This is a genomic window from Clostridium sp. UBA4548 (genome assembly GCF_002387895.1).
In the GTDB taxonomy this organism is placed as follows: domain Bacteria; phylum Bacillota; class Clostridia; order Clostridiales; family Clostridiaceae; genus Clostridium_J.
Genome location: NZ_DGLI01000023.1, coordinates 115,343 through 230,685 on the forward strand (window position 1 = coordinate 115,343; position 115,343 = coordinate 230,685).

General features: G+C 30.3%; 104 protein-coding genes, 4 riboswitches and 1 other annotated feature (2 of these 109 running past the window's edge). Of the genes, 20 read left to right on the forward strand and 84 right to left on the reverse strand.

The window, feature by feature from the left end:
• The 3 genes from thiI to B3040_RS08690 all read right to left on the reverse strand — a co-directional run.
• Positions 1-665, reverse strand: the 5' portion of a protein-coding gene (thiI, locus tag B3040_RS08680; RefSeq protein WP_291572253.1) for a tRNA uracil 4-sulfurtransferase ThiI. It extends 478 nt beyond the left edge of the window; 665 of the gene's 1,143 nt are visible here — the first part of the coding sequence; it begins with the start codon at positions 663-665; the stop codon falls past the left edge of the window.
• Positions 662-1,801 (reverse strand): cysteine desulfurase family protein, encoded by a 1,140-nt coding sequence (locus B3040_RS08685; protein ID WP_291572255.1) that lies wholly within the window; start codon positions 1,799-1,801, stop codon positions 662-664. Before B3040_RS08685 ends, thiI begins: the two co-directional genes overlap by 4 nt.
• Positions 1,802-1,948: 147 nt before the next feature.
• Positions 1,949-2,257, reverse strand: a complete 309-nt coding sequence (locus B3040_RS08690; RefSeq protein ID WP_291572258.1) for an HNH endonuclease — start codon at positions 2,255-2,257, stop codon at positions 1,949-1,951.
• Between the two features lie 386 nt (positions 2,258-2,643).
• Between B3040_RS08690 and B3040_RS08695 the strand changes: the two genes are divergently transcribed.
• On the forward strand, positions 2,644-3,159 hold the full coding sequence (locus B3040_RS08695) for a YdcF family protein (protein WP_291572260.1): 516 nt from the start codon (positions 2,644-2,646) through the stop codon (positions 3,157-3,159).
• A gap of 29 nt (positions 3,160-3,188) precedes the next feature.
• On the opposite strand, the gene B3040_RS08700 is transcribed toward B3040_RS08695, so the two are convergent.
• From B3040_RS08700 to amrA, 6 genes are all read right to left on the reverse strand, one after another.
• Positions 3,189-5,387, reverse strand: coding sequence for a heavy metal translocating P-type ATPase (locus tag B3040_RS08700; RefSeq protein ID WP_291572263.1), 2,199 nt, complete (start codon positions 5,385-5,387; stop codon positions 3,189-3,191).
• Between the two features lie 21 nt (positions 5,388-5,408).
• Positions 5,409-5,768: an ArsR/SmtB family transcription factor gene (locus B3040_RS08705; RefSeq protein ID WP_291572266.1), complete on the reverse strand. Its 360-nt coding sequence runs from the start codon at positions 5,766-5,768 to the stop codon at positions 5,409-5,411.
• Between the two features lie 117 nt (positions 5,769-5,885).
• Positions 5,886-6,017 (reverse strand): hypothetical protein, encoded by a 132-nt coding sequence (locus B3040_RS08710; protein ID WP_291572270.1) that lies wholly within the window; start codon positions 6,015-6,017, stop codon positions 5,886-5,888.
• Positions 6,018-6,195: 178 nt separating this feature from the next.
• The gene (locus B3040_RS08715; protein ID WP_291572272.1) at positions 6,196-6,684 is read right to left on the reverse strand and encodes a hypothetical protein; all 489 of its coding nucleotides are present in this window, start codon (positions 6,682-6,684) and stop codon (positions 6,196-6,198) included.
• Positions 6,685-7,231: 547 nt separating this feature from the next.
• Positions 7,232-8,086: an AmmeMemoRadiSam system radical SAM enzyme gene (gene amrS / locus B3040_RS08720; RefSeq protein WP_291572274.1), complete on the reverse strand. Its 855-nt coding sequence runs from the start codon at positions 8,084-8,086 to the stop codon at positions 7,232-7,234.
• A gap of 17 nt (positions 8,087-8,103) precedes the next feature.
• On the reverse strand, positions 8,104-9,507 hold the full coding sequence (gene amrA / locus B3040_RS08725) for an AmmeMemoRadiSam system protein A (protein ID WP_291572276.1): 1,404 nt from the start codon (positions 9,505-9,507) through the stop codon (positions 8,104-8,106).
• Positions 9,508-9,653: 146 nt separating this feature from the next.
• On the opposite strand from amrA, the gene B3040_RS08730 reads away from it, so the two are divergent.
• Positions 9,654-10,019 carry a zinc ribbon domain-containing protein gene (locus B3040_RS08730; RefSeq protein WP_291572279.1) on the forward strand — a complete coding sequence of 122 codons (366 nt, stop codon included), beginning with the start codon at positions 9,654-9,656 and terminating at the stop codon, positions 10,017-10,019.
• 71 nt (positions 10,020-10,090) lie between these two features.
• Here B3040_RS08730 and B3040_RS08735 read toward each other — a convergent pair whose 3' ends face one another.
• The 6 genes from B3040_RS08735 to B3040_RS08760 form a co-directional block, all read right to left on the reverse strand.
• Positions 10,091-10,813 carry a creatininase family protein gene (locus B3040_RS08735; protein WP_291572281.1) on the reverse strand — a complete coding sequence of 241 codons (723 nt, stop codon included), beginning with the start codon at positions 10,811-10,813 and terminating at the stop codon, positions 10,091-10,093.
• 142 nt (positions 10,814-10,955) lie between these two features.
• The gene (locus B3040_RS08740) at positions 10,956-11,660 is read right to left on the reverse strand and encodes a DUF2971 domain-containing protein (protein ID WP_291572283.1); all 705 of its coding nucleotides are present in this window, start codon (positions 11,658-11,660) and stop codon (positions 10,956-10,958) included.
• On the reverse strand, positions 11,657-12,142 hold the full coding sequence (locus B3040_RS08745; protein ID WP_291572285.1) for a hypothetical protein: 486 nt from the start codon (positions 12,140-12,142) through the stop codon (positions 11,657-11,659). Before B3040_RS08745 ends, B3040_RS08740 begins: the two co-directional genes overlap by 4 nt.
• A gap of 322 nt (positions 12,143-12,464) precedes the next feature.
• Positions 12,465-13,367, reverse strand: a complete 903-nt coding sequence (locus B3040_RS08750; RefSeq protein WP_291572288.1) for a cation diffusion facilitator family transporter — start codon at positions 13,365-13,367, stop codon at positions 12,465-12,467.
• 49 nt (positions 13,368-13,416) lie between these two features.
• Positions 13,417-13,498, reverse strand: a riboswitch (NiCo riboswitch).
• Positions 13,499-13,712: 214 nt separating this feature from the next.
• The gene (locus tag B3040_RS08755) at positions 13,713-14,720 is read right to left on the reverse strand and encodes a hypothetical protein (protein WP_291572292.1); all 1,008 of its coding nucleotides are present in this window, start codon (positions 14,718-14,720) and stop codon (positions 13,713-13,715) included.
• A 174-nt stretch (positions 14,721-14,894) separates the two neighbouring features.
• Positions 14,895-15,323 (reverse strand): GNAT family N-acetyltransferase, encoded by a 429-nt coding sequence (locus B3040_RS08760; protein ID WP_291572295.1) that lies wholly within the window; start codon positions 15,321-15,323, stop codon positions 14,895-14,897.
• Between the two features lie 289 nt (positions 15,324-15,612).
• Here B3040_RS08760 and B3040_RS08765 point away from each other — a divergent pair, with 289 nt between their 5' ends.
• Positions 15,613-15,852 carry a hypothetical protein gene (locus tag B3040_RS08765; RefSeq protein WP_291572297.1) on the forward strand — a complete coding sequence of 80 codons (240 nt, stop codon included), beginning with the start codon at positions 15,613-15,615 and terminating at the stop codon, positions 15,850-15,852.
• A gap of 193 nt (positions 15,853-16,045) precedes the next feature.
• Positions 16,046-16,171: riboswitch (cyclic di-AMP (ydaO/yuaA leader) on the forward strand.
• Positions 16,172-16,795, forward strand: coding sequence for a cell wall hydrolase (locus B3040_RS08770; protein WP_291572299.1), 624 nt, complete (start codon positions 16,172-16,174; stop codon positions 16,793-16,795).
• A 143-nt stretch (positions 16,796-16,938) separates the two neighbouring features.
• Here the strand turns inward: B3040_RS08770 and B3040_RS08775 are convergent, their stop codons facing one another.
• From B3040_RS08775 to B3040_RS08835, 14 genes are all read right to left on the reverse strand, one after another.
• Positions 16,939-17,382 (reverse strand): hypothetical protein, encoded by a 444-nt coding sequence (locus B3040_RS08775; protein ID WP_291572301.1) that lies wholly within the window; start codon positions 17,380-17,382, stop codon positions 16,939-16,941.
• A gap of 138 nt (positions 17,383-17,520) precedes the next feature.
• Positions 17,521-18,360, reverse strand: a complete 840-nt coding sequence (locus B3040_RS08780; protein ID WP_291572303.1) for a hypothetical protein — start codon at positions 18,358-18,360, stop codon at positions 17,521-17,523.
• A gap of 235 nt (positions 18,361-18,595) precedes the next feature.
• A complete protein-coding gene (locus tag B3040_RS08785) occupies positions 18,596-19,822 on the reverse strand; it encodes an NAD(P)-dependent malic enzyme (RefSeq protein WP_291572304.1) in 1,227 nt (408 codons plus the stop codon).
• Between the two features lie 216 nt (positions 19,823-20,038).
• On the reverse strand, positions 20,039-20,764 hold the full coding sequence (locus tag B3040_RS08790) for an EcsC family protein (RefSeq protein WP_291572306.1): 726 nt from the start codon (positions 20,762-20,764) through the stop codon (positions 20,039-20,041).
• Positions 20,765-20,938: 174 nt separating this feature from the next.
• Entirely contained in the window at positions 20,939-21,832 is an 894-nt protein-coding gene (locus B3040_RS08795; protein WP_291572308.1) for a M15 family metallopeptidase, read from the reverse strand.
• A gap of 288 nt (positions 21,833-22,120) precedes the next feature.
• Positions 22,121-22,654 carry a GNAT family N-acetyltransferase gene (locus B3040_RS08800; RefSeq protein WP_291572310.1) on the reverse strand — a complete coding sequence of 178 codons (534 nt, stop codon included), beginning with the start codon at positions 22,652-22,654 and terminating at the stop codon, positions 22,121-22,123.
• 126 nt (positions 22,655-22,780) lie between these two features.
• Entirely contained in the window at positions 22,781-23,239 is a 459-nt protein-coding gene (locus B3040_RS08805; protein WP_291572312.1) for a GNAT family N-acetyltransferase, read from the reverse strand.
• Positions 23,223-23,393, reverse strand: coding sequence for a hypothetical protein (locus B3040_RS08810; RefSeq protein WP_291572314.1), 171 nt, complete (start codon positions 23,391-23,393; stop codon positions 23,223-23,225). Before B3040_RS08810 ends, B3040_RS08805 begins: the two co-directional genes overlap by 17 nt.
• Before the next feature lie 664 nt (positions 23,394-24,057).
• Positions 24,058-25,101, reverse strand: a complete 1,044-nt coding sequence (locus B3040_RS08815) for a hypothetical protein (protein ID WP_291572316.1) — start codon at positions 25,099-25,101, stop codon at positions 24,058-24,060.
• A 347-nt stretch (positions 25,102-25,448) separates the two neighbouring features.
• The gene (locus B3040_RS08820) at positions 25,449-26,501 is read right to left on the reverse strand and encodes an alpha/beta hydrolase (RefSeq protein ID WP_291572318.1); all 1,053 of its coding nucleotides are present in this window, start codon (positions 26,499-26,501) and stop codon (positions 25,449-25,451) included.
• Positions 26,482-26,619 (reverse strand): hypothetical protein, encoded by a 138-nt coding sequence (locus B3040_RS08825; RefSeq protein ID WP_291572320.1) that lies wholly within the window; start codon positions 26,617-26,619, stop codon positions 26,482-26,484. The genes B3040_RS08820 and B3040_RS08825 overlap by 20 nt, the downstream gene beginning before the upstream one ends.
• A 128-nt stretch (positions 26,620-26,747) precedes the next feature.
• On the reverse strand, positions 26,748-26,993 hold the full coding sequence (locus B3040_RS08830) for a hypothetical protein (RefSeq protein ID WP_291572322.1): 246 nt from the start codon (positions 26,991-26,993) through the stop codon (positions 26,748-26,750).
• Positions 26,994-26,996: 3 nt separating this feature from the next.
• Entirely contained in the window at positions 26,997-27,251 is a 255-nt protein-coding gene (locus B3040_RS19535; protein WP_414632532.1) for a DnaA N-terminal domain-containing protein, read from the reverse strand.
• A 96-nt stretch (positions 27,252-27,347) separates the two neighbouring features.
• Positions 27,348-27,644 (reverse strand): hypothetical protein, encoded by a 297-nt coding sequence (locus tag B3040_RS08835; protein WP_291572325.1) that lies wholly within the window; start codon positions 27,642-27,644, stop codon positions 27,348-27,350.
• A gap of 97 nt (positions 27,645-27,741) precedes the next feature.
• Here B3040_RS08835 and B3040_RS08840 point away from each other — a divergent pair, with 97 nt between their 5' ends.
• A complete protein-coding gene (locus B3040_RS08840) occupies positions 27,742-27,915 on the forward strand; it encodes a hypothetical protein (protein WP_291572327.1) in 174 nt (57 codons plus the stop codon).
• A 27-nt stretch (positions 27,916-27,942) separates the two neighbouring features.
• Complete coding sequence (locus tag B3040_RS08845) at positions 27,943-28,974, forward strand: tyrosine-type recombinase/integrase (RefSeq protein WP_291572329.1); 1,032 nt, start codon at positions 27,943-27,945, stop codon at positions 28,972-28,974.
• Positions 28,975-29,112: 138 nt separating this feature from the next.
• Here B3040_RS08845 and B3040_RS08850 read toward each other — a convergent pair whose 3' ends face one another.
• The 7 genes from B3040_RS08850 to B3040_RS08880 all read right to left on the reverse strand — a co-directional run bounded on the left by B3040_RS08850 (position 29,113) and on the right by B3040_RS08880 (position 39,088).
• Positions 29,113-30,111, reverse strand: coding sequence for a GGGtGRT protein (locus B3040_RS08850; RefSeq protein WP_291572331.1), 999 nt, complete (start codon positions 30,109-30,111; stop codon positions 29,113-29,115).
• Positions 30,112-30,130: 19 nt separating this feature from the next.
• A complete protein-coding gene (locus B3040_RS08855) occupies positions 30,131-30,823 on the reverse strand; it encodes an iron-sulfur cluster assembly scaffold protein (protein WP_291572333.1) in 693 nt (230 codons plus the stop codon).
• Positions 30,824-31,274: 451 nt separating this feature from the next.
• Positions 31,275-31,868, reverse strand: coding sequence for a hypothetical protein (locus tag B3040_RS08860; RefSeq protein ID WP_291572335.1), 594 nt, complete (start codon positions 31,866-31,868; stop codon positions 31,275-31,277).
• A 707-nt stretch (positions 31,869-32,575) separates the two neighbouring features.
• Entirely contained in the window at positions 32,576-34,648 is a 2,073-nt protein-coding gene (locus B3040_RS08865; protein ID WP_291572336.1) for a tetratricopeptide repeat protein, read from the reverse strand.
• Between the two features lie 214 nt (positions 34,649-34,862).
• Positions 34,863-35,390: a 2'-5' RNA ligase family protein gene (locus B3040_RS08870; RefSeq protein WP_291572338.1), complete on the reverse strand. Its 528-nt coding sequence runs from the start codon at positions 35,388-35,390 to the stop codon at positions 34,863-34,865.
• 11 nt (positions 35,391-35,401) lie between these two features.
• The gene (locus tag B3040_RS08875; RefSeq protein WP_291572342.1) at positions 35,402-36,751 is read right to left on the reverse strand and encodes an APC family permease; all 1,350 of its coding nucleotides are present in this window, start codon (positions 36,749-36,751) and stop codon (positions 35,402-35,404) included.
• Positions 36,752-36,867: 116 nt separating this feature from the next.
• Positions 36,868-36,960, reverse strand: a riboswitch (glycine riboswitch).
• Between the two features lie 547 nt (positions 36,961-37,507).
• A complete protein-coding gene (locus tag B3040_RS08880; protein WP_291572344.1) occupies positions 37,508-39,088 on the reverse strand; it encodes a peptidoglycan-binding domain-containing protein in 1,581 nt (526 codons plus the stop codon).
• Between the two features lie 250 nt (positions 39,089-39,338).
• Between B3040_RS08880 and B3040_RS08885 the strand changes: the two genes are divergently transcribed.
• On the forward strand, positions 39,339-40,031 hold the full coding sequence (locus tag B3040_RS08885) for a DUF554 domain-containing protein (RefSeq protein WP_291572346.1): 693 nt from the start codon (positions 39,339-39,341) through the stop codon (positions 40,029-40,031).
• A gap of 156 nt (positions 40,032-40,187) precedes the next feature.
• Here the strand turns inward: B3040_RS08885 and purD are convergent, their stop codons facing one another.
• The 9 genes from purD to B3040_RS08930 all read right to left on the reverse strand — a co-directional run bounded on the left by purD (position 40,188) and on the right by B3040_RS08930 (position 52,565).
• Positions 40,188-41,432 carry a phosphoribosylamine--glycine ligase gene (gene purD / locus B3040_RS08890; RefSeq protein ID WP_291572348.1) on the reverse strand — a complete coding sequence of 415 codons (1,245 nt, stop codon included), beginning with the start codon at positions 41,430-41,432 and terminating at the stop codon, positions 40,188-40,190.
• Positions 41,433-41,446: 14 nt separating this feature from the next.
• On the reverse strand, positions 41,447-42,955 hold the full coding sequence (gene purH, locus B3040_RS08895; protein ID WP_291572350.1) for a bifunctional phosphoribosylaminoimidazolecarboxamide formyltransferase/IMP cyclohydrolase: 1,509 nt from the start codon (positions 42,953-42,955) through the stop codon (positions 41,447-41,449).
• Positions 42,956-42,960: 5 nt separating this feature from the next.
• Positions 42,961-43,575, reverse strand: coding sequence for a phosphoribosylglycinamide formyltransferase (gene purN, locus B3040_RS08900; RefSeq protein ID WP_291572352.1), 615 nt, complete (start codon positions 43,573-43,575; stop codon positions 42,961-42,963).
• Positions 43,563-44,561, reverse strand: coding sequence for a phosphoribosylformylglycinamidine cyclo-ligase (gene purM / locus B3040_RS08905; RefSeq protein WP_291572354.1), 999 nt, complete (start codon positions 44,559-44,561; stop codon positions 43,563-43,565). The genes purN and purM overlap by 13 nt, the downstream gene beginning before the upstream one ends.
• A gap of 3 nt (positions 44,562-44,564) precedes the next feature.
• The gene (gene purF / locus B3040_RS08910; RefSeq protein WP_291572356.1) at positions 44,565-45,998 is read right to left on the reverse strand and encodes an amidophosphoribosyltransferase; all 1,434 of its coding nucleotides are present in this window, start codon (positions 45,996-45,998) and stop codon (positions 44,565-44,567) included.
• Positions 45,999-46,027: 29 nt separating this feature from the next.
• Positions 46,028-46,732 carry a phosphoribosylaminoimidazolesuccinocarboxamide synthase gene (purC, locus tag B3040_RS08915; protein WP_291572358.1) on the reverse strand — a complete coding sequence of 235 codons (705 nt, stop codon included), beginning with the start codon at positions 46,730-46,732 and terminating at the stop codon, positions 46,028-46,030.
• Positions 46,732-47,211 carry a 5-(carboxyamino)imidazole ribonucleotide mutase gene (gene purE / locus B3040_RS08920; RefSeq protein ID WP_291572360.1) on the reverse strand — a complete coding sequence of 160 codons (480 nt, stop codon included), beginning with the start codon at positions 47,209-47,211 and terminating at the stop codon, positions 46,732-46,734. The genes purC and purE overlap by 1 nt, the downstream gene beginning before the upstream one ends.
• 11 nt (positions 47,212-47,222) lie before the next feature.
• A complete protein-coding gene (locus B3040_RS08925) occupies positions 47,223-51,080 on the reverse strand; it encodes a phosphoribosylformylglycinamidine synthase (RefSeq protein WP_291572363.1) in 3,858 nt (1,285 codons plus the stop codon).
• A 375-nt stretch (positions 51,081-51,455) separates the two neighbouring features.
• Entirely contained in the window at positions 51,456-52,565 is a 1,110-nt protein-coding gene (locus B3040_RS08930) for a DUF3810 domain-containing protein (protein ID WP_349679172.1), read from the reverse strand.
• Between the two features lie 260 nt (positions 52,566-52,825).
• Positions 52,826-53,083: a binding site (T-box leader), on the forward strand.
• 309 nt (positions 53,084-53,392) lie between these two features.
• Between B3040_RS08930 and B3040_RS08935 the strand changes: the two genes are divergently transcribed.
• Positions 53,393-54,721, forward strand: a complete 1,329-nt coding sequence (locus B3040_RS08935; protein ID WP_291572365.1) for a dicarboxylate/amino acid:cation symporter — start codon at positions 53,393-53,395, stop codon at positions 54,719-54,721.
• 275 nt (positions 54,722-54,996) lie between these two features.
• Positions 54,997-55,650, forward strand: coding sequence for a M50 family metallopeptidase (locus tag B3040_RS08940; protein WP_291572368.1), 654 nt, complete (start codon positions 54,997-54,999; stop codon positions 55,648-55,650).
• 33 nt (positions 55,651-55,683) lie between these two features.
• Here B3040_RS08940 and asrC read toward each other — a convergent pair whose 3' ends face one another.
• From asrC to B3040_RS08985, 9 genes are all read right to left on the reverse strand, one after another.
• Positions 55,684-56,637 (reverse strand): sulfite reductase subunit C, encoded by a 954-nt coding sequence (gene asrC / locus B3040_RS08945; RefSeq protein ID WP_017416008.1) that lies wholly within the window; start codon positions 56,635-56,637, stop codon positions 55,684-55,686.
• Between the two features lie 12 nt (positions 56,638-56,649).
• Positions 56,650-57,441 carry an anaerobic sulfite reductase subunit AsrB gene (gene asrB / locus B3040_RS08950; protein WP_291572372.1) on the reverse strand — a complete coding sequence of 264 codons (792 nt, stop codon included), beginning with the start codon at positions 57,439-57,441 and terminating at the stop codon, positions 56,650-56,652.
• Entirely contained in the window at positions 57,441-58,442 is a 1,002-nt protein-coding gene (gene asrA, locus B3040_RS08955; RefSeq protein WP_291572374.1) for an anaerobic sulfite reductase subunit AsrA, read from the reverse strand. The genes asrB and asrA overlap by 1 nt, the downstream gene beginning before the upstream one ends.
• A 25-nt stretch (positions 58,443-58,467) precedes the next feature.
• A complete protein-coding gene (locus B3040_RS08960; protein ID WP_291572376.1) occupies positions 58,468-59,235 on the reverse strand; it encodes a formate/nitrite transporter family protein in 768 nt (255 codons plus the stop codon).
• Positions 59,236-59,319: 84 nt separating this feature from the next.
• Positions 59,320-60,003: a Crp/Fnr family transcriptional regulator gene (locus B3040_RS08965; RefSeq protein ID WP_291572378.1), complete on the reverse strand. Its 684-nt coding sequence runs from the start codon at positions 60,001-60,003 to the stop codon at positions 59,320-59,322.
• Between the two features lie 390 nt (positions 60,004-60,393).
• Positions 60,394-62,892: a DsrE/DsrF/DrsH-like family protein gene (locus B3040_RS08970; protein WP_291572380.1), complete on the reverse strand. Its 2,499-nt coding sequence runs from the start codon at positions 62,890-62,892 to the stop codon at positions 60,394-60,396.
• A gap of 144 nt (positions 62,893-63,036) precedes the next feature.
• A complete protein-coding gene (locus B3040_RS08975; RefSeq protein ID WP_291572382.1) occupies positions 63,037-63,354 on the reverse strand; it encodes a thioredoxin family protein in 318 nt (105 codons plus the stop codon).
• Positions 63,355-63,488: 134 nt separating this feature from the next.
• On the reverse strand, positions 63,489-64,007 hold the full coding sequence (locus tag B3040_RS08980; protein WP_291572384.1) for a permease: 519 nt from the start codon (positions 64,005-64,007) through the stop codon (positions 63,489-63,491).
• A 4-nt stretch (positions 64,008-64,011) separates the two neighbouring features.
• A complete protein-coding gene (locus B3040_RS08985; protein ID WP_291572385.1) occupies positions 64,012-64,491 on the reverse strand; it encodes a permease in 480 nt (159 codons plus the stop codon).
• 129 nt (positions 64,492-64,620) lie between these two features.
• On the opposite strand from B3040_RS08985, the gene B3040_RS08990 reads away from it, so the two are divergent.
• Together B3040_RS08990 and B3040_RS08995 are read left to right on the forward strand one after the other, a co-directional pair.
• The gene (locus tag B3040_RS08990) at positions 64,621-64,902 is read left to right on the forward strand and encodes a DUF3243 domain-containing protein (protein ID WP_414632529.1); all 282 of its coding nucleotides are present in this window, start codon (positions 64,621-64,623) and stop codon (positions 64,900-64,902) included.
• Positions 64,903-65,145: 243 nt separating this feature from the next.
• On the forward strand, positions 65,146-65,910 hold the full coding sequence (locus B3040_RS08995; protein WP_291572389.1) for an SEC-C domain-containing protein: 765 nt from the start codon (positions 65,146-65,148) through the stop codon (positions 65,908-65,910).
• A 95-nt stretch (positions 65,911-66,005) separates the two neighbouring features.
• Here the strand turns inward: B3040_RS08995 and pepF are convergent, their stop codons facing one another.
• Together pepF and B3040_RS09005 are read right to left on the reverse strand one after the other, a co-directional pair.
• On the reverse strand, positions 66,006-67,808 hold the full coding sequence (gene pepF, locus B3040_RS09000) for an oligoendopeptidase F (protein WP_291572391.1): 1,803 nt from the start codon (positions 67,806-67,808) through the stop codon (positions 66,006-66,008).
• Between the two features lie 155 nt (positions 67,809-67,963).
• The gene (locus B3040_RS09005) at positions 67,964-69,982 is read right to left on the reverse strand and encodes an ATP-dependent helicase (protein ID WP_291572392.1); all 2,019 of its coding nucleotides are present in this window, start codon (positions 69,980-69,982) and stop codon (positions 67,964-67,966) included.
• A gap of 172 nt (positions 69,983-70,154) precedes the next feature.
• Between B3040_RS09005 and B3040_RS09010 the strand changes: the two genes are divergently transcribed.
• Complete coding sequence (locus tag B3040_RS09010) at positions 70,155-71,633, forward strand: nicotinate phosphoribosyltransferase (protein ID WP_291572394.1); 1,479 nt, start codon at positions 70,155-70,157, stop codon at positions 71,631-71,633.
• A gap of 23 nt (positions 71,634-71,656) precedes the next feature.
• Positions 71,657-71,992 (forward strand): hypothetical protein, encoded by a 336-nt coding sequence (locus B3040_RS09015; RefSeq protein ID WP_291572396.1) that lies wholly within the window; start codon positions 71,657-71,659, stop codon positions 71,990-71,992.
• A 102-nt stretch (positions 71,993-72,094) separates the two neighbouring features.
• On the opposite strand, the gene B3040_RS09020 is transcribed toward B3040_RS09015, so the two are convergent.
• The 3 genes from B3040_RS09020 to B3040_RS09030 form a co-directional block, all read right to left on the reverse strand.
• Positions 72,095-72,310, reverse strand: coding sequence for a hypothetical protein (locus B3040_RS09020; protein WP_017415993.1), 216 nt, complete (start codon positions 72,308-72,310; stop codon positions 72,095-72,097).
• Positions 72,311-72,532: 222 nt separating this feature from the next.
• On the reverse strand, positions 72,533-73,171 hold the full coding sequence (locus B3040_RS09025) for a lactate utilization protein (protein ID WP_291572401.1): 639 nt from the start codon (positions 73,169-73,171) through the stop codon (positions 72,533-72,535).
• Between the two features lie 99 nt (positions 73,172-73,270).
• Complete coding sequence (locus B3040_RS09030) at positions 73,271-73,879, reverse strand: NUDIX hydrolase (protein ID WP_291572403.1); 609 nt, start codon at positions 73,877-73,879, stop codon at positions 73,271-73,273.
• A gap of 219 nt (positions 73,880-74,098) precedes the next feature.
• Here B3040_RS09030 and B3040_RS09035 point away from each other — a divergent pair, with 219 nt between their 5' ends.
• On the forward strand, positions 74,099-75,340 hold the full coding sequence (locus tag B3040_RS09035) for a D-alanyl-D-alanine carboxypeptidase family protein (RefSeq protein WP_291572555.1): 1,242 nt from the start codon (positions 74,099-74,101) through the stop codon (positions 75,338-75,340).
• Positions 75,341-75,415: 75 nt separating this feature from the next.
• Here the strand turns inward: B3040_RS09035 and B3040_RS09040 are convergent, their stop codons facing one another.
• The 3 genes from B3040_RS09040 to B3040_RS09050 are packed head-to-tail and all read right to left on the reverse strand — an operon-like array spanning position 75,416 to position 79,141.
• The gene (locus B3040_RS09040; RefSeq protein WP_291572406.1) at positions 75,416-75,970 is read right to left on the reverse strand and encodes a GNAT family N-acetyltransferase; all 555 of its coding nucleotides are present in this window, start codon (positions 75,968-75,970) and stop codon (positions 75,416-75,418) included.
• Between the two features lie 12 nt (positions 75,971-75,982).
• Positions 75,983-76,882 (reverse strand): DUF2156 domain-containing protein, encoded by a 900-nt coding sequence (locus B3040_RS09045; protein WP_291572408.1) that lies wholly within the window; start codon positions 76,880-76,882, stop codon positions 75,983-75,985.
• A 15-nt stretch (positions 76,883-76,897) separates the two neighbouring features.
• Complete coding sequence (locus B3040_RS09050) at positions 76,898-79,141, reverse strand: type IA DNA topoisomerase (RefSeq protein ID WP_291572410.1); 2,244 nt, start codon at positions 79,139-79,141, stop codon at positions 76,898-76,900.
• A 258-nt stretch (positions 79,142-79,399) separates the two neighbouring features.
• On the opposite strand from B3040_RS09050, the gene ltaE reads away from it, so the two are divergent.
• A complete protein-coding gene (ltaE, locus tag B3040_RS09055; RefSeq protein WP_291572414.1) occupies positions 79,400-80,425 on the forward strand; it encodes a low-specificity L-threonine aldolase in 1,026 nt (341 codons plus the stop codon).
• Positions 80,426-80,911: 486 nt separating this feature from the next.
• Here the strand turns inward: ltaE and ppaX are convergent, their stop codons facing one another.
• The 5 genes from ppaX to B3040_RS09080 all read right to left on the reverse strand — a co-directional run bounded on the left by ppaX (position 80,912) and on the right by B3040_RS09080 (position 87,029).
• Positions 80,912-81,541 (reverse strand): pyrophosphatase PpaX, encoded by a 630-nt coding sequence (gene ppaX, locus B3040_RS09060; protein ID WP_291572417.1) that lies wholly within the window; start codon positions 81,539-81,541, stop codon positions 80,912-80,914.
• A 119-nt stretch (positions 81,542-81,660) separates the two neighbouring features.
• Positions 81,661-82,407, reverse strand: coding sequence for a SprT-like domain-containing protein (locus tag B3040_RS09065; RefSeq protein ID WP_291572419.1), 747 nt, complete (start codon positions 82,405-82,407; stop codon positions 81,661-81,663).
• 121 nt (positions 82,408-82,528) lie between these two features.
• Entirely contained in the window at positions 82,529-84,820 is a 2,292-nt protein-coding gene (locus tag B3040_RS09070; RefSeq protein ID WP_291572421.1) for a VIT and vWA domain-containing protein, read from the reverse strand.
• 168 nt (positions 84,821-84,988) lie between these two features.
• A complete protein-coding gene (locus tag B3040_RS09075; protein ID WP_291572423.1) occupies positions 84,989-85,933 on the reverse strand; it encodes a dipeptidase in 945 nt (314 codons plus the stop codon).
• Positions 85,934-86,024: 91 nt separating this feature from the next.
• Positions 86,025-87,029, reverse strand: coding sequence for a WG repeat-containing protein (locus B3040_RS09080; protein ID WP_291572425.1), 1,005 nt, complete (start codon positions 87,027-87,029; stop codon positions 86,025-86,027).
• Between the two features lie 588 nt (positions 87,030-87,617).
• Between B3040_RS09080 and B3040_RS09085 the strand changes: the two genes are divergently transcribed.
• Both B3040_RS09085 and gltX read left to right on the forward strand, forming a co-directional pair.
• A complete protein-coding gene (locus B3040_RS09085) occupies positions 87,618-88,847 on the forward strand; it encodes a 6-phosphofructokinase (protein WP_291572428.1) in 1,230 nt (409 codons plus the stop codon).
• A gap of 21 nt (positions 88,848-88,868) precedes the next feature.
• Positions 88,869-90,320 (forward strand): glutamate--tRNA ligase, encoded by a 1,452-nt coding sequence (gene gltX, locus B3040_RS09090; RefSeq protein WP_291572430.1) that lies wholly within the window; start codon positions 88,869-88,871, stop codon positions 90,318-90,320.
• A gap of 155 nt (positions 90,321-90,475) precedes the next feature.
• Here the strand turns inward: gltX and B3040_RS09095 are convergent, their stop codons facing one another.
• The 15 genes from B3040_RS09095 to B3040_RS09165 all read right to left on the reverse strand — a co-directional run bounded on the left by B3040_RS09095 (position 90,476) and on the right by B3040_RS09165 (position 108,883).
• Positions 90,476-90,856: a prepilin-type N-terminal cleavage/methylation domain-containing protein gene (locus B3040_RS09095; protein ID WP_291572432.1), complete on the reverse strand. Its 381-nt coding sequence runs from the start codon at positions 90,854-90,856 to the stop codon at positions 90,476-90,478.
• Between the two features lie 474 nt (positions 90,857-91,330).
• The gene (locus B3040_RS09100; RefSeq protein WP_291572433.1) at positions 91,331-94,222 is read right to left on the reverse strand and encodes a vWA domain-containing protein; all 2,892 of its coding nucleotides are present in this window, start codon (positions 94,220-94,222) and stop codon (positions 91,331-91,333) included.
• A gap of 15 nt (positions 94,223-94,237) precedes the next feature.
• Positions 94,238-94,753, reverse strand: a complete 516-nt coding sequence (locus B3040_RS09105; RefSeq protein ID WP_291572436.1) for a PilW family protein — start codon at positions 94,751-94,753, stop codon at positions 94,238-94,240.
• Between the two features lie 16 nt (positions 94,754-94,769).
• Positions 94,770-96,854 (reverse strand): hypothetical protein, encoded by a 2,085-nt coding sequence (locus B3040_RS09110; RefSeq protein WP_291572437.1) that lies wholly within the window; start codon positions 96,852-96,854, stop codon positions 94,770-94,772.
• Between the two features lie 11 nt (positions 96,855-96,865).
• A complete protein-coding gene (locus B3040_RS09115) occupies positions 96,866-97,693 on the reverse strand; it encodes a type IV pilus modification PilV family protein (protein ID WP_291572438.1) in 828 nt (275 codons plus the stop codon).
• 14 nt (positions 97,694-97,707) lie between these two features.
• A complete protein-coding gene (locus B3040_RS09120) occupies positions 97,708-99,003 on the reverse strand; it encodes a hypothetical protein (RefSeq protein ID WP_291572440.1) in 1,296 nt (431 codons plus the stop codon).
• Positions 98,990-99,565 (reverse strand): PilN domain-containing protein, encoded by a 576-nt coding sequence (locus B3040_RS09125; protein WP_291572441.1) that lies wholly within the window; start codon positions 99,563-99,565, stop codon positions 98,990-98,992. Before B3040_RS09125 ends, B3040_RS09120 begins: the two co-directional genes overlap by 14 nt.
• A 13-nt stretch (positions 99,566-99,578) precedes the next feature.
• The gene (pilM, locus tag B3040_RS09130) at positions 99,579-100,751 is read right to left on the reverse strand and encodes a pilus assembly protein PilM (protein WP_291572442.1); all 1,173 of its coding nucleotides are present in this window, start codon (positions 100,749-100,751) and stop codon (positions 99,579-99,581) included.
• 240 nt (positions 100,752-100,991) lie between these two features.
• The gene (locus B3040_RS09135; protein WP_291572443.1) at positions 100,992-101,426 is read right to left on the reverse strand and encodes a prepilin-type N-terminal cleavage/methylation domain-containing protein; all 435 of its coding nucleotides are present in this window, start codon (positions 101,424-101,426) and stop codon (positions 100,992-100,994) included.
• Positions 101,427-101,514: 88 nt separating this feature from the next.
• Entirely contained in the window at positions 101,515-102,717 is a 1,203-nt protein-coding gene (locus tag B3040_RS09140; protein WP_291572444.1) for a type II secretion system F family protein, read from the reverse strand.
• Positions 102,718-102,875: 158 nt separating this feature from the next.
• Positions 102,876-104,573, reverse strand: coding sequence for a GspE/PulE family protein (locus tag B3040_RS09145; RefSeq protein WP_291572446.1), 1,698 nt, complete (start codon positions 104,571-104,573; stop codon positions 102,876-102,878).
• 151 nt (positions 104,574-104,724) lie between these two features.
• Entirely contained in the window at positions 104,725-105,498 is a 774-nt protein-coding gene (locus B3040_RS09150; RefSeq protein WP_291572448.1) for a prepilin peptidase, read from the reverse strand.
• Positions 105,499-105,604: 106 nt separating this feature from the next.
• Positions 105,605-105,686, reverse strand: a riboswitch (cyclic di-GMP riboswitch).
• 189 nt (positions 105,687-105,875) lie between these two features.
• Positions 105,876-107,579 carry an adenine deaminase gene (gene ade, locus B3040_RS09155; RefSeq protein ID WP_291572449.1) on the reverse strand — a complete coding sequence of 568 codons (1,704 nt, stop codon included), beginning with the start codon at positions 107,577-107,579 and terminating at the stop codon, positions 105,876-105,878.
• A 9-nt stretch (positions 107,580-107,588) separates the two neighbouring features.
• Entirely contained in the window at positions 107,589-108,014 is a 426-nt protein-coding gene (locus tag B3040_RS09160) for a hypothetical protein (protein ID WP_291572450.1), read from the reverse strand.
• Positions 108,015-108,169: 155 nt separating this feature from the next.
• Complete coding sequence (locus B3040_RS09165) at positions 108,170-108,883, reverse strand: ribonuclease H-like domain-containing protein (protein ID WP_291572451.1); 714 nt, start codon at positions 108,881-108,883, stop codon at positions 108,170-108,172.
• Between the two features lie 699 nt (positions 108,884-109,582).
• Here B3040_RS09165 and B3040_RS09170 point away from each other — a divergent pair.
• The 3 genes from B3040_RS09170 to B3040_RS09180 all read left to right on the forward strand — a co-directional run bounded on the left by B3040_RS09170 (position 109,583) and on the right by B3040_RS09180 (position 111,802).
• Positions 109,583-109,810, forward strand: coding sequence for a FeoA family protein (locus B3040_RS09170; RefSeq protein WP_017415963.1), 228 nt, complete (start codon positions 109,583-109,585; stop codon positions 109,808-109,810).
• Positions 109,811-109,812: 2 nt separating this feature from the next.
• The gene (gene feoB / locus B3040_RS09175; RefSeq protein ID WP_291572454.1) at positions 109,813-111,588 is read left to right on the forward strand and encodes a ferrous iron transport protein B; all 1,776 of its coding nucleotides are present in this window, start codon (positions 109,813-109,815) and stop codon (positions 111,586-111,588) included.
• Between the two features lie 76 nt (positions 111,589-111,664).
• Positions 111,665-111,802 carry a FeoB-associated Cys-rich membrane protein gene (locus tag B3040_RS09180; RefSeq protein ID WP_291572456.1) on the forward strand — a complete coding sequence of 46 codons (138 nt, stop codon included), beginning with the start codon at positions 111,665-111,667 and terminating at the stop codon, positions 111,800-111,802.
• Positions 111,803-112,008: 206 nt separating this feature from the next.
• On the opposite strand, the gene argS is transcribed toward B3040_RS09180, so the two are convergent.
• Both argS and B3040_RS09190 read right to left on the reverse strand, forming a co-directional pair.
• Complete coding sequence (gene argS / locus B3040_RS09185; protein WP_291572458.1) at positions 112,009-113,700, reverse strand: arginine--tRNA ligase; 1,692 nt, start codon at positions 113,698-113,700, stop codon at positions 112,009-112,011.
• Positions 113,701-114,313: 613 nt separating this feature from the next.
• Positions 114,314-115,343, reverse strand: partial view of an ABC-F family ATP-binding cassette domain-containing protein gene (locus B3040_RS09190; RefSeq protein ID WP_291572460.1) — the 3' portion only. 587 nt of this gene lie beyond the right edge of the window; 1,030 of the gene's 1,617 nt are visible here — the last part of the coding sequence; its start codon lies beyond the right edge, outside the window — the gene reads right to left on this strand; the stop codon is at positions 114,314-114,316.

The following is a 115,343-nucleotide window of genomic DNA, read 5'->3' on the forward strand; positions in this document are numbered from 1 at the left end:
TCAGCTAGCATCTTGACCTTTTCTTTAGCCCTTTCGCTTGTATATGGTGGTGAATGATAGTAGACCGCATTAAGTTCCACTCCTCTTCTTGCCATAAGGTAACCAGCTACTGGTGAATCAATCCCGCCTGATAACATTAGCATTGTTGATCCATTCATTCCATAAGGAAGACCACCAACTGCTTTAATCTTTTTAGCTATTACATAGCTATTATTTCTTATTTCTATATGCACAAGAAACTCTGGGTTTTTCACATTTACTGATACACTATCTAATCTTTTTAAAATGTAGGCACCGATTTCCTTAGATACTTCCATTGAATTTAAAGGGAATTGCTTATTTGCTCTATTTGTTTCAACTTTAAAGGTTTTTGCTCCAGTTTCCTTTAAAACTCTTAATGCCTCATCTCCAATTGCATCCATAGAGTTTTCAATTTCATGGACTATACAAACTTCCATAACGCCAAAAATATTTTTAACTCGGTCTATTACTTCTTGAAGGTTTGAAGACTCTATAAACCATCTTCCACTATCCTCTACAAACTCATAGTTTATATCTTTTAAAACAAATTTAATATTATCTTTCAGTTTTCTCTCAAATTTTCCTCTATTTAACCCCTTTAAAAATATTTCAGGGGCATATTTTATAAGTAGTAATTCTCTCATCTTCTTATCCTCCTTAAAAATGGCAAGACTAAATTAAGCTTTTCAATTACATAATCAATTTCTTCTTTTGTATTAGTCTCACAAAAACTAAATCTAAGAGCTCCTTGCTGTTCCTTTAAAGTAAGACCAAAAGCATTCAAAACTTCTGAAGTTTTAGCAGCTTTAGAAGAGCATGCAGAGCCTGTTGATACATATACATTATGTTCTTCAAGTGCATGTAGTAGTACTTCTCCCCTAACACCAAGAAAGCTTACGTTTAATATGTGCGGCATATAATAGTTAGAATCACTACTATTTATTTTTATGTCATCAATAACTTTTAATTTTTCTATGAAATAATTTTTCAATTCAAAAACTGTAGCATAATTTTTTTCCAAATTTCTATGCATGATTTCTGATGCAGTGCAAAATCCAACAATAGCAGGAAGATTTTCTGTACCCGATCTAAAGTTATGTTCTTGCCCACCACCAGTTATTAGAATGGTAGGAACAAGTCCTCTTTTGATGTAACAAAATCCAATACCCCTTGGACCGTGTAACTTATGAGCACTTGTGCTCATTAAGTCTATATGACACTTATTAACATCAATAGCAATTTTTCCATAACTTTGTACAGCATCAACATGAAATTTAACTCTTGAGGATTTTCCTTTTATTGCTATTCCGATATTTTCAATATCTTGAATTACGCCAACTTCATTATTAACATGCATAATACTCACTAGAACAGTTTCTTTTTCTATAGCACTAAGTAGTTGCTCTAAATCTATTTTACCATCTGATTTTAGTCCAATATATGTAACTCTTACTCCTTGATTCTCCAGGTCTTTGAATGTATTTCTTACACTAGAATGTTCAATATTTGAAGTAATAACATGATTACCTGGTTTACAAAAACCTCTAATTAAAAAGTTATTTCCTTCACTTCCACCTGAAGTAAATATTATCTCATCCGTTTGAGCTTTTATTGTTTTGCTAAGGCACTCTCTACTTTTTCTGAGTTTTTGCTCTGCTTTAAAACCTAAAGAGTGAGCAGAGGATGGATTTGCATAAAATAATCTCATTGTATTTGCTACTTCCTCGATAACTTCTTCATAAGGTCTTGTTGTAGCACTGTTATCAAAATAAACTTCCATTTTATCACCTCACAAAGGAACATTATACCATAAATTTTAAATAATAAATACTTCTTTTATTATTCTTAATTTGTCCAAATTTTTTAAAATTACTCAACTACCGTTACAAGCAAAAATACCGATGAGTTGTCATCGGTATATCTATATTTATCTACGATTTTTCTTTCTAACATGTCTAGACTTTTTTATAGTAAATTCTGAACTAGGAGGTTGCCTCTCTACCCAGCTTAAATATCGCTTAATTTTATCGTTACTTTCTAGCTTCTCCAAAGTATTTAAATTAAGTGCTAAATCCCTATTAGTAAATAGTGCATGTATTTGTTTATGACAGGTGGTACAAAGTAATGCAGTTGGTAAATTTCTACCACCAGCCTCCCTGGGGGTAAGATGATGCTCAGTGAGGTTAACACCTCTTCTTTTACACAGTTCACAAGTTGTTAAACACTCTGTACTCAATAAATTCACCTCTCATTAAAAAGATAAAATTCATTACTTTCAACATTATAACATAAATTTTTTAAATTTAAAGTCTGTGGAAAAAACTACTAGGTAATGATATACTAATAATAAAATTATTCAGGGGTGATTGTTTGTATTTCTTTAAGTTTCACAAATTATTTTTACTAATAGGTATTATATCAATTCTATATTTTATCCTTCTTAAATTATCACTTTGGTCAATGGCTTTTGCTGAATTTTGGCTAGTATTAGGTTGTACATTAATAGTAGTTTTTTTATTAAATTATTACCACATTGATTTGTTAAGTTATCTTCCCCCATTATTTAAAAAAATAATCAATTTTTCAATGGTTATGGGTATATTCTTATTTTTGGTTCTGGAAGTGTTAATAGTTTATAACGGATGTGTTAAAGATGAATACAAGCCTGACTATATCTTAGTTTTAGGCGCTGGACTAAATGGGGATAAACTTTCTGCTTCTCTACGACTTAGACTTGAATCAAGTATTAAGCTACACAAAAAATATCCAGATATTAAAATAGTAGTTAGTGGTGGTCAAGGACCTGGAGAAAATATAACTGAAGCTCTTGCCATGAAAAAATTCCTATTAGCTAATGAAATACCTGATAATCTAATAATCATGGAAGATAAATCAACCACAACTTTTGAAAACTTTGCTTTTGCAAAAGAAATATTAGATAGAGAGTACAAAATTAGTACTCCAGTAAACATAGCTATAGTCACTAATAATTTTCATATGTTTAGAGCTAAATATATTGGTGAAAAAGTTGGATTTAAAATTTACAGATATCCTGCACCTAGTAAATTAATAAGTGCACTTAATTTTTACGTAAGAGAAGCTTTTGCTTCAGTAAAAACCATAGTGTTAAAAAGATAAAAAGAGGGGTTATCCCTCTTTTTTAAAAGTTATTCTTTCAATTTTTTAACTCTAAAACTATTAAATATAGATATTACAGTAACAACTATTTCTACTAATACCGCCATCCACATTGAAGCAAGTCCTAAAGCAACAAATGTTAGTATCATGATTTTCATAGCTATTGCTAAAATTAGGTTTTGAGATGCAATGCTTTGAACTTTTTGGGATATCTTTATAGCAGTTGCTATTTTAAGAGGATTATCAGTCATAATTAATATATCATATGTGTCTTTAGCTAAATCAGACTTAAACCCATCTAGTCCAACTGCTATATAATTTTTTTCTACTACTAAATCACTTACAATTCCATCGCTAACAAATACAATTTCCTCTCTATCGGACTTACTCTTTTCCAAGTTTTCCATTAGAGCAACTTTTTCCTGTATGGATAATTCAGAATACACCTCATCTATTTTTAGAATTTCTCCAACGTAATCAGAAGTTTTTTTATTGTCACCTGTAATCATAATTATTCGTTTAATACCGACTTTCTTCAAATCAGCAATAGCTTTAGGAGATGTTTCTTTAATTTTATCAGATATTACTAAATATCCAACAAAATTCTGATTTATAGCAATATATATTATTGTTCCAACTTCACTAGGTTTTTCATAGCTAATATCATACTCCTCCATTAACTTATGATTACCAGCATAAATATATCTATCACCAAAGTAAATTTTAACCCCTTTTCCAGGTAATTCTTCAAAAGATTTAATTCTTGACTTATTAATTACCATGCTACTACTTAATTCCTTAAAGGCTTTTATAATTGATTTTGCTATAGGATGATTAGAATATAGTTCAGCATAAGCGGCGTACTCTAACAACATATCTTCAGTAATAAAACCTTGAGGCACAATTTTCCTAACATGGTAGTATCCATCAGTAAGGGTTCCAGCTTTATCAAAAACTATGGTATTTGTTTTTTTTATTGACTCTAAGTAATTTCTAGATTTAATTATAATGCCATTTTTAAAAGTGGCCTCAATACCACCAGTAAAAATTAAAGGAATGGAAACTATTAATGCCCACGGAAATGAGAGACTTAAAAATATTAATGATCTATACATCCACTGCTTAATTGAGCCCTCAGTTAAAATTGGAGCTAAAATACCTAATAATATTGCACTGAATATTATAATAAGCATAAAAATCTTAATAAATTTAGTTATAAACTCCTCAGTAAAAGTATTTTTCAAAGTGACATTCTCAATAATATCTATAATTTTGTATGCTGTAGATTGTTTAAACTTTTTTTTAGCTCTAATTTCTATTAATTCAGTTTGATTAGTGGTTCCAGAGATTACTTCATCTCTCTCTTTCACTTTAACTATATTGACTTCATCATTTATTATAGAGTTATCAATAAGAGATGTACCTTTATAAACAATACCATCAACAGGAATTTTATCACCAGGCCTAACAATTACAATATCATTGGTTTTTATTTCCTCTACTTTGACAAATACAATTTCTCCATTAATGCCTCTTATACTTACAGAATCTTGTTTGATATTCATTAATTCATTGATTTGTTTTTTTGACTTATTTGAAATAAGCTCTTTTAGAAAGGTCACTCCTTCATAAAATAGTATAACTAATATTGCTTCTGAAAATCTCCCAACTACAAGTAATGTAATCGATACAAATGCTACTAAGAATTCCTCACTAAAAAATTTTCGCTTAATAATATTTTTAAGAGTTTTTAATAAAACATCACTACTGATGATTAGATATGTAACGATGAGTAAAACTGTTCCTATAGCATTATTTATCAGAGTTCCCATAAATGCTACTACTAACCCAACAAATAATATAAAAATCTTTATTTTAGCAAAATTATATTTGTGGTTTGTCTTTAAATATTGATTTTCACTTGCGATAATTTCCTCTTGTGTAATAGTCTCATTTGAATCTAAAGGATGTTCATCTATATCATCAGTTCGTTCTATTTCCTTAAGAATTATATCTATGTTCAAAGTATTGATAATAGTGCTAATGTCCTTGAAAACTTTTTCCTTATGAATTTCACTATCATGCTCAACTATTGCCCTAGATGTAAGAGAGTTAACTAATACACTTTTTACATAAGGCAATTTACCTATTTCATTTTCTATCTTAATACTAAAACTTTCTGAATCCAAACCAGAGAGTTCATAAAGTTTTCTTAGGCTCTTACTCATAAAATTTCCCCCTAAAGCTTGTTACTCTCTTACGTGATTTAGACCTTTATCAAAAATATCATTAACATGATAATCATCTAGAGAGTAATATACTACCTTTCCTTCTTTTCTGTATTTTACTAACCTAGCTGATTTTAAAACTCTCAATTGGTGTGAAATAGCTGATTGTGTCATATTTAGCAAGGCCGCAATATCACATACACAAGCTTCAGTATTTATTAGAATATTAATGATTTTAATTCTAGTAGGATCAGCTATAGCTTTAAAAAGCTCAGATAAGCTGCTTATAGTACTTTCATCTAAAATATTATCTTTCACCCTATTTACTACATCCTCATGAATAAAATTACAACTACAAACATCATTATTTAAATTCTCCATGCTTTCCTCCCTAATGTCTAAATTCTGTTTAAAGGTGAATCCTGTTTATGTTTAAATAGTAAAACTATGCATTAAGAATGTCAATATTATCTAGTATTTAATAATTTATTAGGTCAATTAAGCTATTACTAAAAAATCTTTGATTGCTTCCCCCTGCATTGCAGCTTCAACAACTAACAGTAACTCATAGTCTTTAAATATAGATAAGTCCACTTTCTCATTTAACTTTCCACCTTTTACTTTATTCAATATTTAAACAAGATAATTAATGGGATCTACTTATTTCCTCCCTTTCTACAAATTTCGTATATTTTTCCAATGACTTTACTGGTTTCTTGGAAAGTTAGAAATAATTTTTATCATTTTCAAATTTTTATTAATAATAATAAAAAGGTTTGCATTATGATGTGCAAACCTTTTTATACTATTAGCTGTTACTATTTTTATCTGCATATATTTCAACAGGAATTAAAATTTTTGATAATTCATCTGCTGTTACCTGAAAAAAGTTTCTCCCAATGTTAAGAGGCTTAATTTGAGAAATAACATAATCTTGGTGGAAAGCCCACATTATCAAATCACTGTGTATATATTCTTTTGGAGTTAGTATAGCAAAATTACTTGTTACTAATACCTCTTCATCTTCAATAAAAGCAGCAGTTAAGTCGCCTTTAATAAAGTTTTGCTTCAAGCAAAGGATAAAATCACCTTTAAAGGCTTTAAAATATTCATTTGAATTTTCTAAGCTATTTTGAATAGTTTTAGTTTTAATTATTTTACATTGCTTATCATCTATACACTCATTATCAACTAGTGTATACGTTTGCGTTGCTTCTATAGGTAAGTTACTTACTCTAGAAGGCAAGTTTATGTCGCATATTTGATATAAGTATAAGGTTTCATATTTAGGTTTCATTGCTTATCCCCCTATATTATATTTGAAAATACTTTTCTACTTTATTTTAACATAACAAAACTAACATCGTAGTTTTTAAGGTATTCTTTACAGTAAGTTTACAATTCTTTAAGCAATATCTTAAAGAATATTAAAATGTCTTCTAAAAAATAAAAACCATACACTCACGTATTAAAACATAGGGTGCATGGTTAAAAGTTTATTAAAATATAAGTTGAAGATAATTTTAAAATTAATTTTAAGTAATCATATTAAAATTAATTTTTTTCCTCTTGACTCAAGCCGCATAAAATCATAGCTATAAGTATAAAAGAAATTGTTATAAATTCACCCATAATAGACCTCCCCCATAAGTGTGTCTATTATAAGTATATTCATAGGATAATCACTTGTTTCCTTATTTCAGAATTTTAATTGACTATAGCTAATTAAATATAGCATTTATTTTTTGGAATATGCCTTATAAAATCCATGAAAAAATCAGCTAATAAGCAAATGCAGTTTCGAAACTTATAGCCAATGGGTTGCGGCAACATTGATATTAAAACTATACATTCCCAAATGATACCCTATTAAGGTATTTCTTTGCAATTTCTTCAGCAGTTATCATAGTTTCGATGGTGGTTGCTGGATTGTTCATTTTATACCTTGGAAAATATCTAGATAAATGGAGAGGAATATTTTTATCAATATTGCTTAAAAACTTAGAAATACTCTCAATATCCTCAATTGAATGATGTTCATTGCTTACTAACAAATTTGTCACTTCTACATGACAGTTTTTAGCAGCTTGTTCTATGGTTCTAAGAACAGGAGTTAAATTACCACCGCATACCTTATTATAATAGTCATTGTTATAGCTCTTAAGATCAATATTCATTGCGTCTACATAAGGTAAAAGCTCCTTAAGAGGTTCTTCACTAATATAGCCATTAGTTACAAGTACAACAGATTTATCTTCACTAGTTTCTTTCAAAAGTTTTGAAACTTCATACACATACTCATACCATATAGATGGCTCATTATATGTAAATGCTATCCCAATATTATCTTCTAAGGTCAGTATTAACTGAACTAACTTTTCTTTTGAAAAGAATTCACTAGGGGCCTCAACCTGAGAAATGCTGTGGTTTTGACAAAAGCCACAAGTAAAATTACACCCAAAGGAGCCAATGGATAATATATTTGTAGAAGGTTTAAAGTAATGAAGAGGCTTCTTTTCCATAGGATCCATGGATATAGATGTAACTTCTCCATAGTTAATTGTATATAATTTATCATCTTCATTAATTCTAACTCTACATTTACCAAAATTATTTTTATCAATAATACAATTGTGAGGACACAAAAAACAATGAATCTTTTCCCCAAATTTTTCATAAAACATTGCATTTTTCTTCATCTTATGACTTCCTCTCCCTATTCCTCAAGGTGCCTTATAACTTCAAATTTTTCTATAGTATATTCCTCTGAAGTTATGCCTGCCTTTTGTAAGGCAATTGATAATTGCTCTTCTATAGTATTAACTCCTTGTAAATCTGGGAGGAGAAGGCCTGTTTTCCCATTATCTTTAACAATAACCCCATATTTCCTTGGGTCTAAATCTTCTTTATCAGCCTCTTCTGGCTCGGTAAGTACATCAACAGAAATATCTATATCCATTAACTCATGTTCTTCAACTCTATAAAATCTTGGGTCATTGACACCTGCTTCGATGGCATTTCTAATTATTTCCTCAGCCACTGAGTTGGTTACAGGAAATATTGTTCCAATGCATCCTCTTAACTCTCCACATTTTTTCAGCGATACAAATACTCCTCTTTTTACTTCTCTCATTTCATTGGTTACGTAATCAGGAATATACTCAAGTTCTTTTCCAGAAGTCAAGTAATAGGCCAAGCTTTCCCAAGCTAGCCTTACATATAAATCTTTTGCTCTCAACTTTTTCTCATATAAGGATTTTTTTAGCTCTTCAATTTTTTCAGTCTTAGAATCTTCAATACTAGTCGGAATGAAATTCATTACACCATACCCTACCCCAAAAGTTCCTTCATAACTTAGTAATTCATCTTTAAACTTATGTTTATCTAGTGCACCTAATAACATTATCACAGACCTTCTTCCACACTCACCAGCACCTTCCATAGTTTTTTTATCCATACTCATAATTCTCATAGGGTTTCCCTGTTGAAGATTTAATAAGAATTCTTTATCGAATACTTCACCGTAAGGGTTGTAATCATAAGGGCCATCCTTCTTAAGTCTATGAGATAAGTCCCCACTAGCTATTAGAACTGCATTTATATCAATGAGTTCTACAGCTTTGTTTATACATATCCCAAACTTATAAAGTTCTAGATCACTAAGAGGTGCATAGGTGATATGTACAATTTTATAGTTTTCCAAAGCCTGATTTATAAAGTATAATGGTACAAAAACTCCATGATCTATTTCAACCTTAGAATCAAACTTTCTTAAAAAGTCATCTGTAGCCATGAGAGAAGGAATATTTTCTTCAATAGCCAGTTCATATATTTTACTTGTAAGCTTTTTATCAATCTCTAGCTCCATTGAAACACTATGCTCACCAAACTTTTTCAGGTCACCTTTAATTGTATCTTCATAAGCTAGTGCTACAGCATCTCCAAACATAGTTCCATGGGGAGTAATTATTATAACCACCTCGGGATCTTTTTCTTTGATATCATGTGCTATTAAGTTTAATGCATCCTTTGTTTTTTTTATCTTTTCTTCTTCACCCTTTCCAATGTTAGGAATCACAATAGGAGGATGAGGCATTAAATAAAAACCTTTTATACTCATAAAATCACCTCAAATAAATAATTATATTGATATACAGATTTTCATATACTAGTTATTAATCTATTTAATATGTTTTGTCTATGAACTATAATATATTCTATAAAAATCAAATTAAATAATTGAGTACTATATAAGGAGGTTTATCCATGTTTTTCATTGGTGTAATGGGGCTAGATAATAAAGAGGAAATTTTAAGGGAAGTAGAAGTTCAATGTCCTAACTGTAATGTAAATCATTTATTTCTTTTACATAGTTATAACAGATTTCATTTTTTCTTTTTACCTATTTTGAAATGGGAACATAATTACTATTTACTCTGCAAAAATTGTGATTCCCTATATGGTATAAATAAGGAAAAGGGATATGAAGCAAGTATAAAAAATCATGTTAAATTTACTTATTGGGACTTATCACCTATTCATGTTGAGAAACTATGTGAAAGCTGCAAAAAATCTTTGAACGGAGAGTTCGAGTATTGTCCCTATTGTGGTCATAAACAAACTACTTTCTAATAAAGTAAACCCTATAGAATAATAATAAAGTTTTCTATAGGGTTTTATTTTATATAGTTTTATTTTTTAATTTACTCAGTATAGTAATCTTCATTTACAACCATTTTAATTGTATCAATTATTTTTTCACTTACTAAATGAAATATTTTTTCACCTTTCTCTTTTGTAGCAAGGGTTGCATTGCCTGATAGAGCATCCTTATAAATAACTTTTCCTCTATCCTTAAAATACAATCTCATTGTAGGTTTTCTATTATTACATATAGCTTTATTCATCTGAACTAAATTATCGTTATAAAATAATATGGCAGAAGTCTCGTCTTCTCCACCGTGACCTTGCCCTTCAGTAATGGTTAATATATCCTTGGAATAATCCATCCACCAATTTATAGTTAATGCAGCTAATCCAAGTTCCATAAGTTTCTCACTTGCTAAATTTAAGGCATTAATATTTCCACCATGACCATTTAAAAATATAAGATTTTTAACTCCGTTTTTATATAGGCTTCTTCCCACTTCAAAAATGTATTGAGCTAAAACCTCTGATGGTACATGAATAGTACCAGGGTATACAGATAAATCATAACTTTGTCCAAAAGGAACTTCAGGGGCTATAAATATCTGATTTCCCATTTTTTCATCTATACTTTCACAAAGTAACCTTGGAGAAAAAATATCTGTTCCTAAAGGCAAATGATGTCCATGGGCTTCAACTGAGCCAATAGGTATAATTACAGTTTTTATAGTTTCAACCTTTTCTAGAAAATCATCTGAAGTTAAGTTTACCATATACATAAGTAGTCCCCCTCTTTTCAAAAACAATGTTTTATATCTATTATACCATAATAATCCAAATTCAATTTCATAGTGAGTTCATGTTTTAGCTTTATTATATTATTAAATCTAAAATTTATTTCTGGCCTTTGTTCTTAATTAACTATTCTTCATTTGAACAATATAAATCTGATTTTTCAGGGGTTATTTTAAATCCCAATCGTTTACAGTATTCTTTAATTGTTTCTACATACCACTCCTTGGCACGAGGATCAATGATAATTTTTTCTATAAACTCTATAGGATTTAAGTTAATCTCAATACGTGAACAACGCTGATTACTGCTATTACAAGTAACATAATCGCTTAAGGTTATCAGCCTGACTTCTTTCTCATGTTCAAAGGCTTTGCGTTTAAATAAACCTTGAATTAGGTCATTCTTTTTTACGTCTCCATCAGTCAATTTTTTAGAAACTTGATTTAAATTTTCATAGTATATTACTGGAGATAACATACCAAAATTTATTTCTTTTAAGAGGCTAAATTTTTCTACTGTAGTTTGAATTAAAATCCCTTCATCTTCTCTTGAATAAATTCTCCATAAAGCATCTGAAACTCCTTCTAAACTCCAACATTGGCCATATAATCCATTTAAATATTCTTTCTCCGTATTATAATTAAAACAATTATCTATCTCAGATAAGAATTTTCTTGTTGGTATCTCCCATTTATCTTCCCAAAATAATAGCTTTGTAAGATAAGTTTTTTGTGTTTCTACAAAACTCATAAATTGACTAAGACACATATATCTATATAGTTTAGTATCCTTATGTAAGGATTTATCAATTATAATTCCATCAATACTCATTTCCTGTTCTCCTCCTTTAAAGTGTCCAGAAAGCCTTTAAAGTTTAAAATTCTATGAGCTGGGAGGATAAGCTTTCCGCAGTTAATAATTTTTTTATCCTCTGTTACTAATATAAGCTCCTTATGGTTATAGCATAAAGAAATAAGCTTAAAATCATTATCTGACAACTTATTATCATTGATAAAATAAATATTAGTTTTATCATTGTATTTAATTGTAATATTTTTGTTTTCCCTTAGTATCCCCTGAATATTAATCGCTTCGTCTTCAATTATGTTATTTAAAAGTTTTATAAATTTATCTGTCAATACTTGAATTCCATTATAGATTTTGAATTCTTTATGTGATAATTCCGCTGCTACACCTTTTGAAATTCTGTAATCTGAATGAGGATTTTTGTCAAGCTCCTCAAGTAATTTCGGAAATTGATTCCATATATTTATTATTATATTAGAGTCTAATAAATACTTCACATTATCCATTGAAGAAACTCCTTATATGTATTTTTATTATTAAAGCACACATTTTTAATATGACCAATAAGACGTTCTTTATTACAAAAATAGGTTATAGAATTGTGCCATGCACAATAAATATACAGGTTGTAATCATAATATAATTAAATAGAAAATTATTAACTTACTAATAATCTATGTTTCTCGAAGTTAATGAACTATATACAACTCTCCATCGCAGCAAGTGCTACTAGATTAACTTTTATATTAAGCCCTACATATATAAAAAGCACCATGAAATATTCTTCATATTCATGGTACTTTTATTTATTCTACACTTTTATCAACTTCAGATTAGTTCACTACTAAAAGTAACACCTCCACTATCATAAAAAGGTTCTATATGAACAATCATTTGAATATTACCATTAACTTCTTCTCTTACTTTATTTTCAATTTGCTTAATTAGTTTGTGACATTGAGCAACATTCATATTTGCTGCAAGTTTCATATGCATATCTAAGTAAATTTCGCTATGGATGCCTCTACTTCTAATTTTATGAACATCCTTTACTTCATTGAAACTCAAAATTATTTCTTTTACTGAATCTGTTTCTACTGCAGCTTTATCTACTAATATTTCACTTGCGGATTTAAAAATTTCATAGGACGAATGTAGAATAAATATAGAAACAATAAAGGATGCTATTGAATCTATAATTGGTGGAAAACCTAACTTAACTGATATTAAAGTAAAAAGCACACCAGCAGAAACAAAGATATCGCTTTTAGTATGCAAGGAATCTGAGGTAAGAATGTAGCTATTCATTTTTTTACCTTGCCTAAATTCAAATCTGCATACTAATACATTTACTACAATTGTAAACATCAAAGTTACAATACTTTCTACTGTAATTTGAAGTTCAATTGGATTTATTAAACGATAAACAGCATTTATGATTACTTTTCCCCCTATAACAAGTAACATTCCTGCAATAAATAGACCTGCTAACATTTCAAACTTTTTATGTCCATAAGGATGTTCTACATCTATAGGTTTTGAAGCAAGATTAATACCTATTATGCCTACTATATTTGATGAACCATCTGTTAAAGAATGAAATCCATCTGCAATCATGCTAGTGCTGTTTATAAGGTTACCTATAATGATTTTCAATATAGCTACCATAAGGTTTGCGAATAATATTACCCATAAGACTTTTTTGATTACTTTAAAATTATCACTATTCATACCCAACTTACCTCCCTTTGAAGATAAAAAATCCATGGAACACTATATTAATTGTCCCATGGATTTTTCCACTGCTTTTAAATAAGCCCGGCTGCATAAATAAAACTTACCGCCTGTTCATTTATAAACTTTATCTTATTTGCTTATTTTTATTATATTCAGAATTAATTTTGTTGTGCAAAAAAATAGATGATAAATTAAAAGATTCTACTGATGGTGGGCTACCCTTAGAATAGAAAAGATAGAAGCCTAATAACATATTACTAGACTTCTATCTTTTCCATAGATAAATAACATTATTAAAAATAGTCTAAATCACAATAACCTTTTACTTTTTAGCTTATTTTACTCTATCAGTAGATTCATTAAATCACTGTATATTCCATAAGCAGTTTGTTGAATCTCTGGGTTTTTTTCAACAATACATATTTCTCCCATTAAATCTGTTGTTACACATAATATTGAGGAGGTAGCATCTATTGTACTTAACATGTCTGTATTAGGCACTAATTTTGGGTAAACTTTCCCTATGATTTTATCTCCACTTCTATAACCTTCACAAATAAGCTTAAATTTTTCACCTGCTTTTTCAGCATCAATAATATCTTCTTTTGAGATGTTCTTAATGCCTATCCTATCTACTTTTAATGGATTAAGGTCTCCATTAAGTAAAACATTTGCTAAGGCAGAGGTTTTTGCAGCTGCATCCCATCCGTCAACATCCATTGATGGGTCTGCCTCTGCAAAACCTCTCCTTTGAGCTTCTTTAACAGCATCATCATACTCATTACCTTTTTCCATTTCCTCAAGTATAAAGTTGGTAGTTGAATTTAAAATTCCCTTAAAGGATTCAACCCTACAACCTGGAAGTGTATACTTTACAAGGTTAAATATTGGAGTACCGTCCATCACAGTAGTTTCATATAAAAACTTTCTATTTTTTTCTCTAGCCATGGCTTTTAATCTTTTAAAATCCCAAGCAATTGGACCTTTATTTGCTGTTATTACATCCATATTGTTGCTAAAGGCTGTTTCAATGTGACTAATGGCTGGTTGCCCATCCCAAATGGAAAGAGTGCTTAATTCTATCATAACATCTGCATGAGATTCTATAATCATATCAATAGTTGAAAGATGAACGAGATTGGGATTGTCATTTGAGAACCTCCCTTTTGCCTCTAATTCATCTAAAGCAGCTTTAATATTAATTCCCTCATGACACAATAAATTTCCTTTTGATTTTGTAGCTATGGCTGTGATTTTCACATCTAAATTCTTGTTAAGTAATAATCTGCAGAATTCTTGACCAGAGTTTCCAAATCCTACTATACATAGTTTTAAAGTTTTATCCATAGTATCCCCCTAAAATTTCACTTAAGCCTTTGTAGTGAGTAGTGTGCAACCCACTTCTTTATATAAGGCTTACTAGTATTTTTATATTATAAATTTATATTACTGACGTAAGTATAAATAAAAATATTGGTATGTAGATGTAGTAATCTTAATACTCTATCTAAACTGTTAAAATTAATTTACTATTTCCATATATCTTTCAGGTGTAGCAAGTTCGCTAAATCCAAACTTTCGGTAGAGTTCATGTGCATCCTTGGTGGCTAGCAACCATTTTCTCAACTCTAATAAATCAGGGTAATTTAAGATGCATTCTAGGAGCCAAATTCCTAACCCATTTCCCCTATAATCTTCATCAATGTAAACATCACACAAATAAGCGAAAGTTGCATTATCAGTAATAACTCTAGCAAATCCAATTTGTTTATCCCCTTTAAACATTGAAAAGCAAAGAGAGTTCTCTATAGATTTTACAATTGTTTCTTTAGATCTATTGGTGGCCCAGTATAACCTATGAAGAGAATTATATAACGTATCAATATTTATTTTGCCTTTATCTGTTGTTACAGTAAAACCACCCTTTGTATAATTTATTATTTTACTCATTTAAATTCCTCCATAAAAAACCTTATATATCAGGAAATAAATATTAAAAAAATGATTTTTAATATAGAATACCTTTTACTTCTTAATTTATTATAGCATAATTTTACATTTTTTTCAGGATAGAAAAATTATTTTTAATTTCATGTAATTCTTCACCCGTATTGATTTAGCTATGTATTTTATTCCAACTAAACCAATACATTTTATCATAGGTTAATTAAAGTTGGAGAAACTATTATTAGTTGTTATATTTACAAATAAAATTTATATACTGAGAGGAGTAATAACTATGGATGAAAAATCCCTACAAACGGTTAGAGAACTAAACGCTAAATCAAGGAAAAATGCACAAGTTAATAGCAACAAGCATAGCACACAACACATCAATTCATCTATGAAAAATGAGGTTGATAATACAGCAAACTTTAGTGCTGAAGAAGATATTAATGAAGTGAATAGCTTAAATAATATAAGTAGTATGGTTAGTATGGACTATGTAGATTCTGAGTCTTTTCCAACAAATAAATAGCTTTCAGAGCAAACAAAAAATCAGGTAGCTTCAATAGCTCCTGATTTTTTTATTTGTTAAAATCACAAATTAATTTATTTAATTAATAATGGTATATGTTTAAAATAATTGGAATACAGGAAAATAAAACAATAATATCCTTAAATTTTATAATGAAATCATATGTTATTTAGTATATAATGTACTAACAGTTAAACAAGTTATGCCGAATCTCTTTTAAAGAGTACGGGGGAATACATTTTGGGGTGAAGCTACTTTGTAGCTGGGGAACTCCCCCCTAACCCGACAACTAACCTCGGAGGCAAAGGAGGGACAAACTATGTTTAAAATGAATAATTTTAGAAAAATACTAATTGGTGCTACAATAATTTTATTTACCGCATCAGGTTCAGCAAAAGCTACTACTCATGAGGTACAAAAAGGTGATACCTTATATAAAATTTCGAAAAGCTATGGTGTAACCCTTGATAGCTTGAGAGAAACAAACAATAAATGGGATAATCTAATCATACCTGGTGAAGTCTTAGAAATACCTGGAGAAACCTCAAGCACTGATGTTCATAAAAGCGAAGCTTCAGGGTTTATTCCATATACCGAGGAAGAACTTCAATTATTAGGTAGGTTGATTAGAGCTGAGGCAGAAAATCAGCCTTATACCGCTAAGATAGCTGTTGGTGCAGTGGTTGTTAATAGAGTTAAGAGTGACAAATTTCCTAATAATATTACTTCGGTTATATATGAAAAAAGACAATTTACACCAGTAAGCAATGGTATGATTAATAAACCTGCTACAGAGGAAACGCTTAAGGCGGCTAAAGAGGCCTTAGGTGGAAATGATCCAACCAATGGTGCTTTATTCTTTTTCGATACCAGCGCAACTAGTTCTTGGTTACGTTCAAAGCCACAAGCTTTAAAAGTAGATAAAATGGTGTTTGCATTTTAATTTAGTAGATATTCTATTAAAATTTAAAAGCCAAAATTAACTATAAGTTAGTTAATTTTGGCTTTAATTGTTTTCTGCAATAAAGAGACTCATATAGTATATTGATTTTTCCTTGTTCCTAATCATGTACTAAAAAGTGCCTTTTAAATCATTTCATTAAAGTGCTCATATACAATCTTACAATTTCGGGGTACCCTAAAAGCTATTCTTGAAGTATCATCATAGTATTCTTCGTCAAACACATCATTATCCTCATCCCACTCATCCTTGCATTCATATTCAATAAGTTTTGGCAAAATTATATCTTCTACTTTATTGTCGTAGTCAAAGTTCTCATTAGCGTGAAAACCAAATTGTGAATCTGTGGTCATCCTAATACTACAAGGGATAATATCTGCGTTTTCGTCCATAATTTCAACAATTTCCTCTATTAATTCTTCTGCAACATGAGGAACTTCCATAAAAACAAATTCGTAACCTTTGTATTTCATTAATTTTGTTAATTGGGTTAAATCTCTGACTAAGTCGTAAATTGCCTCATACCCTTCTCTTGTAGTAACCATATATAAATTGCTTGAATATGCCATATAGCTAACCTCCATAAATAATAATATTACCTAGTATACTTGTATATTTGAATAGTACCTAAGTTTGATATTATATTTATACTTATTTTCACTATATTTGGTGCATATTTTACAATAAAAACTTTCAAATTAAACTGTTTATTTTTCATAAACTATAAAACTTTTGGGTGAACCTTCCTTAGGAGTACTATTTTCATTAAGTTCAAAAACACCTTGAATTTCAACCTTTGAAATTTTACTAGTGGTTTCATAGGTAAACGAAGAAATTTTGTCTTTACTATTAGGTTCGTATAGTTTAACTTCATTGAAAGGTAAGTTATATGTTTCTCCATCTTCTGTAGTCAGTATTACACTGCCAAATATTGAACCATATCCAATTGAAATTTTACTATTTGTTTTATTCTCAATATACAGTGAAGCCCCAATACCATCAAACAATGCTATTGTTTTCTCTAATTGAATCTTAAATTCCCCTGAGATAACTTCTGCTAATGCAAAACTCTGTGAGGAAACAGCTCCATTATAAATTATTTCAATCTTATTACTATCAAGATTTTTTTGCAAAAATAACATATCCTCATGCTCTGAACTATGACCCTCCTTGGATATTTCTACATATTTTGTATTAATTATTTTAGTATTTTCATTAAAATCCTCAGTAGATAAGATTTTATACTCTTTAACCTTATTATTTAGTAGGTAGTCATCTATAGTTTTTTTTATTTCTTCCTCACTTGAATTTAAATGCTTAAGACTTTCACTGTTAATATATTTGATGTAATCACTTGAGTTCTTATTGATTAAAGCTTTATAGATTCCATCTATGACTTTTTCAGCTTCTTTATTTGTAAAGAAGTTTTCTTTTTCAGAAACATTTATATTTCTACTAGCTACATTCTTAGTAACATTACATCCCGTTAAAGTTAAAGAACAGCCTATTACAAATGCTAAGGTGGTGTTTATTAGAAACTTTTTCATTATTACCATCTCCTCCAGAAAAATAAGGTTAATAGTTTGTCCACATAAATGTTATATCATATTTATTATTTAAAAGTTATCTTTAAAACAAATATTTATTCTACTTTGGTGCATTATATTACATTTCTCATATAATTTATATTATAAATTTTTAATAGGCTATTTCAAACCTATTCATTGAAATAGCCTATTCAGATAGAAATCATATAAATAATTAGAATATATGGAGAGCACTTTACTTAGTTAATAGTTTTTCTGTATTTTCCTTAATCTTTTCAGGGCTAATTGTTAATCTATTAACCTTAGTTTCTATAGCTGCTCTTGATACATATTCTGCTACCTTTGGAGCAATCCTTAGATCGAAAGGCGCAGGTATTACATAATCTTCCCTTAATTCTTCAGGGCTAATTAACTCTGCTATTGCAGTAGCAGCGGCAATTTTCATTTCATCATTTATATCAGTTGCTCTTACATCTAAAGCACCTCTAAAAATACCTGGGAAAGCCAATACATTATTTACCTGATTAGGATAGTCGGACCTGCCAGTACAAACCACTCTAGCACCAGCTTCTTTCGCAACTCTAGGGTCAATTTCTGGATTAGGATTTGCCATGGCCATGATGATAGCATTCTCATTCATTGACTTTATCATATCACTATCTACACAATTACCAATTGAAACCCCTATGAACACATCCTTATCTTTTAGCACCTCTCTTAGACTACCTTTTTCTTTATTCTTATTACTAATCATAGCAATTTCACTTTTGTATTTGTTCATTTTTTCTTGTCTTCCAGAATAAATAGCACCTTTTGTATCACATAAAATCACATCATTTACTTTTAATTTTATTAAAAGTTTAGCTATGGCAATACCAGCTGCACCAGCTCCGTTTATTACAACCCTTATATCTTGTAGATTTTTTTTAACTATTTTCAGTGAATTAAATAAACATGCTAAAGACACTACAGCGGTTCCATGTTGATCATCATGAAAAATTGGTATGCTACAAACTTTCTTTAGTTGCTCTTCTATTTCAAAACACTCTGGAGCTTTGATGTCCTCTAGATTAACTCCCCCAAAAGAACTTTGAAGAAATTTTACAGTGTTAATTATCTCACTTGGGTCTTTAGTTTCTAAACAAATTGGAAAAGCATCGATACCCCCAAATGCCTTAAATAAAACTGCTTTTCCTTCCATAACTGGTAAACTAGCTCCAGGGCCAATGTCCCCAAGTCCAAGCACAGCTGTACCATTTGTTACTATTGCAATCCAATTACCTTTTGAAGTAAAATCATAAATTGTATCACTATCTTTATTAATTTCTAAGCAAGGTTCTGCTACCCCTGGAGTATAAGCTAAGGTCATCTGTTCTCTATTTTCAACAGATACTTTACAATGCAGTGCTATTTTGCCTTTATTAATCTTATGAAATTCCAAAGCTCTTTCTCTTAAATTCATTTTTATCTCCTTATAACTATTACTTTAGGATTAATCACAATAAACTGCAAATAAATTACCACTATATAGTCTGTAGTAATCCTAACTCATACTTCATAATATATAGTGGTATTTTTAATAAATGGCTCTTGTGTCATAACCTCTTAATAAAAATATATTTAAGATAAATTTAAAAGAGAACTATAAATTGAAATGTATTTTATATATAATGTAATTTTAGTTTTTCATTCCTAAAATTCTAAGCCTATAGGCATTTATAGCAGTCTCTCCAAGTTTATCCATAAGTTGATAATTAGCATAAGCTCCAACCACTGCACCAATCCCTGGAACTAATTGTAACATTTTAGCCAAATCTATATAGTCCCTATACTCAACCTGAAAGGTTTTCCAATCATAATCATTTATATTTTCGGGAAGTGTGTCTATATAAGTTTGCCAATTTAATAGATTATGATATACCTCATATCTTTTCTCATCACTAGAAAAAGCTAGAAGAAATATATGCAAGATATATAGTCTTTCAGTATAGTTCTTTACATCAAAACCAAATATACTAGCGGTATCAAACAAAAACTTCATTTTTATGCTCAAAAGTATAGGAAAATCCGCAAGTCCTAATAAAAGACCTCCAGCACCAGTTCCAGCTCCACTTACTGTTGCAGCTTTTCTATAAAAATTTAGCTTCTCTTCAACTAACTTTTCCCGTTCTTCTAAAACAGCATATAGTAGTGGCGCTTTAGTAATAAATCCTGAGCCTGTAAGCACAGCCTTAGTCATATTTTTAATAGCTTCGGTAATAATATTTTGAGCTTTTTCAGGAATTAAATTGTTAAATTTCTTTTGAACCCCTTTAGTAATCTTACTTGTAAAGGACGGCTTCTTACTCATTTTTTTCTGCCATTTTTTAAGTTCATAAAATGCTTGTTCTTCGTAACTAATCATCGGTTCCTCCCTATATATTGAAATTAGTATATAGATTTTAATAAAATAGGTTAATTTGCTCATATCTGAAAGCTTAAAGTAAGTCAAATAAGAGTTATAGATAAAACATTCTATGTTTTTTAAAAATTACTTAAATTTAAAGCTTTTTAAAACTATTTTAATAGCTTCTTATTACTAGTTTAACTTATTATCAATTAAATTTATATATTCTTTAACCTGTTCATTCTCAGGAACACCAGAGTACCAGAGTGAACTCTCCTCAATAGGAGCAGAAAAATATCTGGCCTTTAATATCACTTCTGGTCTATATTCAAAGTGTAGTATATCAAAATGTCCCCATTTTCCTCCCCAAACAAAATTGTGGTTTTCAAAAATCTTCACTAATTCCTTTGGGTATGCCTGCATTCTTTTTTCTCCATTACTTCTAGTATTCCACTTCCAATAATCGTGAGGATGACTCTTTATGTCTATGGCTATAGCAAAGGCATGAGGGCTTAACCTCCCTGTACCTGACACATATCTAAAATTATAAGTTCCATTTATAGGATATACAAACCCACCAATTTTGCCATTGGTTTTTGAAGCTTCATTTACATCCTTTAAAACTGCCTTTAATGCTTCTGCCGCACCATTTTGTTTGTTAAATTGCCAACCATTGCAATTAGTTAAATTCCTTTCAATTGTCCCTTGATTACTACCATAGACTTCATAAAGCAAGTTATATATCCTTCCTCTTCCTGGATCAAAATTTACATCAGGTAACTTATCAATGCTATCTAGCGGATAAGGTTGCTCCAACATATCTTGAATATCTGGATTATTTAACTTTTCATCATGAGTTTTTTGTTTTTTATCATCGTATAATATTTTTTTACCAGACTTTAGAATTACATAAACATTTCCTTCAGCTGACTTTTCCACTCCAGTTACATGCTCCGGATAAGCAAGAAATAAACTTAATATATCTCTTTTCATTACAGTATTATAATCTTCCAAAGCTCTTACTTCCCTACAAGGAAAAACAGTGCATAGTAAATAGGATAAAGTAAAAATCAATAACTTTTTCATTTGAAACCCTACCTTTCTATTGATTTATTATTTTATTTTACCCTAATATATTGGATTTATTTTGCTGAATCTTTTATTTTTAAAATCAACTAAACTCAATTTATTTAGTTTCTTGACAAGTAAATCTTAATCAACCGAACCATCTTTTTTATTTAAAGAACCTGATTATTTTTTAAACTAACAATATAAAATTATGCGACATTTATTCTTTAAAATATAAATAAAAGAAAAGATTTTAGAATTTATGCCTTATCTAAAACCTTTTCTTAAGTAAGTTACTATAACAAATTACTTTTTCTTTTCCATAACTATAAATTTAAAATCCTCATCCTCTAGATATTCCCCACACTTATTAAAGTGAAGCTTACTAAATAAGTTAATTGCTGGTATATTATTTTCACCAGTTTCTATATAAATTCTTTCAATATCCATATGATTAAATATATAATCTATTACAGCCTTAACTGAAGCATAACCTATTCCCTTTTGCCAGTATCTTTTATCTCCAATTAAAACTCCCATCTCCCCTTGCTTTTTCTCTTTATCTATGCTGAAAAAGTTAACGAAACCAATAGAACGCCCTGCTGCATCTTCAATTATGAAGTACTTATATTTGCGCTTCTCTATAGGACTATTGATTATTTCATCCTCGAATCTTCTACAGTAATTTTCACATTCTTTCATTAATGATTTAGTATCCTTAGGCAATGGTTTTGGATCATGCTTATTTATTTCTTGGTCAATTGACCAAGAAAATAAAGTTATCACATCACTGTTTATAACATCCCTTATTATAATTTCATTATTCTTATAGTAAATCATTTAATCCCCCACCTCAACAAATTTAATTTATGCTTAATCTCTTCTATAATTTCCCATTGGCAAGCTATTAATTCTGACAAGATTTTCTTCACCATGTGTAAGATTAATATATTTCTAAGAAATTTATTAGTTATTCTCTAAGTTGTATTTCATAATTATTTCATCCTCATCCACTTCACCAGTATGATAAAAACCTATATTAAGATACAGATTTTTAGCTGCCTCATCCCCTTCAATATAACAAAGAACAATGGAAGTGTACCTATTTTTTCTCTTTATCAAATCTATCCATAGTTTCATAGCTGCTTTGCCATAACCCATTCTTTGATACTTTTCGGTAATCATAAATTGATCTAATACGCAAAATAATTTATTATCCTTTACATATTCACGTTCCATTAACAGCCCAATAGGTATGTCCTCATTGTAGATAGCATAAACTTGGCTACTGGAGTCTCTAAAAGCATATGCTTTTGCAAGAATTGTTATATTTGAAGCAACAAATTCTTTTTGTTTTTCTTTAACTTTTAACTTATTAAAAGTCCGCCAATTATCAGGAGTAATAATCTCAAAATGCACATCCACCTTTATCCCTCCATGACTTTATAGAGTAATTTAAAAAAGATATATTACTTTCTTCTGTTATACCAGCCTTATCAATCATAAATTTCACTATTTCAAAATCTGATTCTCTAACATGGTCATATATCTTGTAGATTTCATCATAATCATAAACCATAATACCACTCCAATATATAATGTTATGAAATACATTATTTTACTTTTATGGTATCATAATATAGTTTTCCAGTAAAGTAAAACGTAAACTTACTATTTTTTTCTATACTCTTCTATAGTGTTGTTTTATGAGGATTGAGTCAGGTAGGCTATTTAGTTTTCTATATAAAAATTAGATTAGATTCTATTTTTTATGGCCCTATTCTGAGGTGTAATGCAATTTATATAAAAAGCTGAGCAGTTAGTTAGGGGTTAAACCTTCACTGGCTGCTCAGCCTTTAACATACCTTTATTATCTTTTACACAAGTTTATTAACTGTGACCTGAGTTTATTGTTGTTGGATGGTTATTTTCCGTTATCTCATTGACTCTTCAATAGCAACTGGGTACAAGAATAATAATAAACAAAGAAAAATAGTGTTTTGGTAACCTCTTGTCTAAAATAAAATTATCTCTGAATGCTTATTGAAGTTACAATTATTTGCTTTTGACCAGATCTTTGGTATAAGCTGGAAATGATTTCTTCTTGCTATTTGCATTAGCAAGTGAAGAACATGGTATTCGCCATGTCTCACAAGCACCCCAGAGGTGCAAATTCTTCCATAAAAGTGCTAAAACTCAACATTTCTCATATGTAATATATTAACTTAGTTCATAATATAACTTTACTTTAATATAAAATCTACAGCTTGTACTAATTTATCATTTAAGTCATCGGGGTAACAATGACCTATTCCATCATTAATGTAATATTGGTACGGAATGCCAATATCCTTAAAGCCTTTCATCATCTCATCCACTTTTGGCACCGGCACATCCTTCTCGCCTTCCATAAACACACCTTTTACACCTCGATGTAACAGCTCTTCAATATTGTCTTTTGTAAATGAATTTGGTTTGGATGAGCATAGAGCAATAAATCCCTTTACTGGAACAGTATTAGTCATTGCAATATCTATAGCTGCTTTAGCTCCGCCTGAGAACCCCCCAATTATGATACCATTCTCATTAATTGAATACTCATTGCTTATAGCATCATAACATCTCTTAATCTCATCATATGCTGAATCATAACATTCACTAATTTCGTAACTACTTTGTGATATTGGACGTATCTGTTCTGAATCTGGCCAATTTTTCTGATCAGGACTATAAAAAACTGTTTTTGTCCATGAATAACCATTGTGGCTGATTAATTGACTTGATTGAATATAAACAACAATGAAGCCTTTATTTAATAGCTCTTCAGCTTTCCAAAACTCTTTGTGATATGCTATATTATCTCCATCACCATGTAAATTTATAAATAAAGGGTACCTTTTTCCTTTAGTATAGTTTTGAGGCAATAAAACCTCCCATTCTAGACTTAAATTTTCTTGTTGACGACTTCTTTGAAGATCATTTTTCTCTCTTAATTTTATGTAGTCCTTACTTTTAGTAAATGGATCAGAGAATCTACTCCAATATAAAGGACATACATAACCTCTGTCGACTAAGTATGTTAAATCTTTTAGACACTCATCATATAATTTTGATTTGCTATTAAGTTGAGCTTTATCTAGTATAATATTAAATAAATATTTTTCGAACTCTTCTTCTGGAAGACTTTTCATTCCATTTTTTAATAAAGTTAAAGCTTCCATATACTTTCCTTGAGAAAAAGGTACAGAGTATTCATTCTCTAATTCTTTAAAACTATTGTATTTCATATACAACCTCCCCACTATTATCGTAGTGTCAAAGCTTATGTTAAGAAACTTTGGAAAAGCCCTTTATTTTTTATATTCTAACTATGCTAAACTTGAACCCCATTGTTTTAAAAGGTATATTTAAATTTGTGAATAAAAAATTACCAATTGCGACGTAAAAATACCGTAAAATCCATTTTGAACTGCCCCCTGTCAAGTAGACAGATTAAAAAATAAAAATCTGTCGCTGTAAAGGGGAGCATATCATTTCTGAATAATATGGTATTTTAGTAAAATATTCGTTTTTTATTATTACTTCATAATATTAAGAAAATTGTTCATCAAACTACTCAATAAGTTAGAGTTTATTATTTTGTACATTTGTTTATAAAATATATAATTTTATCTAAACATTCTTTAGAATACTTTTTTGTTTTCCATTCTGACAAAAATCCATGTGATAAAGTTTCATAACTTTTATCTTTAAAATAAAATTCATTATAGACATTATTTTCCCTTAACTTCTCTGACATAATTTCCATATCATCTGGATATCCCATTTCATTACCTGCTGTAAGAAAAGAATTTGGATAATTAGCATTTATATGTGAAATAGGATTGTATAGACTTGTTATTTTACTTTTTTTCTTGATGTTCTTGATATTTAAATAATTTTTAATAATGGTTGAAGTATATAAATCAAATTTTTCGGTAACTATTGGAGCATCATCAATTATAAGCCCTTTTATATTTTCTCTTGGAATATTAGGATATATATTTAATGATTCTTGATATTCTTCATTAGATATAAGTGCTCCATACTGACTTGTTAAAATTGCACCTGCTGATGAACCTGCAATAATAACATTATCCATATTTAAATTATACTCAGTAGCATGTTCATATAAAAAATTAATTGCTTGGTTCATTTGAATTAGTGGTACAGGAAAATGATACTCTGGTACTAACGCATAATCAATGTTAACAAAATTAAATCCTTCCAATGCTATATATTCATATAATCCTGCCATATCACCTGGCGCAGCTAAAGGGTCTTCCAAGGTTTTTGAACCTCCGAAATATCCTCCACCATGAAAGTAAATAACAGTCGGTCTATCAATATTTCTATCTTCAGAACCATATGTTATATCTAAATAACTGTTTGGATATTCTTCGGAGTATTCTATTTCTGTAACATAGTAAACCCCATTTTCTTTTATTACTTCTTTAGCAATAGTTCTAGGTTCATAAGAATTAATATTGCCATCTGAATACACAGCTTTTTGAACTAATCCAATAGCTCCTTGCGGATAAAAATATATCCACAAATAAATTCCTAAAATAATTAACGAAATAATTCCAAATATTACCCCAAGAAATTTAAAGACCTTATGTTTACTTTTAATTTTTACTTTTCCCACTTAATGACTCCTTTGCATCTACGCCAATTTCTATTAATTCATTATCAAAAGTATCTTTATTTCGCATTAAATTACAACTATGAATTAACTCATAAGAAAAGTGTATCATACTAACCATTATATTGCATTAATTTCCAATATGCTTCCGCTAACTTTTATTTTTAATACCGTATTAATCCGTTTTCAAAGGACATTATTCGTATTATCGATTTTTATAGTTATGTCGCTTAATTATCAAACTCCGTACTATTTACTTTTCAAAAATACCAGTTGTGATGGATAATCAATAGCTTTCTTATTAACTGTGTTAAATTCCTCAATAATCTCTTTCTCACTGCTAGTAATGTTATTACTTATCTCAATACCAGTGTTTTGAATTAGGGCTATATTAAAGCCTAAATCCTCAATTTTTTTATTCATCTTTGTTTCTTTAACCATATACATTGCTCCAATTGTTAGAGCTATGTTTGCAATTATTAAAGCTGTTAACATAATCTATCCCTCCTCAATTATTTCTTTTCCGGTTAAAACTTTTAGTAGGTCCATATGTTTATTTTCTATTGCATCCTTAGTAAATTTATTAGGTGATTTTAACTTAACCTGTTTTTCATTAGTTTCTATATCACAACAACTAAACCAAGTTTGATATGCTATCTCTCCCCGCTGATTAAAATAATACTTTCTATTCTTGTAGGGTTGGATGTAAGATATGGAGATTGAGGTGGTACTTCTTCCCCTTATTTCCTTTATTTATCATTATTGTTTGTGTCCCCTTGGTTGAGACTTTGTTGTCCCTTCGATTGTCATTTTCATCGGTGGGAAATTCTTGAAAGTCGTTGTAATTACTTATTTTGATGATTGTCCCCTTTTTGATTTTTCTATTAAAATCATGTTATCTTTTTGTAATAATTCTAGGAACCTTCTTACTGTTTTTCGCTCAACTTTCCAACGTTCAGATAATTTAACCTCAGAGGTGTGAAAACTCCCTCTTTCTATAGTTAAAAGGCTATTTCCTAGCAGAATCTTTTTATCTTGATGGTTAGCCTGGAGAAGGATATCTAACCACCATTTTAACATTTGAGCATCTTCCCAAATCCAATTCTTTCTTATGCTCCTATGAAGTTTTATCCATCCTTCTGTCATAACTTTCACCTACTCTAAGTTAATTTCTAAATCATTACTAGCTGGAATAATTAGAATTATATTAGAACAGTTTGATGGTAATGTTAATAGCTTCATAATGGAGAAAAACGACCATAAACTTATTGTATTAAATTCATGCCATACTTTTGAGAAACAGAGAGAAGATGTTTTACATGAGATAAAACACTTAGAGGATTTACTAACTGAAAAGGATATTGAAGCCTGCGAATATGAAGCAATTCAGTACAGTAAATTAAGATTACCATTTTAGAACATTACAAAATAGAGGGTGATAAATATGAAAAATCCAAATGGGTTTGGTTCAGTTCATAAGCTAAGTGGTAACAGGAGAAATCCTTGGAGAGCTAGAAAAACTTCTGGGTGGGACGAAAATGGAAAACAATTATATGAAACTATAGGCTATTTCAAAACTCGACAACTAGCATTGCAAGCTCTAGCAAAATACAATGAAGATCCATACGACTTAAAAACTAATACTATTACGTTTGCTGGAGTTTATGAGAAATGGAGCGAAGAGCATTTTCAGAACATAGTTCCTTCTGCAGTGAGAACTTGGAAATCAGCTTATAATTATTCTAAGCCACTATATAATATGAGATTTAAGGATATAAAAGTTGCTAACCTTGAAGAAACAATAAAAAATGCTGATGTAGGTGACACTACGAAAGCAAGAATGAAATCTATGTTTAATTTAATATATAAGTATGCTCTAAAGCATGAAATTTGCGATAAGGATTATGCTGCTCTGTGCAATTCTGTAAAAAAAGGTAAACCCCAGATTGAAAGAATACCATTTACCAATGAAGAGATTAAAATACTTTGGGATAATATAGATTTTCCTTTTGTAAGTATGATTTTAATAGGAATTTACTCTGGATGGAGACCTCAAGAACTTGCTATCTTAAAAACCAATGATATAGATCTAAAGAATAGGACTATGCTTGGGGGTTTAAAAACTGATGCAGGGAAAAATAGAATAGTTCCTATACACTCTAAAATACTTCCATTGGTTAAAAATTATTATGATGAAAATAATGAACATTTATTTAATGACTTTACAGGCCAACAAGGGCTTTCTATGACTTATGATAAATATAGAGCAAGATTTAAAAAAGTTATGGAAAGACTCAAAATGAACCATAAACCTCATGATACTAGACATACTTTTATAAGTTTAGCTAAAGAAAATAGGATGGATGAATATATTATCAAGTTAATTGTAGGTCATTCAATTCAAGATATAACTGAGAAGGTTTATACCCATAGAACAGTAGAGCAGCTAAAAGAAGAAATTGAAAAAATTCAATAATTTTTTTCTTAAATTTGTGTATTACCTCTGTGTATTACGCGTGTATTACTTATGTATTATCGGTAAATTCTTATATGTTTTTATAGAGTTTTAAAAAGGAAAAACCTCTGATTTTCAGAGGTTTTTAGCTATTTTCGGTTATCTCATTGCTTCTTCAATTGCAACAGCTACAGCAACGGATGCTCCTACCATTGGGTTGTTACCCATTCCAATAAGTCCCATCATTTCTACGTGAGCTGGTACAGAAGATGAACCTGCAAATTGTGCATCAGAGTGCATTCTTCCCATTGTATCAGTCATACCATAAGAAGCAGGACCTGCTGCCATGTTATCTGGGTGAAGTGTTCTTCCAGTACCACCACCAGATGCTACAGAGAAGTATTTTTTACCCATTTCAATACATTCTTTTTTGTACGTTCCTGCTACTGGATGTTGGAATCTTGTTGGGTTAGTTGAGTTTCCAGTTATGGATACATCAACGCCTTCATGATGCATTATAGCAACCCCTTCTCTAACATCATCAGCACCAAAGCATCTTACTTTTGCTCTTTCGCCTTTTGAATAAGCAGTTTCTTTAACTATTTCTAAGTTTCCAGTGTAATAATCAAATTTAGTTTGTACATATGTGAAACCATTAATTCTTGAGATAATCATTGCAGCATCTTTTCCAAGACCGTTTAATATTACTCTTAAAGGCTCTTTTCTTACTTTGTTAGCTGATTTTGCAAGACCTATAGCACCTTCTGCAGCTGCAAAAGATTCGTGTCCTGCTAAGAATGCAAAGCATTTAGTTTCTTCCTTAAGAAGCATTGCTGCAAGTCTTCCATGTCCTATTCCAACTTTTCTATCATCTGCAACAGAACCTGGAATGCAGAATGCTTGTATTCCTTCTCCTAAAACTTCAGCAGCTTCAGCAGCGCTTGTACATCCTTTTTTAATAGCTATTGCAGCGCCAACTATGTATGCCCAGCAAGCATTTTCAAATGCAATAGGTTGAATTTCTTTTACTATATTATAAACATCTATGCCTTTTTCATCACAAATTGCTTTTGCCTCTTCTAAAGATTCTATTCCATACTGATTAAGTACTGGTAGAATTTGATTTATTCTTCTTTCAAAACTTTCAAATAATGCCATGTTTAGCTTCCTCCATTTCCTATTCGTGTCTTGGATCTATTACTTTATGTGCTTCAGAAAATCTTCCGTAACTTCCAGTTGCTTTTTTCATTGCTTCATTTGCATCCATTCCCTTTTTAATCATATCCATCATTTTTCCAAGGTGAATGAATTCATATCCAATTACTTGATCATCTTCATCAAGAGCTACTTTATTAACATAACCCTCAGCCATTTCTAAGTATCTAGTTCCCTTATCCTTAGTTCCAAACATTGTTCCAACTTGGCTTCTTAATCCTTTACCTAAGTCTTCTAAGGAAGCTCCAATAGGTAGTCCACCTTCTGAGAAAGCAGTTTGAGTTCTTCCATAAACTATTTGTAAGAATAATTCTCTCATTGCAGTATTTATAGCATCACAAACTAAGTCTGTGTTAAGTGCTTCAAGTATTGTTTTTCCTGGTAATATTTCAGACGCCATAGCAGCTGAGTGAGTCATACCAGAACATCCTAATGTTTCAACTAATGCTTCTTCAATAATTCCATCTTTTACATTTAAAGTTAGTTTGCAAGCTCCTTGTTGTGGTGCACACCAACCTACTCCATGGGTTAATCCTGAGATATCTTTAACTTCTTTAGCTTGTACCCATTTTCCTTCTTGTGGTATTGGTGCTGCTCCATGGTTAGGTCCTTTTGCAACACATACCATTTGTTGAACTTCATGTGAATAAATCATAATTAGTCTCCTTCCTCTTACCAAAATACTCATACATAAATCTATAGGATATATTTAATATCCTATAAAGCTTATGATATTTAACACCACTATATGGGACTAAAATTATCCCACAGTGGGTAAATTTAGCAAATCGACTCACTCATTTTACCAAATATATTTGGTTTTAACAATAGCTACACATAAATTTTATATAGGGTTCATGTTATTGTACTGAGTTTATGTAATAATGATTATATAAATTTAAATGTTAAATAGCTATGCTAAGTTATTTACATGAGAAAAGTTATTAATTTAAACAAAAAACACTTCTTAGTCCTCACATAAAGTAAAGGTCTAAGAAGTATTTTATAGGATTAAACTTTGAGCTTTTTAATTATTTTGTAATCATAATTCTATATATTTAAACCTAAAGAATAAGATTTATACACTAATTGCATTAATAGACACTTTATATATCTCCACTGATTATAGAATAATACATATTCCACTTTTCTTTACTTCCACCAACTTCAATTACTCTCCCCTTTTGATCTAGGTAAGTTGGTGTGATCTCACTTAATTTTTCTGGATTAACTTTGTTTAAATAATTATACATCTTCTTTACATCTCTTATAACTTTTTTGGATAAATACTCTAAAGCCCTAAATACAGCACTTTCATAAGAATAGCTTTCCTCTTGACTTACTAGACTTAAAATAGTGTCAACGGCATTAAAGAATCTATCCTCATCTTTAATTGCCCAACTTTCAAAATTTGCTATATAGCAATCATAAAGTATAGCAGCAAAAAGTTGGTTATGATGATTAAAGGTTTTATCATTTTCATATAATTCTCTATGCATATAAAAGTCTTTGCATATACTTAGTGCCCTTTCATTTTTATTGCACATTCTTAAGCATATAATATAGTTAATATAATCATCTCTAGTAAATTCATCCGTTTCTTTGTCATAAATAATATTGTAAATTTTTAAGGCTTCTTCGTACTGTAAACACTCTAATAAATCCTTAGCGTCACATTTCATTGCACTAATAGTTTTCATTATTCCACCCCTATATATTTATTTTCAATATTGCAATTTACAAATTATGTTTATTCATATAATATTATATGCTACTTTCTACATCCTTGTATACCAACAATTAAAGAATTTTATAATTATTTTCTTGCAATTTAATATTTTTAACTTTCATTAGTTGTTATATTAACAACAAGATTAATGCAATACTGTATTATAATAACAAAATCTGCACTATAACAGAATTCTTTTTTCTTTAGACTTGTAATTATAATTTTGTAATATCAGTGTCCTATTAGGTAACATTCTTTTGTTAGAATTAAAACACAAGCTTCAAAATATAAAACAGTAGTTTGTTTTAAAGTTAAAACCTTATATTGGTTAACTGATATTCCTTCATATAGATAAAAAAATATCAATATTAGTTAACTATCTATAACACCTATTGCTTCAATTTTATATGAACCTTTATTTTAAATATGGAATATTTTGGTTTAAAAACCTTAAAACAATTTAATATTTTATTTAGAATTAAATTGAATGAAATTGTATTTTTATATCATGAAAACTTTTTTTGTATTGTCTCAATTACCGTTCATCCTAGACTTTATTTTGCTATATAAAATAAAAAATACATCTATAAGTTAAAATGAATTAAACTTATAGATGTACTAAAAATTTTGTCCCTATGCAAAGTGGTTGAATTTAAGGGAGAAGTTCTTGTACTTTTACTAAATTTTACATCTTGTAACTTCTTCCTTTAAAGCATAAGCTTCATCATAATGATCATCAATATTTAATGCCTCATCGCAAGCTTTTATAGCCTCATCATATTCTCTGTTTTTATAATGTATTTTAGCTTTTAATAAAAAGAATCTTTCATCATCCCCAATTTCAATGGCATTATTAATAAAGATTATCGCCTTTTTATAGTTAAAATCGCTAACTGTATAGAAATAAAATGCCATAAGGTAATAAATTTTATCTTGTCTTGAATAAAGATTGAACATTCCCATAAGAAAATTTAATATATCTTTCTTTGGTAAAAAAGTCTTTCGCACTTTACCCATTTTAGGGTTTTTATAGGATAGCTTTAACAAAGCATCAATAGCTTCAGTATATTTATGGCTCCTTATTAAGATAAATATCTTATTTAAATTAATATAGAATTCTTCATCATCTAAAGCTAATGCGTTATCAATATAGGTAAGTGCTTTATCATATTCTCCAATTTCAAAGTGAGTTCTTGAAAGTAAGTTAAAGTATTTAGGATTAGTGTTATTTAAGCTAATAGCCTTATTTAAATTATAAATAACTTCAGAATAAGTATAACAGTCAAGCTCATGAACCATCCTTGCTTCTTTAGTTGTGGAGTCTGAACTATTTAAGATTCTTAGCACAAGAACTATAGCTCTACCTTTCCTATAATATCCATGTGCACAGCCATCATTAAAGCCTATTAGCTTATCATATATTTTAACTGCTTTATTATAATTTTCTATTATATTGTAGATTGTTTGGTTTTGAGAAATTTCTTCATATTCTTCTCCAAATATTAAACAGACCTGTTCAGTTCTTAATAGCCAGTACTCCCTGTCTAAATTCATATTTAATGCTCTGTCACATTGTTCAAGGATTATATTACACTTATCATCTAGAGATAGTGTTTCTTCCTGTAACACTTCTTCTACTTTATACTGAAGAAAACTGGAAAACTCTTTTTTATAGGTTTTATAAATTTCCATCTCCTTATGACCAAGATTCTCTAGGCCATTTAGAATACACTGGTAAGCCTCAACTTTTATTGAAGTTTTAGCTTTATTATCATCAATAATGCTCCTTAAAACGGTTAAACCCTCATTATACTTTGCTATCTTTATTAAGATGTAGCCCTTATGGAATAAATAGTTATAGTAATCCTTATTATTTATATTTATAACTTGATTCAAAACCTGTAGTAAAAGTTCATCATTTTCTTGTAATGATGTTCTACTAACAACTTCATCAACTAGTTCCTTAATTTTATTATCAATATAACCCTTGTTAATATATGTTAATTCTTCGTATTCAGAGATTCTCTCTATTTTATATAAGACTTTATAAATGTCAATAACTTGAATAAAATATCCGCAATCCAGCAATACTTGTTTGCCAAGTTCCAGTAAATCTAAATAGTTAATGTTAATTTCAAAATTTGAACTATGGTATTGGTCATTTTCCTCTTCTTTTATAATAATATCCAGAAGTTTATTATAGGAATTACATAATTCTTCACATTTTTTTTCTGCTATAAACTTTATAATTTTCTTTTGAAGTTTTTCTTTTAATAGCTTTCCAACTCTTAATAGATTTTCACCAAATATCTCCAAATCACCATAACTCTTGTTATTATATATTAGAAACTTTAATCCCTCATAGTAAGTATTAAAAGCCTCTTCATGATTCTTTAGTCTTTCCAAAATTTTTGCTTTATGGTTGTATAGAAATTCATCCTTAGATAAATCAATAGATAGATTCACATAGTACAAAGCATTTTTAAAATCTCCAACTTCATAGTATGCAAAAGATAATAGATCATAAGCCTCATCACTTTCTTTTGATTGAAGAGATTTTCTTAAACATTCGATAGCTGCATCTAGCTTATGGAGTTTAAGGTACATTTTTCCCTTTAAAATAATAGTGTCATAGTTACTTTGAAGTTCCTCATTTTCAGTAAGCTTATTAATTATATTTTCAGCTTCTTCATTACTTATATTCTTATAACTATCATATTTTTCTTCTATATTAAACTTATTGTAATCCATAATTATCTCCTTTAATCAACTGATACTTATGTAGTCATTAGAAATTTATGCAAGATTAAACTGCACACTTAATTTTAACATAAATTATCAATGAAATGTATTAATACTACGGTGAATCTCTAATATTAAACCTGAAAAAGGGTGATAATTATTGTAATTATCACCCTTTTTAATTTATACAATATTTTTCTAGACACAAACAATATTGCTTAAGCTATTTTAAATGATATTCCTTGTGCAATACCCAAGTATCATTTGACCACTTATATATTGATATATTATCAAACTCGCTATTAAAGTCACAAGAAAGTTTATTTACATACTCCCATAACTCTTTAAATATTGATTGAATTCTTTTAGAGCTCACTGTAATGTGAAAAACTTTATCTTTTCCATCTTTTTTATCAAAATTTATATAGTTTATCTTACTCAGCTCATCAATGAGTCTATCATGAACAGCTTTAGCCGCCTTAGACATATTTACTCTCATAAAAATGACTCTATTATCAAAATGGTCAAAGCCTTTGATTTCTAAAGGTTCTCTTTTTTCCTTTTCAGAAAAGTTCTCTAAAGCTTTTTCTAACTGGCTTAACTCACCTTCATGTTCGAAAGGAGCCTTAATAGTAAAATGAGCTGGTAACTTTGATGATTTTGCTCCAAATTCCTTAAAAACTTCTTTTCTTAATTTATTGTTAAATTCCCCTGGTGCGCCTTTTATCACTGATACTATAACATATCTCATATTAATACTCCTTATTTCTTTTTAGTAATAAAGTAGTATACAGGTAAGCCTACTAAAGTTATTAAAAGACCAACCAGTGCAAACATGGTATTTGTTATTAAAGTACTAATTAATATATAGATTCCACCTGCAATTCCAATGAGTGGTGTAATTGGATATAAAGGTACTTTAAAGGGTGCTGAAAGATGCTTAAACTTATTTCTTAGTATAAATACTCCTGCAACTGCCATAGTAAAGAATATCCAAAGTACAAACATTACAAGATTAGTAAGTAATTCAAAGGATCCGCTTAAAACGTATAAAGAAGATATTGCTACTTCAATAATGAAAGCATTTAATGGTGTTTCAAACTTTTCATTTACTTTACCAAAAAATTTTGCGAAAGGAAAAACCCCATCTTGAGCCATTGCAAAAGGTATTCTAACTCCTGTCATTAGGTAGCCATTTAGTGCCCCAAATATGGATATCATGATACCGGCTGCAATTAAGCTAGCTCCATTCTTTCCAAATAGTATCACTGAAGCATCTGTAGCTGCCTTTGATGATTTAACTACTTCTCCAACTGGCATAACTTTAATAATTGCAAGGTTAATAAGAACATAAACTGCTATAATAACTAGAAGTCCAATTATTATAGATTTTGGAAGATCCTTTTCTGGTTTCTTCAATTCACCAGCCATATTCCCTACGGCAATCCATCCATCATAGGCCCATAATGTACCTAGTATAGCTGCTCCGAAACCTGCAAGACCTACAGAGCTTCCTTCAATTGCAGTTGCTGAAAAGCTATTTACTGTACCTTTTGTTAAGCCAAAAATGATAATTATAGCTATAGGTATTAATTTAGCTATAGTTGAAACTAATTGAACTTTACTTCCTATTTTTGTTGAAATAATGTTTAGAACCATTATAAATAAAATCATTATAATTGCTAAAATCTTTTGTTGAGTTCCGCTCATTGGAACAAAATAAGTTGCTTGAGTTGCAAATACAATTGCTAAAGCAGCAACAGCTCCAGGAACGTATACAAAGCTTTGTACCCATCCAAATAGAAATGCCCATTTCTCACTGTATAGTTCTTTCAAGTAAATGAAAACTCCTCCTGTTTTAGGTATAGCAGTTGCTATTTCAGCTATAGTAAGAGCAGAGGCAATGGTAATAATACCTCCAACTACCCAAGCCATTATGCCCATAGTAGCACTACCTGCATTTCCAAATACGGCAGAAGCCTTGAAAAATATACCTGAACCTATTACAATTCCAACAACCATAGTTATTGCTTCAAATAACCCTATTTGCTTTTTTAAAGCATTTGAGGAGTTATTATTTTCTCCACTTACCTTTTCTTTTCTAACTTCCATAAAAAAGACCTCCTTATTATTAATCATTATCCAGTCCTCAAAGGTATTTTGCTTAATGTTTAAGATTTTTAAACATAGAAAAGGACAACGAGTAAAATAGCATAAAAAATAATGCTATCTTACTCCCTGTCCTTTTATCTGAAAGATTCCTTTAAAATAAAGTTGCTCCGTTGATGCCACATTTAAGTGAACTCTCCAGGGGGGTGTCAAACTATTGTATGTGACCTGAAAGCTTCAAAGTAATTAATTAGCTTTACCTACTTTTTTCTTCTACGGTTATCCAAGGTATATTAAAATTAGCTAGAAGCTAATTGTTTAGAGCTTAATTCAATATGGTTAACTTTGAGAAACTAAATACTTTTATCAACTTTAACCTATTGCTTTATAGCACTTACCTTAATAGATATCTCCAATAATTTTCATCCACCGATATTAAATTAATTTAATTTTAATTACAATTAATTGAAATGTCAATATATTTTTCGACATTTTTCTTGTTAAATTTACTACAATTTATATTAAGTGTTTTAATTTTTCGTAAAAAATATGTATTTACATGTATATAAGCTAAATAATAAAATAGTATTACTTGTTGTATACTTCCTTTAATCTACTTTTTATGCAAACAATCATCTCAAATATAGTTAATATTCTAAGCTATTGTTATTAAACCTATAAGCTTATAGGTTTAATAAACAGGCTCATACCTTGAATGAAATAATTATAAAAAACTAACTAAGAAAATATAAGTTTTTTTTAATTAGAGCCAGATTTTATACTATTATAACTATTTACTATAGAATTCCAAGTAACTTCATCAACTTTTCCTGTAATAGGAATCCCAATATTCTTTTGAAACTCTGCTACTGCTGAACTACTATTATAACCATAGATACCATCAGGAAGTAGATAAATAATTGATGGATACTTAGTTCGAATAACATTCAAATAGTCCTGAATTAATTTAACATCATTACCTTTAGATCCAATATTCAAAATATTACCCGGATATGAAGGTTGCAATTCAGATTCCCTTTCTCCTTCTCCTGAAGCCTCTGCCATTTTTGTTACAGCTACATATACATCTGAAAGTTTATACCAGGTTTTATAATCCACATTGCCATCCTGATTTAGACCAAATATTTTTTGAAACATCTGGACTGATTGCCTTGTATTATTTCCGTATATTCCATCAGTAGATAACTTTTTAATAGCTGGAAAGTTTTTTGAAATTCTATTTATATATTTTTGAACTGTAGTAACATCTTTTCCTCTTGAGCCAACTACTAAAGTATTCCCAGGATAAGATTTTGGAACTCCTCTCATGATTTTAGATAAATCAAAAACTATGTTATTACCATAAAAGTGAGTTAAAATTTCATAAGGAGTTTTTCCTTCATCTCCAAGATACTTACTTCCCCATTGTGTCAAATGTCCTGGACACCTAGACCTTATACCATCACAATATTGAGCTAAAAGAGGCTGAATAGCACCTTGCCTTTTAATGTACTGTGCAAATATCTCGTCTACTATATTACCTATATTCTCAAAAATGTTTCTTCCATATACAAAGTAGTGATCGTAAGCAGTAGAATTTGTTATGTCAAAGTTTTTACCCTTGGCTCTATACCATTCTGTAAAAATCCTATTTAAAGTAAAGGATACTATACAATGTATGTTGGCTCTAATAGTATTTTCAGACCAAGTTGGATAAATTTCGCTACTTGCTACATTTTTAATATACTCTTTGAAATTTACTTCATAATTAGGTCCAGCAGAGTCTGGAGTACCTACGTGTACAACTATCTTATCTGGTATAATAACTTCCGGAAGTACTCTAAACATACTTTTTGATTTTGGCATTTCTTTTTCTTCCTCTTCTAAAGGTTTCTTAGTATAATTTCCATATAACACATGGGGACCAATTTCAATATTGCTAGAACTTACCTTTGATGTATCATTAACATTTTTTATGGTTCTAAACATTGCTATTGTAGTTACGTCCTTTTGTAGATTTACCTTTTGAATTGATGTTATTTCCGGAAAAACCTGGACTCCTTTAATAGATATTGGTGTTCTTTGTGGAGCCTCAATTTTTAATGACCAGGAGCTATAAGGTACAAGACCTGAATTATAGCTTGGTGATTGAGATAAGGCTGTAGGTGGGGTGGGAACCTCTAGAACTTCAGTTTCACCACTTTCACCTGTAAACACTTCTTTTGTACCATAATAATTATATTGAAACTCTTCAGGAGTGAGTGTAACTTTTGCACCTACATAAGGGTTAAATCCATCCCCGTCGTAAACTATAACTTTTAATTTACCAGCATAACTCATACATACCCTCAAAATAATTAATTGTAATATTATACTATGATAAACTGTAACGCTTTTGTGCTAGTAAAAGTGTAATAATGATTTACCAAATTATCCTATATATTTGCAGAGCGGTGTAAACTTATGTATTATTATATAATGCTTCAAATTAACAGTAAATTTTATTTATAATATAATTTATTGACTTATACATCCTATATTGTAAAATAGTTATGGATGTTTTAAATAATAATGAAAATGGGGTGGTATTGTGCTTGGCACCATAGTTAATTTTTTAGCCATAGTAGGTGGCGCATTAGTGGGGTTATTCCTAAAAGGTGGTATTCCTGAAAAAGTCAGCAACACCGTAATGCAGGGTATAGCATTGTGTATACTGTACATAGGAATATCTGGTGCTTTCAAGGTTGAAAATATGCTTGTTGTAATCATTTGCATGAGCATTGGCGCAGTAATAGGAGAATTTGCAGACCTTGATAATTTGTTAAAAAAACTTGGAGATTGGTTACAAAGCAAATTTAAAAATAGTGATAGTAAAATATCAGAAGGCTTCGTTAGTGCAAGTTTATTATACTGTGTGGGTGCTATGGCCATAGTTGGTTCTCTTGAGAGCGGGCTTCAAGGAAAACATGATATTTTATTTTCAAAGTCAATTTTAGATGGAATTTCTGCTATTATTTTTTCCTCAACGTTGGGCATTGGGGTAATGTTGTCAGGGATTTCTGTACTTTTATATCAAGGAATTATTACTTTATGTGCCTCTTTTTTAAGTCCCGTACTCTCCTCGGCTGTAATTTCAAATATGACTGCCTGTGGAAGCTTAATTATTGTTGGATTAGGACTTAATATTTTAGGCGTAACTAAAATTAAAGTTGCAAACTTATTACCTGCAATATTTCTTCCGATTATAGCACCTTATATTATTAAACTAATAAGTATTTTTTAGACATTTTCTAACATTGAAAATAAGTCAGTAAAAGATATATGTAAACTTAATTTGCTTTTTATTAGGTCAAGCTTACAAAATACTAGACACCCTTAGTATAATTATTACAAACTATACTAAGGGTGTCTTTTAATTAGGCTTCTGACTTTGGAATACTTAAATTCCTATATCCCCTCTAAAATAAATTCCTTCAAAATCAATATTATCTATTCCATCATAAGCATTTTTTCTAGCTTCTTCAATAGATTTTCCTAGTGCTGTAACTCCAAGGACTCTTCCACCACAAGTCAGTAAGTTATCATTGGAAAGTTTTCCACCTGCAATAAATACTTTTTCTGAAATACTATTGGAGATATCTATTTTTTTACCTACTTCATAGGTGCCGGGATACCCCTTTGAAGCTGCTATAACACAACATGCAAATTCATCTTTAAAACTTACAGTCTTATTGCTTAAATTCCCATCAATGGTTGCTATTATTAACTCCATGAAATCACTTTCCATAAGTGGTAACACTACTTGAGTTTCAGGATCTCCCATTCTTACATTGTATTCCAACAAGTATACATCGTCTTTAGTTATCATTAATCCAAAGAAGATAATTCCCTTGTATTGAATATTTTCTTCCTGAAGACCTTGTAGAGTTGGATTCATAATTTTATCTTTGAAATCTTCCAACACCTTTTCAGTACAATAAGGGTTTGGAGCTAGAGTACCCATTCCTCCGGTGTTTGGTCCTAAATTTCCATCATATATAGCCTTATGATCTTTTGAAGAGACAAAAGGTATTATTGTTTTACCATCTGTAATTGTTAATATTGATGCTTCTACCCCTTGTAAAAACTCCTCAATTACAATAGACTTCCCTGCTCCTTTTAATACATCACTCACCATAAATTCTTCAATTGCCATTTTTGCTTCATTATAGTCCTGAGCGATGATGACTCCTTTTCCTGCTGCTAAACCATCAGCTTTTAGTACAACTGGATATTTACAAACCTTAAGGTACTGAATAGCTTCATCTGCATGAGTAAAAGTGTCATAAGCTGCGGTACTAATGTTATATTTTTTCATAAAGTTTTTAGAAAAGATTTTACTTCCCTCTAGCTGTGCACCTGCAGCACAAGGTCCAAATATTTTTAATCCCTTTTTCGAAAAAGAGTCTACAATACCTTCACAAAGTGGTGCCTCTGGGCCAACTACTGTTACATCAATAGAGTTATCCAGAGCAAATTTTAATAATTCTTCATTGTTAGTTATATTAACATTTTCACATTTTTCCTCAGTGGCAGTACCACCGTTGCCAGGAGCACAAAATATTTTATCTACCAATATACTTTGACTTAATTTCCAAGCAATTGCATGTTCCCTTCCTCCACTGCCGATTAAAAGTACCTTCATTTAATCATCTCCTATTAATGTTTAAAATGTCTGGTTCCTGAAATAACCATTGAAATACCATATTCATCACAAGCTTCTATGCTCTCAGCATCTCTAAGAGAACCGCCAGGTTGAATTATAGCTTTTATATTACATTTCTTAGCTTCCTCTACGGAATCTTTAAAAGGGAAGAATCCGTCAGAGGCTAGCACAACTCCATCTTGTGCTCTGTCTAAGGCCTGAACAGTTGCCCATATTCTATTAACTTGGCCACCAGCTATTCCCTTTGCCATCTTATCTTTTACAGCTACAATAGCATTAGATTTTACATACTTAGCTACCTTCATACCAAAAATTAAGTTTTCCATTTCCTCAGGAGTTGGAGCTACCTTAGTAACAACTTTAAGTTCCTCGTATAATTTTTTGTCTACATCTTGTACAAGGATTCCTCCATCCACAGAAACAACTTCTATTTCATCTGTTGGACATGTTAAACATTGTATAACTCTTAAGTTTTTCTTGGTTTTTAATACTTCTAAGGCATCCTCATCAAATTCTGGAGCAATTACAATTTCTAAAAATGTTTTTATCATTTCAAGGGCAGCAGCCTTATTAACTTTTTTGTTTAATGCTACTATACCTCCAAAGATTGAAACTGGATCACAATTAAAAGCTTTTACATAAGCTTCTTCCACAGAATCACCTAAAGCTACACCACAAGGCGTGTTATGCTTTAAAGCACAACACACTGTTTCTTGAAACTCATTAACTACTTTCCATGCAATATCCATATCCTTTATATTGTTGTAGGAAAGTGGTTTTCCATTTAATATGTTAATATTATTCATCATACCTTTTTTATCAGTACTTTTATATATGGCACCTGCCTGATGGGGATTCTCTCCATATCTTAAATCCTCAATTTTTTCATAGGATAAAGATAAGTATTTTGGGTTTTTAGTCTTCTCTTCATTAAATAAATAATTTGCAACGGCAGCATCATAAGAAGAAGTTAAGTTAAATACCTTTGCTGCTAGGTTTCTTTTTGTTGGGAATGAAACCTGTCCATGTTGTTCTATTTCATTCATAACAGTTTCATAATCTGCTGTATCACTTACAACTACCACATCATTAAAGTTCTTAGCTGCACTTCTAAGCATAGTTGGGCCACCAATATCAATAAATTCTATCATTTCATCAAAAGGCAGATTTTCACCTAGTTTGTTAAAGAATGGATATAAGTTAACACAAACTAAATCTATAGTTTCAATTTCTCTTTCTTTTAAAGTTTCCATATGTCTCTCGTTACTTCTGATGGCTAAAATACCTCCATGAACTATTGGATGAAGTGTTTTAACTCTACCATCTAACATTTCTTCAGCATTTGTTACTTCTGATACTTCCTTTACTGAAATTCCTTGTTCCTTTAATAACTTGTAGGTACCACCAGTAGAGATAAGTTCAACGCCTTTACTTATCAAAAATTTAGCAAAGGGTATAATATTAGTTTTATCATATACACTTAATAAAGCTCTCTTAATCATTTAAATCACTCCTTTACAATTACTTGCCTGCCATTAATCTCTATATTACCTTCTGCAAAAAGCTTAATTGCTCTTGGAAGCGCTTTGTGTTCTTCTACCAAAATTCTTTGCTGTAAGGTTTCCTTTGTATCATTAACTAAAACTTCAACAACACTTTGTAGGATTATAGCACCAGAGTCTGTATCCTCTTCTACAAAATGAACCGTACATCCACTAACTTTCACTCCGTAATTAATTGCAGCTTCATGAACCTTTAATCCATACATTCCTTTTCCACAAAAGCTAGGAATTAGAGAAGGATGTATATTTATAATTTTGTGTCTGAATTCTTCTAATATGGGACCTTTAATTATGGATAAAAACCCTGCCAAAACTATTAGGTCTACTTTTCCACTTAGAATCTTGTGAATTTCAACATTTAAATTATTCTTATACTTGTTTCTATCTAAGGTTATGGTGTTAATTCCATATTTTTTTGCTCTTTCTAAGGCAAAAACCCCTTCTCTATCGCTAATCACATATTCAATTTCTACATTTTTTAGTTCCCCAGCTGATATACTATCTATTATGCTTTGAAGGTTAGATCCACCACCAGACACTAAAACAGCTATTTTAAGCAAAGGCCCTCACCTCCAGCTTGTACATACCCAATTTCATAAGCTGTTTCATTCAAATCACTTAGAGCCTTTAGCACATCTTTTGCTATAGATTTATCTACAGCTAATACAAAACCTATTCCCATATTGTAAGTATTATACATTTGTTCTTCAGCCACACCCTTACTCATTAAATACCTAAATATTTCTGGAACTTGGTAGCTATCCTTCTTAACTACTGCAGTGAAATCTCCCTTGAACATTCTTGGGATATTTTCATAAAAACCTCCCCCAGTAACGTGAGCCATCCCTTTTATTTCAAATTTTTTAAGTAGACTCATTATAGTATTTACATAAATTCTTGTTGGTTCTAAAAGAATTTCTCCTAGGGTTTTTTCACCTAACTTTTCATTGTAGTCTTTTACTAACTTTCTTACTAAGGAATATCCATTACTATGCACTCCACTAGAAGCAATACCTATAAGCACATCTCCTTCAGCAATGGTACTTCCATCAATAATTTTATCTTTATCAGCAATTCCTACAGCAAATCCAGCAACATCATAGTCCCCTTCTTTGTACATACCAGGCATTTCTGCGGTTTCTCCACCAATTAGGGCCGCTCCGCTTTCAACACATCCCTGGGACACACCTTTTACTATATCACTTGCAATATCTGCATCTAACTTTCCACATGCAATGTAATCTAAGAAAAATAAAGGTTTTGCCCCATGACATAAAATATCATTGACACACATAGCTACACAGTCTATACCAATTGTATCAAATTTTTTTAGACGAATTGCAATTTCAAGCTTAGTTCCAACTCCGTCAGTTCCAGATATTAACACAGGATTTTTATATCCTGTTCCAATTTCGAACATCCCAGCAAAACTTCCAATTCCGTTTAATACACCTTCAGTGTAGGTTTTACTAGTATACTGCTTCATTAAACTAACAGCTTTATATCCCTCTTCAATATTAACACCTGCATCTTTATATGAAATCATAGTTTAACTCTCCTCTCCATTTGACACTTTAACTGGCGCAGACATTGGGTATTTCCCATGGAAACAACCAGTACAAAAACCATCGGCTTTTCCAAGACTCTCGTATAATCCTTCTGTAGTCAAGTAGCCTAAGCTATCAGCTCCAATAGCTTCTTTTATCTCATCAATTTCTTGCAATTGACTACCTATTAGTGCATCTCTATAAGGAGTATCAATTCCAAAATAACATGGATATTTAACTACGGGTGAGCAAACTCTAAAATGAACTTCCTTTGCACCAGCATTTTTTAGTAGCTCTACTAATCTTCTACTAGTAGTTCCCCTCACTATTGAGTCATCTATTAAAACCACTGATTTTCCTTCAACGCTTTCTTTAAGCACATTTAATTTCACATTTACTGCACTTTCTCTCTCTTCTTGTGATGGAGCAATAAAGGTTCTACCAATGTATCTATTTTTGATTAAAGCCGTTTCGAAAGGAATATTTGATGCCTTTGAGAAACCTATAGCTGCTGGTATTCCTGAATCTGGAACACCTATTACAATATCAGCTTCTACAGGATGCTCTTCAAATAATTTCATTCCTGCTTTTATTCTTGAAGTATTCACACTGATACCATCTATTGTAGTGTCCGGCCTAGCAAAATAGATGTACTCGAAAGAACAAGTAGCACATTTAGTTTTTTCGCCGAAGTTAAATGACTTAATCCCTTCAGCATTAATTACCACTATCTCACCAGGTTCAATATCTCTAATAAAACTGCCACCAGTTGCATCAATAGCACAGCTTTCTGATGCAATAATGTAGTTTCCATCTATTTCTCCTAGACATAAAGGTCTAATTCCATAAGGATCCCTAACTCCAATTAGTTCATTTTCTGTTAGGATAACAATTCCAAAAGATCCCTTTATAGCTTGCATAGTGTCTATTATACTTTTCACAACACCTTTTTTTGAACCTTTAGCAATCAAGTTTAATATAACCTCAGAGTCTATAGAGGTTTGAAAAACACAACCTGAGTCTTCCAAAAGTTCTCTAATTATATCTGCATTTACTAAATTTCCATTGTGAGCAATAGCAATATTCCCAAGTTTGAATTCCCCTAAAACTGGTTGTGCATTTTTTAGAACACTGTCGCCTGCTGTTGAATATCTTACATGCCCAATAGCAGCATGCCCTTGAAGCTCATCTATGATCTTGTTGTTAAATACTTCAGATACAAGCCCCATCCCCTTATGACAACTCATAGTTTTACCGTCACTAGTTACTATTCCTGCACTTTCTTGTCCCCTATGTTGAAGTGCATAGAGTCCATAGTAAGTTCTTTTAGCTACATTAATTTGTGGTGATGTACTAAATATCCCATAAACTCCACATTCATCATGAAACTTGTCCTCATCGTAACATTCGTACGATCCTTGAAATTCCAAATTCATACTCTTCCTCCTAAATACCACTTATAGTGCTATCCATTAATTCTCTCTAGTATTTTTGTATACCCTTCTACTAAATCTCCAAGTTCTCTTCTAAATCTATCCTTATCTAGTTTTTCTCCTGTAGTCATATCCCAAAGTCTGCAGGTGTCTGGAGAAATTTCATCAGCTAATATTACTTCTCCCTCATATCTTCCAAACTCAAGTTTGAAATCTACTAACTTTATATTTTGCTTCTTAAAGAAATCTGTTAATAATTCATTTATCTTTTCTGCTTGAGAATATATATAATTTAGTTCATCAAAAGTTGTTAATCCCATAGCAACAGCATGATAATCATTCATTAATGGATCGCCTAAATCATCATTTTTATAACTTATTTCAAGTACTGTAGTTTTAAGTTCAGTTCCTTCTTCAAGACCATATCTTTTAGCCATGCTTCCAGCCGCAACGTTTCTAACAATTACTTCAAGAGGAACAATCTCCACTTTTTTGCATAATTGCTCTCTGTCGTTTAATTTTTTGATGAAGTGACTTTCAACTCCATTTTCCTTTAACATATTAAAAATGATAGAAGTTATGGTATTATTAAGGATTCCCTTTGAATTAATTGAAGCTTTTTTTTCTCCATTAAATGCTGTTGCATCATCTTTATAATATACAATTACCTGATTTTCCTTTTCTGTTTTATATATTTTTTTAGCTTTTCCCTCATATAAAAAGTTTTTATTTTCCATTATAATTCCACTCCTTCTTTATTTTCTTTTATAAAATTCTCTTTCATAGTTTGTCTATAACTTAATAATTTTTCTTTCAACTCAACATATTTAATTGATAAAATTTCCACTGCAAGCATAGCTGCATTATAGCTATTATTTATTCCAACTGTAGCTACTGGAATGGACTTTGGCATTTGAACTATAGAATATAAAGAATCTAATCCTTCTAATGCCGCCTTTATAGGCACTCCAATTACAGGAAGAATAGTTTTAGAGGCTATTACTCCTGGTAAGTGAGCAGCAAGACCCGCCCCTGCAATAATTACCTCATAACCTTCTAATTCTAAATTCTCTAAAACTTCTTCTAACTTCTCTGGAACTCTATGAGCAGACAGAACATGAGCTGTAAACTCCACATCAAATTCTCTTAAGCACTTTGCAGCACCTCTCATTACCTCAACGTCAGACTTGCTACCAAAAATAATTGCAACTTTCATATCATAACCTCCTACTTATAATAGTTAACTCCACTTTCAAAAATCTTTTGATCATAATTTCCTGATATATTTTTAAATACATTTTCAGTATATCTTTCACTATGTCCCATTTTCCCAAATACTCTTCCGTCAGGGCTAGTAATACCTTCAATGGCAAACATTGAACCATTAGGATTATATTTAATATCATAAGTTGGATTTCCAAGTTCATCTACATATTGAGTTACCACTTGTTTATTTTTGAACAATTCCTTTATAACGTCTTCACTGCCGTGAAATCTACCTTCTCCATGAGATATAGGAATAGCATGAATATCCCCTTCATTAACACCTTGAAGCCATGGAGAGCTATTGCTAACTATTTTGGTATTAACCATACAAGACATATGTCTTCCAATAGCATTAGGTATTAACGTAGGGCTTTGTTCTTCTAAATCTCTTATTTCTCCATATGTTACAAGGCCTAGTTTTATTAAAGCTTGGAATCCATTGCAAATACCTAAAATTAAACCATCTCTATTTTTAAGCAAATCCATTGTTGCTTCTTTAATTCTTTCATTTCTAAAGATAGCATTAATAAATTTACCTGAACCATCTGGTTCATCACCTGCGCTAAATCCGCCAGGTAGCATAATTATTTGAGACGATTTTATAGCTTTTTCAAGAGCTAAAATAGATTCTTCAATATTCTTAGAAGTTAAGTTATTAAAAATTAACTGCTTAACTTCCCCACCGGCTTTCATAAAAGCTCTTTCGCAGTCATATTCACAGTTTGTTCCTGGGAAAACTGGTATAATAATCTTCGGTTTAGCCTTGTTAATTCCAATATACTTCTTATTTGTATTTCTTCGAGAGTTTTCATTGAATTGTACTTCTCTATCTGAAAGACTATCATTCATAGAAATCTCTAACTGGCTATTCAAATGTGGGTTTTCAACACATTCCTTATTAAAGCCAAAGAAACTCTTTTGATTCTCATCATAATCCATTGGAAAAATCTTAGCTAGTGGCTCATTATATACCTTCTCCAGTTGTTCTATAGACAGTTGCTCATCTTTTAACTTAATGGTATAACTTTCTACAGTAGAGCCTAATACATGATATTCTTGTGAATTTAAAATACTTAAAGATTCTTCATCTTTAATTTCTAAAATTATACTGCCATAAGTGTAAGCTTTTAATTTCTCAAGGTTCATAGATGAGTTAAATTCAAAACCAATACGATTTCCTAAGGTCATCTTTGAAATAGCTTCTATAACACCACCATAAGTTACTGTATATGAGGATAAAACTAAGCCTTTTTCTATTAGCTTTGAAACATATTCAAAGTTTCTCTTTAACTTAGGAAAATCAATTATATACTCATCATCTAAACTACTTGGAATTATTATAACCTTGCTATTATTTCTTTTAAATTCTCCACTTACAGCTTTATCTACCTCTAAAGTGCTGACAGCAAAGGAAATTAAAGTTGGTGGAACATTTAAATTCTCAAAGGTTCCTGACATACTATCCTTTCCACCAATTGCTGCAACTTCTAGGTTATGCTGTGCATACAAGGCTCCTAATAATGCTGAGAATGGTTTTCCCCATTTAGCTGGATCATTGCCAAGTTTTTCAAAATACTCTTGGAAAGTAAGATAAGTATCTTCTAATTTTCCTCCAGCAGCTATAACTTTTGCAATGCTTTCTACAACAGCATACAATGCACCGTGGAAGGTACTCCAGCATGAAATATTCGGATTGAAACCATAAGACATTACTGTTCCTGTTTTTGTTTCCCTTCCTAATACAGGTATCTTACAGGTCATAGCTTCTATAGGTGTTCCTTGATGTTTTCCTCCGTATGGCATGAATACTGTGCCACCACCAATTGAAGAGTCAAACATATCTATAAGACCTTTTTGAGAACATACATTTAAATCTGATAAAACTTTTGTGAACTCTTCATAAAGTCTGGTGTTTTCCTCTTTCTTTTCTAAGAAATAATTTTCTTCTTCTTTTGGTGCTTCTACTATAACTTCACTATAGCTAGTAGCTCCATTTGTATTTAAAAACTCTCTGCTAAGGTTAACAATGGTATTTCCGTTCCACTCCATGATTACTCTTTCTTCTTCTGTTACCTCAGCAACCACTGTAGCTTCAAGGTTTTCTTCATTGGCATACTGTATAAACTTTTCTGCCTCATTATTTGAAACTACTACAGCCATTCTTTCCTGAGATTCAGAAATGGCAATTTCTGTTCCATCTAATCCTTCATACTTCTTAGGAACAGTATTTAAATTAATTTTTAAACCGTCAGCTAATTCGCCAATAGCTACTGAGACTCCTCCAGCACCAAAATCATTACATTTCTTTATTAGCTTAGTAACATCTTTATTTCTAAATAGTCTTTGTATTTTTCTTTCTGTAGGCGCATTTCCTTTTTGAACTTCTGCATTGCTAGTATTTATGGAAGATTCAGTGTGCACTTTAGATGATCCAGCTGCACCACCAATTCCATCTCTACCAGTTCTACCACCAAGTAAGATTACTACATCTCCTGGCATTGGTTTGCTTCTTACTATGTTTTCATATGGAACAGCACCAATTACAGCTCCCACTTCCATTCTTTTTGCTCTATAACCTTCATGGTAAATCTCTTTTACAAAACCAGTTGCTAGCCCAATTTGATTTCCATAGCTACTATATCCTTTTGCAGCTTCTTTAGTAATTTTTCTTTGTGGCAACTTGCCTTTTAAAGTATTACTAATTGGTTCTGTTGGGTCTCCACAACCTGTAATTCTCATAGCTTGATATACGTAACTTCTTCCCGAAAGTGGATCTCTTATAGCCCCTCCAATACAAGTAGATGCACCACCAAAAGGTTCAATTTCTGTTGGGTGGTTATGAGTTTCATTTTTAAACATCACCACATACTTCTCTAGCTTACCGTCCACATCTACATCAACTACAATACTACAAGCATTAATTTCATCTGAGGAATCTAAACCTTGAAGTTTGCCATCCTTTCGTAGTTTTTTCATTGCGATTACAGCTATATCCATTAAAGTCATTGGCTTTTCTTTAGCTTTATATAAAGTTTTTCTATAATCCTCGTATATTGAAAATGCTTCTTTAACTGGATTATTTAGTTTTCCTTCTTGGAATTTAACATTTTTTAAATTTGTTAAAAAAGTAGTATGTCTGCAGTGGTCTGACCAATAAGTATCAATCACTCTTATTTCAGTTAAAGTAGGATTGCGATTTTCATCATCTTTAAAATATTTTTGAATGAGTTTTAAGTCTTCTTTAGAAATAGAAAGCCCATATTCTTTTTGAAATCCTATTAATTCAGCCTCATTCTTGTCAATAAAGTTTTCTATAACTTCAATTTTCTTATCTTCAACAATGGTACTATTAAAAATATTATTGGTTTCAAGGGTGGTTTCCCTTGAATCAACCTTATTTATGTAATACTCCTTTATTCTATCAAGTTCATTCTTACTAATGTCCCCGTAAATAGCATATATTCTTGAAGTTTTTACCTCTGGCATTTCCTTTTGGGTAATTAACTGAATACACTGTGCAGCAGAATCTGCTCTTTGGTCATATTGGCCAGGTAAGAACTCCACAACGAAGTATTCACATTTTCCTAAATTAATATTGTTATCATAAATGGAATCTGTGTTTCTCTCTGACAAAGTTGTGTATTTAATAACTTCATACTCATCCTTTGTAATGCCACATATATCATACTTGTTTATATAACGGACATTTTCAACATTCTTTATTCCTAATATTTGATTTACTTCATTTTTAATAGTTAAAGCTTCACTACTAAAGTTCGCTTTTTTTTCAACATAAGCTGTGAAAGTACAATTTTCCATATTATCACCTCAAACAACGGATTTTTTTACGAATATTAATATGATTTAATTGTTTATTGTTCGTATTTTTATAATATAATACTTTTTTGATAATTGGAAGTGTTTTTTAAAAACTTTAACATTTTTTACTTAGTTTTTACTATTAGTACATATTCGTCCTTAGGATTTATCAAATATTAATACTTAGCATTTAAATATAATTTTTGTATTTTAAAATGTAATGGAGGAAATACTTTTTGAATTTAGGTCCTTGAAAGTTATATGCAATATGTAAGTTGAAAAGTTAACTTATTATATTAAAATAAAAACTGTGTAAATTTTTACAATTCACTTCATCATTTAGTGAATTATAGAAACCTACACAGTTCTATTTATTTATTTATTTATTAAATTACTCTTATATTCACCTAATAGCAACTTTGTCATTAGTCCATAACTTGCAGCTCCAGCACTTTGGTTATTTGCCTTCAAGTAGCTATCATTGGCTTTATTCCAAACTTTTTCAACAAATCCTTCATGGTTTTTCCAGTAATTATTACTAAAATTTATATCTCTTATTAACTTATTGCTATACAATTTCTTTATTTCCTGGTATGCCTCTTTATCAATACTATATAAATCATTCATAAGATAGGTTAATGCTAAATAATATCCCGAATACTGTAATTCTTTATTTGGACTATTAACACAAGCTAAATAGGCAAAATAATTAGCTTCTTCTTCCCTAGCAATTCCTCTTTGATGTGCTTGTTCATGGGCAATAGTTACAGGTAAAGTTGTACTAGGAATATCAATGTTCACATTAGCTTCCCCTGTGAAAGGAGAATACATCCCTGTAATCCCTGTGTAACTCATAAATTTAGATAAGGTAACAGGTTTGGTGTTATTATATTTTACATCCAAAGGTTTATTACCTACCTTAAAATATTTGTACCCATCTTCCACCACATTGCTTAATTGAGAGAACTCCATACTTAAGGTAAAATTGCCATTAATATCTTCCTTTAAATTATCTCTTAGACCATTAGTAATAATTAAAACCTCTTTACAGAGATTGATCAAATCATCCTTTTTATATTGTTCATTCTCATGCCCCATAGAAGTTGCAATAGGCTCTCTATAATAATTTATACCCCATAGAATATTAAAAAGAAAATAACCTAGCAATAATATTATTAAGCAAGGTTTAGTATGTTTAATGAGTTTAATTTTAAGATTTTTTCGATCTTTAATAAGCATATATATGAACTTGAAAAAAATAATAACAGGAAATACTAGTAAGCCCACATAAATAAATTCCCACAAGGAAAATGGAATTTTACTGAAGAGTTTGCTTAATACTCTAGCAATTAATAAAAAAATATAGTTTGAGTATATCTTCTCAACAATTAAAGTATTTTCCTTACAAAACTGGATTAAGATAAAGGTAATCATTCCTATTAAACATATTAGAAAATATGAGAATATCTTTTTATTTATCTTCATGAAACATCTCCCTTAAAAAATTTACTTTTCAAAGTTTTAATAGTAGTTAGTTATATCTACAATACTAATAAAGAAATTAACGTATTCATTATTAATTATAATATAGAATTTACAATTATAAATCAATAATTTGAACAAGAGCACTAAAGTAGTTAAATTATGCTGTATAAAATTACTAATAATTCATTTGTAAAAACTTATTGACTTTTATTTTATTAGATTATATAATCCATTTTGTAAGAATAATTATTATTTAATTAATAAATGCTAAGATTAGGAAAAGTAAGTATTAGAAATCTTACAGAGAGAAACTCATTTGGTGAGAGAGTTTTACGTATTAATAATACTGAAGTGCCCCTATGAGCTTAATACCGAAATATATGGCATTATTTTCAATGCCCAAGTAGGATATTACGGATTCCCCCGTTATAGGGATAGAGCATGGTAGTGCTTAAAATGAGATGAGTATTTATTACTTAATCAGAGTGGAACCGCGGAATATTACTTCTGCCTCTGTTTTTACAGAGGTAGAAGTTTTTTGTTTTGTAAAATATTTAAGACGTCAAAATTTTTACAAAGTGTTATGAAAATTGTTATGAAATTTTACCGGTATTTATAGCAATTATGCGTAAACCTCTATGATTATGCTTACTTTATGTATAACTTTGGGTAAATGGTACCTTATATAAAACAGCTTTTATTATGAAGTTACAATTATGAATAGTAAAGTTTCTTCAATGAACCACAGAGGTTCGTGAAATTTAAAAGTTTAAACTTTCACCCTAAAATCTTGTTCAAAATAAAATTAAAAATTTGGAGGAAAAGAAATGATGAATTATATTAGCTTATTAGTTTCAGTTTTAGTTTTTGGCATTCTTATGTATCTTAAAAAGAAAAAAGTTTCTTTTGGTAATAGAGTTTTTGTGTCAATGGCATTGGGTATTGTAGTGGGTATGATATTTAGTAAGAATACTTCCCTAATTGAACCTATCGGGTCCATGTATGTTAACTTAATTAAAATGATAGTAATTCCACTGGTAGTATCATCAGTAGTTACAAGTATTGCATCCCTTGAAAGTCCTGCAAAGCTTAAGAAAATCGGGACTAGAACTCTTGCTTATTTAATGGGGACAACTGCTGCTGCCACAGTTATTGGAATTCTAATTGCACTTGCTTTTAAGCTTGGTAATGGCATAAAATTTGTTGAAGATGCAAGTTTTAAGGCAAAAGAGGTTCCAACTTTTACAAAAGTTTTAATTGATATGATACCATCTAACCCAGTTAATGAGATGGCTAGCGGAAAGATAATTCCTGTAATTATTTTCTCTATTTTCATTGGTGTGGCAATAATTATCGAAGGCTCAAGAAAGCCAGAAAAAGTAGCAGCAGTTAAAAATCTATTTGAATCCTTTGCAAATATTATGTTTAGAATTACAAAAATGGTTCTTAAACTTACTCCTTATGGTGTGTACGCTCTTATGGCTGGAGTTGCAAGTAAATATGGTATTGCTACTTTGATTCCTCTTGCCAAAGTTATCTTAGCAATATATCTAGCTTGTGCTCTTCAAATTGCATTAGTTCATGGTTCACTATTAGCTTTTGTAGCTAAAGTAAACCCTATTAAGTTCTTAAAAAAGATTTACGAACCTCAAGTAGTGGCTTTCACTACAAGGAGTAGCTATGGCACTTTACCTGTAACTATTAGAGCACTAACAGACAATGTTAAAATTTCAAATAAAATAGCTTCATTTGTTGCTCCAATGGGTGCTACAATGGGTATGAATGCTTGCGGTGGTCTTTATCCCGTAATGGCTGCAGTATTTGTTGCTAATGTTTTTGGTCACAACTTTACTTTAGTAAATTATATTACTTTAATTATTGTTACAACTATCGCATCCATAGGAACTGCTGGCGTGCCTGGAACCGCATCAATTATGACTACTGTAGTTCTTGCAGCAATGGGGTTACCTGTTGAAGGTATAGCATTACTACTTGGAATTGATACTATTGTCGATATGGCAAGAACAGCCACAAACGTAACTGGTGCAGCTGTTGTGTCACTTCTTGTAGCAGATTCAGTAGGCGACTTTGATAGAGAAGCCTTTAATAAGGATGACTCAAAAGATAACACTGCTGACTTAGAAATAAGTGCTTAGATTAATATCTATTCTGTGATATATTATTAAAATAAAGTTTGTAAAAGATTAAATTATAACAACTTGAAATCATATTGAATTATTTCAGGTTGTTATTTAATTTTTTGTTATAGTAATCAAATAATATTTAATATAAAACCATAGAACTATTTATTATTATATTTTCTTATTAGGTTATATATTTCAAAAATCACAACATTAGCAACAAAATTTTGTTATAAACCCTAGAAAAATTGAATACAAATTAATTATAATCACTATTATCAGGGGGGAATATGGATTTTTTTATAATCTATATTGTGCTTTTTACTTCTATTTTTATTCATGAATTAGGACATTATCTAGCCTCTAAAATGTTTAAGGTTCCTGTATACCAGTTTTCTATAGGGGTAGGTCCTAAAATATTTTCTTTCTTGAGATATGGTACAGAATTTGAAGTAAGATTACTTCCACTTGGTGGATGTATCTATAATGATGAATTAAAATATGAATCCCTTGAATTATTGAAAATTTATGTGATTTGTTTGTCTGGTGTATTTCTTAACTTTTTAATATTTGTATTATCTTTACTCACTTCTCTGGACTTTAATTTTAAGTTGCTTGAAAGTAACTTAATTAATATATATGGAATAATTGCTCAAAGTTTGCGATGCATAAGCTTAAAAAATATCTATATCTTACAAAATAATCTTGCAAACTTATTTATTTCAATGAAAGGTACTACCTTATGGTTTTTATTAATAATTGTAAACTTAACTTTAGGGCTTACAAATCTCATCCCCTTATCCTCACTAGATGGTAATAAGATATGGGTTGCTACTATTAATAGATTAATAAAAAAATCAAAAATTAATGTTATTAATAGTAAGTTAATTATAGTGGTGGTTAACATTTTAATAGTATCAATATTATTGTTTTTGATTTTTTAGGCAAGTAAAAACACTCCTGTGGGAGTGTTTTTTTTATTTCCAATATATATTTTTAGCAACTTCAGCTTTATCAGGGAGGTTAACCCCTTCTAATACAAAGTCTTTAAATATTTGGTAACCTGTTCTATCAACAATGTATCCAACGTGTTCTTTTCCATTTGGCGCATCCTTTTCAATGTATTTATCTACATATTTATAGGTATTTAAGATGATTTTTATTATTGAATCTTCGTCAATCCATTTAATAAAATCCTCTGCAATTCTAGGATTTTTCTTCCCTGTTCTTCCCATTATAACTAGTTTGTAATATTTTTTATCACTTCTAGTCCAGGCATTTGTTGGACATTTGTTTACACACTCTCCACAACCTAAGCATTTCTCATGATCTCTTTCTACTTTGAAATTCTCCATTCTAAGGGCCCCAGTTACCCTTTTTTTGCAATTTTTAACACAAGCACCACAGGAAATACATCTATGACTCTCATATTGGGGTTCAGTCATTCCTAAAACTCCAAAGTCATTCATTCTAGCCTTAATGCAATCGTTAGGGCATCCTGTTACAGCTACTTTTACATGATAGTGGTTTGGAAAAATGGCTTTTTCAATTCTTTGTGCTAATGCAGTTGTATCATAATTTGCAAAAGGACATACTCTATTTCCTATGCAAGAAGCTACATTTCTTGTCCCTGCAGCTGCATACCCAGTTTTAGGTGCATTGGGCTGATTTATATCTAATCCCTCAATTACAGGCTGGATAAGTTTATTAACCTCTTCCATTTTATCAAAATCTATATCTGTGATTTCAAATCCTTGCCTTGTAGTCATATGCACAGATCCATTTCCATACTTCTCTGCCACTTCTTTTAACACATCAAAATATTTTACAGGTAAATGTCCTCCAGGAACTCTTATTCTTATAGCTGTTTTCCCTCTTTTTTTAGTTACTCTAAAGGCATTTCTCATTATAGCTTTAGTATTAATGTCCACAATTACCCCTCCTTAATCTACTAAGTTTTTTGCCTGAGCATAATTAAATACAGGACCATCTAAACATATATAGGTATCATCCATCTTACAGTGACCACACTTTCCTACTCCGCAACACATTTTTCTCTCGTAGGAAACCCATATGTTTTCTTCTTTTATGCCAAGATTTAAAAACTCAGCTACTGTAAATTTCATCATCATTGGAGGGCCTACTACCACTACCACAGCATTTTTAATATCACTTATATTAATCTTAGGTACATATTTAGTTACAAGACCCACATTTCCAGTATAATCTTCTGGTGCAGAATCCACAGTTACTGTAACACTAACTTTTTCCGCCCATTGCTTTAAATCTTCTTTAAACAAAATATCTTTGGGTGATTTAAATCCTACTAAAAGATTAAAATCCTTTGCTTTTTTTCTATGTTTTGTGAAATGCTCTACAATCCCCCTCACCGGAGCAAGGGCACTTCCTCCAGCTGCTACAATAACTTCTTTTCCTTCATATTGGGTAACATCAAATCCATTACCATAGGGTCCTCTTAAAAACAGTGAATCCCCAACAAAGAAAGTGTGAATTACATCAGTAACCACCCCAACCCTTCTTATAGTTAAATCAATGAAATCTTCACCTATTCCACTGACAGAAATCGGCGCTTCACCATACTTAGGAATAGAAACTTCCATAAACTGACCTGGCTTAACTTCACCATGAAACTCCATTCTAAAAGTGTACTCTATATCTGTATGTTGTATAATATTTAATATTTTTGATTTAAAAGGCATATACACATTATTCATTATTCCACCTCATTTACAGCAATATTTAATTTATTAACACAGTTAGAGAAGGAGATATACTGAGGACAAACATCATCACATCTTCCGCAGCCTACACACATATGATATCCAAATCGCTTTTTAAAATCATAAACCTTGTGCATAGTTTTAAATCTCATTCTTTCTCCGTTCTTTCTCCTAAAGCTGTGACCGCCCGCCATATCTGTATATCCATCTACTTGGCATGAAGCCCAAACTCTTCTTCTCTCTCCATTCTTTGGATTGTCTTTATAGTGAATATCCTGCATTGTAAAACATGTACAAGTTGGACATACAAAGTTACATCTACCACAAGCTATACATCTAGCATCATACTCATCCCACATTGCTGCCTTAAATACTTTTTGACATAGATTTTCTGGAATACTAACGTTTACATTGTTTTCTTCTACAAAATCAATTTCAATATCTGTACTTTCTCCCTCTTGGAAACAAGGTGAAAGCTCTTCATCTTTAATTTTTACGTAAACTGTATCCTTTTTGTACTTTAAATACATACTGAAATCTTCTGTTTTGTTTGTTTCCATAGATACGCAAAAACAGTTATCAAAGCTATTTTCACAGCCAATTAATATTATTTTAAGGTTATCTCTAAAATGTTTATAATAAGGATCTTCAAAACCATTTCTCAAATATATTTCATCACTTCTTTTAAGAGCATGAACATCACAACTTCTCAAAAATACTAAGGTTTTCTTTTCTTCCTTTTTAGGCTCTATATAAGCATCTTCCGTAAAATAGAACAAAGTCTCTGTAATTGGCATATACACTTCCTTGGCAGAGAAACTACTTTTTATTCTAAACTCTACATCCTCTATCTTATTAATTTGCTTATATTTCACTGAGTTTGTATCACTTAAAGTACCTTTACCTACTAGAGTAACAGGAGCAAATATTCTATATTCCTTTTTTAATTTGTTTAGTATTTCATTAAAATTTTCTGCATTATATTTTCTATCCATGGTTGTCCCCTTCCTAAAACTAAATTTATTTTTCCTTAGAAATGTACCAGTAGGCAAGAGCCACAAATATTATTCCGCCTACCATATTCCCAAGAGTTACAACTCCAATGTTATATATATATCCGTTTAAGGTTACTGTGGCTGGGTGAGGTATAAATAACCCTATAGCAAGAAGTGTCATGTTTGCAATACTGTGTTCAAATCCAGCAGTAATAAACACAAATAAACACCAGAAAATCATAATTAATTTTGCTGTTTCTTCTTTTAGTTTAAAAGAACACCAAACTGCAAGGCAAACCATTATGTTACAGAGAACCCCTCTTATAAATAGTTGCACTGCAGGTGTTGCCATCTTAGCAGTAGAAATCTTACTAATAAATTCTGCAACTGGTCCTGTAACAAGTCCACTTTGGGAATACAAATACCCTAATAAAATTGACCCTAGTAAATTTCCTATAAAGCTAAAAATCCATATATTCAAAGTTTCATTTAAAGTAACCTTCTTATCTAATGTACCAATAGTCATAATCATATTATTTCCAGTAAAAAGCTCCGACCCTGCCATAATCACAAGACTAAGTGCCACTCCAAAACTTAATCCCATAATTATTTTTGTAACTGGAGAATTTGCAGCGTTAAGTAAACCACCAATAGTAAATATAAGAATAACTCCAAATCCCACAAACATTCCAGCTAAAGCAGAACTAATAAGATATTTTCCTTTTGAGCTTTTTAGCAACTTACTTTTAGCTACTGCTGAATTCCCTATTTTTTCAACAACATCACCAAACATAAAAAAACCTCCTCAACTTATTGTTAATATAATAACAATAAATGTTAAGGAAGTATGTGATAATAGTCACAATTTTAAGGTTTTTTATAAATTTCTATAATATTCAATCAACTTTTGCTGATTAACTATAAATTTTTTATCTAAATACTTAACAAGACCTTGCCCTTCTAAGGTTTTTAAAGCCCTAGAAATTGTTTCCCTTGGATGCCCTAACATTTCAGCTAAGTAAGTAATAGTAATCTTTAGATCTATAATAGTTTCCTCATCGTAGGGTTTCCCATAATCCATTGATAATTTCCATAGCTTTGCAGCAACTTTTTTATCAACTCTTATTACAGCAGTATTCTTTAGTTGTCTATAAAGTCTTCTTATTTTCTTACTCATAGAGTTGATAATTATCTTAGTAAACTGAAAATCCTTCTCCATTATCTTTAATACATCCGCTTTATTTATAGAGATTAACTGTGTATTTTCATAACCTTCACAACAAATAGATGCAGTAATACCATCAAAAATTGCTTCATTTATTATTGTTCCATGGGTAAGCACATATATAATTCTTTTTTGTCCATCTGAAGTAGTTCTATACATAGTTACTTTTCCTTCAAGTATAACATAAATATTATTTACTTCATCCCTCTCTAAAAACAGTACTTCTCCCTTTTGTAACTTAATTATGTTGCACTTATTTGCTAGTTCTAAATATGTTTCTTCTTTAATCTGTTGAAATAACTCTAGTTTTTTTAACTCTGAAATCTTAATCTTCATATATTCACCTTACTTCACATATAATCTTCACACTACATTTTCTGCATTTAAATAATTATAACATTGATTTAAATAAATGCAGAGGAATTTTGTTTATGCCCTAGAATCATTTTGTATTTAAAGTTTAAGATTAAATAAATATTCATCTCACCACTGTTCTTTCTTATTATTAATTTGTTACAATGATTTTATTGTATCTATTTTTCCTAAAAGAAGATAAAAATCTTTATTGTTTTCTATTTATAAATAAAATCAAGCACTATGAAACTCGTAACATTTCATAGTACTTGATTTTTAATAAGAAACTTTCGGTGTAATTAGGCTTTATATCTTTAATAGGTTAAAGAAGTATTAAAACCCGCAATCATATGATTTCCAAGGTATGTTTGATTAGATAAATAAATTCACATTTGAATCCTCAGCTTCACCTAAATAATAACCAACTCCACCTTCTTTAACTCCATCAATTAGTTCTTCTTTCTTTATTCCCATAACATCCATTGACATTGAGCAAGCAACTACTTCCACACCATTTTTCATTGCTTGTTCTATTAAGTCTTCTAAGGATGATATGTTTTTATTTTTCATAACTCCTCTTATAAGCTTGCTACCCATACCCATCATATGCATATTAGAGAGCTTAAGCTTTTTGCTTCCCCTTGGCATCATCATACCAAAAGCTGTTTCAATAAAATTCTTTTTAACTGAAATCTTTTCATGCTTTCTTAAGATATTTAGACCCCAGAAGGTAAAGAACATAGTAACTTTTTTACCCATAGAAGCTGCCCCATTAGCTATAATAAAGGATGCAATTGCTTTATCTAAATCTCCACTGAACACTACCATAGTTTTATTATCTCTTGGCTCATAAGTTACTGCAGTAGTCTTGCACGCTTCTGTAATTCTTTGGCTAGTTCCCTTTTTTATCATAGCCGTAGAAATACCTTTATCTCTTTTAATATCTACCAACTCATTATTTGTTCTTTTACACCAAGCTTTAATATCCTCATAAAAACCTGGATCAGAGGCCTTAACTTCTAGTAGATCTCCTAAAGCTATTTCATTAACACTATCTCTAACTTTCATTAGTGGTCCCGGACAACTTAACCCACAAGCATCTAATGTAATGATTTTTGATATAGTTGGTTCTGCTTTGCTTATGGAGCTACCTTGATTACCACTTTCCTCACCACTTGTTTTTCCTTCGAAGCCTGCTTTTCCTTCATTTTTATAATTATTAAAACCTTTTGGTGAAAACTTTTCAATCATGTAGCTCTTATAACCACCTGTAACATTTTTTACTTTAAATCCATGATTTTTCATCATTCTTTCAGCCACATATCCTCTAAGTCCTACAGCACAATAAATCCAATATTCCTTATTCTTATCAAGAGTATCTAGCTTAGTTCTAAGTTGATTAACGCTTATATTTATAGAACCCGAAATTTTTCCTACCTCTACTTCAAGAGGTTCTCTTACATCTAATAACACTACATTTTCTTTATCACGGCCATCAATATCTCTAGGTAATACAACTTCACTCTTACCAGTTAATATATCATCAGCGATATATCCCAAAAAGTTTACAGGATCCTTTGCTGAAGAAAATGGTGGAGCATAGCTTAACTCTAGTTCAGTTAAATCATAAATTGTTCCATTTAATCTCATTACTGTTGCAATTACATCTATTCGTTTTTCTACTCCACCATATCCAAGACCTTGTGCTCCTAAGATTTTGCCTTCATCATTAAAAATTAACTTAAGCGATATTGGAGTTGCACCTGGATAGTAGGATGCATGGTCATTTGGGTGAGCATAGATTACTCTATAGGGAACTCCTAACCTTTGAAGAGTTCTCTCATTGCTTCCAGTTCCTGCAGCAATAATGTCAAAAACTTTAATTACAGAGGTTCCCTGAGTTCCTTTGAAGGTAGATTTAATTCCAAATATATTATCTGATATTATTCGTCCTTGCTTATTTGCAGGTCCTGCTAGTGGTATCGCTGTTTGACCACCATTAACAAAATCTACTACTTCAACAGCATCACCACCTGCATAGATTCCTGGGACGTTTGTCTCCATATGCTCATTAGTAATTATATGTCCTCTTGGTCCAAACTCAAGGCCACTATCTTTTAAGAAATCTGTATCTGGCTTTACACCAATGGCAGATATTACAATTTCACCAAAAACTTTTATTCCACTATTTAAAACTACATTTACTCCATGGTCTAGAGACTCAAATTTCTTAACTCCATCACTAAGCTTAAGTTTTACTCCTCGTTCTTCTAATTCCTTCTCAGCAATAACCACCATATCGCTATCAAAAGGTGCCAATATGTGAGGTGCTGCTTCAACTAGTGTTACATCTATTCCTCTTTCTTTTAGGTTTTCTGCCATTTCAATACCAATATAACCCCCACCTATTACAACTGCCTGTTTAACCGATTTGTTGTCTACAACTGCCTTAATTTTATCTGTATCAGGTATATTTCTAAGTGTATAAATTCTTTCATCATTAATACCTTCGATAGGTGGTATTATTGGTTTTGCTCCTGGAGCTAGTATTAAGTAGTCATAGGACTCTATATATTGTCCTCTTTCTTTTGAATTCACTGTTACAGTTTTGTTAATACTATCAACTTGTATAACTTCACTATTATTTCTTACATCTATATTAAAACGAGATTCCATTAATTCCTTTTTAGTTACAATTAATTTTTCTCTGTCCTTTATAACTTCTCCAATGTGATAAGGAAGTCCACAGTTAGCAAAGGAGATATATTCGCCTTTTTCAAACATGATAATTTCAGCTTCTTCATTTAATCTTCTTAATCTAGCAGCTGCAGAAGCACCTGTAGCAACACCACCAACAACTAATACCTTCATAATCGTTCCTCCATTTAATAATTATTATATTATAATATTACGTTATTTTCTCCATAAATTCAAGTTAAATTTTTAACTGAACTATTAATTTATGTGATTTACTATTATTAACTTATATTATTTTACAAATTCTCTATGATTATACTACTTAAAAAGAAATTCATACCATCTATTTATTTCAAACTCAAGTTCTTCAAAGTTGATAAATCTCCCCTGCCTGGATATCTCTTTCCCCTCAGCAAATAAAATTAAAGTAGGAACAGTAAAAACCATAAATTCTCCTGAAGCTTCTACCATGTCATCTATATAAATATGAATATATTTTATTTCGGAAAACCTTTTAATGATTTTTAATACTTTAGGTTCAACAACGTCACACACTGAACATCCATGGGTTGATGCAAGAACTAAGGATAATTTGCTTTTTTCAATTAATTGTAATATTTCATCTAAACTTTTCACTTTTCATCTATCCCTTCAAGTTATATTAAATCTAACAAAAATAAGTATATGCTTTTGTTCTTCTAAAATAAATAAATAAATACGTTATATTTTTATTTATTTTGAATAACTGTACATTTATTTTGTACAGCTATTCAAATTTTATAAATTTCTTTTAACTCTTTATCTCCTATAAGATATTCTATAATATATCCTAACAATATAATAAAGGGCAAGTTCACAAACATTCTTGTAAATGTATATTTAGGCCCAAGCGCTGCTAACTCAAACAATAAAGTAGGAATTTTAGTTGTACACCAAGCTCCAACAAATATCATAACATTACTAAACTTTACTCCCTTTTTAGTAAACACTGCTATTATGGGGAAAGCTGCATACAAAGGACCAGCAGCAACAGAACCCAAAATAATAGCTAATGCTATGCCAACAATGCCTGAATTTTCCCCCATATACTTTAACATTGTTTCCCTTGGTACCCACACATCTAACAGTCCTAGCAATAACATAATTGGTGGGAGCACACTTATCATTTGTTTAAAAGAATCAAAAGCAATGATAACTATACTTTTACCACAGTTAAAATTAATCAAAGTTATTCCCACTGTAATTAATAATATTATAAAAAAGAATAAATATCTTTTTAATATTTTCATAACATCACCTCATTAACCTTCCAATGACAAAAGCCACTAGGATTGAATAAAGGAAATAAATCAAATTTCTAATCAGTGCTGCTCTTTTGCCTATAAATTTTGCTTCCATGGGAAAGGTGATAACTCCAACAAACATTAATGTAGAAATTAAAGCTGTAACTTGAGTATATCCAGCTCCATTTTCTAGCAAAAGTTCTGCAGTTGGAAAAGCCACAAAGGTAGGCATTATAGTAATTGAGCCTATAATACTAGCAATAAAAACTCCTACCACCCCAGATTTATCACCTAGTAACTTAGAAATGGTTTCCGGCGATAAGGCTGTTAGTATAAATCCTACTATAAAAATTACACTTAAAAACTGTGGCATAATGCTCTCAAAGGATTTTGCAGACTTAATTAAAGCTTGTTTTGTTTTATCTCTATTCTTAAGAAAACTAATTAAGTAAAGTATAATTACAATTCCATAAAGCATATAAGTTGTCACTGGTTTCACTCCCCTAGAACTTCTAAGTATATTATATTATACTAAACTAGTTTTTAATGGTTCATAGTTAACATGGATAATAAGTATATTTTAAAATCTTATACAAATAATAGAATATAAAGCTAGGAGGTGTATATTTTGGATTTGAAAAATTTAGATGTGCTTCATGACTGGGATAAATGGAAAACTGCTCTTTCAAAGGCTATTAACTTAGGCGAAAATATGGGTATGAGTGACCAAACTATTGATACTATTGCTTATAATATAGGTAGTTTTCTTAGTGCAATTGTAGACCCAGAAAATAGAGAGGAACGACTTTTACATGAACTTTGGAAAGTCGGTAGTAAGGAAGATAGAAAGATTCTTGCGAAACTAATTGTGAAGCTAATAAAAAATGAAGCACTAGAGTAAGCCCTTGCATTTAGCAAGGCTTATTTTTTTATCTTCATCTTCTGTATAGTAATTATTTACAATGAACTGTTAACGATATGTGAACTTTATTATAGATTTATTCACAGATTTGTAATATAATCAGAATATACATATTTTTCACTCTTATCTAATTATATGGTATGAATATAAACTTATTATATTCTAACTCAATCTTTTAATTCTTAATTTAATTTGGGGATAAATTATGGAGGGAAAGTAAAAATGACCAATAGCGCTATAAAAATAAGTGTAAACAAAAGTGAACCATGTATATGTGGTAGTGGTAAAGAGTTCAGCGATTGTTGTATGAAAAAAAATCATAGTTATGAGGGTCTATTGAAAGATGATGGAACCTATGGAATATATGACCTAACTGAATTTATGACTGCAGCAAAAGGTTTGTTAATTTTTATTGACACAAGAGTAAATAGTGAAACTTTTCAATTATCATTTAGTAGTTCTTCAAAAAAACTAAGTAAACTTTATGAAAAATTATCCACTACTTTAAATCCAATAGAAAAGGTAGCTTCCTGTAAAGTTGGTTGTAACCACTGTTGTCATTTGCCTGTATTGACCAGTAAGCTAGAATATGAAGTAATAAAAGCTTTTATTGAACATAAATTTTCAAGTGGAGAAATGGAAAACTTAAAGAATAAAATTAATTTAAACAAACACATTTTTGAAAATATGCAGCATAAAGAGGAAAAATTTTCAAGGGATAGTTATGATAATTATATTAAGGCCAGCGTACCATGTGCTTTTTTAGATGAAACCAACCATTGCAGCATATATAATGTTAGGCCTTTTGTTTGTAGAAAATACTTAGTATTTAATAATTCAAGTGTATGTGAAGATCCAACACTAAACACAACTCAGTATTATGCTAAATACTTAACTACAGCAAAAGATGCTATAGGAAAACTAAATAAATTAACCTATAATAAGCTAGACTATAATCATCTTCTCACTTGGTTTCTCGAAAGTTAATATAGCTGTATGGAAATAATTAGCTTCAGTATATTAGATACTGAAGCTAATTATTTCTTAGTTTAAATTTTTATCATCTACATAAGTGCTTAAACTTATAGCTCTTCTGTAAGCTTAATTATTTCGTCAATTATATTCCCAATATGCTCTATTGTATCTCTTAAAGGTTTTTCAGTAGTAACATCTACTCCCGCCATCTTTGCAAGTTCCACTGGGGTTTTAGTTCCTCCGGATTTTAGTACATTTCTCCAATCTTCTATTGCAGCTTTTCCTTCTTTTAATATTCTTTTGCTAACTTCTGTAGCCACAGTAAGACCTGCACTATAGGTGTAAGGATATAGACCCATATAATAATGTGGTTGTCTCATCCATGTAAGTTCCGCGCCTTCAGTAATTTCTACTGTATCGCCCCAGAATTTTTCTAACACCTGTTTCTTAATTTTATTTAAGGTAGCTGCTTGAACACTTCCACCATTGTCTATAATCTTGTATACTTCTCTTTGATAAGCGGCCTCTAAAAGATGAGTAACAAAGTTATGATAATAAGTACGGCTTATCATTGAAGATAGAACCCATCTCTTGAATCTTGGGTCATTATTTATATTCATAAGATAGTTAGCCATAAGCATTTCATTCATAGTAGAGGGTGCCTCAATAAAATATAAGGATGGCCTTGAATCAAAGATATTTTGATTTTTATGAGCTAAAGTAAAATGTCCTGCATGGCCTAACTCATGGGCAAGGACAAAAACCTCCCTCATTCTTTCAGACCAAGAAATTAAAATAAATGGGTGACTCCCATAAGGACTTGAGCAAAACGCACCTGTAGATTTTCCTTTGTTTTCAACAAAATCAATCCATCTATCCTTATAGGCTCTTCTAACCATCTCTAGATAGTCTTCCCCAAGAACTGATAAAGCTTCTTCAACATATTTTTTAGATTCCTCCACTGAAATTTCTGGTTCATATTCTGGATCCACAGCTAACTTTAAATCAGCAAAAGTCATGTGATCTATATTGTGAACTTTTTTCAGTAGTTTTACATATTTTCTCATATGTGGAGCTAGTTCCTCCATAATTATGTCTATTTGTCTATTGTATAAGTCTTTGTCTACTTCTTGAGAAAATAATAAACTATCAATAACAGAATCAAAGCCTCTAAGATTTGCTAAGGTTTTTTCCTTTTGAACTTGAACTCCATAAACTGTCGCTAAAGTATTTTCATATTCTTTTAACTTAGAGGAAAAGGCCTGAAAAGCCGCTCTTCTTATTTTTGTATTTGTTTCGAACTCATAATGATTCTCAAAGAGTACAAAGCTAAGAGGATATTCTTCCCCATCTACTAAAAAAGTTCCAAAGTCCATATCAGCAAGCTTTGCTCTGTTATATATAGAATAAGGCGAGTCTAAAGCCTCTGATAATGCAGCAAGGGTTTTTTCCACTTCTGGATGAAGTGCATGGGGCTTAAACCTTTTTATTGATTTTAAATAGTTATAGTTTTCTTTAGAACTATTCATTGCCTCTTCTATAACGGTTTCGTCAGCTTCAGTAATTTCACTATCTACAAAACTTAGTTTACTTTGTAGGTCTGTAATTACATTCATTAATTTCATATATCTTTCTTGATTTTTATAATTAGTTTGGTCAACTGAAACTGAAAGACTTGCATAAGAAGCTGTAATATTCATAATTTCAGTTACTTTTCGCATTTTATCCAAACACTCATTAATAACCTGTGGTGTATTTAATTTCCCTTTGTAATTTTCTACAACTTCTTTTGTGCCAGCTTCAACATCCTTAACTGCAGCATTAAAAGCTTCCTCCGTGCTGAATATTGCAGATAAATCCCAAGTTAGTAATTCATCTACGTCTCTTCTATCCTTCATAGCATTCCCCACTTAAATTTCCCCCTTAATATGATAGTAATAAGAACATTATAACATATATTACCAATTATTTAATTATTTTATTAGTTAATTTCCTCTCTTAACTATAAGTATAACTCCCTACACTTAAGAGCTTTATAGTGAATAAGTAGCAATATTTTTCTTAATTAAACTTTCTCAATAAGATTATTGTCTATTAGTATTTTAAAATCAAATTTCCTCTCTATACCATTTTTAAAGGCTATAGTAATATTGCCCTCTTCTAAACTCTTAACTATTCCATATCCAAAGTTTTTATGGATTATGTTTTCTCCCTCAACTATACCCTTTGTGTTTACAATATCCTGAGTAAAGTTGCACTCCTTTAAAAATCTAGAAGGTTTACGGGGTTTTCCTTGAACTATGTTTGGCAGTATAAGGGTAAGGTTATTTATTGCTCTAGTTATGGCTACATAAAAAAGCCTTCGCTCTTCCTCAATATTTTCTTCTAGGCTTTGCTCATGTGGAATAATACCTTCAACTAAATTGATTAAATAAACATGATTAAACTCCATGCCCTTAACGCCATGAACAGTACTTAGCAATACTACATTCTCATCCTTTGTTTTACTCTTGCTCTTAAGAATTTCTTCATTAACCACTTCAACATGGGCTAGAAAATTAATTATAGTTCTATACTCTCCTATGGAATCCCTAAACTCTTCTAATATATTCTCTAAATCAGTAATATGAATTTTATATTTATTACAGTATTCTACTAAATAATCATGATAACCTAAGTCATGTATTATAAAATCCACTGCAGTATGAAGGCTCATTTTATTTAAATTATGTATATCCTTCTTTAACTTATCTATAGCTTTAAGTTGGAAGATAGGAACTGTATCTATAGCTTTTAATTTTTCAAATACATCTGAGCAGTAAATATCCTTTTTAATTACTTCTAGATTTCCTTTACTAATATATCTGTAAGGTCTGTTTATTATTCTAATGAAGCTTTCTGTGTCAGTTGGGTTAATACTTAACCTTAAGTAGGCTAAAATATCTCTACAAACAAAGTGATCATAGAAGTTGAACTCCCTTTCTAATAGTTTAAAGGGAATTTTTTTTCTAATAAGACTATCGATTATCCCTCTGCTCTCAATGTTTGTTCTATACAAAACTGCAAAACTATTATAGGAATTGCTACCACTTAGTACAGCCTTCTCAATTTCATTAGCAATAAAATCCCCTTGTTGCGCTTCTCTTTGAACCTTAACAAAGGCAATATCTCCATCATAATTTTTATTTGGTACTATGGTTTTATCACTTCTTAGCTTGTTATTTTTAATAGTCTCCATAGAAAGCTTTACAATATTAGAAACTGACCTGTAGTTAGTTGAAAGATACAACTGCTTGGAATTATTAAATAGTTCCTGAAAATTAACCATAAAGTCTGGTCTAGAGCCTCTAAAGCTGTAAATACATTGGTCCTCATCCCCCACTGCAAAGATATTATTTTCACCTTTAAGTAGTCTTAAGATATCTAACTGAATAGCATCACAATCTTGAAACTCATCTATTAAAATATGTTTAAACATGTTTTGATATCCTTGTAATAATCTAGGACTTTTTATGAAGAGATTTTTACACATTATTTGAAGGTCTTCAAAATCCAAAAGATTTTTTTCTCTTTTATAGGTCTCGTATATTTCATACAAATTTCTGAATATGTTTTTATCTAAATCTGTAGCAAACTCTTCTAAAGATGTGTTAGCACATTTAAAAAGGGAAATTGCATTAATAAACTCTTTTATTCTATCCTCACTAACCTCTTCCATATAAGTAGTTAAAAAGCTCTTAACTAACTTAAAGGTTTCACTGCCTTCTATAATTTTAATCTCACCATAGTAAGAAGTTAAAATTCTATAAAATAGCCCGTGAAAAGTACCAAAAAAAGGGGTTACTTTATTTTTACTCATGTTAATAAATCTTGTTTTCATATTATTAGCAGCTGCTTTTGTAAAAGTAATCACAATTATATTTTTAGGATTAATATTTTTGTGATTGATAAGGTGAAATACTCTGTTTACTATTACAACAGTTTTACCACTACCAGGGCCTGCTGTAACTAATATATTCTCATCTTCACAAAGTACAGCATTTAGTTGTTCTTTGCTTAATTTTTCAAACTCACTGTATATCATTTATATCCCTTTTCATTTTATAAATTTTATTCTAATCAAATAATATTACCACAATATTTATATTTATACTATAGTAATAAAAGTATCAATATGGTAATATATAGTGGACATTAGTAAGAATTTTATTTATATGAATTCTATTCATAATTATTAAATAGTAAGGGGAACTAAAATGAGTACATTCACAGAATTTGATGTAAAAAATCAAAGAAATCTAACCATGTTGGTGGATTTTTATGAATTAACCATGGCAAATGGTTATTTAAATAAAGGAGTACAAAACACCATTGCTTATTTTGATATGTTTTTCAGAAGAATTCCTGATGGCGGTGGTTACTGTATAATGGCTGGTGTAGAGCAGCTTATTGAATATCTTTCAAACTTAAAATTTACTAAAAATGATATAGAGTACCTTAGAGGAAAACAACTCTTTAGTGAGGAGTTTTTAGAATACCTACTTAACTTTAAGTTTAGTTGTGATGTTTGGGCAATTCCAGAAGGCTCTCCTGTGTTTCCAAATGAACCTTTAATAACTGTTAGAGGACCAATAATGCAAGCTCAATTTATTGAAACTATGATACTACTAACTATTAACCACCAAACTTTAATTGCCACAAAAGCTGCAAGAATATGTGAAGCTGCTAGTGGAAGAGCAGTAATGGAATTTGGTTCTAGAAGAGCTCAGGGTTATGATGGTGCAATTTATGGTGCAAGAGCCGCGGTTATTGGTGGCTGTAATTCAACAGCTTGTACTATTGCTGATGAAATGTTTAATATTCCTGCAATCGGTACTATGGCTCATTCATGGGTGCAATTATTTGATAGTGAATATGAAGCTTTTAAAGCATGGGCTGAAACTTATTCTGATAATACGGTACTTCTTGTAGATACTTATAATGTTCTAAAATCTGGAATACCAAATGCTATTAAAGTTTTTGAAGAAGTATTAAAACCTTTAGGCAAAAGACCAAAGGCAGTTAGAATAGATAGTGGAGATATTACTTACTTATCAAAAGAAGTTAGAAAACTTTTAGATAATGCTGGGTACGAAGATGTAAAAATTACAGTATCAAACTCTCTTGATGAATTTATAATAAAAGGTGTTCTTGAGAATGGAGCTAAAATAGATAGCTTTGGTGTAGGTGAAAGATTAATAACTGCCCGAAGCGAGCCAGTTTTCGGTGGTGTATACAAACTGGTAGCTATTGAAAAGGATAACCAAATTATACCTAAAATTAAGATAAGTGAGAACGTAGAGAAAATAACTAATCCAGCCTTTAAAAAGCTATACAGAATCTATGATAAACATTCAAATAAAGCTGTGGCAGATTTAATAACCCTTCATGATGAAGCTATTAATGAAAAATCTACTCTAGAGCTTTTTGATCCTAATTACACTTGGAAAAGAAAAAAATTAAAAGATTATCAATGCAAAGAGTTAATGGTTAAGATCTTTGACAAGGGAAATCTTATTTATACTAGTCCTACAGTAATGGAAATCAGAGAGTACAGCTTAAATGAGCGAAAAAAACTTTGGCCTGAGGTTTTAAGATTACAGAATCCGCATGCTTATTATGTTGACTTATCGCACAAACTTTGGGAGTTAAAAGAAGCATTACTTCATGAATATTCATCAGTATTTGAAGAATAATTTAGATAGGATTGAATAACTATATGGATAAAATTAAAATAAGAATTTCAAATAATGCATATAATGATATGATCAACTTGTTAAACTTCCATGATGAGTATAACTGTTTTAGATTATATTATGAAAATGGATGCTGTAAATCTTCAAAGGTCCAACTAATGCTAGACAATACTAAACCAGAAGATGTTTGTAATAAAATTGAGGATTTAGTTTTTTGCTACACTAAGGACTTAATAGAAAATATATATTCAGTTACAATTTTGCTAGAGAAAGGCAATTACTTAATTAAGTCACAGTCAAGCGCTTCTTCAAGTTCTTGCAATAATTGCTCTAAAAGCTGTAAAGGTGGATGCCACTAACAGTGGTTACTATATACTTAAAAGTAAACCCCTTATGTAATATTACATAAGGGGTTTACTTTTAAAACTTTTATATTTTAAATCATTAAAATTATTATCTATTTATAGATAACTTTCACCATATAAAATATTTAGTGGTGAGGACTTGTCCTCTCTAAACAAATCATAGTCATATATGTTTTTAATAGAAATTGACTTGAAATTTTTAAGTTCTACAAAAGGACATTTATTTTCATTTTCTGTCCACTTGTAAAGCGAGCACTCCTTAAAACACTCAACCACTTCATCATGCGTAGTCAAAAAAGGACATTTTGACATTGTAACACCCCATCCCTACCAAAGCTATTAAAACAATTATAGATTAAAACAGGAATAAAATGAAGCATTTTTTTGAAAATTCTATATGTTTTATATAAAAAATTATAATTAATTTAAAAAATTGAGTAAAATAATATTTTGTAATAATATTTTGGTAAAATAATGAAACTTTCTCCAATGATTTGATATATTTTGACATGTTTGTCGTATTTGAATTTGTAGTTAAAATCCTAGCTGTTCTCCTACAACAATAACTGTAATATCACTTCTCATTGGTTTTCGTTTTACAGTAGTGTAGATTCTACATATTCTCTTGCTACTATTACAGTCAGTACACACTCCCAATGAAGTACAGGGGTTTTGTAAATTCAATCTTTTATTATTTAATGGGCAAGCCGTAAACCTTAATCTTTCTGCCGCCTCAAACTCATTCTTAACTATTTTATTCACACCGACTACAATAATTATTTTTCTTGGACCAAAGTTCATAGCAGAAACTCTATTTCCTGATCCATCTACATTTATTAAATATCCATCTAGAGTTACAGCATTAGTACTACACAAATAAACATCGCTCAATAATTCTTTTCTCATAATTTCAAACTTTTCTTCTTCAGAAACTCCATCGCTATGTCTTAATAAGGTGCCACCTTTTTCTATTATGTTAAGGTCTATATTTAAAGCCTCTATGGTTGCTGATCCCCCTATGCCAACCACAGTTCCTCTACTTATATGATGCATAATAAATGTTACTGCTTCCTCTTTTGATTCCACATAAATAGAATGAAATTCATTCTTCTGAAGAGATTTAACAACACGTTCCCCTAGTAGTTGCTCTTGCCACCTTTTTATATTATCCATAAAATCACCCCATATATTTAATATATAATACAACTCATCTAATAATATTTAATATTTCACATAATTATTTCTTATTTATTCAAAATCATAAATTTAAAATTAATCCTTACCTTTTAAAATATCTATAAAGGATTTGATAATCTGTGCTGTAAAACCCCATATAACATATTCATTGTATACATAAAAATATTCTCTTAAAATTCCTTTTCTAAATTTATACTCTTTTCCCCTATTTATTAAATGAAAAGGAAATCCTTCGTGATTAGTTGGACCTATTTCCATGTTATACAGTAGTGGCTCATGCTCCAAAAAAAATTTTAATGGAACTGTAAATAGGTGATCAACTTCGTATTCACTAGGAATTATTTTAGCTTTATTAGTTCTTCCTATAAATGGATACATGAACATACCATAAGGACTTATAAAATAATCCATTTCTCCAATATATTGAATCTCATTAATATTTAAGTTAAGCTCTTCCATTGCTTCTCTTATTGCAGTATCCTTAGGACTTTCCCCTGGTTCAATCATACCTCCTGGTAAACACACATCTCCAGGTTGGTGTGTCAATTTATTTGATCTTACTTCAAACACTAAATGTTCTTCACCATTTAATTCTTGTAATAAAATTAATACAGCGCTATTTTTATATTTCCCAATAGGATTAGCTTTTCTATATTTAAAAATTTTCTCTATTTTATTTACCATATTTAACCACCCTTTCTATGTGAAAACTCGCAAGTTGAAAAAATATAAACTACTTTATATATTTAATTATTATTACTATATAATATGATTATACCTAATATTGTTAAGTTTGTCCCCTTGTTCTAAATTATTCATAATGGTATACTAGGTTTATGTTTTGTTTTAATAAGCATTACATTTAAAATTAAAAACACTAAATAAATGGAGAGATGCAAATTGATGAAGAAAAAAGTAATAACTTTAGCGTTAACTTTTAGCTTACTTTTCTCTTCTACTGCATTAGCTGCACCAGCTCCTGATTTAATAGGGACTTCTGCAATCGCAGTGGATTTAACAACAAAAGAGATAATTTATGCTAAAAATATTGATGAAAAAAGACAACCTGCAAGTATAACTAAACTTATGACTGGGTTACTTCTTGCAGAAAATAAAAAACCTGAAGATAATTTAACTTATCCAGAAGGTGCTAAAAAGGAGCCAGATTATTCTTATGGATTAAATGTTCATCCAGTTCAAGCTGGTGAAACTTTTAGTGGTAGTGATGCAATGGATATCCTTTTACTTTATTCTGGTAATGACATTGCTTATATGATTGCTGAAAATGTGGGTGGCTCTGTTGAGAATTTTAGTAAACTCATGAATGAGAAAGCCAAATCCTTGAATATGACTAATACAAATTTTGTAACCCCTAACGGCTTAGATGATAATACAAATGATCACTATACTTCTGCTTATGATTTAACTTTACTTGGCGAAGCAGTTTATAAAAATCCATGGGTTAAAGAAACAATTGCTAAAAAGACCTCGGAAGTTCAATCTTCAAATGGACCTATAGCTGTAATTGAAAATAGAAATAAACTTTTAGGGGCAAATGGAAATGTTGGAGGTAAAACAGGGTATACTACTAAATCTGGTCGTTGCTTATTTACAATTTACGAAAGAAATGGACGCACAATTGCCACAGTAGTATTAAACTCCGAATATAATTTTCCTGCCGATACAAAGGTTTTTGAAGATATGGAAAAGCTTGTTGAATATAGTTTTTCTGCAGAAAAACAAGTATTTTTAGAAAAAGAAAAAGAGTTGAAATCCATTACTTTAAAATATAAAGCTATTCCATTTATAGGACCTACAAGAACTATTAAAGTTCCTGTAAGCCTACATAAGGATATAACCTTATATAATACAGAATTAACTCCAGAACTAAACTATGCAATTGAGGATATTAGTCCATGGAAGCTTAGTGCTGATAAACCTGTTGGAAAAGTTGAAGTTAAGGTTCGAAATTACAGCGAAAGTTATGAATTATTCCCAAGCATATCAAAGTGGCAAATTATAAAAGATAATGCAATATACTACCTCTTAGCATTATTAGTAATAATTATAATTATATCTTCTATTGTAATTATTAGAATTAAATTTAAAAGAAAAAAAAGAAGAAGAAGATCACTTTTTAAATAAACCATTAAAAGCCTATAAAGTGTAAACTGTCCTCTGTTTTAAGGATATTTCAGTTCACTATTTATAGGCTTTTCTTTATAAAATTTTATTTACCCATTCATAATGGATAATTCCATAATTAATGAGGTCATACCTTTGTTTATCTCTCAATATAAACTCTCTAAAAACCCCTTCTTTTACAAAGCCTAAGCTTTCGTATAGACCAATAGCAGCTGAATTATATCCAAGAACTGTTAGCTGAAGCTTATGCAGGTTTAGTTCATTGAAACCATAGTCTATAGTTAATGACATAGCCTCTTTTCCAATACCTTTTCCTCTATAACTTTCATCACCAATACCAACAAATATAGTGGCCACCCTATTATTCCATTGAATATTCTCAAAACCTGTTATGCCAAGGAGGGTATCCTTTTCTAAATCTCTTATTGCAAATACTATTTCATTATTAGCTTGCTGCATACCTTGAATAAAATTTGATATATATGAGGTTTCTCTTGGTATAGCTATTAGTTTATCAAAATGCCTTAAAAATTTCATATCATTATACCAAGACTCTATAACTGGTATATCAACTTCCCTTACTGCTGTTAGTTTAACATTTTTACCTTTAAGTAATTGCATTATACTCATAGTAAATCCCCCTTACAAAATATCTAATACTGTGTATTTTTTTTCTAGTTTAATTGGTCCGTAAGACATTTTTGCTATTCTTAGTCCTAATAGTCCCATATCATCTTCTCTATTTATTAACGGGATATGACTGTAAAGCATTTCTGTAGATTTTTGATTAATAAAAGCAAATACTCCTGAATAATTTTTATCACCCTTTTCAAAGTGTATTATTGCCATTTCATCATTAACAATCTCGCCAATACTAAATCCTGCAATGTTATCATCTACATAAACAGCTAAACCTTTGAGATCTAAAACTTCCCAATTATCTAATACCTCATTAATAGCTTCTAGCTCAAAGTCTGTAAGCTTATCATAAACACCATAACTTTCATGCCATATCTTTGCAACTCTCTTGCAATCTTCTTTAACATTTAAGTCATCTATAACCTTAAGCATATAATTATTATTTTTTTCAAATTTGTTATAATGATTTCTTTTTTTATGTAATACTTTACCTTGCATGGTTATAAGACTTTTACTTTCATAGATATAATCAAAATTATCTCTATCTTCTTCGTAGATAACCCTATCTCCATAAGCTTGGATTAAATCTTCAATAAAATTCCATTCAACTTCTTTAAACAAATAATCTAAATTATTTCTTTGTTTTTCTGTTTTAAGTACTTCTACAACATTTCTTAAAGAATTCTCATCATAACCAAGTAGCTGAACAAAATGACTTTTCCCATGATAGTCTTTCTTTTTCAAAATTAAAATCTGGTCCTTTATTGTATATTCTATATTACAAGCCTTACTCCATATAATTAGTGTTGCGAAGGAAAATTCACAAGTGCTAAAATTATAAGGAGAAATATAAGGCATAATAATATTCTTATCTTCAATTGTTAATTTTTTAAAACTTAGCATAAACTCCTCCAAATACTACTTAAAATCCAATGCTATATTATTATCCTGAATTTTTAAACAGGCATTAAATTTGTTTCCTTTTTTTGATACAAATCCTTGAATAAGCTCTGTCTTACCAGAATTTATAAGTTGTCTTATTTGTTTTGGTGATATATTAACTCCGCATATTTCTCCAAGGAAAAATTTACATCCACTTTTCCAATTAGTACATCCATACCCTTTTACATTTTTCACAATATGTCCAACTCTACATATTGGGCATATACCTAAGACTTCATCTAAATCCGCCTTGTTTAATTTTGTGTTTTCATCTGAACACAGTCCATCCATTATATTGCTATAATCAATTACATTATTGTGGGATAATACCTTTTTTACATTGTCTTTTATATAATGTTCTAACTTATCCATAAATTCTTCAGCATTAATTTCCCCATCTGTTATCATTTTTAATCCCTTTTCCCAGCTAGCTGTTAGTTTTGGATTTAAAAGTGATGGTATTGAGCTTTTTATAGTTTCATATATGAGCTCACCTTTTATTGTAGGATGTACTGCTTGATTCTTTTTATTAATAATAATATAATCTATTCTTTCTAGTTTTTTTAATATTTCTGCTCTTGTAGCACTTGTTCCTATTCCAGCACCTTTTATGTGTTCTCTTAATTCCTCATCTTCTATTAACTTCCCTGCGTTTTCCATAGCTAGAATTATTGAACCTGAGGTATAATATTTTGGTGGTGTAGTTTCACCTTCTTTTATAGTAAGTTCTTTTAGCTCTATTGAAGAGCTTTTTTTAATTTTATTTAGATTACTTTCGCTCTTCTCTTCCTTCTCTTCCTTATTATTAATTACTATAAGGTAACCTTTATCTACACAGACCTTTTCATTTGCATAAAAATATTCATTACTTATATTAATTTCAATTGAAATTTTACTATATTCAGCTGGAGGGTAGAAAATAGCTAAAAATCTTCTAAGTATCAGCTCAAAAATTGACTTTTCTAAGTCTTTTAATTTACTAAATCCCTCCAATCCCTCACCTGTAGGAATGATAGCATAGTGGTCAGTAATTTTACTATCGTCTACATATTTGGATTTTAAGATCTTTGAATACCATTTTTCATTAATAATTTCACTCACATTATTGTTAATATCGCCAATTTCATTAAATCTTAAAAGTTTATTCAAAGTTTTATTTATTTCCTTAGCTACAGCTGAAGACAATACTCTAGCATCAGTTCTTGGATAAGTTACAATTTTCTTTTCATAAAGACTTTGCACAATGCCCAAGGTTTCATCTGGATTTATTTTAAATCTTTTAGAGCACTCATTTTGTAGTTCTGCTAAATTAAAAAGGAGAGGCGGATTCTTTTTCTCTTTTGATTTACTTATACTTGTAATTTCTATATTATTTTTATTATTATTTGTGAAGTTTAAAAGTTCTTCACTATGTTCCCTCTTTAAAAAGCCATTATCGTTGTAGAGTTTTTCACTATTAAAATATTTAGATTTCTCATGGACCTTCCACTCGCCAGAAAAGTCTCCTTCAGAAGTATGGAAATCTCCCTGAAGCTTGTAAAAGGTAGTTTTTTGAAACCTCTTCACTTCACGTTCCCTATCTACAATCATAGCAAGAACACAAGACATTACTCTTCCAACTGCAATTACAACCTTATCTTCCCTTAATAGTTTAGATAAACTACGACCATAAATTAAGGTTAAAAGTCTTGAAAAATTAATTCCTTGAAGATAATCTTCCTTAGCTCTAAGATATGCCGAATTGGCTAAGGTATCATAAGTTGATAAATCTTTAGCTTCCTTTATTCCTCTTTTTATTTCTTCCTCAGTTTGTGAATCTATCCAAACCCTTTTTTTATTCTTATCACTTACCCCAACCATCTGATCCACTAGTCTATAGATGTATTCTCCTTCTCTTCCTGAGTCGGTACATACATAGATTGTATCAACGTCTTCACGAAGAAGTAACAACTTAACTACCTCAAATTGCTTCTTAACTGAGGGAATAACTTCATATTTATATTCTTCTGGTAAAAAAGGTAAGGTTTCTAGTGCCCATGATTTTAATTTATCATCATAAGCTTCTGGATAACTCATAGTTACCATATGCCCTACACACCAGGTAAAAATGGCCTTTTCACACTCTATATACCCATCTCTTTTTGTTCCCTTTAGTTTTAATAAATTAACATAATCCATTGCAACTGATGGTTTTTCTGTAACAAATAATGCTTTATTCATATTAAGTCCTCTTTATTGTAATTTGTTTTAAACTAATTTTATAACTTATAAATTCAAAAGAAAATAGTAAGGAATTTAATCCTTACCGTGTTCATTATACCATAAATTACTACAACATATTTCAATATTCCGCTAAATAATTTATAATAAATGTGTAAAGGCTTTCAAAATAAATTTTTTATTAGTTTTTTATAATAAATTAAATAAACTAAAGTTTTACCTTTAAAGATTAAATTACATAAAATGGAGGATAAAGTTATGAGAATAATCGATTTAAGAAGTGATACCGTTACACAGCCTACAGACAAAATGAGACAAGCTATGTTAACTGCTATAGTGGGAGATGATGTTTATGATGATGATCCTACTATAAAAGAATTAGAAAAATATGCAGCTAAGCTTACTGGAATGGAGGCTGCTCTATTTGTACCAAGTGGTACTTTTGGTAATCAATTAGCCTTGCTAACTCACTGTCACCGTGGTGATGAAGTTATCCTTGGTGATGATTGCCATATTGTCGCTCATGAGGTAGGAGCAGCATCTGTAATTGCTGGAGTTCAGCTTAGAACTGTACAAAGTAATCATGGAATATTAGATCCTTTGGAAATTGAAAAAAGAATAAGAAAAGAGGAAGATATTCACTATCCAAAAACTTCTTTAATTTGTCTTGAAAACGCTCACTCTAGTGGTAGAGTGGTTCCTTTAGAAGTAATGGAAAACATTAATAAGGTTGCAAAGAAGCATAATCTACAAGTTCATCTTGATGGAGCAAGATTATTCAATGCCTCTTCCTACCTAAATATAGATGTAAAAGAAATAACAAAGCATGTTGATTCAGTAATGTTTTGCTTATCTAAGGGTCTATGTGCGCCAGTTGGCTCTATACTAGCTGGAAAAAAAGACTTTATAGCAAAAGCTAAAAAGAATAGAAAACTAATGGGTGGTGGATTAAGACAAGCAGGCTTCCTAGCTGCTGCTGGCTTAGTTGCTTTAAAAGAAATGAGAGAAAATCTTAAAACAGATCACGAAAAAGCAATACTTTTAGCTAAAGAATTAGCTAAAATTCCAGGAGTTAAAGTTAATTTAGAAGATATTCATCTTAACATGGTTTTCTTTGACATGAGAGATACAGGTTTATCTAGCGAATATGTGGTAGAAAAGTTCTTAGAAAAAGGAATTAAAATTTGTGGTGAAGAAGATGGGATGATGAGATTTGTTACTCATTACTGGGTTACTGAAGAAGATATCCATTTTGCTGTAGATTTATTAAAAGCTTTAATTTAGTCCACAGATTATTGACAATAAACAACTTCCCCAATAAAATACATTAGCGAACCATCAAGAGCAAGCAATAAATATATATAGAGCTAATTTTTTACTTGTCTAATTATTTTAACTTGTTCTTCTCTGAAATTAACTAGGACCTATATAAGGTTGTAATTAATTTTAAAAAACAATTAAAAAATAGTTTACAAAATATTAATAATATATTAATCTATTTGGGAAACTCTATTAATAGGTTGAGAACTTAATTTATTTGAGCTAGCTTTGAATAGAACCCTATAATTACAAAATTAGTAACTATAAAGGTATTATCCTGTGGAAAATGGGTAATACTCCTCCACAGTTCTATTCAAATAAGTATTTGCTTTCCATTAATTATATTTTAAAACCATATAATGAGTGAATATATAAATAAGAAATAGCGTAGATTATTTTAAGTTCTCATAAAATCCCTAGGGTATAGACAGGTGCGCAATGCCTGTCTTTTTATATTACATTTAAAATTTCCTCTACTGAATCAATTACATAATCAGGCTTATGCTCTAATAGCTTTTCTAAAGGCAAGGCTGTATATTTTACTAAACAAGTCTTAGCTCCAGCGTTTTTACCACATAAAATATCGTTATGACTATCCCCTACCATAAGTACTTCGTCTGGCTCTAACTTTAGGAGTTCACAAGCCTTTAATACTGGCTCGCCTTCTGGTTTATGTTTTTCTGTATCCTCTGGAGAAACAATTACTTCAAAATATTTTTCTAAATCGAACAATCTCAGCCCTCTTAAAGCCGTGGTTCTTCTTTTCGAAGTAACTATTGCAAGCTTATAACCTTTTTCTCTTAGTATAATTAATCCTTCTTCCACTCCTTTAAAGCTTTCTGTGTACTCATCATGAATTGAAAGAGAATACTCAACATATTTTTGAACTAGTTCTTCTACTCTATCTTTTGTATACTTAGCCATTGTGTATGTAAGGGGTTCTCCAAAGTATTGAACTATTTCATTATCCTCCACAATTAAATCTAGATTTTCTTTAAAAACATATTTAAATGAATTTATAATTAACATATTTGTATTTATTAATGTACCATCTAAATCAAACAAAATACCTTTAATCACTTTAATTATCTCCCTTCGTAATTTGATTTTTAATGCTCAGCTTATTTATTTATTTATTTATTTATTTATTTATTTATTTATTTACTTAATACTCCTTAACACTAAAAAGTCATACTTTCTTATTTAGACAAGTTTATCATAGGTACATACCATTTTGTATACCTATTTCCTTCCTTATCTTTATATGCTCCGCCCTTGTCCAATACCATTACTGTAGCTCTCTTAGTAATATTCGCTACAAGACCTACATATTTTTTACCTTTATAAATAAAAGTTACCTTGTCTCCAATAGAAATATCACTGACTTCTAAATTTGGATTTAAATTTTTTCTTGTTGGAATATCGTGATAAATTCCCTTATGGTTAAAAACCCCAGAAGAAATATCTCTAAACCTTTTCCCTTTGCAGTTTGAATCTCCATAATTATAAAATTCAACAACATGACATATTTCATGTTCCATAATAAGCATAAAAGCCTCAATTGGATCTGAAACGATTATTCCTGACACCTTTTTTTCACTAGTTTTTAAATAAAAGTTATTTAAAATTACCAAGCTTATTCTAATCTCATATTCACTACTGTTGGAGTTTCTTCTAAAGATAGTTTTTCCTCCAGCTGAAGTCATTCTTTTGGACAGGGAAAAAACTATATTGTTTCCTAAGGCCTTTTTAAGTTCCCCTTCAAAGAAATAATTATCATATAAATCAAAAAGTTTCTCAATATCCTTATTATTTAGTTTTATATTTTTAGTTTTTCCTATCTCTTGTTGACAAATCTCCATATGAACTTCTTTTAAAAATTTGCTTTTTATGCTTTGTCTAGTGTAACTTATAAAATCCTTCTCATTAGCATTTAACTTAATCATAAAAATCTCCTAAAATCTTAGTACTATTTAATTATAACTTATAATGCTGAAAAATCTATATAAAACGAAGATGAGCTTGCTACAGTGTATGTTATTTCACTGTAACAAGCTCTAATAAAGGCTATTTAGTTTTTAATATAGTTTTATCTATTAAAGTATTTAAAGTGTCTTGGCCTTCAACGTTATTTTCAATAAAGGCAATAAACTCTTCTGATATCTTTGCAACATCTATTCCTTTACTAGTTAATATCTCTTCTAATCTTTTACATTCAGTATTAAAAACTTCACGAACTTCTGATTTAACTATTCCTTTAGATAATGCAGTTTTTATAGTTAAATATATGAATGGAATAATTGCTTCCTCATGAGTTATTTCATCTTGTGAATTTTCCATTACATAGGATAATGCTTTTGCAAGAAGATTTTTGTACATAGTTATATCTTCCTTACCTAAGGTGAAGGCTAAAATCCCCTTTAAGGTAGACATAAATTTAATATACTTCTCCTCCTCATAGGAATTAGCAAAAGCCCCGCTTGCTAACTGTTGAGTTGCTAGTATTCTAAGAAGTTCTTCCCTTAGGTCCAAACTTAATATTTCTTCATTAAAGGAAACCCCATTTAATGAATGGTTATAATACAAACTAGGTGTGGTAGATATGTTATCATCCTCAACATCTTGAACCTTTACAGGTAAAAACTTTCTCATGGCTATTCCTAAAACAGGTTCATATAACTCTTCTATTAATATAAAGGAAGTTTCTGTGCTTATTATTCCAACCTTAGTAGATAACTCTACTATTTTATTTTTCATTGAATTATAAACTTCCCCACGCTCGTAAACTATTCTGTTTTCTAAAGATTCTAGTCTCTTTTTATACCATACCTTCTCAATTAAATTTGCATTCACCTCTAAATCCAAGCTTGTTAGACTAATTCTTCTTTGAACTCTTCTATTCCCTACCTTGCCTCTAAGAGTAACTACACCCTCAAGCTGTCCTTGAACTCTTGCAAAAATTGAGAAAGGCTCTTCATCATACATATATTCTATAGTTCTAGGATAAGTTTTTTCTACTTTCATATTTCCCCAGTCAATTTCAACGTCAGTGATTTGAAGGCCTCTAATTCTATTGAATTGTTTTAGAATAGAATCCTCTATTCTTCTTTTTCTATTGATGAATTCTGCTTTACCATAAGTTATTCTTGCAAGTTTATTAATAAAGTAGGTGTTTACTGAAGCATCAATACCAAAGGGGAATATTCTGCTTTCTCTGCAAACCTCATCAACATAATCTAAAATTTCTTTCTCATCATCTACAATATCATCTGTAAATAATAAAATTGTATTTTCTTCCCCTTCATGTTCTTTTTCAAAAGCATATTTTATTCCCTCAAATATAACTGCATCATCTTCACACTGTAAATTATCAATCCATTGAGAAGCAGCTTTTAAGCTTTCTTCATTAAATCTGACTCTTCTTTCTTCTGAGAAATAATGTAGTTTATCTCCCATAGCCACAATGTTAAAAGTATCTTGTTCAGTTAAATTTCTTATACATAACTGAAGTGCCCTTTTGGCCTCTTTTATCTTATCTCCCTTCATGGAATCAGAGATATCTACTAGGAAAATATAATTCCCATAATTTATATTATTAATATCTTGAATATCGGGAATAAACCTTAGATACAAAATACCATTCTTTTCTCTATAATTTTCATAAACCATTCCCGTAGTTTCTTGAAGTTCTCTCTCCTCAAGATAAATTACCATATCTTCCGTTAACTTTTGCTCTTCATTTTCAAGGGTAATCTTATATAGATTACTTTCTCCACCTTCAACAGTAATCCTATGAGAAGGACAAGTAATTTTTGTTTCTTCAAAGGATTCCACCAATAAATTTAAGTTTAATTTGTAGTTATGATTATTTTTTAGTATAGCTATTGGCTTTTTACTGCTAGAATAAGCCTTAACTGGTGGAATTACTTTAGGGATTGTTAACTTCAACTTGTTATTGTCATAAATTAATTCTTCAATATAGGAAATTTTAATATTAATAGTTTCTCCAGAAAGAATCTTTCCTATGGAGATTCTAAAATTATTCTCGCTAAACTCCTCTAAAAGGAAATTACTAGTGCCTTGTTCAGCTACATTATTATAAATTTTATCAATTTCCTCTTTACCTTCTACCTTACCCTTTATAGTTCTGCCGCCAATATTTGCTTCAAAACCGGATAATACTGCAGTTTCAGGAATTGGGAAGTTATAAATTGCTTCCACATCTCCTTTGCCTTTATTCTCGTACACATGATTAATTGTAAATTCAACAAACTCTCCACAAACATTTCCTTCAATATCAACTTTCTTTAACTCTATGGCATTTTGAGAAGGTTTGTATACGATTTTAGGATATTTCATACTATCTCTCCTTTTTTTAATAACAGGAAATATTATCTGTAATTATATTCTACCAGAAATAACTCTGAAATAGTTGTAAAATTTTGAAATTAATAATAAATTTAATAAAAAAGCAAAGGTTAATATCTTTGCTTTTATTATTATACTTATTAAATTCAATACATATACTTATCTCATCACATCTTTTATTAATCTCATTGCATTTTTATAAAAAATCTTTTCCACTTCATCCTCTGAAAACCCATCCTTAACTAAAGCATGGGAAAGTTTATGAATATCTCCAATGTTGTCTATTTCTATGCCCTTTGAATTTATACCATCTAAATCTGTTCCTAAGGCTATAACCTCAATACCACCTACATTGTAAATGTGATTAATGTGTTTTATCATATCTTCAATATTGCTTCTTCCATCATTGTTTAAAAAGCTTCTTTCAAAATTGATTCCTGTAATTCCACCTTTATTACTTAAAATTTTTATCATATCATCTGTTAAGTTTCTTCTATGAGCACAAACTTCTCTAGCATTTGAATGAGATGCCACAAAAGGATATTTAGAATATTTAGCAACGTCATAGAAGCCTCCATCTGAGAGGTGAGAAACGTCAATAATCATGCCTAAGTTATTCATTTCCTCTACCACTTCTAACCCAAAAGCCTTTAATCCATTATTTATAAAATTAGAATTTTTGTTTGGATATCCTATTTCATTTTCATAATTCCAAGTTAATGTAATAAGCCTAACTCCTAGCTTGTGAAAATTTCTTAAATTCGATAACTTTCCCTTAAGAGCTCCACCTTCTTCAATAGTTAAAAATGCAGAAATTTTTCCTTCTTCATTGTTTCTAATTAACTCTTCATAGTTAGTTGCAAGTTTAATAATCTCACTATTACTTTTAATTTCTGCATGGATTCGATCTGCCATATCCATGCAGAATTCAAAAGGATTTTCCACATATTCTTTTTCAATAAAAAGTGCAAAAAATTGTGCCATTGAATTAGACTTTTGAAGTCTTTCCAAATCCACAGAAAAGTCATTTCTTCTTAAATTTACTTTTTCCTTTCCTTCCATTAACTTCATTACGGTATCACAATGTAAGTCAATAACTCTCATATCTATCCCCCCATTAAATTTAATCTTTTCCTATGAAGATTTTCTCTTATATAGTAAATAAGAATTCTTCTTTAACAATGCAAATCATCAACTAAGAATTTAGAATAAAACTCCCATCCTTCTTAATATATGTTTCTTTGCCCTTATATTTAACCTTTGCTACTCCATTTATAATATTCTCAGCTTCTTCAAACTTAGGACTAATTATAATATTGTCATTAATATCTACATAACCCCAAAGTCCATTTACCTCAACTGCAAATAAATCTTCGCTAAAATCAAATACATTATCATATTTAGGCTCAATAATTATGTTGCCATTTTTATCGATGAACCCATATTTATCATCCATAGAAATAACTGCATATCCATTGCTAAAGCTATCTGTCCAGTGATATTTAGGCTCTATAACCATATTTCCCTGTAAGTCTACAAAGCCCCAAGTATCCTCAACTGAAACAGGTGCAAACCCTTCATTAAAGTTTCCTATAAAATCGAAATCTCCCTGAATAGCTTTATTTCCTTTTTCATCTATAAAAAAATACTCTTCTCCTACTGCTACAGCAGCTAGCCCATCAATAAAATCATTTGCAAAATCATAAATTAAATCTATTGCGAGCTTTCCCTCTGAGTCAATGTACCCATACTTTTCGCCTTTCTTTACAAGTGCTAATTCATTTTCGTTAAATTCATTTGCTTCATCAAAGGTTGGTTTAATTACCATTTCTCCTTTGTAATTTATGTAGCCATATTTGCCTAAAAGCTTTACAGCAGCTAACCCCTTAGTAAAGCCCTTTGCATCCTCATATTTTATACTAATTAACTCTTCACCTTTAGGGTTTATATATCCATATCTATGGTTAATTTCTACTACAGCCATACCTTCATTAAAATAATTAATATCGTCATATTTTGGTTTAACTAAATATTCCCCATCCTCATCAATAAAACCACATAGACCATCTACTTCCACAAAAGCCATATTATTTTCAAATTCATCTGCAAAATCAAATCTAAATGGAATTACCACATCTCCATTTATGTTTACATAGCCATACTTGTTTTCTTTTTCTACAGGATATAAAGTCATATTCATATTTTCCTCCTATTGTTTACTTATTTTATAGATAAGAATAATAGTATTTTGCTTCTTTATCAACTTAAATTTATAGTTAGGTTGACACATATAGTTACAAAGTTACCTAACTTTTATAAAAACCACTTTATAAAAATAAATATTATAATTTGATTTTTTCCATTTCTAATATTAATTTAGCTTCATTTAGGAAAGTATGTAAGTTGCAATATTACTTCTAAATTATAAGATAATTTTAAGCAACTTATACTAGAGAGAATGCAAAATAGAGTTAGACGTATTTACCCACTATTTTCATTACATTCTATATAATAAAGGATATTTTCAATCCCTTTGTGTTAAGCTTTATATAAAGATGCTAACACTTAAAGTTAGTTATCTCCTAAAGTTAATTAATATTTGACCTTGAAGTTTTATCTTTGAAAAGATTATAAAATTTATCTAAGAAAATATTATAGTCCTTAAATCATTATTATACCATATATTTTTTACCTATTTAGGATAATAATATTTATAGTTACAATTGTTACAAACAAGGATTTATATTATAATGGAAAAAGTAATGAAATTTGAAGGGAGTACAAAAATATGAGAAATTGTATAGTGGCTCAATCAGGAGGTCCTACTTCTGTTATTAATGCTAGTGCTATAGGAATATTTGAAAAAAATGAAGAAGTTAAATATTATGACAAAGTTTTTGCTGGATTAAACGGTATAGAAGGAATTTTAAAGGAAAATATTATTAACCTTTGTGAAATAGACAAAGATGCAGTACATGGTCTTAAATATACACCTTCTTCTGGATTAGGTTCTTGTAGATATAAACTTAAATCCTATGCTGAAAGCAAAGAAGAATACATAAAATTATTTGAAATACTAGAGAAAAACCAGATAAAAACCTTCTTTTACATAGGTGGAAATGACTCCATGGATACAGTTCATAAGTTAAGCAACTATGCTAAAGAACATAACATAGATATTAAATTTATAGGTGTTCCTAAAACTATAGATAATGATTTACCTGTAATGGATCACACTCCAGGCTTTGGAAGTGCAGCTAAGTTTATTGCAACTATAGCTCTAGAAAACAGCTTGGATGCTAGTGTTTATGAAACTAAGAACATATTCATTTTAGAAGCTATGGGAAGAGATACTGGTTGGCTTGCTGCAAGCTCTTGTATCGCAACTTTAAATGGGGAACCTGTAGTAGATTTAATCTACTTACCTGAGATACCATTTAATACTAATCAGTTCCTTAAAGATGTAGAAAACAAATTAAAAAATAAAAACAGATTAGTTATTGTGGTTTCTGAAGGTATTAGAACTGCTGAAGGTATATTCCTAGGAGAAATGCAATCTACTGCTGGATATGATAAATTTGGTCATGCACAACTTGGTGGTGTATGTGGCTACTTAAAAAATTTAATCATTGAAAATGGGGTTTGCAAAAAAGTAAGAGCTGTTGAACTTTCAACCCTTCAACGTTGTGCAATGCATTTTGCTTCACAAACTGATATTGATGAAGCCTATGAAAGTGGCGCCTTTGCTTTAGAGTACTCTAAAGATGGTGAAAGCGGAAACATGATTGGAATCAGAAGAATTCAAAATAATCCTTATAAATCTGAACCATTTGCTGTTCATACTTCAAAGGTTGCTAACTCAATAAAATACTTCCCTAAAGAGTGGATAAATCCAGAAGGTAATAATGTAACTAAAGAGGCTTATGAATATACACTACCTCTAATCATGGGAGAACCAAAAATTAAGTATGAAAATGGACTTCCAAAATATGTTTATTTAAATGAGAGAAATAAATAGAAATTTACAGGAGTGAACAAAATGAATAAAGTTAGAACTAGATATGCGCCAAGCCCAACGGGTAAAATGCATGTAGGAAATCTTAGAACTGCGCTTTATGCTTACCTAATCGCTAAGCATGAAGGTGGAGATTTCATCTTAAGAATTGAAGATACAGATCAAGAGAGATTTGTTGAAGGTGCAATAGACATAATATATAATACTTTAAAACTTACAGGATTACATCATGATGAAGGTCCAGATGTAGGTGGTCCAGTAGGTCCTTATATTCAAAGTGAAAGAAAAGGCCTTTATTTAGAATATGCTAAGGAACTAGTTTCTAAAGGTGAAGCTTATTACTGCTTCTGTGACAAGGAAAGACTTGATGCCCTAAGAAGTGAAATTGAAGAAAAAGGTGGAACTTTTAAATATGATAAACATTGCTCCCACCTTTCTACAGAAGAAGTAGAGAAAAACCTTGCAGCAGGACTTCCCTATGTGATAAGACAAAACAATCCTACTGAGGGCTTCACTACTTTTGAAGATGAAATTTATGGAACAATTTCTGTACCAAATAATGAACTAGACGATATGGTTCTAATTAAATCTGATGGGCTTCCAACTTACAACTTTGCAAATGTGGTAGATGACCACTTAATGGGTATTACTCACGTAGTTAGAGGAAACGAATATTTATCCTCATCTCCAAAATACAACAGATTATATGATGCTTTTGGATGGGAAGTACCTGTATACGTTCATTGTCCACTAATTACTAATGAAGAGCATCAAAAATTGAGCAAAAGAAGCGGACACTCTTCCTTCGAAGATCTATTTGAACAAGGCTATCTAATAGATACTATTGTAAACTTCGTGTCCCTATTAGGTTGGAACCCTGGAACTAACGAAGAAATATTTTCTTTAGAAGAACTTGTGAAGATTTTCGATTACAGAAAAATCAATAAATCTCCTGCAGTGTTTGATATGCAAAAACTAAAATGGATGAACAGCGAATATATTAAAAAGCAAACACCTGAAGCTTTCTTTAAAATGGCTGAGCCTTATATTAAAACTGTAGTTAAGAATCCAAATATCGATTTATTGAAAATTAGTAACTTAGTTCAAAGTAGAGCTGAAGTTTTAACAGATATTCCTGAGAGAATAGACTTTATTGATGAACTTCCAGAGTACAGCACTGAGCTTTACATTCATAAAAAAATGAAAACAACTGAGGAAAACTCTTTAGAGAGCTTAAAAGCTGCTCTACCAATACTAGAAACAATTAGTGACTGGAAAGCAGAAGTTTTACATGACGAGATGATGAAGCTTGTTGTAACTTTAGGAATTAAAAATGGTCAAATGCTTTGGCCAATTAGAACTGCTATATCTGGAAAAGCTGCAACACCAGGTGGAGCTTTTGAAATAGCAGAAATTCTTGGTAAGGAAGAAACAATCAAGAGGATAGAAGTTGGTATAGAAAAGCTTACTAAATAATAATTACGATTAACAACTTAAGAATCTTTAATATTAATTTCTATTGTTTAAATGAAAAATTCTTAAGGAATATTATAGGATTTTTATAGCCTCTTTACAGATTTTAAATATTAAAATTATAAGCTAAGGGATAGAGTTAATAGTAACTCTATCCCTTAGTTAATTTTTTCAAATTGCGGATACAACCTGTACCTAGTTGTACTTACAGCAATATTATTATTATCTATTATATTAATAATAAAGTTACCTCCTGATAATTGAGCCTTCGGCATTACTCCATTAAAATATTCATCTGCAATTTTCTTATATCCGTTGTTTCTAATATTCTCTGGAGTTATACCTTTGCTTAACTCAACTTTTACTGCTACTGCAATATTTTGAGCAGATATTTGGTCTGCCTTCACCTTTGCATCTTCTTTATAAGACATATAGTTTGGAACAGCTATAGATGCAATTATGCTTATTATGGCTATGACTATGATTAGTTCTATGAGGGTGAACCCTTTCTTATTTATCATTAAATGTTTTCTACTCATTTTAAACCACCTAAATTAATAATCAAGTAATAATTAAGTTTTACTTTATTATAATAATATCCAAATTATTCATATTAAATCATTTGATATAAATATTTCCACCCTCAAATACATATTATTATATTATTTTTTTATGAAGATTCAACTTTACAATAACCAATCATTAATAAAAATTATTTTTCTATAAAGATACACTATCCAAAGCAATTAGTAGTTTATTTTTACATAAGTTTAGACTATATATGTGTTTATGAAACCTTTAAGTTATAAGTCTATTTATCTATAAACTTAACTACCCTATATTTGAATGATACTTTGCTAATGAAAATTAAGCAATTTATCTTAAAATTCAATGTAATTCATGTATTCAGTAAAAGCACCTTGAATCATCAACATAAAAAATAGAGCTTCACTTAGGTGATTTCCTTAGTCAAGTTCTATTTATCATATCTCTAATCCTTATAAAATTATAAATCAAAATACATCAGGCATTGAAGTTATTCTTGTATTAAAATCATTGAACTTATCAGTTCCAATAATGTTTGCCCTATTTATAATCATACTATTAGTATCTTCTTTAGCTTCATTTACTACATAGTTATAATTAATTATATAGTACTTATACTCACTGGTAGTTTCACCATTCAAAGTTACCTTAATATTGGGAGAAGCACTGCTATCATTTTCTATAATAGGAGCTATTGATGTTAATTTTGTAAGTGTTCCATCTGAATTAACAGTAAAAACATTAACGGATATAACCTTCATCTTAGTAACTTCAGTATTATTACTTGAATTTAGTTTAATATTTATTGGTGTTTCTTGTCCATTGGTTCTTACAAATGTTGCAAGTTGATATTCTGAGTTAGGCGCTATATCTAAATTTAGGTTGCTAATATATTTGATATTCTTTTCTCCAACATGAATAATATTAGTATTATTGCCATTAGGTTGGAATAAACCTTGTTTTATTATAAAACTGTCCAATATGGAAATACTAAGTGGATCAAAGAACTTTTCACTAGAAGTACCATCCAAATCTTTATACGATAACTTTGCATCATCCTTAAGTTCATAACTTCCTACCTTGGTACCTTTAACTTTTACAGTAAAACTTATAGGTTCAGCCTCATATTGTTTTGTAGTGCTATTGTAGGTATAGTTTACTTTTAAATCCTTAGTGATAGAATTACCACCAGTTTCTGATAAAACAAGCCCCTCTGGTAGTTGTTGAGTAAATTTAACGTTTTCTAGTGCTAAATCTGCCTTAATTTGTTCAGCAATATTACTATAAACTTCAGTTATTGCATTTTCGTTGTCACTAGTTGCATCCAGGTAATCCCCGCCTGCCTTAACTGCAATTTCTTTAAGTTTATCTGCATTAGCCCCTTTTGAAAAGCCTATGGCAAAAGTTTTTAAATCTAAATCCTTATTTTCCTTTAATATTCCTGCCATGATATTACTATACTCTAATCCTTTTTCTAAGTCATTATTCTCATTATAATCCACATTTTTATTATCTATTTCAGTATAATAATTTCTATAATAATAAGAGCCATAATACGAATAAAATGTCGGTTCTCCATCTGTCATGAGTACAACAAACTTTTTCGAATCCTTATTATCTGATAATGCCCATATAGATTTTCTTATTCCATCTCCTAAATTTGTACCTCCATTTGCAGAGAGTGCACTTACTTTATCTCTTATTACTTGAGAGTTACTTGCTTCAAATAAATAATTATTATTGTATGTAAATACATTACCTCTATTTGAATAAGTAATAAGACCAATTTTAACATTAGTAGAGTTGTTAAACTTATTAATGAAATTATTTAATGCAGTTTTGGTAAGTTCTAATCTGGATGGTTTTCCAGATACTTTCTCATCTTTGTCCACTGACCAGTCCATACTGCCTGAAGTATCAACTACTAACATTATTTCCTTTTGTTTTTCAGTACTTTGTATTTGTATAGGATTAGGAGTTATTGAGTATTCCATAGTAAATTCATTATTTACGTTAAACTTACCTTGATTTTGTTCTGGTATTAATTTTCTTGACATTTGAAATTCTGCATTATACTTTTCAACTGTAATAGTAACCTTTGGTAAAAGTTTATTTATAGCATTTCCATTAATAACTTTATATGATAAGTTCCAGTTAGTCCCCGCTAACTCATAAACTCCTTTTTTATTCCCCTTTAAGTTTAGACTTATACTTAGTGGTTCTGCAATATATTGGGTATTATTTGAATTTAATTTATAAACTATACTTGGAATTAGCTTAGAGTAATTATTTCCATTTACCTGAGTGTCAAAAGTATTCATAACATATTCCAAGCCATCAGGAAGCGAGAAATTAATTGTAGCACCTTCCACTGAAAAATCTGCTTTAATCTTGTCCGCTATATCTAAATAAACACTATTTATAGTTTCTGCATCCTTAGCATCATAGTAACTGCCTGCTCCAGCGGAAGCAATTTGTGTGAGCTTTGTGCTATCACTCCCTCCACTAAAGCCTATGACATAGTTTGTTATCTTTAAACTTTTTAGATTTTCAGCCATCAAAGTACTATATTCTAAGCAATACCCTTTGGGGTCTGTATTTCCATAAGTTCCATATTTTAAATCAGTTGTATCGTTTATACTACTAAAATATTGCCAAGTTCTATCCCCTTTTCTTAAATCATTTGGTAGTCTATAATAAGTATAATTTCTACTTTGATAATCATATTTATTATAATCATCATTATACCCTCCAGCATAACCTGAATAAGTTAAAGAAGTTGGCATACCATCTGACATTAAAACTAAATACTTTTTCACTGAAATATCACTGGAAAACATTTTTTGTGCAACTCTTATTCCATCGCCAATATTAGTTGCTCCATTTGCATCTAATCCATTGATTATTGCTTTTAAATCCTCTTGATATGTGGCATTAGTCAATGATTTAGTATTACGACCATTATAATCATAGGTTACAATGCCTATTTTGGTAGTGTTTTCATTTTGAAATTTACTGATAAAATTATTTGCTGCATCTTTTAATGCTTCCATTCTTGTCTTTCTAGGTCGTGAAGTGATTAATTCATCCATACTTCCTGATGTGTCTATTACTAAAATAATTTCCTTATTTACTTTTTTATTTATATCACTTACATTCAATGGTTGTGGATTTATTGTGTAATTAATATCAAATTCCTCATTTACATAAACAGATGGCTTACTAGCACTTGCATTAATGTTTAGTTCTGGCTTTTCACCAGCTGCGTAAGCCTTATAAGCAACACCTAAAATTCCAATAAGAACAAAAACAATTATGATTTTTAAAAATAGTTTATTTCTTAGAATATACTTTTTCACAAATTCTCCCCCCTTCTATCTTTTATTTCTAAAGTACAATGTATTACTTATTTCATAATTTACACTGTTTTTTACCATAACTAATTTCACTTTTATCCCCTGACTTTTTTCAAAAGTAAGTCCATCTAATGGAGATATATCAATATACTCTACATTTTTTCCTAAGGAAACCCTATTTCCTGGAGATAAAACCTTATAAAATGCTCCCTTATCTAATTCAAATACGTTTTTACAATCACTTCCCGATAAAAACTCTATTGATTTAACATTAGTACCATCTATTTTGTAGGTAGCAGAGCTACTTTCTACATCAATATTATCAATTAAATTCACTTTCTTAGCTTCCATAGCGGTCTTAGATATATTTTTTATTACGTTTTCACCATCATTTTGAAGTTCAGATCTTATGGTTGTGGTATTGAAACCTTTAAGGGATGAGGTGAAAAAAGGGAAGATTATCCCCATGACTATTGCAAAAATAGAAAGAGCTATTAATACCTCTATTAATGTAAGAGCTTTCTTTTTTTTCATGTGATTCTTCCCTTCTTTATTTCACTATTTTCCAGTTACTTGTCTTAATAAGATTATCTTTCGGTATATTTTGAAGAGCACTCTCCATAACCGCGGCTGAATCAATCTCAATATTATTCGATGCATTTATAGTGTCATTTTTAAAAACATTAGTGAACTGATCATAATTTTTTGCTACTAAGTAATCCACAATTTTTTTATTACTGTTTAATGTAACATTAGAGTTATCCTTAACTGTAATTGTACCATTTGAAATAATGGTGCCTTCAAAGTTTACAGCTCCATCTATAACCACATTTCCAGAGGTTATAATTATACCTTTTGCTTTTTTACCATTTAGAAATATCTTATTATTGGTATCAGTTCCACTACCATTTGATATAGTCAAATCTATATTATCCTTTGATAGGTATACAATTTCCCTCATTCCTTCAATCTCTGATACTTTACTTATTGTTGAACTAATTGCTGAAAAGTTAATATATTGATCAACACTAGTAATCTCAGAGATTTTAGCTCCATAAGTTTTTATACTATTTTTAATAGTATCATTATCAATAGTATAATTACCACTTATGGCGCTACCATTATTTATTGCTACCCCTAAGGTATAGATGTTTTTGGGTAAGTTAATTCCCTTTAACTTTAGTGTATCTTTTTTGTTATTGTAATAGGTCATGAAATAGTTATTTTTATCCTGTAGTGTAAGTTCTTTACCATCCTTAAACCTATTTGCTAACTGAAGAGGTGATAAATAGTCAAAAATTATATTTCCTTTACTATAACTTCCCCCATTATCAAGTGCTGAAGCATAAGCTTTATAATTTCCTTTAACTCCAACCGATTCTCCAGTTTGATAACTTTCCGGCTTTGTATCAATATACGCAGTACCTAAAAGCACCAGGTCATTTCCTATGGATATGGAAGAACCTCCTGTTTCACCTATATCCTTAGCATTTACGATTATGCTACTGGAATTTTTTTTCTTATCTCCAATACTAATTTTTCTAATATCATTAACTCCGTAAAATCCATTAGCTATGTTTATAGTTGACTTTTCCCCATTCAATACTAAATCATTATTTGCATATACAGAACCTTTGATATCCATATTAGAACTTTGAGCACTTTTTTCTATAGACAAATTCCCTGTAAATAAGATACTGTTTTCATCACCTATAATCTTTGAAGCAGCACCTAATATCTTAGTGTCTCCTTTGGAAATTATACTTGCATTCTTCATATTTAAAATGCTATTTTGTCCATTAATCAAAATTCCTGAAGAGGCATTTGAGTCATTTCCACTTCCCAGTACAAAAACTTCTCCTTGCATATTTAAATTAGCACTATTATTTAGCTGTAAATTTGAATTTGTGACAAGGGTCTTTCCTCTTATAATATTGTCTGCTAATAATATCTTTTCTGTTTCTAAAGAGTATGGAGCATCATATTCTGGAATAGCAATTTTAAAATTGCTTTCAACTTGTCTTAAATTTTTAAATCCATCTTGGCTTATTTTTTCATAAGCCGAACTTAAAGTTAATCTCAATTCCTCAGGATCAGTTGCAGTGGGATTTAATCTAGAAAAAACTACCTCAGACATTAAGTTCTTAATGGTTACTCTAGGAGAAGACTCTTTAGTTCCTAGAATATATCCTTCTTTATTATCTAAAACATTTTTAATTTTATTTGTAAAAGCTTCTTTATAGCCTTCTTTAAAATAGAAGTTAATTTTAGCTTTGATTTGTTGTGTCTTCACTGTTCCATCTTGATTTATATAATCTGAATTATACTTTTCATCATTAATAACTTTTTGTCTTTCCGCAGCTAGTATGCCATCTTCACTATTTAATGTTTCTAAATAAATTTTTACCTTATTATTACCTGCCTCAATGGATTCATCTACATATTTTGACATTACACCATAAGTTTCTTCTAATCCAGATTCCGACCCATATAAGTTTTGAACTCTCTTACTTTCAGTTACTCTTAACTTTACATCAGATAAAGCTACCGTCATTACTGCAGAACCTACAGTAACCAATATACCGAAAACCAAGATTACAGTTAATAGTGCTGATCCTTTTTTCTTTGCTCTCATACAATCCCCCCTTATCTCCCCATAGCTTTGTTGGATTTTATCTCATAGAAGGAATCCCCTTTAGCAACCTTAATATAAATGTCATACACTCTATTTATAGTACTTCCTTCACTGGAAGGTTCTTGTTTTATAAGATTATCATAATACACGACCTTACCCTTTTCATTAATCACATTGAACTCTACAGTTGAATTGTTGTATTTGTAGCAATATATTTTCAAAATTTCATTAGTACCATTAGAAACCCTAATATTGTACTGGTTTGACGTATCTTTATCAGCGATTATTTCTACTACTGAGTTTGTATTTGATATAGTTTTATTAACTGTATTAGTACTATTTTTAAAAATCAAATCAGTACCTGTAGCTTTTTTATTAATATAAAATTCACTAGGGTTTCCAATTGCAAAAATTTCATCCACATATACGTTGTTATTAATTCCTTCTTTTTTAATTTTTACCCTTCCGTCTACTTTTATTTTAGAAGTCTCATCAATATTTTTTCCTTTATAATTTACAGAAGGCTTTATAGTTCCTTCAACTCTAAAACCTTCTATTTCTCCTGTAATTTTATAATCTAGGGATGAATTTTCATCTTCTTGCATATTTACTCCACCTTCTAGCATCCTGTTAGTATACTCAGGCAAAGATTTAACTTCCTCCATGAGTTTTTGAGCAATTACAGTTGCCTGCTGTTTGTTTTCAGCCTGTTTATTCATTTTAATTGTTTGAATTGCCATAGTAGATATGGGTATCATTATAATAAATAGTATTGCTAAACTTATTACAACTTCAATTAAAGTTAGAGCCTTCTTTTTATAAACTCTAAAAAACTTCAACTATTTCCCCTCCCTTAGGGTGCCTGTTTAACTTCAATATTGCCACCATCACCTTCTATTTTAATTCTCGGTGATGTAGTGTCTTCTCCCTCTACAATGACAACAATTTTCTTGTCTGTCTTATTAGATAACTTAATATTTGCACCGGATTTGTCATCAGCAGAAAGTCTTAGAGATGATAGAATATTGAAATATACTTCAGATGAGCCTAGATCAAACTCTACTTTTTCACTCTGGAAATTTAGTGGATAGCTATCCCTAGAAGTTTTATATCTATAGTAATACTTATCTTTTTCTTTTTCTAAAATTATTTCAATGTTTTCTACTTTGTTACTATCTGCATACACATAGGATTTTCTGTCCGCATCATTAGCTCTTCCTAAAATTATTGTAGGTATATCTGAGCTTTGTGGTTTTACCGACATGACAAAGTCAAATTTTGGTTTACCAGCATTAGTTATGTCCTCCACAGTCTTAGGAGGATTAATGCTCATAGAACCATCAAATATATTTTCTTTTCCATAAGGATTTCGTAGATCCCAATTGAAGTAATCTTTATCTTCATCAGTAATCTTAGGTACTGCATAAAATTCTAAAACGCAAGTGCCCGTGATTTCAGTTTCACTACTTTGAGAGATATTTATTGATACCATAGCTATATGCTTGGTATAATTCTCTAATCTTTTTACAAAGTCAACTACATTGCTATAGGAACCATTAAAATTTAAGGTTACCTTTAATTGTTGTGCTTTTGAGCTGTTTTCAGCCTTAGAGGTTGCTGAGTTATTTTCACCTTTTGATTCTTTTTTTGTAGGTTCCGTCTTATCTTCAGTTTTAAGTTTACTGCTGTCTTCTGAAGCCTTTTCTTTTACTGAAGACTCAGATGTTGGATTGGCATATTGATCTTTTAAATCTTGTAACTTACTGTCCTTAGCGTTTGTCTCTTCTCTTTGAAAATTATCTATAGGGACTACAGCTACTTCTGAAAAACCTATACTTCCGTGAATTCCCGAGTCACTAATTAATTTATCTAATTCTCTAACTATGTTTTCTTGAATTATGTCTGGATATAGTTTAGTACTTTTATCTTTAATCTTTGTAGTTAGAACTTTAATATCTGATTCTTTTTGCGGTATAGTTGCAACTAAAGTATTTAACTTATTGACTTTCTCCTCATAGGCAGCCTTATCTTTTTTTAATTCCTCTATTCTCCACTTTTGCGGAAGAAAAACAAATTTATAGTATGCTCCAAGGAATAGTAAAACTCCTAATGTAGCTATTAACACCTTTTCCCTCTTACTTAGCTTCATCACTATTCACACCCTTTAATGCACATTTTATTGAAAAACTATACTGTTCAGTTCCCTCATTACTCACTAAATTTATATTTCCAATGTGAACCTCTGAAAAGTAAGAAAGATTTTTTAGGTTATGTCCTAGTTCAGCTACTGCAACTCTGCTGCTAGATATTCCCTGAACATTAATAACAGTTCCATCAGCTGACAAGTTTTTGAAAGATATTTCCTTTGGTATAGAATTTGATATATCAAATAGTAATTGACTGGTAACAACTTTTCTATCTAAAACACCAGAAAAGATATTTTCCAATTCTTTATTATAATCATTAAGAATATTATTAGTTTTAATAAGTCCTTCTGCTTTTGCTAACTGCTGTTGATTATCTGAAGCCTCATAAGTATTTTTTAAAGTTTTTATGTCACCTTTCAAAGTAAAAATATAAAAGGAATTATAAATAAAAGTTCCTAATACAATTATAGCTACAACAATTAAGGTGGCAGTAATATATGCTTTCTTATTTTTTCTTTCTTTTTTATCATGTAAATAGGGTAAAAAGAAGTTAAAATCTCTCATTTATTTTCACCACCTAAAACCTTATTAGAGCGCCTAAAGCATTTAAGTATATATTTATATCCTCAAATACCTTGCCATCTTGTGCCACTATATTTTCAATAGTATTTATAGTTTCTACAGGTATGGATAGTTGGTTTCTTAAAAATCCATCTATACCCTTAATTTTAGAAGAGCCACCAAAAATGTACATGTTATCAATTATATTACCAACACTTTTATTTTTATAAAACTGAACTATTCTTTGGATTTCTACTACCCATTGTTGAAGTTCTTCCTTTAAAAATTCATTAAATTCATGAACCTCCTCTGATTCACCATAACCTTCAAGACAACTATATTTAATTTTTCTCTCTTCTGCTTCATCAAAGGTTATGCCATATTTTCTAGAAATACTTCCATCCAGGTCACTGCCACCAGATTTAATAACTCTAGTAAATTCAAGGTTCCCACTTTTATAAATGTGTACATTAATAGTATTACAACCCATGTCCACAAAAGCTATGGTCTCCTCTTTATCTAAGAAGTTGTCATTTAAATACTGAGTATTATTATAAAGCTTCTTTATGGAATTAAACGCAACATCTAAAGCATAGGGTTCTAAATTACATTCCTTAATAAGATTAAAATAATCCTTAGACATGATATTAGGGTAAGTAATTACTAGAGCTTTATATTTTTCTACTCCTTCGCTTTCAACCTGCCCTAAAATATCATATTGAATTGTATAATCACTCATATTAATATGAAGGTATTGTTGTATAGAAAAGTTTATGATTGCATCCATTTCACTTTCCTCACCCTTTGGTACCACTATATCCCTATTTATAATAGCAGTACTATTGGTAGTGCATACAGCATCACTGATCTTAACGTTGTTTAAAGCAAGATTTTCTTTTAATAATCTAGTGATTTCTAAAGGATTCAAAACCTTTCCATCTGCCACAATTCCCTCTGAAATTGGAACAGAAAAAGCCTTGCTTACAATTAGCTTATCTTTTACTCTTTCCCCTACCACAACTTTAATGCTGTGGCTGCCTATATCAAAAGACACAAGTTTCTTTGGTGAATTTCTCATAGAGAAATAACCAGTGTTTTTTTTATTATTTATTTTATTTTTTCCTAAGGTTTTAATATCCATATTAAGTAGCTCTTTTAAATTGCTAAGTTTTGGAATAGTAATAGCCAAGTATAACACCCCTTTAATAAATGTAACAATTTTTCTCATACTATTTTTACTTTTTAATGTATTTAAATTTATTATTTTTTCTTTTGTATATTATAAAGTGCACAGTTCAAGAATCAATATCAAGAGAATTAATAACTAAGCTTATATGCTTAATTATATTTGATAAGTGAACTCTACACTTTATTGTTTAATTTACTATGTATAAAGTGTAAAGCTAGAGTAGCTTTACACTTTATTACATTAAGGAGTAGTAGTAGCAGGAGTTGTAGTAACCGAAACTTCCTTACTGGTTGAATCAATACTAATTTTATAGCCTGTCTTACCATCTTCTTGTGGCTTATTTACACCCTTAAAGTATTCTGTTAATTCGGTATCAGTTGCAGAACCTGATGTTGTAGCTGCGGTTTTGGTTGCTACAGCAGCACCATTAGTACCAGTAAATGCTATATTTACTACATCACCTGGTAATAGCTTTTGGTCTATAAGTAGAGTTTCTGTAATCCTTGTTATATTTTGGACACTTTGCTTCTCAGCCTTAACCTTTGACTCTGTTCTTATCTTAGTAAAGTTAGGTAATGCTATAGCACCTATGATTGCTATAATTGCGATTACAATAATAAGTTCAATTAGTGTGAAGCCTTTCTTTTTTCTTTTTTTGTTTGATATTTCTTTCATTTGAAAACCTCCCATTTTAATTTATATATATATTAAGACCCTTTGGCCCAAATACCAATTTTTATTAAGTATGCTTGTCCATTATCTGCTAGATAGTATTATACATTCCAAAGATTGGAGTAATAATTGATACTATGATAAAGCCTAATATTATTCCCATAACCGCTATCATTAGTGGCTCTAGTAGTGATGTGGCTGTTTGAATTTCATTTTCCAGCTCTTCATCGTAGAAGTCTGCAGTTTTATTTAAAATATCATCCAATGATCCTGATTCTTCTCCAATTTTTATCATGGAAGATAGCATCATTGGGAATATTCCACACTCTTTTATGGGTTCTGCAAGGCCTTCCCCTTTAATTACTTTATCCTTTATTTCATCCAAGGCTTTTTCTGCAACTTTGTTTCCAATAACCCCGTTTACTACCTGAAGTCCTTGAACCAGTGGTATTCCAGAGGCTAAAACTGTGGATAGCGTCCTTGTAAATCTAGATACAATAATCTTTTGATTAAGCTTTTTAATTACTGGAATTGCTAATTTTAGCTTACTTGAAAGTTCCTGTCCTTTTTCACTTTTAAAATACCGCCTTAAAACTATAACTACGGAAATGATTGTAAGAAGCATTAACCATCCATAATTTTGTATACCTGAGCTTATACCAAGTAATATTTTAGTGGAAGTAGGTAGTTCAACTCCTCCTTGAGTGAACATGTCCACAAACATTGGCATTACAAAGGCTAATATAAATACAATAACTCCAATAGCTACTGTTGCTAAAACTAAAGGATATATCATGGCTCCTTTAATTTTGTTGTTTATTCTATTTTCTTTTTCATAATGCTTTGACATTCTAAGCATTACTGAATCTAAGGTACCACTGACCTCACCTGTTTCAATCATGCTTATTAAAAGACTAGGAAACACATCCTTCGGCTTTGTCATAGCTTCTGCAAGAGTGGAGCCTTTTCTTACTTCATCCTCTACAATGGATAAAGCCTCTCTCAGTTTTTTATTAGGATGCTGAGTTGATAGTATATGAAGTGCACTATTAATTGGACTTCCAGCATCTAACATAGTATGAAATTGCCTGCAAAACACAGAAATATCCTTGGTTTTCACTTTAGCAAGACCTGAAAAATCAAGCTTTACACCTTGCTTTGGCTCCTCAATCATGAGAGGAAAATAATTATTTGCTTGAATCATTTCCTTAACGTCTTCTCTAGATTCGGCATTAAAGACTCCTTCTATCTTTTCTCCCTTTTCGTTCATAGCTCTATATTTATAGTTTGGCACTAACTCCTCACCCCCATTAAATCTAAATAATCACTATTCTATACCTTTAATATCACTGCTAAAATTGCATATTTTATATTCTTATCTTCTAATATTGATATATTTTTATATTGTTATTTTTATGGACCTTTGGACCTAGCTCCATATTTTGAAATAAATTACTCCTTTAAGAAAGCTATTTTAGCTAACTCATCCACAGTGGTAATCCCTTGTAGTACTAAGCTTTTGCAAGCTATTCCTAAAGTTTTCATTCCCTTTTCAATAGATATATCTCTAAGTTCATCAGAGCTTTTATCACTTAATATAGCTTCTTTATGCTCCCTTGTAATTTCCATCATCTCATAAACCCCTGTTCTTCCCACATAACCAGTGTTGTTGCAGTAAGCACACCCTTCTCCTCTGTGCAATATAACTTCTTCATAAGGGTCTATTGCTAATATTCTTTTTTCATGAACAGATGCCTTATATTCCCTTTTACACTTGCTGCATATTTTTTTAACCAATCTTTGTGCTATAACTCCACTTATAGAGGTTGCCACAAGATAGGGTTCAATTCCCATATCAACAAGTCTAACCACAGAAGAAGGCGCATCATTAGTATGAAGTGTACTTAATACTAAATGTCCTGTTATAGCAGCTCTTACAGCTATTTGTGCTGTTTCGTTATCTCTTATCTCACCAATCATCACTGCATCAGGGTCTTGTCGTAGTATAGATCTTAATCCACTAGCAAAGGTGAGTCCTGACTTTGTATTCACATTAACTTGGTTTATACCTTCCATAATATACTCTACAGGATCTTCTATAGTAATTATGTTTTTATCCTCGTCATTTAGCTCATTTAGAATTGTATATAAAGTTGTAGACTTTCCACTACCAGTTGGGCCTGTGACTAAGATTATTCCATGGGGATTGGTTATCATATTATCTAAGACTTTAAGTTCTTCTTCACTCATGCCCAAGCTATTTTTTCCTATTTCATAACCATCTCTATTTAGTACCCTTATAACTACCTTTTCCCCATTAATCATAGGAAGAATAGATACCCTAAGATCCACATCTTTATCTGTTAACCTTGTAATAATCCTACCATCCTGTGGCACTCTTTTTTCTGCAATATTTAAATTAGCCATGATTTTAATTCTAGTTACAAGCGGTGCTAAACTATCCACAGACAGATTGGAAATCTGATGAAGTTGTCCATCTATTCTATATCTTATCCTTACAAATTTCTCATAAGGCTCGATATGTATATCACTTGCTCTTTGCTCTATAGCATTTTTTATTAAATAATCTATCATTTTAACCACAGGAGCATTTTTTATATCATCAAAAGTTTCCTCATTATTAATTTGATTTTTTAAGTCTCCTTGTTTTTCCTTGGATAGCTCTTCTGCAGCTTTAACTACCTGTTCATCAGAATATTGCCTTTCAATTGCTCGCCTTATTTCATCCCTAGTTGCTAAATAGGGCTCAACTTCAAAACCAGATGCTATGTAGATATCATCCATAGCAAATATATTTAAAGGATCCCACATTGCCACCTTTATCTTATTTTCATTAAACCCAAAAGGCATTAGATCATTTTTCATGCAAAGGTTCTGTGGAACAGACTTAATAGCTTTTTTATCAATATTCATTAATTCTAAATTTACTCTTTTTATACCTATTTGCTTTTCTAATACCTCAAGTATATCTTCTACAGTTACTAAGCCTTCGGTAATTAAAACTTCTCCTATTTTTTTACCTAGAAACTTTTGCTTCTTTAAAGCTTCTTGCAATTGAAAGTTATTAATTTTTCCAGCTTGCACTAGCAAATCTCCAAGTCGTTTAACTGATTTTCCTCCTATAGCCATTTTAAGCACTCCTTGCATAGTACAATTATTGATGTATAATGTTTTTATTTCACATGGAAACTAGCATTATACTTTCATTACGTTAAGATTCATTATTTTAAACAATAAAAATAAATTTACTATAAAATTTCATTTTAGAAATTCTTAGTTACTAAAAAAACAATTGTAAATACCAATTCAAAATGTTGTTACCAAAAAAGATTACTAATAGTGTTCCTAATGCTAAATATGGTCCAAAAGCAATATAATCTTTTCTTCCCTTTATTTTAAATACAATGAGCATAACTCCAATTATACCGCCAGAAACAAAAGATAATACTATCATTATTAGGGAATACTTCCACCCAAGGAATATTCCACATAATAGAGCTATTTCTATGTCACCTTTTCCCATTGCTCCTGTAGAATAAACAACTATAGAAATTATCCCACCGGCTATAATAGCACCTAAAAGGTAATTTCCTAAGCTAGCTGAATAAAGATATTTTTCTACAACCGCAAAAATAGTTCCTATAACTATACCTGGAATAGTAGTAACAATATACACATCTTGAAATTTTATATCAATATTTGAGATTACAATCAAAAAGCAAAATAATATGACAAATTTTATAAAATACAAAGATAAACCATAATGTAGATATGTTGCTAAAAAGATTATTGCAGTTAATAGTTCTTGGATGGGGTACCTTATAGAAATTTTACTTCCGCAATACCTACATTTTCCTCTTAGAAATATATAGCTAAATACAGGTATTAAATCATTCCACTTTAATTTACTATTGCAGTTAGTACAATTAGAAGGTGGATATACTATAGACTGACTAAGTGGAATTCTATACACACATACATTTAGGAAACTTCCAATTACTAGACCGTAAGCTATAACTAATATGTAAGCTAATATTTTTATCACTTCCTTCATAAATTATATACACCTATAAAATTGGAATACATTTACATTGTTTTACTCCTATAAGACAACCTTTTTGTTATGATATTTCGGATTTTTTGCACAAAAAAAGGCCCTATATATAAAGGCCGGTTGCACTATAAACTCCACATGCACAAAGTGCCCAAATAAGAGCATGCTTCATAGTTTCCTTTTACTCACTTAAAATGACTTACTATATATACTATATTAAACAAATAAATGACATAAATCAATAGTTTTGCTTTATTTTACCAATTATTTTCTGAAATTACTTATTTGGGTAATTATTTAGTCTTACATAAAAAGAAATCAAGTTGTATTAAATAATAGCAACTGGATTTCTTTTTATTACAAAAATCTTTAATTTTCTATGAATTACTTTCTAAATCTATAAATTGGAATTTACTATAATCGAATAGTCCTCTAGCAGTTAGTTTTAATTCTGGTATTACTGGTAGTGCTAAAAATGATAGAGTTGTAAATGGATCAAATTCAGGTTTTATTCCAAAACTTCTAGCTATTCTATTTAGCCTTTTCACAGCCTCAGAAACTATTTTAGGATCTTGAAAAGTCATAATACCCCCTATTGGTAAGCTTAAATGGGCTATTAACTTTTCTTCTGAAACCAAAGCTATTCCTCCACCCATTGTTATCAAGGAGTTCACTGCTATAGCCATATCTTTATCATTGTCACCTAATACAATAATATTATGAGAATCATGAGCAATGCTTTGTGCTATGGAACAGTTTTTAAGTCCTAAGCCTTCTACAAATCCTAAAGCGTATTTTCCTGTTTTTCTATGTCTTTCAAAAACTCCTAATTTTAAAATATCCTTACTCTTTAATCCTGAAATTACGCCATCGTTGCTCTTTATTTCTCTTACTACTTTTTTAGTTTCAAGTGATTGTGGTTTGCACTTTATCACGTTTATCCTTTTTCCTTCTAATAAAACATTAAAATTTTCTTCAGAAACAAAGTCCATATCTATGGAGTTTTTAACCTTAAAGGAACTGCTTTTATTGTATTTTACAGACTCTGTATCTTTCCCATTTTTGATGACTTTGGTTATATTTACTCTTTTTAAATTTTCTAATATTACTAAATCTGCCTTGTAGCCTGGAGCTATAGCGCCTAAGTTCTTTAAGCCATAGCATTGAGCTGCATTAAAACTTGCCATGGTAAAAGCTTTAATAGGGTCAACTCCTTCTCTTATTGCCAATCTTATGCAGTTGTTTATAGAACCTTCTTCCATTAAATCTTCTAAATGCCTATCATCTGTACAGAATAAAAATCTATGATAAGTTTCATTGTTAACTGCTTTAATTATAGTAGTGAGGTTCTTAGCTGCAGATCCTTCTCTTATGATTACATACATTCCATTTTTAACTTTTTCTAAAGCATCCTCTACTGTAAAGCATTCATGATCTGTTGTTATTTTAGCACATAGGTATCCGTTTAATGAAATTCCATTCACATTAGGACAATGTCCATCTATATTTTTCTCTCCAGCTAAAAGGATTTTTTCTAAGATTTCTTCATTTCTATTTAGCACAGCAGATACATTCATTACTTCACCAAGACCTAAAATTCTTGGGTTATTAATAAATGGTTTTAACTCCTTATGCTCTAAAGTATATCCATTATCCTCAAAGGGTGTGGCTGGCACACAAGATGGTAACATATAAAATATATCTAACAAGGTATTCCTAGAGTTTTCAAGCATAAACTCTATTCCTTTAACTCCTTGAACATTTGCAATTTCATGAGGATCTGCAATCACTGTTGTTACACCATTTTTCAAAGCTATGGTAGAATATTTTTCAGGTATTACCATAGAGGACTCTATATGAACATGTGCATCTATAAAGCCTGGTACCACATAATTATTAGAACAATCGATTTCAACTTCTCCTTCATAATCACCTATTCCTATAATACTGTCTTTATAAATACCTATATGTCCTGTTTCTAACTTTTGAGTAAATACATTGAGAAAAGTAGCATTTTTAAGAACTAAGTCACACCTTTCTTCTTTCAAAGCAGCTTTGATTTTTTTAGTTAACTCTCTCATATATAATCCTCAACAATTCTTTAATATTTCATTTAGTTGATTTTTATAATTCTCCATTATAACTTCTTTTTCAAAGGTTAGTTCTTTTCCCATGGCCTCAGTAAGTTTATTTCTTATAATATTAAAAATAGTAGTTTTGTAAAGGTATTCAACAGGTCTCCCGATAACTAAATTCTCAACCTCGTATACCCTAAACTCCCTACCATTTGTACCTTTAAAGTTAAGTTTATATTCCCTAATTTTATTTCCTTCTTCAATTAAATGAACATGACTTTTTATAACTGGGGCTATTGACTCAGTTCTATTGAAATCACTACAGTTTATATTTTCATTTTTATTATCTACTGTTAATGATGATACACTCATTTTTTCATAGGCATTAGCTAAATCACTGTTTTCCTCGTTACTTTCCTCTGTAAAAACTTTTAAATCCATTGAAATAACCCCCTCATAATTTAATAAAAAACTCTATGATTATTTTATTAATAATATGTTATTAATAAAATTTCTATTATATAACCTATATAAACTATGAAATAATCACAGAATTAGACAAAAAAATTTGAACTAGACTTATAATCTAGTTCAAATCAATTAAAATCATTTGTAATTGAAATATTATTTGTTTCTGGTTGGTTTTCCTCTACCTCAACAGGTTTCACTACATGGTTCTTCCAATTAATATATATATAGAATAAACTTACAACATCTTGCATGTTATATAGTAAAATTTTCTCTTTTTTCTCTAAAGGCATTCTGGAAAAATACTCATCATCTTTCATGATTTTACCAAAAGTTTTTGCTAGATTAGATCCACTTATTAGTTCGCTTTCTCTAGTTATGCCAAAAACATTCTCTAAGTTTTTTAATCCAATAGAGGTACCCATTTCCTGCTCATACTTCTTTTGTAAGTCAATTTGTTGGAAGTTATCACTAATTTTATATCCAATGTTATGTTTATTCAGTAAATAGTTAATTACAATAAAATCATTATTTCCTGAAAAGGTTACAATAGATTTCTTCTTATAAATAGCTTTCATTTTCTCAAAATATTCTTTAGCCATTGTCAACATTTTTTTTAATTCGTATTTATTCTCTAACATGTACTGAGTTATTTTCAACTCACTTGCGTTGTAGTCATAGTAGGCTGCCCCAAAAACCCCTATACAAATAGGCTTTTTGTACACATAATGTTCCAAGTCAAAAAAAATAGCATCCTTAAATAGTTCTTTATTCCCACCGATGTCTAAGCTATTTCCTAACTGAAATTCTTCCACCTTAATAGTTTCTTCTTTAATTATCACTATATCACTCTTTTCTAAATTAAATGTCTATGCTTAATGTACTAAGAGGAATTATATATTAGCTTAAATCTTTCTTTAATGCAGATAAAAATTTTGTTGAAAGTAAAATATATATGTTCCAATAAGGAAAGTTCATAAATACAGGGTATTACTTTATAAATAGGAGTACTTCTTATGTAGTAACTTTGTAGGACCCTAAATATACTTAGATTAATAGTATAGACAAATTCCCAAACCTCAAACTGCAAAGCATAATAATACTATACCACATTTTAACACCTATTTTCTATATAAGGAATTAATTTAAGAGCTATAATTACTCATTGAATTATGACAGTTGTATTAGGCTTTAAAAATGAACAAGTTTAATTATTTACTAAAAATCCTTTATAAAAACTTGCAATCACACCTATCTCTAATTATAGAATTATTTAAATACAATTATTATAACTACAAAAACTTATGCAAAAACTCCTAAAATTATTTTAGCTTTTCTTAGTCATATATAATAATTATATTACCATTTCTAAGAATTATTATTAATCTATTTAAAATAATTATAAAAGCTTAAATTAAAATATATATTGCAGTTAAATGATTTATATCCTCTCTTGAAAATAATAATATTGTACTATTGACAACTATTCTCAATAGCTCTATAATAAAATTGATAATAGTTATCAATAAGGAGTGAATTTCATGAGCATATTCGATTTAAAACCTGGTATGAAAGGATATATTAAATATCTAAATTGTGATGAGAAATTAGCTAAAAGACTTTTAGCTTTAGGTTTTATAGAAGGTACAGAAATACTTGTAAAGAAAGCAGCCCCTCTTGGTGATCCAATAATAATAAACTTAAGAGGTACAGATTTAGCTATAAGAAAAAAAGATGCTAAAAATATTCATATTATGGAGGCAGTTTAAGGATGAAGACAATAGCATTATTAGGTAATCCTAATGTGGGGAAAACCACCCTTTTTAATGCCTTAACTGGTTCTAACCAATATGTAGGAAACTGGGCTGGAGTTACAGTAGAAAAAAAAGAAGGTTACCTTGGTAAGGATATAAAAATTGTTGACCTTCCTGGAATATATGCCATGGATACTTTTTCAAACGAAGAGAAAGTTTCAAAACAATTTTTAACTGATGGTAATGTAGATTTAATTGTAAATATAGTAGATGGTTCAAAGCTTGAAAGAAATTTATATTTAACTTCTCAGCTTACTCAGTTTAATAAACCTATTCTACTAATAGTTAATATGATAGACGTTGCAAAAACTAAAGGTATAGACATTAATTTTCATAAACTCTCAAAAGAGCTTGGAGTTACTATTATGCCGATTTCAGCTTCTAAAGGAACTGGAATTGAAACTCTAAAAAACTTTATTGAAAAAAATGATTATAATAGTTTAGACTTATCTATAAATAAAAAGCATAACTTTTTGAAGATGAATGAGAAAGAAACTTACACTTACATAGAGAACTTATTAAAAACCTCAATAGAAGGTAAAAAAGATAACAATGTTACTACTACAGAAAAAATTGATAAAATAGTATTAAATAAATTTCTTGCATATCCTATTTTCTTAGGACTATTATTTTTAATTTTTAAATTTACTTTCGAATGGGTTGGCGGTCCTCTTCAAGAGGTTCTCGATGGCTTTGTAGGTGGGACTTTAGTTTCTTGGATACAAATACCTCTTTCAAATTCTAGTGCTTGGTTTCAATCCTTAATTATAGATGGAATAATTGGTGGAGTTGGTTCTGTTATAGTTTTCCTTCCTATAATTCTTGCCTTATTTTTAGGAATAACTTTCCTTGAGGATAGTGGTTATATGGCAAGAGCGGCTTTTATAATGGATAAATTAATGAGAAAGTTAGGGTTATCGGGGAAAGCCTTTATCCCTCTTATCATGGGATTTGGTTGTTCTGTTCCAGGAATCATGGCAGCAAGAACTTTAGAAAGTGAAAAAGATAGAAAGTTAACTTCTTTAATAGTTCCATTTATGTCCTGCAATGCAAGATTACCTGTATATGGACTTTTCACCGCAGCTCTTTTTACTGCTAACGAAGCTTTAGTTATCTTGGGACTATATCTACTTGGAATCTCAGTTGCATTTATTATTGCTCTTATATTTAAGAATACTCTATTCAAGAAGGATGAAGAACCCTTTATTATAGAATTACCTGAATATAAGTTACCTGAGCTTAAAAGTCTCCTACTCCATACCTGGGAAAAAGGAAAAGGGTTCCTTAAAAAAGCTGGAACTTTAATTTTCTCTATTTCTGTTATAGTTTGGTTCCTTTCAAACTTCAATATGGGTGGAATGACAGATATTAATACCAGTTTCTTATCTTCCATAGGTAGATTCATAAATCCTATTTTTGCTCCACTTGGTTTTGCTTCCTGGGAAAACTCCGTGGCACTTTTAACAGGACTTATGGCAAAAGAAGTAGTTGTTGGAACTTTAGGAGTTTTATACACTGGAGATTTAGTAGCACAAATTGCTGCTAACTTTACCACTATTACAGGATTATCTTTTTTAGTCTTCACTTTACTTTACACTCCATGTGTATCTGTAATTGCTACAATGAAAAAAGAGTTTGGTGGTAAATTTGCATTATTCTCAGTGGTATATCAGTTTGTTGTAGCATGGATAGTTGCTTTCTTAGTTTATAATGTGGCTCAGATAATTCTTTAGTTATTTGTGCATAATAATTAAAAATAATTCATTTATGCTTAAAACTTATTTCATTCTTTTAAAGGAGTGATTGATTATGGAAATAATTATAACTGTGATAATTCTAGCTTCTGCTGGAGTAATTCTTTATAGAAACTTAAAAAGAAAAGCTCAAGGAAAGTGCGAATGTGGAAGTTGTAATTCTAAATGCCCTAAATACGATGAAAGAGATTAAAAGTTTTACTTTTAATCTCTTTCATTTATAATTTAAAATTGATTTAGTATTATAATGCAATAAAAAGAGTACAATTTAATAAACCTACTTTGCAGTCTCTTTTATATAAGTTACTTTAACTTTGCTCAATAATATAGAAATTCTATTACGACTTATATACATTAACACGCTAGTCTTGTAGGTTTAAGCTTATAAGCTTTAGTCTCTTACATCTTTTCAACTACATCAAGACCAATCAGTTTCAAACCATTTTCTAGTACTTGTAGGGTTGCTTTTACTAGATTAATTCTAGCATTTTTAATATCCTTATCTTCAGAACTTAAAATGTTATGTGCATTATAGAATTTATTAAAAGCTTTAGCTACCTCAATAACATATCTTGTAACCATGCTTGGTTGCAACTTATCGGCAGCAGCTTCTATAGCTCCTTGGAAGCCTTGGAGTTCTTTAACTAATTCAAACTCCTCTTTTGAAGAAAGCTTGCTATAATTAACCGCCTCACAGCTTTCCTCTACTCTTCTTAGGATACTTTTCCCTCTTGCATAGGTGTATTGAACATAAGGACCTGTTTCTCCTTCGAAACTAAGCATCTCCTTCCAATCAAATACAATATCCTTTTCTCTGTTATTCTTTAAGTAAGTAAAAATCATTGCCCCAATACCAACTTTTTTTGCTACCTCTTCTTTATTTTCTAAGGAAGGATTTTTTTCATTAATTGTATCTAAAGTTTTTGCCACTGCTTCATTTAATAGATCATCTAGTAATATAACATCGCCCTTTCTTGTAGAGAGCTTTTTATCAGCAAACCTTACTAGTCCAAAGTCAACATGATTACAATCTTCCGCCCACTTATGTCCCATTAATTTTATAGTAGTGAACACCTGCTTAAAATGCAAGGTTTGATCTTTTCCAACCACATATATATTTTTATAGAAATCATAGGTTTTCTTTCTATAAAAGGCAGCTGCTAAGTCACGAGTAGCATAAATAGTTGCTCCATCAGCCTTTTTAATAATACATGGTGGCATGTTGTATTCCTCCAGCATTACTACCTTGGCACCGTTACTTTCAACAAGTAACCCCTTATCTTCAATTTCCTGTACTACCTCTTCCATTTTATTACTATAAAAACTTTCCCCTGCATAGGAATCAAATTCGACATTCAAAGTTTTGTAAAGGTTACTAAATTCCTTTAAACTTAACTCTCTAAATCTACTCCAAAGTTCTACAGCTTCCTTATCTCCATCCTCTAATTTTTTAAAGTACATTCTGCCTTCATCTTCAAGTTCTGGATTATTTTCTGCTTCATCGTGAAACTTAACGTATATCCTTAAAAGTTCAGTTATAGGCTCCTTTTGAAGAGCATCTTCCTTACCCCATCTTTTATAAGCTGAGATTAATTTTCCAAACTGTGTGCCCCAATCACCTAAGTGATTTATTCCTATAGCATTATAACCTTGAAATTTAAATATCTTGTATAAAGAATTACCAATTACAGTGGTAAATAAATGTCCTACATGAAAAGGTTTAGCAATATTAGGTGAAGAATATTCTACTATTACATTTTTCCCTTCACCTAGATTTGTTCTACCGTAGCTATCCCCATCTTTTAAAATCCTTTCAATAGTTGCCCCAATGAACACTGATTTATCTACGAAAAAGTTCAGATATGGTCCAAAAGTTTCCACTTTTTCAAAACCTTCTCTTGGGAACTTTTCTTTTAATTCCATAGCAATGCTATTTGGTGCTTTCTTCAGTAGCTTTGCTAACTGAAAGCAAGGAAAAGCAAAATCTCCCATTTCCGTTTTTGGTGGAATTTCAATTAATCTTTCAATGCTATCTACATCCATTTCTATATATTCACTTAACTTTAACGCAATATGATTTTTGTAATCCATTATTAAAATCTCCCTTCAATATTTAATATATAATCCTATAGACAAGCTATTTTCAATATCCCTGAATGTATAGTATATAGAACCTAAAACTTAACTTATACCAGAGTCCTCCTCTGGTTCCCTTAAGGTATTATGAATATAAATAAGTTAAACCTTCGTAAAGGAACCTTATACTTAATATATTTAACTAGTCTAAATAGCTTTTCTTATATTACAAAAAATAAAAAACCCGTCTCTAAAATAGAGACGGGTATATCCGCGGTACCACTCTTGTTGACTTACTAAGTCCACTCAAAAATTTAACGCATAGCTGCGACTTACCCTACTAAAGTAATCTGTTTCAGGCAGCTTCTCCAAGGTTCTCTTCCTATGTAGATAAGTTTTATACCCATCATACAACACTGCTGTGTCGCCACATTAGCTTCTTACGTTCTACAAGGCTTCCACTCTACCCCTGCTCGCTTTAAAACTTATAAGAAAGTACTGTCCTTTTCATTGAATTTTTATAATTTATTTGTTTATATTTATAAATTGTATTATAAATCTGATTTAAGGACTTGTCAACAATGATCATTAATTTATAATAAGTCGCTATAAAGAAATGAAATTTTCATTACAACTTATACATTTCTTCAACTTGTTTTTGAATCTCATTACTCTCTAAGTATTCATCATAAGTCATAGTTCTATCCATGACACCATTTGGTGTTACTTCTATGATTCTATTAGCAATAGTTTGGATAAACTGATGGTCATGAGAAGTAAATAAAACTGTTCCTGTAAAGCTAATTAAACCATTATTTACTGCTGTAATAGACTCTAAGTCTAAGTGGTTAGTAGGTTCATCTAGAATTAGTACGTTAGCGCTGCTTAACATCATTTTAGATAACATACAACGAACCTTCTCTCCACCTGAAAGAACAGATGCTTGTTTTAAAGCCTCTTCTCCTGAGAATAACATTCTACCTAAAAATCCTCTAACAAAGCTTTCTGCTTTCTCCTCAGAGAATTGTCTTAACCAGTCAACTAAATTCATGTCACAATCATTAAAATATTGTGAGTTGTCCTGTGGGAAGTATGCTTGTGAAGTTGTTATTCCCCATTTAAAGCTACCACTATCTGGTTCCATTTCTCCCATAAGTATCTTAAATAAAGTAGTTTTTGCAATACCATCACCTAAAAATGCAATTTTATCTCCCTTATTTACTCTAAAGCTCACTCCATCTAAAATTTTAACACCCTCAATAGTTTTAGATAAGTTCTCAACTGTAAGTAAATCATTTCCTGCTTCTCTTTCTGGTTTAAAGCCTACGAAAGGATATCTTCTTGAAGAAGGTTTAATATCTTCAAGTGTTAATTTATCAAGTTGCTTTTTCCTACTAGTTGCTTGTTTTGCCTTAGAAGCATTGGAACTAAATCTTGCGATAAAGGCTTGTAAATCTTTAATTTTTTCTTCCTTTTTCTTGTTTTGATCTTTAGCCATTTGAAGTGCTAATTGGCTAGATTCATACCAGAAATCATAGTTCCCAACATAGAGCTGTATTTTACTAAAGTCCACATCTGCCATATGTGTACATACTTTATTTAAAAAGTGTCTATCATGGGATACTACAATAACCGTTCCTTCGAAATCCATTAGGAAA

Coding starts and splice junctions, on each gene's coding strand:
- gltX (WP_291572430.1), top strand. CDS start 88,869: ATGAATAAAGTTAGAACTAGATATGCGCCAAGCCCAACGGGTAAAATG.
- B3040_RS09180 (WP_291572456.1), top strand. CDS start 111,665: ATGGAAATAATTATAACTGTGATAATTCTAGCTTCTGCTGGAGTAATT.
- B3040_RS08735 (WP_291572281.1), bottom strand. CDS start 10,813: ATGTATATGGTAAACTTAACTTCAGATGATTTTCTAGAAAAGGTTGAA.
- B3040_RS09020 (WP_017415993.1), bottom strand. CDS start 72,310: ATGTCAAAATGTCCTTTTTTGACTACGCATGATGAAGTGGTTGAGTGT.
- B3040_RS09150 (WP_291572448.1), bottom strand. CDS start 105,498: ATGAAGGAAGTGATAAAAATATTAGCTTACATATTAGTTATAGCTTAC.
- B3040_RS08715 (WP_291572272.1), bottom strand. CDS start 6,684: ATGAAACCTAAATATGAAACCTTATACTTATATCAAATATGCGACATA.
- B3040_RS08815 (WP_291572316.1), bottom strand. CDS start 25,101: ATGAAATACAATAGTTTTAAAGAATTAGAGAATGAATACTCTGTACCT.
- amrS (WP_291572274.1), bottom strand. CDS start 8,086: ATGAAGAAAAATGCAATGTTTTATGAAAAATTTGGGGAAAAGATTCAT.
- B3040_RS08730 (WP_291572279.1), top strand. CDS start 9,654: ATGTTTTTCATTGGTGTAATGGGGCTAGATAATAAAGAGGAAATTTTA.
- B3040_RS08965 (WP_291572378.1), bottom strand. CDS start 60,003: ATGAAGATTAAGATTTCAGAGTTAAAAAAACTAGAGTTATTTCAACAG.
- B3040_RS08930 (WP_349679172.1), bottom strand. CDS start 52,565: ATGAAGATAAATAAAAAGATATTCTCATATTTTCTAATATGTTTAATA.
- B3040_RS08760 (WP_291572295.1), bottom strand. CDS start 15,323: ATGAGTAAAATAATAAATTATACAAAGGGTGGTTTTACTGTAACAACA.
- B3040_RS08960 (WP_291572376.1), bottom strand. CDS start 59,235: ATGTTTGGTGATGTTGTTGAAAAAATAGGGAATTCAGCAGTAGCTAAA.
- purE (WP_291572360.1), bottom strand. CDS start 47,211: ATGAAAGTTGCAATTATTTTTGGTAGCAAGTCTGACGTTGAGGTAATG.
- B3040_RS08935 (WP_291572365.1), top strand. CDS start 53,393: ATGATGAATTATATTAGCTTATTAGTTTCAGTTTTAGTTTTTGGCATT.
- B3040_RS09080 (WP_291572425.1), bottom strand. CDS start 87,029: ATGAATATGACTTTATATCCTGTAGAAAAAGAAAACAAGTATGGCTAT.
- purF (WP_291572356.1), bottom strand. CDS start 45,998: ATGAATTTGGAATTTCAAGGATCGTACGAATGTTACGATGAGGACAAG.
- purM (WP_291572354.1), bottom strand. CDS start 44,561: ATGATTTCATATAAAGATGCAGGTGTTAATATTGAAGAGGGATATAAA.
- B3040_RS09145 (WP_291572446.1), bottom strand. CDS start 104,573: ATGGCTATAGGAGGAAAATCAGTTAAACGACTTGGAGATTTGCTAGTG.
- B3040_RS08810 (WP_291572314.1), bottom strand. CDS start 23,393: ATGGTTTATGATTATGATGAAATCTACAAGATATATGACCATGTTAGA.
- B3040_RS08845 (WP_291572329.1), top strand. CDS start 27,943: ATGAAAAATCCAAATGGGTTTGGTTCAGTTCATAAGCTAAGTGGTAAC.
- B3040_RS08775 (WP_291572301.1), bottom strand. CDS start 17,382: ATGGCATATTCAAGCAATTTATATATGGTTACTACAAGAGAAGGGTAT.
- amrA (WP_291572276.1), bottom strand. CDS start 9,507: ATGAGTATAAAAGGTTTTTATTTAATGCCTCATCCTCCTATTGTGATT.
- B3040_RS08685 (WP_291572255.1), bottom strand. CDS start 1,801: ATGGAAGTTTATTTTGATAACAGTGCTACAACAAGACCTTATGAAGAA.
- B3040_RS09070 (WP_291572421.1), bottom strand. CDS start 84,820: ATGAAATATCCTAAAATCGTATACAAACCTTCTCAAAATGCCATAGAG.
- B3040_RS08785 (WP_291572304.1), bottom strand. CDS start 19,822: ATGAATTTAAGAGAAAGAGCTTTGGAATTTCATAAGATTAATAAAGGC.
- B3040_RS09015 (WP_291572396.1), top strand. CDS start 71,657: ATGGATAAAATTAAAATAAGAATTTCAAATAATGCATATAATGATATG.
- B3040_RS08850 (WP_291572331.1), bottom strand. CDS start 30,111: ATGGCATTATTTGAAAGTTTTGAAAGAAGAATAAATCAAATTCTACCA.
- B3040_RS09045 (WP_291572408.1), bottom strand. CDS start 76,882: ATGCTAAGTTTTAAAAAATTAACAATTGAAGATAAGAATATTATTATG.
- purH (WP_291572350.1), bottom strand. CDS start 42,955: ATGATTAAGAGAGCTTTATTAAGTGTATATGATAAAACTAATATTATA.
- B3040_RS08870 (WP_291572338.1), bottom strand. CDS start 35,390: ATGAGATATGTTATAGTATCAGTGATAAAAGGCGCACCAGGGGAATTT.
- B3040_RS09160 (WP_291572450.1), bottom strand. CDS start 108,014: ATGGATTTAAAAGTTTTTACAGAGGAAAGTAACGAGGAAAACAGTGAT.
- B3040_RS09095 (WP_291572432.1), bottom strand. CDS start 90,856: ATGAGTAGAAAACATTTAATGATAAATAAGAAAGGGTTCACCCTCATA.
- B3040_RS08925 (WP_291572363.1), bottom strand. CDS start 51,080: ATGGAAAATTGTACTTTCACAGCTTATGTTGAAAAAAAAGCGAACTTT.
- purD (WP_291572348.1), bottom strand. CDS start 41,432: ATGAAGGTACTTTTAATCGGCAGTGGAGGAAGGGAACATGCAATTGCT.
- argS (WP_291572458.1), bottom strand. CDS start 113,700: ATGGATTACAAAAATCATATTGCGTTAAAGTTAAGTGAATATATAGAA.
- B3040_RS08825 (WP_291572320.1), bottom strand. CDS start 26,619: ATGGTTAGTATGATACACTTTTCTTATGAGTTAATTCATAGTTGTAAT.
- asrB (WP_291572372.1), bottom strand. CDS start 57,441: ATGAATAATGTGTATATGCCTTTTAAATCAAAAATATTAAATATTATA.
- B3040_RS08980 (WP_291572384.1), bottom strand. CDS start 64,007: ATGAAAATATTAAAAAGATATTTATTCTTTTTTATAATATTATTAATT.
- B3040_RS09170 (WP_017415963.1), top strand. CDS start 109,583: ATGAGCATATTCGATTTAAAACCTGGTATGAAAGGATATATTAAATAT.
- B3040_RS08700 (WP_291572263.1), bottom strand. CDS start 5,387: ATGAGTAAGAGCCTAAGAAAACTTTATGAACTCTCTGGTTTGGATTCA.
- B3040_RS08995 (WP_291572389.1), top strand. CDS start 65,146: ATGACCAATAGCGCTATAAAAATAAGTGTAAACAAAAGTGAACCATGT.
- B3040_RS08795 (WP_291572308.1), bottom strand. CDS start 21,832: ATGAAAAAGTTATTGATTTTTACTTTATCCTATTTACTATGCACTGTT.
- feoB (WP_291572454.1), top strand. CDS start 109,813: ATGAAGACAATAGCATTATTAGGTAATCCTAATGTGGGGAAAACCACC.
- B3040_RS09035 (WP_291572555.1), top strand. CDS start 74,099: ATGAAGAAAAAAGTAATAACTTTAGCGTTAACTTTTAGCTTACTTTTC.
- B3040_RS08865 (WP_291572336.1), bottom strand. CDS start 34,648: ATGGATTACAATAAGTTTAATATAGAAGAAAAATATGATAGTTATAAG.
- B3040_RS08840 (WP_291572327.1), top strand. CDS start 27,742: ATGGAGAAAAACGACCATAAACTTATTGTATTAAATTCATGCCATACT.
- B3040_RS09010 (WP_291572394.1), top strand. CDS start 70,155: ATGAGTACATTCACAGAATTTGATGTAAAAAATCAAAGAAATCTAACC.
- B3040_RS09085 (WP_291572428.1), top strand. CDS start 87,618: ATGAGAAATTGTATAGTGGCTCAATCAGGAGGTCCTACTTCTGTTATT.
- B3040_RS08750 (WP_291572288.1), bottom strand. CDS start 13,367: ATGAATAGTGATAATTTTAAAGTAATCAAAAAAGTCTTATGGGTAATA.
- B3040_RS08880 (WP_291572344.1), bottom strand. CDS start 39,088: ATGAGTTATGCTGGTAAATTAAAAGTTATAGTTTACGACGGGGATGGA.
- ade (WP_291572449.1), bottom strand. CDS start 107,579: ATGAGAGAGTTAACTAAAAAAATCAAAGCTGCTTTGAAAGAAGAAAGG.
- B3040_RS09105 (WP_291572436.1), bottom strand. CDS start 94,753: ATGAAAAAAAAGAAAGCTCTTACATTAATAGAGGTATTAATAGCTCTT.
- asrA (WP_291572374.1), bottom strand. CDS start 58,442: ATGGATAGAAAATATAATGCAGAAAATTTTAATGAAATACTAAACAAA.
- B3040_RS09120 (WP_291572440.1), bottom strand. CDS start 99,003: ATGAAGCTAAGTAAGAGGGAAAAGGTGTTAATAGCTACATTAGGAGTT.
- B3040_RS09110 (WP_291572437.1), bottom strand. CDS start 96,854: ATGAGAGCAAAGAAAAAAGGATCAGCACTATTAACTGTAATCTTGGTT.
- B3040_RS08790 (WP_291572306.1), bottom strand. CDS start 20,764: ATGATTAGTTACGAAGAACAAGCATTTTATGAACTTAAAAAATGGCAG.
- B3040_RS08855 (WP_291572333.1), bottom strand. CDS start 30,823: ATGATTTATTCACATGAAGTTCAACAAATGGTATGTGTTGCAAAAGGA.
- B3040_RS08770 (WP_291572299.1), top strand. CDS start 16,172: ATGTTTAAAATGAATAATTTTAGAAAAATACTAATTGGTGCTACAATA.
- purC (WP_291572358.1), bottom strand. CDS start 46,732: ATGGAAAATAAAAACTTTTTATATGAGGGAAAAGCTAAAAAAATATAT.
- B3040_RS09050 (WP_291572410.1), bottom strand. CDS start 79,141: ATGAATAAAGCATTATTTGTTACAGAAAAACCATCAGTTGCAATGGAT.
- B3040_RS09030 (WP_291572403.1), bottom strand. CDS start 73,879: ATGGTAAATAAAATAGAGAAAATTTTTAAATATAGAAAAGCTAATCCT.
- B3040_RS09135 (WP_291572443.1), bottom strand. CDS start 101,426: ATGAAAGAAATATCAAACAAAAAAAGAAAAAAGAAAGGCTTCACACTA.
- B3040_RS08940 (WP_291572368.1), top strand. CDS start 54,997: ATGGATTTTTTTATAATCTATATTGTGCTTTTTACTTCTATTTTTATT.
- B3040_RS08970 (WP_291572380.1), bottom strand. CDS start 62,892: ATGAAGGTATTAGTTGTTGGTGGTGTTGCTACAGGTGCTTCTGCAGCT.
- B3040_RS08705 (WP_291572266.1), bottom strand. CDS start 5,768: ATGGAGAATTTAAATAATGATGTTTGTAGTTGTAATTTTATTCATGAG.
- B3040_RS08755 (WP_291572292.1), bottom strand. CDS start 14,720: ATGGATAAAACTTTAAAACTATGTATAGTAGGATTTGGAAACTCTGGT.
- B3040_RS09075 (WP_291572423.1), bottom strand. CDS start 85,933: ATGAGAGTTATTGACTTACATTGTGATACCGTAATGAAGTTAATGGAA.
- B3040_RS08830 (WP_291572322.1), bottom strand. CDS start 26,993: ATGTTAACAGCTTTAATAATTGCAAACATAGCTCTAACAATTGGAGCA.
- B3040_RS08740 (WP_291572283.1), bottom strand. CDS start 11,660: ATGAGTATTGATGGAATTATAATTGATAAATCCTTACATAAGGATACT.
- B3040_RS09040 (WP_291572406.1), bottom strand. CDS start 75,970: ATGAGTATAATGCAATTACTTAAAGGTAAAAATGTTAAACTAACAGCA.
- B3040_RS08780 (WP_291572303.1), bottom strand. CDS start 18,360: ATGAAAAAGTTTCTAATAAACACCACCTTAGCATTTGTAATAGGCTGT.
- ltaE (WP_291572414.1), top strand. CDS start 79,400: ATGAGAATAATCGATTTAAGAAGTGATACCGTTACACAGCCTACAGAC.
- B3040_RS08800 (WP_291572310.1), bottom strand. CDS start 22,654: ATGATTTACTATAAGAATAATGAAATTATAATAAGGGATGTTATAAAC.
- B3040_RS09025 (WP_291572401.1), bottom strand. CDS start 73,171: ATGGATAATATAAAAAGGTGGCAAGAGCAACTACTAGGGGAACGTGTT.
- B3040_RS08860 (WP_291572335.1), bottom strand. CDS start 31,868: ATGAAAACTATTAGTGCAATGAAATGTGACGCTAAGGATTTATTAGAG.
- B3040_RS08835 (WP_291572325.1), bottom strand. CDS start 27,644: ATGACAGAAGGATGGATAAAACTTCATAGGAGCATAAGAAAGAATTGG.
- B3040_RS08875 (WP_291572342.1), bottom strand. CDS start 36,751: ATGGAAGTTAGAAAAGAAAAGGTAAGTGGAGAAAATAATAACTCCTCA.
- B3040_RS09065 (WP_291572419.1), bottom strand. CDS start 82,407: ATGATTAAGTTAAATGCTAATGAGAAGGATTTTATAAGTTACACTAGA.
- B3040_RS09125 (WP_291572441.1), bottom strand. CDS start 99,565: ATGAGAGATTTTAACTTCTTTTTACCCTATTTACATGATAAAAAAGAA.
- B3040_RS09005 (WP_291572392.1), bottom strand. CDS start 69,982: ATGATATACAGTGAGTTTGAAAAATTAAGCAAAGAACAACTAAATGCT.
- B3040_RS08745 (WP_291572285.1), bottom strand. CDS start 12,142: ATGGATAATGTGAAGTATTTATTAGACTCTAATATAATAATAAATATA.
- B3040_RS08765 (WP_291572297.1), top strand. CDS start 15,613: ATGGATGAAAAATCCCTACAAACGGTTAGAGAACTAAACGCTAAATCA.